General features: G+C 39.5%; 112 protein-coding genes, 3 tRNA genes, 1 other RNA gene, 1 pseudogene and 1 other annotated feature (1 of these 118 running past the window's edge). Of the genes and pseudogenes, 16 read left to right on the top strand and 101 right to left on the bottom strand.

What is annotated here, in order from left to right; translation table 11 throughout:
• From uvrA to FC85_RS10020, 24 genes and pseudogenes are all read right to left on the bottom strand, one after another.
• A protein-coding gene (gene uvrA, locus FC85_RS10135; RefSeq protein WP_057865420.1) for an excinuclease ABC subunit UvrA crosses the window boundary here: on the bottom strand, positions 1-468 show its 5' portion. It extends 2424 nt beyond the left edge of the window; the window shows 468 of its 2892 coding nt (coding positions 1-468); its start codon is at positions 466-468; its stop codon lies beyond the left edge, outside the window.
• Positions 469-483: 15 nt separating this feature from the next.
• Positions 484-2487 carry an excinuclease ABC subunit UvrB gene (uvrB, locus tag FC85_RS10130; protein ID WP_057865419.1) on the bottom strand — a complete coding sequence of 668 codons (2004 nt, stop codon included), beginning with the start codon at positions 2485-2487 and terminating at the stop codon, positions 484-486.
• 384 nt (positions 2488-2871) lie between these two features.
• Complete coding sequence (locus FC85_RS10125; RefSeq protein ID WP_057865418.1) at positions 2872-3513, bottom strand: YfbR-like 5'-deoxynucleotidase; 642 nt, start codon at positions 3511-3513, stop codon at positions 2872-2874.
• A 122-nt stretch (positions 3514-3635) separates the two neighbouring features.
• Positions 3636-4592: a thioredoxin-disulfide reductase gene (gene trxB / locus FC85_RS10120; RefSeq protein ID WP_057865417.1), complete on the bottom strand. Its 957-nt coding sequence runs from the start codon at positions 4590-4592 to the stop codon at positions 3636-3638.
• Between the two features lie 77 nt (positions 4593-4669).
• Positions 4670-5566 (bottom strand): UTP--glucose-1-phosphate uridylyltransferase GalU, encoded by an 897-nt coding sequence (gene galU, locus FC85_RS10115; protein WP_057865416.1) that lies wholly within the window; start codon positions 5564-5566, stop codon positions 4670-4672.
• A gap of 33 nt (positions 5567-5599) precedes the next feature.
• Positions 5600-6616, bottom strand: a complete 1017-nt coding sequence (locus FC85_RS10110) for an NAD(P)H-dependent glycerol-3-phosphate dehydrogenase (RefSeq protein WP_057865415.1) — start codon at positions 6614-6616, stop codon at positions 5600-5602.
• A gap of 49 nt (positions 6617-6665) precedes the next feature.
• The gene (gene lgt, locus FC85_RS10105) at positions 6666-7505 is read right to left on the bottom strand and encodes a prolipoprotein diacylglyceryl transferase (protein WP_057865414.1); all 840 of its coding nucleotides are present in this window, start codon (positions 7503-7505) and stop codon (positions 6666-6668) included.
• 76 nt (positions 7506-7581) lie between these two features.
• Positions 7582-8622: an HPr(Ser) kinase/phosphatase gene (gene hprK, locus FC85_RS10100; protein WP_186825062.1), complete on the bottom strand. Its 1041-nt coding sequence runs from the start codon at positions 8620-8622 to the stop codon at positions 7582-7584.
• A gap of 64 nt (positions 8623-8686) precedes the next feature.
• Positions 8687-9034 (bottom strand): phage holin family protein, encoded by a 348-nt coding sequence (locus FC85_RS10095; protein WP_057865412.1) that lies wholly within the window; start codon positions 9032-9034, stop codon positions 8687-8689.
• Positions 9031-9360 (bottom strand): PspC domain-containing protein, encoded by a 330-nt coding sequence (locus FC85_RS10090; RefSeq protein ID WP_057865411.1) that lies wholly within the window; start codon positions 9358-9360, stop codon positions 9031-9033. The genes FC85_RS10095 and FC85_RS10090 overlap by 4 nt, the downstream gene beginning before the upstream one ends.
• A gap of 112 nt (positions 9361-9472) precedes the next feature.
• Entirely contained in the window at positions 9473-10129 is a 657-nt protein-coding gene (gene phoU, locus FC85_RS10085) for a phosphate signaling complex protein PhoU (protein WP_057865410.1), read from the bottom strand.
• A gap of 11 nt (positions 10130-10140) precedes the next feature.
• Positions 10141-10905: a phosphate ABC transporter ATP-binding protein PstB gene (gene pstB / locus FC85_RS10080; RefSeq protein WP_371862943.1), complete on the bottom strand. Its 765-nt coding sequence runs from the start codon at positions 10903-10905 to the stop codon at positions 10141-10143.
• Between the two features lie 66 nt (positions 10906-10971).
• On the bottom strand, positions 10972-11778 hold the full coding sequence (pstB, locus tag FC85_RS10075; protein ID WP_057865408.1) for a phosphate ABC transporter ATP-binding protein PstB: 807 nt from the start codon (positions 11776-11778) through the stop codon (positions 10972-10974).
• A gap of 52 nt (positions 11779-11830) precedes the next feature.
• On the bottom strand, positions 11831-12718 hold the full coding sequence (pstA, locus tag FC85_RS10070; RefSeq protein WP_057865407.1) for a phosphate ABC transporter permease PstA: 888 nt from the start codon (positions 12716-12718) through the stop codon (positions 11831-11833).
• Positions 12715-13644, bottom strand: coding sequence for a phosphate ABC transporter permease subunit PstC (gene pstC, locus FC85_RS10065; protein WP_057865406.1), 930 nt, complete (start codon positions 13642-13644; stop codon positions 12715-12717). Before pstC ends, pstA begins: the two co-directional genes overlap by 4 nt.
• Positions 13644-14531 carry a phosphate ABC transporter substrate-binding protein PstS family protein gene (locus tag FC85_RS10060; RefSeq protein ID WP_057865405.1) on the bottom strand — a complete coding sequence of 296 codons (888 nt, stop codon included), beginning with the start codon at positions 14529-14531 and terminating at the stop codon, positions 13644-13646. Before FC85_RS10060 ends, pstC begins: the two co-directional genes overlap by 1 nt.
• Positions 14532-15134: 603 nt before the next feature.
• Positions 15135-16547: a sensor histidine kinase gene (locus FC85_RS10055; RefSeq protein ID WP_225427552.1), complete on the bottom strand. Its 1413-nt coding sequence runs from the start codon at positions 16545-16547 to the stop codon at positions 15135-15137.
• Positions 16513-17238, bottom strand: coding sequence for a response regulator transcription factor (locus FC85_RS10050; protein ID WP_057865403.1), 726 nt, complete (start codon positions 17236-17238; stop codon positions 16513-16515). The genes FC85_RS10055 and FC85_RS10050 overlap by 35 nt, the downstream gene beginning before the upstream one ends.
• Before the next feature lie 10 nt (positions 17239-17248).
• Entirely contained in the window at positions 17249-18409 is a 1161-nt protein-coding gene (locus FC85_RS10045) for a PDZ domain-containing protein (RefSeq protein WP_083485096.1), read from the bottom strand.
• Positions 18410-18797: 388 nt separating this feature from the next.
• Positions 18798-19920, bottom strand: a protein-coding gene (prfB, locus tag FC85_RS10040) for a peptide chain release factor 2 (RefSeq protein WP_186825063.1) whose coding sequence is annotated in 2 segments (ribosomal slippage) — positions 18798-19841 and positions 19843-19920 — 1122 coding nt in all. Because the reading frame shifts where the segments join, the coding sequence is not laid out codon by codon here.
• A 115-nt stretch (positions 19921-20035) separates the two neighbouring features.
• Positions 20036-22402: a preprotein translocase subunit SecA gene (gene secA, locus FC85_RS10035; protein WP_057865400.1), complete on the bottom strand. Its 2367-nt coding sequence runs from the start codon at positions 22400-22402 to the stop codon at positions 20036-20038.
• Positions 22403-22871: 469 nt separating this feature from the next.
• Positions 22872-23441 carry a ribosome hibernation-promoting factor, HPF/YfiA family gene (hpf, locus tag FC85_RS10030; protein WP_057865399.1) on the bottom strand — a complete coding sequence of 190 codons (570 nt, stop codon included), beginning with the start codon at positions 23439-23441 and terminating at the stop codon, positions 22872-22874.
• Positions 23442-23563: 122 nt separating this feature from the next.
• The gene (locus FC85_RS10025) at positions 23564-24256 is read right to left on the bottom strand and encodes a ComF family protein (protein ID WP_057865398.1); all 693 of its coding nucleotides are present in this window, start codon (positions 24254-24256) and stop codon (positions 23564-23566) included.
• A pseudogene (locus FC85_RS10020) lies at positions 24253-25575 on the bottom strand (ATP-dependent helicase ComFA). Before FC85_RS10020 ends, FC85_RS10025 begins: the two are co-directional and overlap by 4 nt.
• 47 nt (positions 25576-25622) lie before the next feature.
• Here FC85_RS10020 and FC85_RS10015 point away from each other — a divergent pair.
• Positions 25623-26297, top strand: coding sequence for a YigZ family protein (locus FC85_RS10015; protein ID WP_057865397.1), 675 nt, complete (start codon positions 25623-25625; stop codon positions 26295-26297).
• A 978-nt stretch (positions 26298-27275) separates the two neighbouring features.
• On the opposite strand, the gene FC85_RS10010 is transcribed toward FC85_RS10015, so the two are convergent.
• Complete coding sequence (locus FC85_RS10010; RefSeq protein WP_057865396.1) at positions 27276-28367, bottom strand: glycosyltransferase family 4 protein; 1092 nt, start codon at positions 28365-28367, stop codon at positions 27276-27278.
• Between the two features lie 263 nt (positions 28368-28630).
• Here FC85_RS10010 and FC85_RS10005 point away from each other — a divergent pair, with 263 nt between their 5' ends.
• Positions 28631-29077 carry a CidA/LrgA family protein gene (locus FC85_RS10005; protein ID WP_057865395.1) on the top strand — a complete coding sequence of 149 codons (447 nt, stop codon included), beginning with the start codon at positions 28631-28633 and terminating at the stop codon, positions 29075-29077.
• A gap of 24 nt (positions 29078-29101) precedes the next feature.
• A complete protein-coding gene (gene lrgB, locus FC85_RS10000) occupies positions 29102-29854 on the top strand; it encodes an antiholin-like protein LrgB (RefSeq protein ID WP_057865394.1) in 753 nt (250 codons plus the stop codon).
• 233 nt (positions 29855-30087) lie between these two features.
• On the opposite strand, the gene FC85_RS09995 is transcribed toward lrgB, so the two are convergent.
• From FC85_RS09995 to FC85_RS09980, 4 genes are all read right to left on the bottom strand, one after another.
• Entirely contained in the window at positions 30088-31929 is a 1842-nt protein-coding gene (locus FC85_RS09995; RefSeq protein WP_057865393.1) for an APC family permease, read from the bottom strand.
• A gap of 270 nt (positions 31930-32199) precedes the next feature.
• On the bottom strand, positions 32200-33819 hold the full coding sequence (groL, locus tag FC85_RS09990; RefSeq protein WP_057865392.1) for a chaperonin GroEL: 1620 nt from the start codon (positions 33817-33819) through the stop codon (positions 32200-32202).
• A 136-nt stretch (positions 33820-33955) separates the two neighbouring features.
• Complete coding sequence (groES, locus tag FC85_RS09985) at positions 33956-34240, bottom strand: co-chaperone GroES (RefSeq protein ID WP_057865391.1); 285 nt, start codon at positions 34238-34240, stop codon at positions 33956-33958.
• Positions 34241-34707: 467 nt separating this feature from the next.
• Positions 34708-35340, bottom strand: a complete 633-nt coding sequence (locus tag FC85_RS09980; RefSeq protein ID WP_057865390.1) for a redox-sensing transcriptional repressor Rex — start codon at positions 35338-35340, stop codon at positions 34708-34710.
• Between the two features lie 179 nt (positions 35341-35519).
• Between FC85_RS09980 and FC85_RS09975 the strand changes: the two genes are divergently transcribed.
• Entirely contained in the window at positions 35520-37475 is a 1956-nt protein-coding gene (locus FC85_RS09975; RefSeq protein WP_225427553.1) for an ABC-F family ATP-binding cassette domain-containing protein, read from the top strand.
• Positions 37476-37666: 191 nt separating this feature from the next.
• Here FC85_RS09975 and tsaD read toward each other — a convergent pair whose 3' ends face one another.
• The 16 genes from tsaD to FC85_RS09900 all read right to left on the bottom strand — a co-directional run bounded on the left by tsaD (position 37667) and on the right by FC85_RS09900 (position 48889).
• On the bottom strand, positions 37667-38710 hold the full coding sequence (tsaD, locus tag FC85_RS09970) for a tRNA (adenosine(37)-N6)-threonylcarbamoyltransferase complex transferase subunit TsaD (RefSeq protein WP_057865662.1): 1044 nt from the start codon (positions 38708-38710) through the stop codon (positions 37667-37669).
• 22 nt (positions 38711-38732) lie between these two features.
• Entirely contained in the window at positions 38733-39308 is a 576-nt protein-coding gene (rimI, locus tag FC85_RS09965; protein WP_057865661.1) for a ribosomal protein S18-alanine N-acetyltransferase, read from the bottom strand.
• The gene (tsaB, locus tag FC85_RS09960; RefSeq protein WP_057865388.1) at positions 39292-40014 is read right to left on the bottom strand and encodes a tRNA (adenosine(37)-N6)-threonylcarbamoyltransferase complex dimerization subunit type 1 TsaB; all 723 of its coding nucleotides are present in this window, start codon (positions 40012-40014) and stop codon (positions 39292-39294) included. The genes rimI and tsaB overlap by 17 nt, the downstream gene beginning before the upstream one ends.
• 5 nt (positions 40015-40019) lie before the next feature.
• Positions 40020-40784: an acyl-[acyl-carrier-protein] thioesterase gene (locus FC85_RS09955; RefSeq protein ID WP_057865387.1), complete on the bottom strand. Its 765-nt coding sequence runs from the start codon at positions 40782-40784 to the stop codon at positions 40020-40022.
• Between the two features lie 17 nt (positions 40785-40801).
• A complete protein-coding gene (gene rsmI, locus FC85_RS09950) occupies positions 40802-41680 on the bottom strand; it encodes a 16S rRNA (cytidine(1402)-2'-O)-methyltransferase (RefSeq protein ID WP_057865386.1) in 879 nt (292 codons plus the stop codon).
• A gap of 13 nt (positions 41681-41693) precedes the next feature.
• Positions 41694-42026, bottom strand: coding sequence for a DNA replication initiation control protein YabA (locus FC85_RS09945; RefSeq protein WP_057865385.1), 333 nt, complete (start codon positions 42024-42026; stop codon positions 41694-41696).
• Between the two features lie 26 nt (positions 42027-42052).
• The gene (holB, locus tag FC85_RS09940) at positions 42053-43066 is read right to left on the bottom strand and encodes a DNA polymerase III subunit delta' (RefSeq protein ID WP_057865384.1); all 1014 of its coding nucleotides are present in this window, start codon (positions 43064-43066) and stop codon (positions 42053-42055) included.
• A 12-nt stretch (positions 43067-43078) separates the two neighbouring features.
• The gene (locus tag FC85_RS09935) at positions 43079-43405 is read right to left on the bottom strand and encodes a cyclic-di-AMP receptor (protein ID WP_057865383.1); all 327 of its coding nucleotides are present in this window, start codon (positions 43403-43405) and stop codon (positions 43079-43081) included.
• A 2-nt stretch (positions 43406-43407) separates the two neighbouring features.
• A complete protein-coding gene (tmk, locus tag FC85_RS09930) occupies positions 43408-44058 on the bottom strand; it encodes a dTMP kinase (protein ID WP_057865382.1) in 651 nt (216 codons plus the stop codon).
• Positions 44059-44304: 246 nt separating this feature from the next.
• Positions 44305-44571 carry a YaaL family protein gene (locus tag FC85_RS09925; protein WP_057865381.1) on the bottom strand — a complete coding sequence of 89 codons (267 nt, stop codon included), beginning with the start codon at positions 44569-44571 and terminating at the stop codon, positions 44305-44307.
• A 19-nt stretch (positions 44572-44590) separates the two neighbouring features.
• Positions 44591-45190, bottom strand: a complete 600-nt coding sequence (gene recR / locus FC85_RS09920; protein ID WP_057865380.1) for a recombination mediator RecR — start codon at positions 45188-45190, stop codon at positions 44591-44593.
• A gap of 40 nt (positions 45191-45230) precedes the next feature.
• Positions 45231-45542: a YbaB/EbfC family nucleoid-associated protein gene (locus FC85_RS09915; RefSeq protein ID WP_057865379.1), complete on the bottom strand. Its 312-nt coding sequence runs from the start codon at positions 45540-45542 to the stop codon at positions 45231-45233.
• A 17-nt stretch (positions 45543-45559) separates the two neighbouring features.
• Entirely contained in the window at positions 45560-47326 is a 1767-nt protein-coding gene (gene dnaX, locus FC85_RS09910) for a DNA polymerase III subunit gamma/tau (RefSeq protein WP_057865378.1), read from the bottom strand.
• A 334-nt stretch (positions 47327-47660) separates the two neighbouring features.
• Positions 47661-47747, bottom strand: an RNA gene (ffs, locus tag FC85_RS15545) — signal recognition particle sRNA small type.
• A 41-nt stretch (positions 47748-47788) separates the two neighbouring features.
• A complete protein-coding gene (gene tadA, locus FC85_RS09905; RefSeq protein WP_057865377.1) occupies positions 47789-48265 on the bottom strand; it encodes a tRNA adenosine(34) deaminase TadA in 477 nt (158 codons plus the stop codon).
• A gap of 9 nt (positions 48266-48274) precedes the next feature.
• Positions 48275-48889 (bottom strand): class I SAM-dependent methyltransferase, encoded by a 615-nt coding sequence (locus FC85_RS09900; RefSeq protein WP_057865376.1) that lies wholly within the window; start codon positions 48887-48889, stop codon positions 48275-48277.
• 162 nt (positions 48890-49051) lie between these two features.
• Here FC85_RS09900 and nrdH point away from each other — a divergent pair, with 162 nt between their 5' ends.
• The 3 genes from nrdH to nrdF all read left to right on the top strand — a co-directional run bounded on the left by nrdH (position 49052) and on the right by nrdF (position 52565).
• Positions 49052-49282 (top strand): glutaredoxin-like protein NrdH, encoded by a 231-nt coding sequence (nrdH, locus tag FC85_RS09895; RefSeq protein WP_057865375.1) that lies wholly within the window; start codon positions 49052-49054, stop codon positions 49280-49282.
• A gap of 102 nt (positions 49283-49384) precedes the next feature.
• Positions 49385-51550 carry a class 1b ribonucleoside-diphosphate reductase subunit alpha gene (gene nrdE, locus FC85_RS09890; protein ID WP_057865374.1) on the top strand — a complete coding sequence of 722 codons (2166 nt, stop codon included), beginning with the start codon at positions 49385-49387 and terminating at the stop codon, positions 51548-51550.
• A gap of 58 nt (positions 51551-51608) precedes the next feature.
• Entirely contained in the window at positions 51609-52565 is a 957-nt protein-coding gene (gene nrdF, locus FC85_RS09885; protein ID WP_057865373.1) for a class 1b ribonucleoside-diphosphate reductase subunit beta, read from the top strand.
• Between the two features lie 404 nt (positions 52566-52969).
• Here nrdF and FC85_RS09880 read toward each other — a convergent pair whose 3' ends face one another.
• The 5 genes from FC85_RS09880 to FC85_RS09860 all read right to left on the bottom strand — a co-directional run bounded on the left by FC85_RS09880 (position 52970) and on the right by FC85_RS09860 (position 59400).
• A complete protein-coding gene (locus tag FC85_RS09880) occupies positions 52970-53965 on the bottom strand; it encodes a D-2-hydroxyacid dehydrogenase (protein ID WP_057865372.1) in 996 nt (331 codons plus the stop codon).
• 120 nt (positions 53966-54085) lie between these two features.
• Complete coding sequence (locus FC85_RS09875; RefSeq protein ID WP_057865371.1) at positions 54086-55552, bottom strand: UDP-glucose--hexose-1-phosphate uridylyltransferase; 1467 nt, start codon at positions 55550-55552, stop codon at positions 54086-54088.
• A 1-nt stretch (position 55553) separates the two neighbouring features.
• Positions 55554-56558 carry a UDP-glucose 4-epimerase GalE gene (galE, locus tag FC85_RS09870; RefSeq protein ID WP_057865370.1) on the bottom strand — a complete coding sequence of 335 codons (1005 nt, stop codon included), beginning with the start codon at positions 56556-56558 and terminating at the stop codon, positions 55554-55556.
• A 27-nt stretch (positions 56559-56585) separates the two neighbouring features.
• Positions 56586-57752 carry a galactokinase gene (locus FC85_RS09865; protein WP_057865369.1) on the bottom strand — a complete coding sequence of 389 codons (1167 nt, stop codon included), beginning with the start codon at positions 57750-57752 and terminating at the stop codon, positions 56586-56588.
• A 619-nt stretch (positions 57753-58371) separates the two neighbouring features.
• On the bottom strand, positions 58372-59400 hold the full coding sequence (locus tag FC85_RS09860) for a YeiH family protein (protein ID WP_057865368.1): 1029 nt from the start codon (positions 59398-59400) through the stop codon (positions 58372-58374).
• Between the two features lie 117 nt (positions 59401-59517).
• On the opposite strand from FC85_RS09860, the gene FC85_RS09855 reads away from it, so the two are divergent.
• Together FC85_RS09855 and FC85_RS09850 are read left to right on the top strand one after the other, a co-directional pair.
• Positions 59518-60405, top strand: a complete 888-nt coding sequence (locus FC85_RS09855; protein ID WP_225427554.1) for a LysR family transcriptional regulator — start codon at positions 59518-59520, stop codon at positions 60403-60405.
• Positions 60406-60557: 152 nt separating this feature from the next.
• Positions 60558-61091 (top strand): hypothetical protein, encoded by a 534-nt coding sequence (locus FC85_RS09850; protein WP_057865366.1) that lies wholly within the window; start codon positions 60558-60560, stop codon positions 61089-61091.
• Positions 61092-61189: 98 nt separating this feature from the next.
• Here the strand turns inward: FC85_RS09850 and mprF are convergent, their stop codons facing one another.
• From mprF to FC85_RS09810, 8 genes are all read right to left on the bottom strand, one after another.
• A complete protein-coding gene (gene mprF, locus FC85_RS09845; protein WP_371862944.1) occupies positions 61190-63742 on the bottom strand; it encodes a bifunctional lysylphosphatidylglycerol flippase/synthetase MprF in 2553 nt (850 codons plus the stop codon).
• Between the two features lie 303 nt (positions 63743-64045).
• A complete protein-coding gene (locus FC85_RS09840) occupies positions 64046-65011 on the bottom strand; it encodes a hypothetical protein (RefSeq protein ID WP_057865364.1) in 966 nt (321 codons plus the stop codon).
• Positions 65012-65159: 148 nt separating this feature from the next.
• Entirely contained in the window at positions 65160-65633 is a 474-nt protein-coding gene (locus FC85_RS09835) for a hypothetical protein (RefSeq protein ID WP_057865363.1), read from the bottom strand.
• 74 nt (positions 65634-65707) lie between these two features.
• Positions 65708-66544, bottom strand: a complete 837-nt coding sequence (locus tag FC85_RS09830) for a hypothetical protein (protein WP_057865362.1) — start codon at positions 66542-66544, stop codon at positions 65708-65710.
• Between the two features lie 86 nt (positions 66545-66630).
• Positions 66631-67191, bottom strand: coding sequence for a DUF1643 domain-containing protein (locus tag FC85_RS09825; protein WP_057865361.1), 561 nt, complete (start codon positions 67189-67191; stop codon positions 66631-66633).
• A 111-nt stretch (positions 67192-67302) separates the two neighbouring features.
• Positions 67303-68097: a hypothetical protein gene (locus FC85_RS09820; RefSeq protein WP_057865360.1), complete on the bottom strand. Its 795-nt coding sequence runs from the start codon at positions 68095-68097 to the stop codon at positions 67303-67305.
• Positions 68098-68347: 250 nt separating this feature from the next.
• Complete coding sequence (locus tag FC85_RS09815; protein ID WP_057865359.1) at positions 68348-68830, bottom strand: hypothetical protein; 483 nt, start codon at positions 68828-68830, stop codon at positions 68348-68350.
• A 188-nt stretch (positions 68831-69018) separates the two neighbouring features.
• Positions 69019-69252, bottom strand: coding sequence for a helix-turn-helix domain-containing protein (locus tag FC85_RS09810; RefSeq protein ID WP_057865358.1), 234 nt, complete (start codon positions 69250-69252; stop codon positions 69019-69021).
• A 164-nt stretch (positions 69253-69416) separates the two neighbouring features.
• Between FC85_RS09810 and FC85_RS09805 the strand changes: the two genes are divergently transcribed.
• Positions 69417-69782, top strand: a complete 366-nt coding sequence (locus FC85_RS09805; protein WP_057865357.1) for a helix-turn-helix domain-containing protein — start codon at positions 69417-69419, stop codon at positions 69780-69782.
• 189 nt (positions 69783-69971) lie between these two features.
• On the opposite strand, the gene rplL is transcribed toward FC85_RS09805, so the two are convergent.
• From rplL to FC85_RS09725, 17 genes are all read right to left on the bottom strand, one after another.
• Positions 69972-70337, bottom strand: a complete 366-nt coding sequence (rplL, locus tag FC85_RS09800) for a 50S ribosomal protein L7/L12 (RefSeq protein WP_057865356.1) — start codon at positions 70335-70337, stop codon at positions 69972-69974.
• Between the two features lie 41 nt (positions 70338-70378).
• Positions 70379-70888, bottom strand: coding sequence for a 50S ribosomal protein L10 (gene rplJ, locus FC85_RS09795; RefSeq protein WP_057865355.1), 510 nt, complete (start codon positions 70886-70888; stop codon positions 70379-70381).
• A gap of 27 nt (positions 70889-70915) precedes the next feature.
• Positions 70916-71028, bottom strand: a sequence feature (ribosomal protein L10 leader region).
• 76 nt (positions 71029-71104) lie between these two features.
• Entirely contained in the window at positions 71105-71797 is a 693-nt protein-coding gene (gene rplA, locus FC85_RS09790; protein WP_057865354.1) for a 50S ribosomal protein L1, read from the bottom strand.
• Positions 71798-71900: 103 nt separating this feature from the next.
• On the bottom strand, positions 71901-72326 hold the full coding sequence (gene rplK / locus FC85_RS09785; protein WP_057865353.1) for a 50S ribosomal protein L11: 426 nt from the start codon (positions 72324-72326) through the stop codon (positions 71901-71903).
• Positions 72327-72449: 123 nt separating this feature from the next.
• Positions 72450-73292 (bottom strand): alpha/beta hydrolase, encoded by an 843-nt coding sequence (locus FC85_RS09780; protein ID WP_338033348.1) that lies wholly within the window; start codon positions 73290-73292, stop codon positions 72450-72452.
• A 129-nt stretch (positions 73293-73421) separates the two neighbouring features.
• Positions 73422-73970, bottom strand: a complete 549-nt coding sequence (gene nusG / locus FC85_RS09775; protein WP_057865351.1) for a transcription termination/antitermination protein NusG — start codon at positions 73968-73970, stop codon at positions 73422-73424.
• Positions 73971-74067: 97 nt separating this feature from the next.
• Positions 74068-74244 carry a preprotein translocase subunit SecE gene (gene secE, locus FC85_RS09770; protein ID WP_057865350.1) on the bottom strand — a complete coding sequence of 59 codons (177 nt, stop codon included), beginning with the start codon at positions 74242-74244 and terminating at the stop codon, positions 74068-74070.
• A gap of 13 nt (positions 74245-74257) precedes the next feature.
• Positions 74258-74407, bottom strand: coding sequence for a 50S ribosomal protein L33 (rpmG, locus tag FC85_RS15540; protein ID WP_082619762.1), 150 nt, complete (start codon positions 74405-74407; stop codon positions 74258-74260).
• Between the two features lie 51 nt (positions 74408-74458).
• Positions 74459-75022, bottom strand: a complete 564-nt coding sequence (locus tag FC85_RS09765; protein ID WP_057865349.1) for a sigma factor — start codon at positions 75020-75022, stop codon at positions 74459-74461.
• Between the two features lie 153 nt (positions 75023-75175).
• Entirely contained in the window at positions 75176-75709 is a 534-nt protein-coding gene (locus FC85_RS09760; protein ID WP_057865348.1) for a YacP-like NYN domain-containing protein, read from the bottom strand.
• 16 nt (positions 75710-75725) lie between these two features.
• Entirely contained in the window at positions 75726-76490 is a 765-nt protein-coding gene (rlmB, locus tag FC85_RS09755; RefSeq protein WP_057865347.1) for a 23S rRNA (guanosine(2251)-2'-O)-methyltransferase RlmB, read from the bottom strand.
• Positions 76480-76890, bottom strand: a complete 411-nt coding sequence (locus FC85_RS09750) for a Mini-ribonuclease 3 (RefSeq protein ID WP_057865346.1) — start codon at positions 76888-76890, stop codon at positions 76480-76482. Before FC85_RS09750 ends, rlmB begins: the two co-directional genes overlap by 11 nt.
• 8 nt (positions 76891-76898) lie before the next feature.
• Positions 76899-78305, bottom strand: coding sequence for a cysteine--tRNA ligase (gene cysS / locus FC85_RS09745; RefSeq protein ID WP_057865345.1), 1407 nt, complete (start codon positions 78303-78305; stop codon positions 76899-76901).
• A gap of 141 nt (positions 78306-78446) precedes the next feature.
• Positions 78447-79940: a glutamate--tRNA ligase gene (gene gltX / locus FC85_RS09740; RefSeq protein ID WP_057865344.1), complete on the bottom strand. Its 1494-nt coding sequence runs from the start codon at positions 79938-79940 to the stop codon at positions 78447-78449.
• 231 nt (positions 79941-80171) lie between these two features.
• Entirely contained in the window at positions 80172-81347 is a 1176-nt protein-coding gene (locus tag FC85_RS09735) for a PIN/TRAM domain-containing protein (protein WP_186825064.1), read from the bottom strand.
• A gap of 26 nt (positions 81348-81373) precedes the next feature.
• Positions 81374-82744, bottom strand: coding sequence for a DNA repair protein RadA (radA, locus tag FC85_RS09730; protein WP_057865342.1), 1371 nt, complete (start codon positions 82742-82744; stop codon positions 81374-81376).
• 93 nt (positions 82745-82837) lie between these two features.
• Positions 82838-83377, bottom strand: coding sequence for a dCTP deaminase/dUTPase family protein (locus tag FC85_RS09725; RefSeq protein WP_057865341.1), 540 nt, complete (start codon positions 83375-83377; stop codon positions 82838-82840).
• A gap of 204 nt (positions 83378-83581) precedes the next feature.
• Between FC85_RS09725 and rpiA the strand changes: the two genes are divergently transcribed.
• Together rpiA and FC85_RS09715 are read left to right on the top strand one after the other, a co-directional pair.
• Positions 83582-84265, top strand: coding sequence for a ribose-5-phosphate isomerase RpiA (gene rpiA, locus FC85_RS09720; protein ID WP_057865340.1), 684 nt, complete (start codon positions 83582-83584; stop codon positions 84263-84265).
• A gap of 346 nt (positions 84266-84611) precedes the next feature.
• A complete protein-coding gene (locus FC85_RS09715; protein WP_057865339.1) occupies positions 84612-85946 on the top strand; it encodes a C1 family peptidase in 1335 nt (444 codons plus the stop codon).
• Between the two features lie 125 nt (positions 85947-86071).
• On the opposite strand, the gene FC85_RS09710 is transcribed toward FC85_RS09715, so the two are convergent.
• On the bottom strand, positions 86072-86746 hold the full coding sequence (locus tag FC85_RS09710; RefSeq protein WP_057865338.1) for a 2,3-bisphosphoglycerate-dependent phosphoglycerate mutase: 675 nt from the start codon (positions 86744-86746) through the stop codon (positions 86072-86074).
• A gap of 111 nt (positions 86747-86857) precedes the next feature.
• Complete coding sequence (locus FC85_RS09705) at positions 86858-87802, bottom strand: AEC family transporter (protein ID WP_057865337.1); 945 nt, start codon at positions 87800-87802, stop codon at positions 86858-86860.
• 213 nt (positions 87803-88015) lie between these two features.
• On the opposite strand from FC85_RS09705, the gene FC85_RS09700 reads away from it, so the two are divergent.
• Positions 88016-89140, top strand: a complete 1125-nt coding sequence (locus tag FC85_RS09700; protein ID WP_057865336.1) for an LCP family protein — start codon at positions 88016-88018, stop codon at positions 89138-89140.
• Positions 89141-89527: 387 nt separating this feature from the next.
• Here FC85_RS09700 and FC85_RS09695 read toward each other — a convergent pair whose 3' ends face one another.
• The 13 genes from FC85_RS09695 to FC85_RS09635 form a co-directional block, all read right to left on the bottom strand.
• Positions 89528-90406: a PTS system mannose/fructose/sorbose family transporter subunit IID gene (locus tag FC85_RS09695; protein ID WP_057865335.1), complete on the bottom strand. Its 879-nt coding sequence runs from the start codon at positions 90404-90406 to the stop codon at positions 89528-89530.
• Between the two features lie 17 nt (positions 90407-90423).
• On the bottom strand, positions 90424-91224 hold the full coding sequence (locus FC85_RS09690) for a mannose/fructose/sorbose family PTS transporter subunit IIC (protein ID WP_057865334.1): 801 nt from the start codon (positions 91222-91224) through the stop codon (positions 90424-90426).
• Positions 91225-91243: 19 nt separating this feature from the next.
• Entirely contained in the window at positions 91244-91747 is a 504-nt protein-coding gene (locus FC85_RS09685) for a PTS sugar transporter subunit IIB (RefSeq protein ID WP_057865333.1), read from the bottom strand.
• Positions 91747-92172, bottom strand: coding sequence for a PTS sugar transporter subunit IIA (locus tag FC85_RS09680; protein WP_057865332.1), 426 nt, complete (start codon positions 92170-92172; stop codon positions 91747-91749). The genes FC85_RS09685 and FC85_RS09680 overlap by 1 nt, the downstream gene beginning before the upstream one ends.
• A gap of 139 nt (positions 92173-92311) precedes the next feature.
• Entirely contained in the window at positions 92312-92932 is a 621-nt protein-coding gene (locus FC85_RS09675) for an HAD family hydrolase (protein WP_057865331.1), read from the bottom strand.
• Between the two features lie 268 nt (positions 92933-93200).
• Positions 93201-93286, bottom strand: a tRNA-Leu gene (locus FC85_RS09670).
• A gap of 56 nt (positions 93287-93342) precedes the next feature.
• Entirely contained in the window at positions 93343-94221 is an 879-nt protein-coding gene (thrB, locus tag FC85_RS09665) for a homoserine kinase (protein ID WP_057865330.1), read from the bottom strand.
• Positions 94222-94242: 21 nt separating this feature from the next.
• Positions 94243-94716: a SprT family protein gene (locus tag FC85_RS09660; protein WP_057865329.1), complete on the bottom strand. Its 474-nt coding sequence runs from the start codon at positions 94714-94716 to the stop codon at positions 94243-94245.
• 95 nt (positions 94717-94811) lie between these two features.
• Positions 94812-96980 (bottom strand): Tex family protein, encoded by a 2169-nt coding sequence (locus FC85_RS09655; protein WP_057865328.1) that lies wholly within the window; start codon positions 96978-96980, stop codon positions 94812-94814.
• 338 nt (positions 96981-97318) lie between these two features.
• Positions 97319-97750: a BAR domain-containing protein gene (locus FC85_RS09650; RefSeq protein ID WP_057865327.1), complete on the bottom strand. Its 432-nt coding sequence runs from the start codon at positions 97748-97750 to the stop codon at positions 97319-97321.
• A 20-nt stretch (positions 97751-97770) separates the two neighbouring features.
• Positions 97771-100446, bottom strand: a complete 2676-nt coding sequence (locus tag FC85_RS09645) for a calcium-translocating P-type ATPase, PMCA-type (RefSeq protein WP_057865326.1) — start codon at positions 100444-100446, stop codon at positions 97771-97773.
• Between the two features lie 190 nt (positions 100447-100636).
• A complete protein-coding gene (gene nadE, locus FC85_RS09640) occupies positions 100637-101464 on the bottom strand; it encodes an ammonia-dependent NAD(+) synthetase (RefSeq protein ID WP_057865325.1) in 828 nt (275 codons plus the stop codon).
• 17 nt (positions 101465-101481) lie between these two features.
• The gene (locus FC85_RS09635; RefSeq protein WP_057865324.1) at positions 101482-102939 is read right to left on the bottom strand and encodes a nicotinate phosphoribosyltransferase; all 1458 of its coding nucleotides are present in this window, start codon (positions 102937-102939) and stop codon (positions 101482-101484) included.
• A gap of 128 nt (positions 102940-103067) precedes the next feature.
• Here FC85_RS09635 and FC85_RS09630 point away from each other — a divergent pair, with 128 nt between their 5' ends.
• Both FC85_RS09630 and FC85_RS09625 read left to right on the top strand, forming a co-directional pair.
• A complete protein-coding gene (locus FC85_RS09630; RefSeq protein ID WP_057865323.1) occupies positions 103068-103805 on the top strand; it encodes a WecB/TagA/CpsF family glycosyltransferase in 738 nt (245 codons plus the stop codon).
• 98 nt (positions 103806-103903) lie between these two features.
• A complete protein-coding gene (locus FC85_RS09625; protein WP_147008614.1) occupies positions 103904-104176 on the top strand; it encodes a hypothetical protein in 273 nt (90 codons plus the stop codon).
• A gap of 150 nt (positions 104177-104326) precedes the next feature.
• Here FC85_RS09625 and FC85_RS09620 read toward each other — a convergent pair whose 3' ends face one another.
• The 5 genes from FC85_RS09620 to FC85_RS09600 form a co-directional block, all read right to left on the bottom strand.
• Positions 104327-106237 (bottom strand): S53 family peptidase, encoded by a 1911-nt coding sequence (locus FC85_RS09620; protein ID WP_057865321.1) that lies wholly within the window; start codon positions 106235-106237, stop codon positions 104327-104329.
• Positions 106238-106677: 440 nt separating this feature from the next.
• Positions 106678-107382 carry a GntR family transcriptional regulator gene (locus FC85_RS09615; RefSeq protein WP_057865320.1) on the bottom strand — a complete coding sequence of 235 codons (705 nt, stop codon included), beginning with the start codon at positions 107380-107382 and terminating at the stop codon, positions 106678-106680.
• 19 nt (positions 107383-107401) lie between these two features.
• The gene (nagA, locus tag FC85_RS09610; RefSeq protein WP_057865319.1) at positions 107402-108532 is read right to left on the bottom strand and encodes an N-acetylglucosamine-6-phosphate deacetylase; all 1131 of its coding nucleotides are present in this window, start codon (positions 108530-108532) and stop codon (positions 107402-107404) included.
• A gap of 16 nt (positions 108533-108548) precedes the next feature.
• Positions 108549-109352, bottom strand: coding sequence for a pyrroline-5-carboxylate reductase (gene proC, locus FC85_RS09605; protein ID WP_057865318.1), 804 nt, complete (start codon positions 109350-109352; stop codon positions 108549-108551).
• 115 nt (positions 109353-109467) lie between these two features.
• Positions 109468-110013 carry a VanZ family protein gene (locus FC85_RS09600; protein ID WP_057865317.1) on the bottom strand — a complete coding sequence of 182 codons (546 nt, stop codon included), beginning with the start codon at positions 110011-110013 and terminating at the stop codon, positions 109468-109470.
• A 407-nt stretch (positions 110014-110420) separates the two neighbouring features.
• On the opposite strand from FC85_RS09600, the gene FC85_RS09595 reads away from it, so the two are divergent.
• Positions 110421-110684, top strand: coding sequence for a hypothetical protein (locus FC85_RS09595; protein ID WP_057865316.1), 264 nt, complete (start codon positions 110421-110423; stop codon positions 110682-110684).
• Positions 110685-111233: 549 nt separating this feature from the next.
• Here FC85_RS09595 and FC85_RS09590 read toward each other — a convergent pair.
• The 6 genes from FC85_RS09590 to FC85_RS09565 all read right to left on the bottom strand — a co-directional run bounded on the left by FC85_RS09590 (position 111234) and on the right by FC85_RS09565 (position 114751).
• A tRNA-Gln gene (locus FC85_RS09590) sits at positions 111234-111305 on the bottom strand.
• A gap of 9 nt (positions 111306-111314) precedes the next feature.
• Positions 111315-111397 (bottom strand) — tRNA-Tyr (locus FC85_RS09585).
• Positions 111398-111468: 71 nt separating this feature from the next.
• Entirely contained in the window at positions 111469-112290 is an 822-nt protein-coding gene (locus FC85_RS09580; protein ID WP_057865315.1) for a metallophosphoesterase, read from the bottom strand.
• Positions 112291-112392: 102 nt separating this feature from the next.
• Entirely contained in the window at positions 112393-113883 is a 1491-nt protein-coding gene (locus FC85_RS09575) for a peptide MFS transporter (protein WP_057865314.1), read from the bottom strand.
• Positions 113884-114122: 239 nt separating this feature from the next.
• Positions 114123-114434 carry a PTS sugar transporter subunit IIA gene (locus FC85_RS09570; protein ID WP_057865313.1) on the bottom strand — a complete coding sequence of 104 codons (312 nt, stop codon included), beginning with the start codon at positions 114432-114434 and terminating at the stop codon, positions 114123-114125.
• Complete coding sequence (locus tag FC85_RS09565) at positions 114434-114751, bottom strand: PTS sugar transporter subunit IIB (protein ID WP_057865312.1); 318 nt, start codon at positions 114749-114751, stop codon at positions 114434-114436. Before FC85_RS09565 ends, FC85_RS09570 begins: the two co-directional genes overlap by 1 nt.
• Positions 114752-115343: the final 592 nt, after the last annotated feature.

Genomic DNA, 115343 nt, shown 5'->3' with positions numbered 1-115343 from the left:
GATTGGTGACAGAATTTGCAATTTCGTCCGCTCTGGTAATTTCATAATCTGATCAATCATTTGATCAACCGACTGACTAGAAATAACGGTGCCATCGTTTGGACAAATCGGCACACCAACCCGGGCCCAGAGCAATCGAAAATAATCATTAATTTCAGTAACAGTTCCAACAGTCGATCGTGGATTCTTTGATGTAGTCTTTTGATCAATCGAAATTGCCGGGCTAAGACCTTCGATTGAATCAACATCCGGCTTATCCATCTGGCCTAAAAACTGTCGAGCATAAGACGACAAACTTTCAACGTATCGCCGCTGACCTTCAGCATACAAAGTATCAAAGGCCAATGAGCTCTTTCCAGACCCTGATAAGCCGGTCATCACAACCAACTTATCCTTGGGAATTGTAACGTTAATATTTTTTAAATTGTGTGCCCGCGCACCCCTAATAGTAATCTTATCTATTGCCAATCTGCCAAGTCTCCTTTAGCTCATTTCACCCTTTAATTCCATGATCGTATCACGCAGAGTCGCTGCTTGTTCAAAGTCTAATTTTTTAGCGGCACCGCGCATTTCTTCAGTCAGTCGAGCCAGCATCTGCTTTTGATCTTTCTTACTCATCTGTTCAAAGTCACTCTCGACAAAATCGTCCTTTTTGCCCGCATCATCAGTTGCTTTAGTAACAGAAATCAACGACCGGATTGGTTTCTTAATTGTTGTTGGTGTAATACCGTGCTCCTGATTATACTTCATTTGAATTGATCGACGCCGTGCGGTTTCATCAATCGCCGCTTTCATCGAATCGGTCATTTCATCAGCATACATAATCACAGCCCCATGCTCGTTTCGTGAGGCTCGGCCAATTGTTTGAATCAATGACCGCTCATTGCGTAAAAAGCCTTCCTTATCAGCATCCAAAATGGCAACTAACGATACTTCCGGCACATCAATTCCTTCCCGCAAAAGGTTGATTCCCACTAAAACATCAAATTTTCCTAAACGTAAGTTCCGAATGATTTGTGTTCGCTCAAGCGTCTTAATATCAGAATGCAAATATTGAACCTTAATGCCCAAGTCCTTTAAATAATCCGTCAAGTCTTCAGCCATCTTTTTGGTTAAGGTTGTCACGAAGACTCGTTCATTTCGATCGATTCGCTTATTAATTTCACCAACCAAATCATCCATTTGGCCCATAATTGGCCGAACTTCAACCGTTGGATCAAGCAGGCCGGTTGGCCGAATAATTTGCTGAACAACGTGCTTAGTTTGATCCATTTCATAAGGTCCGGGAGTTGCAGACATATAAACAACCTGATGAACATGCTTTTCAAATTCATCCAGCTTAAGTGGTCGATTGTCCAATGCACTGGGAAGCCGAAAACCATAATCAATCAATTGCTGTTTTCGAGCTCGGTCACCATTATACATCCCCCGAATTTGAGGCATGGTTTGGTGAGACTCATCAACGACCAACAAAAAATCGTCAGGGAAGAAGTCAAGCAGCGTGAATGGTGGCTGCCCCGGCTTCCGACGGTCCATAAACCGTGAATAGTTTTCAATACCACTTGTATAGCCCATTTCACGCATCATTTCAATATCATAAGTCGTCCGTTGCTTTAAACGTTGGGCTTCAAGCAATTTGCCTTCTGATTCAAATTTCGCAACTTGGTGTTCCATCTCGTCTTTAATCTCAGGCAACGCCAAATTCATAATATCATCGTTGGTTAGAAAATGAGTCGCCGGAAAGATGGCAATATGTTCACGATCACCAATCACTTCACCAGTCAGCGTATCTACTTCGCGGATTCGATCAATCTCATCACCAAAAAACTCAATTCGAAAGGCATGTTCGTTCCAAGCTGCCGGGAAGACTTCAACAACATCACCGTGGACCCGAAACCGACCACGCTGAAAATCAATGTCATTTCTGTCGTATTGAATATCGACAAGTTGACGTAATAAATGATCCCGCTCAATATTCTGGCCAACTCGCAGTGAAACAACATGATTTCGATATTCACTAGGATCACCTAACCCAAAGATTGATGAAACGGAAGCGACGACAATGACATCATTTCGTTCAAGTAACGAACTAGTGGCGGAATGTCGCAGTTGATCAATTTCATCATTGATTGATGAATCTTTTTCAATATAGGTATCACTCGAAGGGACATAGGCTTCGGGTTGGTAATAGTCATAGTAGGAAACAAAGTACTCAACGGCATTGTGTGGGAAGAACTCCTTAAATTCACCGTATAATTGCCCTGCCAATGTTTTATTATGAGATAAAACCAAAGTTGGTTTGTTCACTTGAGCAATCACATTGGAAATTGTGAACGTCTTTCCAGTACCGGTTGCACCTAAGAGAATTTGTGCTTTCTCACCCTCATCAATCCCATTAACCAACTTTTTAATCGCCTGTGGTTGGTCACCTGTTGGCTGATACTTGGATACCAAGTCAAATTTATGATTATTTTCTCGTTCAATCATTATTGTGCCTCCTGACAAAAACGCGCCTGTTGTCTGCTCTGACCCAACTAAAGTGTCCTGATCATCTCATTAATTAATTTCAGTAACGATTAAAAAGCTAAGTAATGCTTTTTGATAACAAACGCTTTAAACAAAATCGGAAAAATCGGGCATTGAAATAATCACTATTTTATCTTAACAGTCATGGCAAAACATAAATTTTGCAAAGCTAAAACATGGAACACAAATGATCAGCTTCCGTTGCATAAGTATTTGATTCATAGATTAAAACACGAACGTATCTGAATCAGGCACATACTTATTTATTAGAAGCTTACCATCTTGTGTCCCATTGGCCCACTAACAGAACTATTCTACCATACGAACATACTTTCGCAAACCATTTTATTCTGAATCCTCTTTTAAGACTCGCCGCGTCAATTTCTTTAATTTATCTTGGGTCGTGAAGCTCTCTGCCAACATGTCCGGAATAACTTTTGAGATAACGTATTTTACACAATGCATATCACGAAATTTTAGCATGGTCGATAAACTCTCTTTATACATTTCCGGATAAACTTCCTCAGGATTTCCCTTTTGAATTTCACCAAATGATTCATATAATAAATCCAGTTTATCCGCAACGGATAGAATCTTACCTTCAAGAGAATCATCTTTTCCTTCAGATAGTCGGCGACGATATGCTTTTTGAAAGGCTTCGGGAATTTCGTTTTTAATGAAATTCGCCGTTAACTTATCATCAACATCTGCTAACATTTCTCTTAAAACCGGTGTTGCATACTTTACTGGTGTCTTAATATCGCCAATAAACAATTCTGTATAATCATGATTCAATGCCTTTTCGTATAGTAGTCGCCAATTAACATCTTCACCTGCATTTTCTTCAACATCGCCTAAGAACTGAGCAATCTCTGTTACCTTAAACGAATGAGCTGCTACTGAATGTTGTTGAAACTTAAAATAGCCCGGTGCCCGATTGATTAATTCCAGTTCATCTAAGCTTTCCAAATATTGGTGCATTCCCATTATAATTCCCCCGTATCTGCAAAAAAGACTGACAACAAATCATTTTCTTTGTTATCAGCCCTCTCTCATTGCTTATTTAGTTTTATTGTAATCCAACTGTCAATTTAAACAAACCGACAAGATTATTTTTGGGTAACACCCGGCTTATTTGTCTCATCCTTATGGGATTCAACATATTTGAATGCTTGTTGACCAGCAATGCCACCCTCGCCAACTGCAGTCGTAATTTGACGAAGTTCTTTTTTGCGAACATCACCAATTGCATAAATACCAGGAACAGCCGTCTCCATTTGTTCATTTGTCTTGATCCAACCATCTTTATCAGTAATGTTAAGATTTTTGAATGGTTCAGTCATCGGCAGTAGGCCAACGTAAATGAAGACTCCTGAAGTTTCAATTGTTGAAGCCTCGTGAGTTTGGTTATTAACCACTTTAACACCAGTTACCTTCATATCATCACCAACAACCTCAGTCACATTGGTATTCCACACAAAATCGATCTTATCATTTGCAAAAGCACGATCTTGAATAACTTGTTGGGCGCGCAATTGGTCCCGACGATGGATAACCGTCACGTGATCAACAATCCCTGCTAAATATGAAGCTTCTTCAATGGCTGAGTCGCCACCACCAATGACAACAACATGCTTATTCCGGAAGAATGCCCCATCACAAACGGCACAGTATGAGACACCCTTGCCACCATAGTCATGTTCACCGGGAATTCCCAATTTCTTATACTCAGATCCAGACGCGATAATAACAACTGTTGCTTCAATCTCATCACTATCAGTTTTAATCAACTTGGTTTGGCCCTTATCTTCAATTGATTCAACCGAACCGTAAACATATTCTGCACCAAAATTGATAGAACTATCGTACATCTGTTGAGCCAAATCAGGACCCATAATTGATTTGAATCCAGGATAATTTTCAATAGCAGCCGTATTATTCATTTGACCACCATAGATTCCCCGATCAATCATAGCGACTGACAAATTAGCACGGGAGGCATATAACGCAGCTGTCATCCCACCAGGACCGGCACCAATAATTACAACATCATAACTTTTTGCCATTTGGATCCTCCTTATTTCTTTCGATATTCACAAACATTAATTTACTATCAAAAAGTAAGTTTGTCTAGCAAAAGAGCTTATTTCTTTTTATCTTCTTGGGTTAATTGTTGACCAAGATCCTTTAAATAAGTTCGTAACCCACCGGAAATTTCTGGGTGCCGCAAGCCAAAAATGATGTTCGTCTTTAACCAGCTTAATTTGTTGCCAGTATCAAATCGTTCACCCTTAAACTCATGAGCAAAAACGCGTTGGGTTTGGTTCAATGTGTCGATGGCCGAAGTTAGTTGAATTTCACCACTAGCATCCGGTTTAGTTTGTTCAAGAATGCCAAAAATCTCAGGCGTTAATAAGTAGCGACCGATGATTGCAAGATCACTCGGTGCTTTTTCAGGAGATGGTTTTTCAACAAATTTTTTAACATTGAAGAGACCTGGATGAACCTCTTCAGAAGGGGCGATAACGCCATACTTTGAAATGTCCTTGTGAGCCACCTTCTTAACGGCCAAAGTTGATGCACCCGTTTTTTGATAGCTGTCCATCAATTGCTTGGTTAATGGCACCTTGTCCTGCATGACGTCATCACCAAGCATCACAACAAACGGTTCATTACTAATAAAACTTCGTGCCGTATAGATCGCGTCCCCCAAGCCTCTTGGATGGGACTGACGAATAAAGTAGATATTCATATCATTAGTTTTCCGAATTGTTTCAAGCATATCGTTCTTATGCCGTTCTTCCAAATTTAATTCCAACTCGGGGTTTGAATCAAAATGGTCTTCGATTGATCGCTTACCTTTGCCAATCACAATTACAATATCTCGAATACCTGACTTTTTGGCTTCTTCAACAATAAATTGAATTGTTGGTGTATCAACAATTGGTAACATTTCTTTAGGTAATGCTTTTGTTTCTGGTAAAAATCTTGTTCCCAACCCAGCGGCTGGAATGACTGCTTTCGTAACTTTTTGTGGCATTGTTGACCTCGCACTTTCTATTATTAAACTGATTTATTCAATTTCTGAACGACCTTCACGCGTCATTAAGGCATTAATCGTTTCTTTAATATCGGCACCATCATACAACACATGGTAAATGGCACTGGTAATTGGCATTTCAACACCGCGTTTCTTTGATAATTCATACGCTGCCCGTGTCGTTGCAATGCCTTCAATTACCATGCCCATGTTTTCAATGACCTCTTTTAAGGATTTCCCTTTCCCTAATTCATTGCCGGCACGCCAGTTACGTGAATTTGTACTTGTCGCAGTCACAATCACATCACCAACTCCTGATAAACCGGTAAACGTTAGTGGGTTTGCGCCAAATGACGTTCCAAGTCGAGAAATTTCAGCTAAACCGCGGGTCATTAACGCTGCCTTGGCATTATCCTTGTAGCCAAGACCATATAGTGCACCGGCCCCCAACGCAATAATGTTTTTAAGAGCCGCACCAATTTCAACACCAATCACATCGTCACTAGTATAAACCCGGAAATAATGATTCATAAACAGATCCTGAATTTCTTTGGCTGCCCGCTGATTGTCGCTGGCAACCGTCACTAAAGTAATATCTTTAGTCACAACATCTTCAGCCTGACTAGGACCTGAGAGAACGGAAATTGATTTTCGATTTTGGGGATTAATTTCTTGTGACAAAACCTGGGATAATCTTAAGTAGGTTTTTTCTTCAATGCCTTTCGAAGCATGAATAATGTTCACTTGCTGATTCCGCTTGTTCAAAATAGCCGCAACCTGTTCAGCAACCGATCGAGTTGCCTGAGTTGGGACAACAAACAATATGTAATCAACATTGTCAACTGCTTCTGCTAGATCGTTAGTTGCCACAATTGATTCAGAGAACGTGAAATTCTTGATATATTTGGAATTAGTGTGCCTTTCATTAAATTCTTTGACCTGACCTGGGTTATATGACCATAGCTTAACGTCTGACCCATTCTCATCTAATAAACTCGCGAGGACACTGCCCCAAGAACCCGCACCAAGAACCGCAATTTTCTTACCCATAATTAAACTCCTTTATGTTTAAATCAAACTTAAAATCTGCTGCCAAGGATCATTTTGAAACCATTTGTAACTGATTACCTTGAAGATACCACGGATTAGTGTGATCCCGCCGACGATAAAAGATCAAAATGACTGCCCCAATAAACAGAACAATCGACAGAATTTGAGAAACCCGCAGATTAAAAAGCATTAAACTATCCGTTCGCATCCCTTCAATAAAGAATCTTCCAAAGGAATACCACATTACATAAGTTAAAAATACCTCGCCTTGTTTAAAGAAATGTGGATTATGACGCAAAGTAATCAGCACCAGGAATCCAAAAAAGCTCCACAAAGATTCATATAAGAACGTTGGTTGCCGATAAGCACCACTAATATACATCTGCGAAATAATCGGCTGCGGTAAATGTAACGCTTTCAAATAAGCCAATGATGTTATTTTACCAAAAGCCTCCTGATTCATAAAGTTCCCCCAGCGGCCAATTGATTGTGCGAGAATAACGGTTGGCGCGGCAACATCCAACATCAACCAAACCGGAATAAACCGGCTGCGGCAAAACCAAATCACCACAATCATTGCGCCAATTAATGAACCATATATCGCAATCCCGCCATCCCAAATCTTGATAATTTCACCAGGATTGTTTTTATAATAACCCCACTGAAAAATCACATAATACAATCGGGCACAAATCAACGCAGCCGGTAGTGCCCATAGGATCATATCATAAATGTCGTCTGGATTAATGCCACGTTTTTTTCCTTCGGTAACGGCCAGGTAAACCGCTAAGATGACGCCACTGGCAATAATAATACCGTACCAGTGAACTTCAATTGGCCCTAAATGAAATGCAATTGGATTCAAAGCCGTACTAGCTAAATTAAACAATTGATCTATCTCCCATTACAAAGCTTTCTCAAAGACAAATTAGTCGGCAGCCGATATGGCAACTACTAATTCCTAATTACTTACTCGTCTTTGGCACATTATTTTTCTTGCCCTTATCATCTTCACCAATTAAATTTTTATTTTTTTCTTCAACACTGGCTTGTTCTTTCTTTTGAGTTGCATCAACTTTACTATTAACCTTAATCAAATTATTCAAATTACGATCAAACGTTTCAGTTGCGTCATACCCCATTGATTGGGCTCTAAAGTTCATTGCTGCAGCCTCAATAATGATGGCCAAATTACGTCCGGTCTTAACAGGAATTGTAATTTTGGGTACATCCACATCAAAAATATGAACATGTTGCGTTCCGTTGCCCAAACGGTCAAACTTGGCTTCTTTAGTGTAATTCGCCAAATGAATGATCAGGGCAACCTGAGTTTGGCTTCGAACAGCCCCGGCACCAAACAACGTCATCACATCAATAATCCCAATTCCACGAATTTCAAGTAGGTGCCGAAGAATTGCCGGTGCGGTTCCAACCAGTGTTTGTTCGTCTTGTTGGTAGACTTCAACCCGGTCGTCAGCAATTAAGCGATGCCCACGTTTAACCAGTTCCAACGCAGTTTCACTCTTACCAATTCCACTATCACCGGTAATTAAGATACCAAGTCCGTATACATCCACCAAAACACCATGAAGGGACTTTCTTTCTGCCAGTTTATCTTCTAAATAATTGGTCATATTACTAAGAATTCGCGAAGTGGTCAGTTTTGACCCCAAAACCGGAATGTGCTGTTCTTTAGCAGCCTCCAATAATTCGTCAGGCGGATCTAGCTGGGTAGAAATGACAAATGCCGGCGTTTGAGGCTGACACATTTTCTTCATGACATCCAAAAGCGTCTCATGAGTCATCCCCTTTGAATATGAAATCTCAGTAATTCCAAGCAACTGAATTCGCTTAGCTGGGTAATAATTAAAAAATCCGGTAAGCTCCAAACCCGGACGAGAAATATCACTCGTCGAAATGTGTCGTTGGTCTAAGTACTCTTGACCATAATACACATCTAATCTGGCATTGGTTACCAAATCCGCTACACTTACACTGTCAGTCAAGATCATCCCTCCTCAAATAATCACTATAATTTTATCACTTTGATTTGTATCCGTCTTTAACGTTTTAAGGTCGTCGAAAATATTCGGCAATAATTGTACTAACAAGCGACATCAATATGGCAACAAACATCGCCATCCAGAATGATGAAAACCGAAATCCAGCTCCCACAATTGCCGCTGTCATTTCCAGCATAAGCCCATTGATCACAATGGTGAACAGTCCCAATGTTAATAAATTAATTGGTAACGATAAGAATGTCAAAATTGGTTTTACCAACCAATTTAAAACAACCAGCACAACTGATGCAATGGCTGCAATTCCAACACTGGCAACAAAAAAACTGGCAGGGAAAAAGCCACTAATTGCAACAAATAAGAGTGTATCAACCACGACGGTAGTCAGAAATCTCAAGATTGACCTCTTTTCTGATGGTCATTAACATCCTTTTCATCAACATTGTGGAGAACCTTTCTTGATTGGCTATCTGGATTAGTTGTGCTAAAATTTGATTTCATTTGATTAAAAAAAGACGTCGTTGAATGATCACTTGGAACAATAACTCCCATTACGATATAAGAAAGAAAAGCCACCAAACCCACTCCAGGTGTCAACAATAAAACAATATACAGAATTCGGACCAACGATGATTGCCAGCCAAAATACTCAGAAATGCCACCTAAAACACCAGCTATAATTCGATCTGATGACGACCGATGCAGCTTCTTGCCGTTATTCATAACGTATCCCTCCAATTTAGAAAATCTTCTATATTAAGTCATCACAATTCTATTCTAAGCGTATCCAAAAAAAGCACTGCAATCAAGTATGCAGTGCAAAAAACAGCCATTCTTAATTTAATTCAATAATTTTACCCGTTGCAAGATAAACGGTCCATTCGCAAATATTAGTACTGTAGTCACTGATTCGACCCAAATCTTTGGCGACGTTCAAATAGATAATCGCAGAATTTACAATATCCGGGTCTTTAGCCATGGCTTGATAGCTTGGCGCCGCGATATCATTGTATAAATCATCCATCTTCTGGTCATACGTCCGGGCTGTCTCCTTGGCTTTAGCCTGATCCGCGGTACCATAGGAATCCATCGAATCATCATATTGTTCACTGACACCCCTTGCCATTGTCGCAATGATCGTTTCAACTTCGCTGATTCGAGGTTCACCTTTAATCTGAACTGTCTCCCGGGCAATATTTCGTGCATGATCACCAGCCCGTTCCAAATCAGTCACAGCCTTCAAGATCCCGACAACTTCTCGTAAATCGCCGGTCACCGGCTGATAAAGGGCAATCATTTCAAAAGATCGCTTTTCAATATGAATTTGTAGGTGATTAATCTCGTGATCATTAGTAATAATTGTCTTGGCAGCAGCCACGTCGTGATCAATAAAGGCTTGACCAGCGTTGGCAATTGCTTCGCTCACTAGGGCACCTAATTTCATAAAATCGGCTTTAAGGGTCACAATTTCTTCGTCAAAAACTTTTCCCATACACGTCTCTCCTATCCAAATCGACCGCTAACATAATCTTCCGTCTGCTTATTATCAGGATTCACAAACATCTTGCTGGTATCATCATATTCCACAACCCGGCCTTCCATGAAGAATGCCGTTTTATCAGAAATTCGCGAAGCCTGTTGAAGATTATGTGTCACGATAATGATTGTGTATTCTTTTTTTAACTCTAGTAATGTATTTTCAATTTTAGCACTGGAAATTGGATCTAACGCACTCGTCGGCTCATCCATCAAAATAACTGAAGGAGAAACTGCTAAAACCCTGGCAATACAAATTCGCTGCTGCTGGCCCCCGGAAAACGATAACGCATTGTCATACAAGTTATCTTTAACTTCATCCCAAACAGCTGCCTGCTTGAGACTCCGCTCAACAATTTCATCCAACTTTTGCTTGTCACGGACACCAGCAATTCGCAAGCCATAAGTAATATTATCATAAACTGAAAATGGAAATGGATTAGGTTGCTGAAAAACCATGCCAATTTCTTTCCGTAGATCAACCAAATTAGTTTGGGGTGAATAAATATTTTGATCATGAAATTTGACCATTCCAGTAATTGTCACGCCATCAATCATGTCATTCATTCGATTAAGACAACGCAAAAATGTTGACTTGCCACATCCGGACGGCCCAATCAGCGCTGAAATTTGATGCGGTTCAAAATCTAAATGAATGCCATGAAGTGCTTGAAAATCGCCATAATATAAATCAAGATTATCTGCTGTAATAATTGGATCTGACATTTTGATTCCTCCTAAGGCTTCGAATCTGTTTGATGGGTAACTGACAATCAACTTCGGTCGACATTATCCATATCAACCAAAGTTACCAGAAACATAATCATCTGTCAGTTTCATTTTAGGCCGGGTAAACACTTTTCGAGTTTTGTTATACTCAATGGCCTCCCCCATATTAAAGAAGACGGTATAATCGCTTAGCCTAGCCGCTTGCTGCATATTATGCGTCACAATAATAATGGTATAGTCTTTTTTTAATTGTCGTAACGTTTGCTCTAGTTGAGCTGTTGAAACAGGATCAAGTGCACTGGCAGGCTCATCAAGAAGAAGGACATCCGGTTTAACAGCCAATGCCCGAGCAATACAAACTCGTTGGGCTTGGCCACCGGAAAGAGATAACGCGCTCTTGTTCAAACTATCTTTAACCTGATCCCAAACGGCAGCTTGCTTCAACGTTTTTTCAACAACTTCATCAAGCACCTTTTTACTATGAACACCACGACGTTGCAAAGCAAACGTAATATTGTCATAAATTGATTTGGCAAACGGATTAGGTCGTTGAAACACCATCCCAATCCGCCGACGGACTTCATAGACATCAATGCCTGGTTGGTTGATATTAACCCCTTGGTACAAAATTTGTCCGTTTACTGTAGCAACATCATCATTCATTCGATTTAAAGATCTTAGAAATGTTGATTTGCCAGAGCCAGACGGTCCAATTAGCGCAGTAATGGTATTTTTTTCAAACTGAATATCAGCATTGTGCATGGCGAGTGATTTGCCATAATAAATCTCTAAATCTTTAGTTTGCATTGTAATTGGTGTTTCCTCAGGGTTAAACTCATAAATAAATCTATCTGATTGTTGATCTAACTTTTGCATGATGCCACCTCCTATTTTTGAGTCATTGTCATTCTCAACTTTACTTGAACCATTAAATACTCGTCATTTTTTCAAAAACTTTTCGACCAATGTAACGAGCGGAAAAATTAAAGATGAGAATTGCTAAAACCAATACTGCAGCTGAACCAGAAGAAACTTTCGTTAGATCCGGCATAATGCCTTCTGAATTAATTTTCCAAATATGAACCGCTAAAGTTTCAGCTGGACGCAACGGACTCAGGGGACTATCAATATTAAACGGATTCCAATCACCAAAGTTTAACGCAGGTGCACTTTGACCAGCGGTATAAATAAGCGCAGCAGCTTCGCCAAACACCCGACCGGAGCAAAGAATAATCCCACTGATGATGCCGGGTAGGGCTGCTGGAACAACAATGTGAATAATCGTTTCATATTTAGACAACCCCAGGCCCAGACCACCTTGCCGTTGATCATCAGAAACACCGGATAAGGTTTCTTCAATATTTCTAGTTAGCAGAGGAAGGTTAAATATTGTCAGTGTTAAAGCGCCTGAGATAATTGAAAAGCCATAATTAAATTGCACCACGAACAGTAGAAATCCAAACAACCCCACGACAACCGAAGGCAGTGAACTCAAAATTTCAATTGCCGTTCGAATCATCCCGGTAAACCAATTATCTTTGGCATATTCATTCAAGTAAATAGACGCACCAAGCGCAATTGGCAATGAAATTAACATTGCCAACACCAATAAGTAAAACGAATTAAACAGCTGGATACCGATTCCACCACCGGACGTGAATGCTTTGGCTGGAGTTGTTAAAAAATGCCAACTCACATTTGGCAGACCGGTAATAAAAATATAGCCGATCAAAAATGCCAGAATCAAGACAACAAATCCCGCAATTCCTCTTAAGGCAGCAATGGCAATTCGACTTTGTTTTTGAGATCGATTCATTTTTTAAATGCTCCCTTCCGACCAATAAAGTGAACCAGTAAATTGAAGAACAATGACATTACCAGCAAGACTAATGCTAATGACCACAGGGCATCATTTTGTAGGGATCCCATTACGGTATTCCCCATTCCGGCAGTTAACACGGATGTCAAAGTTGAGGCGGGTGAAACCAAATTATGCGGCATCAACGCCGCGTTACCAATCACCATTTGAACGGCCAAAGCTTCACCAAACGCTCTGGCCATCCCAAAAACGACTGCCGTTAGAATTCCTGGAGTTGCCGCTCGTAAAACCACTTTCCAAATTGTTTGCCACTTGGTCGCTCCCAGTGCTAATGACGCCTGCCGATAATACTTTGGTACCGACTTTAACGAATCAACCGTCATTGAAACAATTGTCGGTAAAATCATGACAAATAGGACGAAGGTGCCTGACAGGATTCCAAAACCGCTCCCACCAAATGTATTTCTAACAAAAGGTACCACCACTGATAATCCGATAAACCCGTAAACCACAGAAGGAATTCCCACCAACAATTCGGTAACCGGTTGAAGAATCTTAGCGCCGCGCTTAGGCGAAATTTCGGTCATATAAACCGCTGTTCCAATTGCAAACGGCGTCGATACAACTGCTGCCAAAATGGTCACCAAGAATGACCCAACAATCATTGGTAAGGCTCCTACAGCTTGATGACCACTTGGCGTTTTTGTTCCCGGGTTCCAGAGCGTCCCGGTAAAGAAATCTTTAAAACTAATATGATCATTGAAAAAGGTTGACAGCCCTTTAGTTGCAACAAAGACAATGATTCCTAAAACGATTGCCATAATCAGTAAAAGAGCCGAAAGACTTAGTAAATGGCCAAATCGTTCGTAACGGGCCGTCTTTGACTTTTTCATGAGTTGCTTAGCCAGCTTTTGATTTTGCATCACGATTCACCCGATCCTTTCGAAATCTTTCCCTGCCAAGTTCGCTGATAGTGCATGTCCTTAACAGAAATATATCCTAACTTATTAAACAAGGTCGTTTGAATATGTCTATTTTTTAAGTAATTTAAAAACTGCTTCGTTAAGCCTTTAGGTTCACCGCGGGTATAGATATGTTCATAGGACCAAATTTTCCACTTGTTGTCCATCACGTTTTTTTCAGTCGGTGCAACGCCGTCAAGGCTGATTGGTTGAACCGTTTGATTGACATAACCAAACGAAACGTAACTAATTGCCCCCGGAGTTGATGAGACAATTTGCCGGACAGTCCCAGATGAATCCTGTTCTTGTGCAACCGCACTTTCGTGACCCTTTAAGCCATATTCTTCAAAAGTGACCCTGGTACCACTTCCTTGGGACCGATTAATCAACGTAATTGGCAGGTTTTTGCCACCCAGTTGATGCCAATTTGTAATTTTCCCAGTAAAAATTGCGATTAACTGGCGAGTGGTTAAGTTATGAATGCCAACCCGATCGTTCACAATTGGGGCGACCCCAACAACGGCAATTTTATGATCAACTAACCCCTTTGGATTAATCCCCGCCTTTTCTTCTGCAAACAGATCCGAATTTCCCATTTGAACAGCACCCGATTCAATTTGGCTTAATCCAGTTCCTGAACCGCCACCCTGAACATTGATAAAAATGCCGCTGTGTTCAGCCGAATACTCTTCACTAGCTGCTTCCACTAGTGGTTGTAAGGCCGTTGAGCCAACAGCCGTTATCGACTGCTGGTTTGTCGCGGTTTTGCTTCGGACGCTGTAAGCACCAATTCCAGCAAGAACGACTACCAAAGCAGTGATCCATTTAATTACTGTCCGTTTGCGCATCTGACATTCCTCCTTAAATCTCCAATATTCATTGTATTAAACCAATGTAAATTTTTGACCGGATAAATGTAAAAATTATGTAAATAGATCATGGGGGTCCGCTTTTAACCCGGAAAATAATTTAACTTGGAAGTTGGCAGCCACTTATTGATAATGGACACAAAAATGCTTCTTCGATCATTTGCTTAATATAACGTAAAAGTACGTGGCTGGTACAATAATCGTCTTAACCAGTCTCTATTAGTGTAAACCCAATTATTGCCGAGCGAAAACGCGGGACAAAAGGCAACTTTCGGCCGTGTAACATTCAATCCGGGAATATCTCGTTGAACTTTTTACTTAGCTGAAAATGTGGGCCAACAAGCAGATCCCGGCCATATAAGTCCCCTAATTTAACATTCCAAAATCGGGAATATTAAATTAGGGGACTTATATTCTGGGGTCTAATCGCTTGCTGGCCCACTCAGTTTGTACGTTTAATGATAAAGAAACTTCAAATTTAATGGAAAGCAGTAGCTGCCCACGATAATGACTAAAAACAATTTTCATGATATTAACGGCCGTGTTAAATAGCATAAAGATGACACTTTGCTTGATCAACTTTCAGTTATCTGATGCCGCTTTCCCATCATTTTCTGTAACAATAGGAAATTCAATTGTAAAGGTTGAGCCCACACCACGTTGACTCTTCACATGAATCGTGCCGCCAATCGAATCAACCAACTCTTTAACAATTGCCAATCCCAATCCCGTTCCGCTCACTTTTTGCTTTGTCCGGGAATCATCAGCCCGATAGAATCGTTCAAACAGCCGTGAAATATCTTTTTGAGCAATCCCAATCCCTGTATCAGATACATGAAGCTGCCAGTAACTGTCATTGACCGTGTACGTAATGTCAATTTGACCGTTTGGTATATTGTATTTAATGGCATTACTAACCAAATTCCGAAGGATCCGGGTCAGCATGCTCGCGTCAGTATTGACCTCAACTCCCGAACCAACTTGATTATTGATCGAGATTTGGTGAACCTTGGCGACCGATTGGTAAGGTGCTAATTCTGAATTAACGAAATCATGAAGATTCATCGATTGATAATCATAGTTGGTCCCATTCTGAATATGTGAAATCGTCAAAACATCATTAATAAGTGAGGTAAGTTGATCACTTTGTTCGTCGATAATTTTTAAAAATTCCACTAATGTTTTCTGATCATCCATTGCGCCATCAAGCAATGTCTTCGCAAACCCGGAAATAGCAGTAACGGGCGTCTTTAATTCATGGCTTGCATTTCTTAAAAAGTCGATTTGCATTTGCTTAACATTAATAATATCTGAAATATCGTACATAATGACTAAAATATGAAAATCATTTTCCAGTTGATTGTAAACCACGCTGGTATCCCAAGTAATTGGCTGATCGCCAATACTCCGGACCTCAGCCTGTTGCGATTTTCGATCATTAAAAACACCGTCAATAAGTGAAAGCAACTGGTAATTTCGAATATCCTGCGTGTAAGGATGAACTTGCGTCAAAATATTTCGTTCCAACATCGTCGACATTTTATGATTGGCAAAAATAACGTCATGAGCTGAATCGATCACCATAATTCCAACGGGCAAACTTGAAAGAATTGTGATCAGCTCAGTGTTACTATTTCGAATACTTTTTGCCTCATCTTGCTGTCGTGATTGTAATTCATTTAATTGATCAGCCAAACCTTTAAAGGGATTATCAGGTGCAACAAACAATGGCGCAGCTGGTTGATCGTGGACAATATTTTCAGTCATTGTTTGCAACTGCTTAATCGTTTTTTCGTGTTGATAATAATAAATGCCCAGTACAATCGTCACAATCGTTAAAATTGTCATTGCCACTAAGCTAAGGAAAAACCAATCCCGCTTCATTCCGGAAAATGCATAAAAGTTCATTGCCAATGTAACAATACTCAATCCAACGGTTGCCAGGATTTGTTTGCTAATTTTACTCAGAATCGTCATCCCCCGTAGAGAATTCATAACCAAAACCGCGAATTGTCTTTAAATATTTGGGCTGTTTAGGATCCGGTTCAATTTTTTCTCGTAAGTGGGCAATTTGGATATCAACCATTCGACTTTGACCAGAATAGTCAAATCCCCAAACGCCTTGAAGCAATTGATCACGACTTAAAACTTGGTTCTCATGACTCACCAGGTATTGCATAAGTTCAAACTCTTTCGGTGTCAATCGGAGATTTTTAGAATTAGCGCTGACCCGATATTTTTTATGGTCAATTGTAAAAGGACCCGTTGTTTCAACCCCGCCATCACTGTTACTTGGATTTTGTTTAGCAGTTGCTTCACTTTTTTCGTAGCGGCGTAAAACCGCGTTGATTCGAGCAATAACTTCTCTGGGACTGAAAGGTTTGGGGACGTAATCATCAGCTCCCATTTCCAAGCCAAACACCTTGTCAAACTCGGTATCTTTGGCAGTTAATAGAATCACTGGTGTATCGTTACGATCCATCCTGACTTGCTTTAAGACATCCTCACCACTCATCTGCGGCAACATTAAATCCAACAATACAATATCAAATTTTCCATTTTCAATCTTTGATAACGCATCAACACCATTGGTGGCACTTTGAACTTCAAAGTTAGCCTGTTTTAAATTATATTCCAGCAAAGTCACAATTGCAGGCTCATCATCAACTACTAATACTTTTTTCACGGTAATCCTCCTAATCGATGGGGTGGGTATATGTTTTAACCCCAATTTCATGGGGCGAGTTCTTGAAGATGGCGGTTTCAGTAATCTTTAGTTGATCATTTCGATCACGAACTTTGAACCGGCAATAGGTCGAATTGGTGGACAGCGCTCGATAAAATTCATCTTCGTTGGCAACTGGAATTTCATTCACAGTTAAAATAACATCACCAACTTGTAAATTCATCTTTGCGGCTGGTGTTTCAAGCTGAATCCCAATTACCCGAATGCCATCCATCACCTCGCTATATTCAAATTTTTGCCGATTGTCTTCATGTTTGGCTAACCAAATCGATAAGTAATAGCCAAGTATCAGAATAAAAATTCCTGGAAGAATTGTCTTGGTAGCAACATAACCAATCCCAACCAAAACAATCCCCAGTCCGCTTAAAACCATTAACGACTTGCTTAACCGGATGAAGAAACTTCGTGGCACGCTTCTCTTTACGGTTAATTTTAATCCCAACAAAATCGGAATAATTAAAACCGCGTATGAATGACCGTTAATTTGAAACATTGGTATAAAGAGAAAACGACTGACAAACCAATTGCCTGGAACCAGCATCAAAAATGGGATGATACTCATTTCGTTAAATTTATAAACGGCTACCCGATTATTTCGCTGATTTCTAGCCAGTGATGGGGATGCAAATTTACCACCATTGACATGGAGAAATACACAGCTTCCAACAATTATCAGGGTCAAAATAATCAAAAAGTTAAGCGGGTTAACTTTGAGGGCGGTAAGTCCAATGTTGTTAAACCAAGTAACAAATGGTTTCAACTGTGGCACATGAGGAACCAGAATTGTTACTACACTAACCAATCCAGCGGTTGTCACCGGAAAAAGCTGTCCCGGAAAAATCAACAAGCCGACCAATATCAGTAGCTCATACAAAAACAACCATTGAACTGAAACGCTCAGAAATCCACCAAAAACAATCGAAACAACGACTCCTAAAATCAAACCACTCCGAACAAAGTGGCGCCCCTCATAAAAATCTTCATAGATTGCAGAACTAAAAAGTTGACGTTCTCTTTTAACTCGATTTCTATGTACTAAATACGTTCGAATGACACCAACCCATAATGCTGGTTGTAACAGATAAAAACAAAGTGCGATTAATAATTTCATAGACATTTCCCTCATCCTTGATCATACAGCTAGTATATCATTTATTATTCGGCGAATAAAAGGGCATCAGAAACAAGAATTTCCTAAAAGTCGTTAATTTTTGGGGAAATACTTAGCTCAAATCATGATTCCGGTTATAACTATTTGATGAATCAGATTATCCACCCCGCTGTTACAGATTAGGCTTTGATTGATACTACCAGTTGAGGTAATTAAGTTGGTCAAATACTAAACAATTTTGTCAAATAGATAGTTTTCAGATTGACTTAATCATAATCAGAGTGTAAACAAAAAGGCTCGACAAAATGATTCATTGCCCAGCCCTTTGACTATTTTTTGAAAATACCATTAATTTACGCGTTTAATTAATGCATCACCCACAAACAAATCATTCTGGATTCTTCTGACTTAATTGCCATTGCAAGTAGGCATTAATAAATGGATCCAAATCACCATCCATGACACCATTAATATTAGCCGTTTCATAATTGGTCCGGTGATCCTTAACCATCGAATAGGGATGAAATACATAAGATCTGATTTGAGATCCCCAGCCAATATCTAATTGTTCACCCTCAATTTTGGCCCTTTCTGCTTGTTTCTTTTCCTGCTCACGTTCATACAGCTTAGACTTCAACATATTCATAGCTGTTTGTCGGTTTTGCAGTTGTGAACGTTGTGCCTGGCTGGCAACTACGATTCCAGTGGGAATATGAGTAATTCGAACTGCCGAAGAAGTTTTGTTAACATGTTGGCCACCGGCACCACTGGACCGATAGACATCAACCTTTAACTCGTCAGGATTAATTTTAATTGAAACATCATCATTTAATTCCGGCATGACGTCAACTGATGCAAACGATGTATGCCGTCGTCCAGCGGAATCAAACGGCGAGATTCGTACTAACCGGTGAACGCCTTTTTCTGATCTGAGATAACCATAGGCATCGTTACCACTAATTAATATCGCAACACTATTAATTCCAGCAACTTCCCCCACTTGATAATCTAGCGTTTGAACTGTATAACCATGCGACTCAGCCCACCGGCTATACATTCGCAACAGCATTGATCCCCAGTCCTGTGACTCAGTTCCACCGGCTCCCGGATGAATTTCAAGGATGGCATTATTGTGATCATATTTGCCGTTCAATAACAGCCCCAACTGGTAACGATCTAATTTTTTCTTCAGCTCAGCTGATTCAGTCGTAAACTCATCTTGCATGCCTGAATCAGGATCTTCAGAAATCAATTCCAACGTCACCTTTAAATCTGCTAACTTGTCAGACAATTCTTTGAAACGATCTCGTTTTGTCTTCAATGAGTTAGTCTCATCAATTAGTTTTTGAGCGCTTTGCTGATCATCCCAAAAACCAGGTTCTGCCATTTTGGCTTCATTCATCCCAATACTTTCACTCAGGGCATCGAAGTCAAAGCGACCTCCTAAAACCATCAATGGCTTTTTGCATTTCTGCAATCTGTTTTTTGGCGTCACTTAATTCAAACGTCATTATAAATCTCTCCCTTTCAAATCTTGCTGCAAATTATTGAAGCATCAGCACTCTAAATTTAAAGAAAGAACCCAAACAATAACCAATTGCCCGGATTCTTTCAACAAATAATTTATTAACGTTGCATGTTTTGACGAATTTCTGCTTTCATGAATAGACGGGTAGCGTCGTAATCAATATCAGAAATCATTTCTTCAAACATTTTGTATCCTTCACGTTGATATTCAACAAGTGGATTTTGTTGACCATAGCCACGCAATCCAATTGATTGACGCAATTGATCCATAATATCAATATGGTCGGTCCAATGCGAATCGACAACCCGAAGAATAACAACCTTTTCAAATTCAAGCATTTGTGAGGCATCATACAGTTGCTCTTGCTTTTCTTTATAAACCTTATCAGCAAAGCCCATCAGCAATTGCTTAATCTCATCAGCAGTTTTCCCTTGGAAATCATTCAATGAAACTTCATCTGGACTCACCATTGCACTAATCGCAAAGTCAAGAATTGTTTGAAGATCCCAGTCCTCTTTTTCACCCTGAGTATGCAAATCAACAATTCGACCCACTGTCCGTTCAATCATTGGCATAATGACCCACTTCAGCGACTTGGTTTCATTAATAACCTGTTGTCGCTCTCCATAAATAACTTCACGTTGTTGACGCATAACATCATCATATTGAAGAACGTTTTTTCGAGAATCATAGTTATTACCTTCAACCCGTTTTTGAGCAGATTCAACCTGTTTAGTAATCATCTTGGAGCGAATAACGGCGTCTTCACCTTGAACATTCATATGTTCCAAAAAGTTCTTAATTTTTTCAGAACCAAATCGACGCATCAAATCATCCTCAAGTGATAAATAAAATTGAGAAAGACCTGGATCACCCTGACGACCTGAACGGCCACGAAGCTGATTGTCAATCCGTCGAGACTCATGACGTTCAGTACCAATGACCGCTAAGCCACCAACTTCAACGACACCAGGGCCTAATTTAATATCAGTTCCTCGTCCAGCCATGTTGGTTGCAATTGTAACGGCACCTTTTTGACCGGCGTTCATAACAATTTCGGCTTCCTTAGCATGATTTTTGGCATTTAAAACAACGTGGGGAATTTTCTCTTCATCCAACCGTTTTGATAAGTATTCCGAAGTTTCAACAGCAACGGTACCAATTAACATTGGCTGCCCCTTCTTGTGAAGTTCCTTAATCTTACGGATAACGGCATCAAATTTTGATTCCAAAGTTGGGTACAAAACATCTGGTTGATCAATTCGAATAACAGGCTTGTTAGTTGGTACGCCAACAACTTCCATGTTATAAATCTCTCGGAACTCTTCAGCCTCGGTCTTGGCAGTTCCAGTCATTCCGGCAAGCTTTTTATACATCCGGAACATGTTCTGATAGGTAATTGTTGCCATGGTTTTACTTTCTTCTTGAATCTCCACGCCTTCTTTAGCCTCAATTGCTTGGTGAAGACCATCGGAGAATCGACGTCCCTGCATAATTCGACCAGTAAATGAATCAACAATCAATACCTCGCCGTCTTGAACCACATAATCTTTGTCACGAAGCATGATAAAGTTAGCCCGTAAGGCTTGGTCCAAATGGTGAGTTAAAGCCGTATTGTCAGTATCATAAAGGTTCTTTAAATTAAAGTACTTTTCAGCCTTTTCAATTCCCTTATCAGTTAATGAAACGGTCTTAGTTTCAAGATCAACTTTAAAGTCGTCCTTTTCATGTAAGGTCTTCGCAAATCGGTCAGTTCGTTGATATAGTTCAGATGTTCCGGTTGATTGACCAGAAATAATTAAAGGTGTTCGCGCTTCATCAATTAAGATGGAGTCAACCTCATCAACAATCGCAAAATTCAATGGTCGCTGAACCATTTCTTCTTTGTAAGCGACCATGTTATCACGCAAATAATCAAACCCAATCTCACTGTTAGTAGAATAAGTGATATCGGCTGCATAAGCCTTTCTTTTTTCATCTGGACCCATCTCAGCAAGGTTAGCGCCAACCGTTAACCCAAGCCAATTATAAAGCTCACCCATTTCGGTAGCATCACGTTGCGATAGGTACTCGTTAACCGTAACAACGTGGACGCCTTCGCCTGCAAGTGCATTCAAGTAAACCGGCATCGTTGCAGTTAAGGTTTTTCCTTCACCAGTCTTCATTTCAGCAATATTGCCTTCATGAAGCACAATACCACCCATGATTTGAACGTGGAATGGATATAAGCCTAAAACCCGCCGTGCACCTTCACGAGCAACTGCAAAAGCTTCTGGAAGTAAGTCATCTAAAGTTTCACCTTTTTGATAACGTTCCTTAAATTCCGGTGTTTTGGCTTGTAGTTGTTCATCACTGAGTTGACGATACTCTTCAGCATAAGCGCCAACCCGATCAGCAATTTTGCTTAACCGCTTTTGCTCACGCTTATCACTTTCAACCCATTTCTTTAAAAGATTAGTAGCCATTAGTAGATTCCCTTCTAAAATAAAACTTCTTTTTCAATTTCTTAATTAAATTTGTGAATTGCATACCCATTAATTGTAACATCTTAGGTTGCTATTGAAAACAAAAACATAACTGGTACAGCATTCAATTATCATAGACCATTTTCACTGAAGAGAAAAGCCTGAAATCTCTAAAAAAACAATTTTCATAAAAAAATAATAATCTTGTTACAGTTAACTTTTGATGGATAAAGATATCTTACAAAGTGGTCGAAACGATGATGAACCACAAAACATAATAGTGTGATTTGAGCTCTGAATCATAGTTCGCGCCACCCAAACAAACCTTTTCTTCACTTTACTTTTTTCATCAATAGCCGTCACCATGATAGCAAAAAAGGCTGGACAAATAGTTGTCACAGCCTTTTTTTAAAATAATAATTAAGTCTCACTACATTAGGCTAATTAATGGTTAACCTGATGCATAAACCTAGTCTTCCCCGGTTTCGATCAAACCATAGCGACCATCATTTCGACGGTAGACAATATCAATGTTTGATGTATCGGCATCTTCATAGATGAAGAAATCGTGTCCAAGCATATCCATTTGAAGAATTGCTTCTTCGTTGTCCATTGGCTTCAATGCCAATCGTTTAGTTCGAACAACATCAAATTGAGACTGGTTATCATCGTCAGAATCATCAGATGTTGTTGGCGCCTCATTTGGAACAAATTCCAAGTTCTTAAAGCCCTTTTCACGAGACTTACGGTTTACTTTGGTCTTGTATTTCCGAATTTGACGCTCAAGTTTATCCGTTACTAAATCGATACTTGCATATAAGTCATTGGACATTTCTTCAGCACGTAAAGTCAGATATGGTAAAGGAATAGTGACCTCAACTTTTGCTTGCTTATCTGGATAAACCTTCAAGTTGACATGAGCTGTATTCTTCAAGTCTTTCTCAAAGTACTTCTCCAGCTTGCTGATCCGTTTTTCAGTATAATCACGAATCGCTTGAGTTACCTCAATATTTTCTCCACGAATGTTAAAAATTAGCATAACGCTCTCTCCCTTCACCATTAACGGTTTAATGGTCCGGCAATGAAAGTGATTTCATTACTGGCTACAACTTTAGTATAATTGAAAGTTCGCTTTTTAACAATCATTGTCTCTGGAATTATTTATCTGGCAAGGGTCAATCCTTTTACTGATGCGGCTTTTGCTTGATATAATAACCTGGCTGCGTGTCGGATCGTCGCGCCAGTAGTATAGACATCGTCAACCAGCAAAACATCACGCCCAACAACGGTTTTGGCTAAACTAGGAATCAACTTAAACGGTTGAATTAGTTGAAGACGCTCTATTCGATTCTTTTCAGATTGGCGGTAATCTTTTTGTTCCTGTTTAACAGCTAACACATTATCAACCTTTAAATTAGAAATCAATCCGAGCACCTGGTTGAACCCCCTGGTTTGCATGGTACTCTGACTAACAGGAATCGGGACAATCAAACGGTGGGTAGCTTTAAGTTCATCCTGAATCTGACGGGTGAAAACACTCCTAAGTCGATAGTCGCCAAGAAACTTATAACGTTTCATATAGTTTTTCATTGCGTCATTGTATTCATACAATGACGAATTAACAAATTCCAGCTGAGCTCGATTATGCCATTTCAAACAATCATGACATGGGCTACCCATATTTGTTAACAATCGACGACCACAAATTCGGCAGGTTGCAACCGTTTTTAGGTCTAGAAATGTAGCAGCGCATTTCCGGCAAATTGTTGGCCGGATATACTTGCTGAACGAAAAAATTTTCTCAAATGACACAATGTCGTTAAGTTGATTATGACATAATAAACATCTTTTCATAATTGACGAGCCCGCTGGTTCATCCGCTTAATTTGTCGATCACAAGATTTAATATTTGCTGTTCGAGTTTCGCAATAAAATAAGACCCGCCCTTTCGGCCGATCACTATTTCGACCAACTCGCCCGGCAATTTGGACCAGCGCTGCAGCCGAAAATATCTCATCATCCGCTTTTAAAACAATCACATCAATTCCTGGAAAAGTAACGCCACGTTCAAGAATCGTTGTTGTAATTAAGAAATCCAGCTGCCGGTGGCGCATCTTGGCAACTTTTTCAATTCGATCAGGATCCGCTGAAAAAATAGTTTCGTATTTGGCAACAATTCCAGCACATTTAATTGCTATCCTGACAATTTTAAGATCAATAATTCGAGGAACAAACAACAAAAATCGCTGCTTTTCGTTGATTAGTTTAAAAATTGTCTTGCTTATTTTGGGTGGCAACTGTCCTTGCCTAATAGCTTGATCTAACCGCCGGGTTTTAATGATCGTTATCTCAGGTAAAAGATGACCATGATAACGAATAGGCAAATAGCTAATTGATAAAGTCTTTCTTTGAACCTGATTAAGCAGTTGCCGATCTGGCGTTGCTGTTAGAAAGAGCATAGCGCCGTTTCTCTTAATTGCATTTTAAACGGCAAAGTGCAGCATTGGATTCCCGGAAAATGGAAAAACATCCACTTCATCAATCACTAGGACATCAAAGGCATGATAAAAACGAAGCAGCTGGTGCGTTGTACAAATTGTGATTTGACAATATTTGTAAGATTGCGTACTTTTCCCATGCAATAAAACGATCGATGTTTGATCAAACGCTGCTTGAATTCGAGGAAACAGCTCAATGCACACATCCACCCTTGGAGAAGCAATTCCGATCCTTAATCCGTGTGAAAGGGCGTAAGCAATGCCTTTAAACAGCATTTCCGTCTTCCCTGCCCCAGTAACAGCCCATAATAAGTGCCGTTGCCGCTTTTTGAATATCTCAACAACCTGAGTCGCACACTTTTCTTGTAGATTCGTCAATTTCCCCTGCCAAGACAAGGGCTGTTCGTTAGGCGGAAATAAATTGGGCTCCGGCAATGTTACTAACGGATTAAGTGTATCCATCCGCTGCATCTGAATACAAACATAACAATAAAAATGTTTGTTCGGTAATTGTGCATCCCTGGTTTTTAATTTTGAACCACAACGATTACAGGACAGCCGGCCGGTTTTATTGATTGCTGGGCGGATCGAAATGTTGGGTAATTGCTTTAATTCCGGTGAAAGTTCTGATAAACTAATTTGGCGTCCGTACAACTCTGAACTATCATTGATCATAGATGATCACCTCAATATTTAATTACGAAATTATTGGAGGTTTTTTATTGGAAAATTTAACATTAACAATTAAAGCTAATGGTGTTCACGAAATTGACATCAAAAAATCACGATTCATTTGTACACTTGCCAGAATCAAAGATGAAGCTCAGGCTAAATCAATCATCCAGCAAGTCACTAAACAAAATGAAAAAGCCAACCACAACTGCTATGCATACGTTTTAGGAACTACCGACCAGATTCAACGTGAAAGCGATAATGGTGAACCATCGGGAACCGCCGGCATCCCAATTCTTGAAGTACTAAAAATGAATGAACTGCATAATGTTTTGGCCGTTGTTACCAGATATTTTGGGGGCATTAAACTTGGTGCCGGCGGCCTTATCCGAGCTTATAGCAATGCCACTTCAACAACGATTGATGCTGTTGGAATCGTTAATTTGGTAACAAAAAAAGAAATTAAATTGACAATTGATTACAATCAGCTTGACAAGCTAAAATATTTTCTGGATACCAACACCATTCCGATCGAATCAACCGATTATACTGACAAAGTTAAATTAATCGTTCCAATCGAAGAAACACAGCTGGCTCATTTTGTTCAACAGCTCAAAAACCTCTTAAGTGATCAATTTGCATACGTTGAGGGTGAAAATAAAATTTTTGAGGTACCATACTCTCGAGCTGCCAGACAACGAAAAGAAAAGACTGAAAAAAGTTAAAGTATTTCTCAAACACAAGTTGCTTTCATACTCAGAATGGATGAATACGTCAAACAACGTACCAGTATGGACGTGAACACGCTTTATAATCATATTAACTTGATTTCTTCAAAACGTTCAATGATTCATCATAAGAGGTTCGGCCAACCACTAAAGTGCCGAGCCTTTTTTGTCGTCATTAAGATTGGTACCGATTGAAAACACAAAATTGGCACTAATAACAAATTGTTTAACAATGATAAGCAAAAATTAATCCAACCTTTAATAACCCTGGCTATTAATGGTACAATAAGGTTATGCAAAAAGCGCTTACATATTGCTTTTTGCTTCCAAAATACATATATAGTTTTTAAATTAACGCTCAAGAATCTTTAATTCTAGAAAGGATCCCAGAATATGAACACGCCATTTACAAAAACACTATTATTGTTCTGTGGAGAAATGTTTGAAATGTTATTAATAACCGGTGGCCTAATCATGTTGGGAACCAAGAGCGTCAGTATTAATTCCCTGATTTTTTTGTTATTAATGCTTGTTATATTAACCTGCCAATTTATTCACGCTCAACGAAAGCGTCAAAAACAATAGTTTTCTTTGAGAAGCTAAATTGATCTCATGATGGAGAATATTGGTGACAGAAAATAGGAATCCACGACCAGATTTGTTTGACCGTGGATCCTATTTTAGCAGTCATAATTAACGATAACCTCAACACACTTGCCAGCAGTAATCACCTATCATCTCACATTTTTACCAGTTGACATTCATGCGTGTACAAGCCAAACAAAGGCGCTGGGTCAATTGATTATTGTCCCGAATTCTAAAAAGAGCTGGTCTTAAAAGCATGTTCTGCATGAACTCGTTTCTAAGATCAACTCTTTATAATTTTAAATCAAGTATAAGCCTGTCAATATGTACATGATGTGAAAGCCTTCGCACAACACCCTATCCATGCCTTAACATAAACTTCTTTTGGCTTTAGTGATTACTCTTACTAGTTGTATCTTTAACTAATCGCTTAATCCCGTTTAACAACGGTTGTCGATCTTCGCCAACCAGACCAATCGTTTCGACAAACAGCTCTAATCCAAACAAAACCGCAATGGTAAGCAAGATTGATCCCCACAACGAAGAAATTGGATAAAGCAGTGAAATGAACGAAAAGATCAATGCAATCCCATAAATAACCAGAACGGTCTGTCGATGCGTCAAACCAATCTGCATGAGTCGATGGTGTAAATGCCGTTTGTCCGCATGAGTGATTGGTTCTTTGTTAAGTAACCGACGAAAAATCGCAAATACCGTATCAGTAATTGGTACTCCTAGGATCATAACCGGGATTAATAAGGTAATGAAAGTTGCATTTTTTAATCCGAATAAGGAGAAAACCGAAATCATAAAACCAATAAAAAGGGCCCCGGTATCTCCTAGATAAATTCTGGCAGGAAAAAAGTTATACGGCAAAAAACCAATGCAAGCGGCAACCAATGAAAAAATCATGATTGAAACAAAAATATTTCCAATATTCAAAAAGAACATACCAGTAATTCCCATTGTCGTTAAAGCAATAATGGCAACTCCGGTAGCTAAACCATCCAAGCCATCGATTAGATTTACCGCATTGGTAATGGCTAAGATCCAAATCCAAGTTATCGGAAGGCTCGCCCATCCCAAATGAAGCGTAAAGAACGGTAACGTGATTGTTGTCATCTTCACACCAGCCGCAAAATAAACCCACAATGCAGCAATTGAAATTCCTAACACTTTTTGCCTAGGTTTTAGTTCAAAAATATCGTCAATGATTCCCGTTAAAATGATAATTGCTTCACCGCCAAATATCCCCCACAACACCTTGGTTGGAAACTGATTCCTCAGTAATACCATTGTTGTAAATGTGTAGGCAATAAAAACAGCCAACCCACCAATCGTTGGCATCGGAATCTTATTGACTCTTCGTTTGTTGGGACGATCTTCAGCTCCAACTAGAAAAGCGAGTTTTCGGATAAATGGGGTCAAGACTGCAGAAATAATCATGGTAGCAAATAAAGACACAATGATCTCAAATTTCAAATTTAGTAACCTCACTTAATTCCTCACATTTGTTTATTACATCAATTATACAAACGACAAAACATAAAAACAAGCCAAGGTTTATTATCTGATAAACACGACCTATTTCAAAAGATGTCCGGACCAATTGTTGTTCTGTTCACAAGCCAGAAAAATTTGTAAGCCTTTTAATTGTGTTATTGTCAAAAAGCACTTATACTTTGAGCAAGTAAGGTAATAGCAATCATTTGTATTTAAAATTTTCTTGAAAGGGGTTCTTCATAATGGCTGACAAATTAAAAAATTCACAAGATGTTAAACCTGAAACTAAAGAAACCAAAGACGCCCCCATTTTGATTCAAATGGGAATTTTCGCAGGTATTTTATTCGTTTCCAGCATCATTTCACCAATGTTCCCAGCAAGCTTTCCAGTTCCAACACCCGTTATCGGCTTGGTCTTACTCTATCTTTTATTAACCGTCCATGTCATAAAAATTGAATGGGTTGAAAAGTTTGCCAACTTCCTAATTGGGTTTATTGCATTCCTATTTGTGCCATCCGGCATTCAATTAACAGCTTCACTTGATATTATGCGTGCACAAGGCGTTCAGCTGGTGGCTACAATTGTTATTTCAACTGTTATCTTACTTGTTGTAATCGCTTACACAGCTTCGTTCTTTATCTGGGTAAAAAAGACAGTCTTTAAACGTGATGTTTCGGTTCAAGAATAAGAAGGGTAAGAAGGTGAATCAACCATGACAGCAACTCAAACAATGATTATCACGTATTTAGGAACACCCATTTTTGGCATTTGTTTGTCACTTGCCGTTTTCCTGCTTGGACAATGGCTGTTTAAAATCAGTAAGGGATTTTTTCTCTTCCAACCTTTGTTCGTTGGAATGGTCTTAGGAATTTTTGTTCTTTGGCTCATGGCAAGAGCTTTTGGGGTCGATACAACTTGGTTCTATACAAACGCATATAAACCCGGTGGTGACGTTATTTTCTGGTTCTTAAACCCAGCCACTATTGCATTTGCAGTCCCATTGTACAAACGAAATGACATTGTTAAACGATTTTGGTTAGAAATCTTACTATCTCTAATTATTGGCCTTTTCATTTCACTATTCTTGATTTACTTCGTTGCCAAGACTATTGGAATGGATAACAATGGAATTGCTTCTATGTTACCTCAAGCCGCAACAACTGCGATTGCAATGCCAATCTCTGGTGCAATCGGCGGAACACCAGCAATTACCGCGATGGCATGTATCTTGAACGCCGTCCTGATTTACGCTTTAGCAACTTGGCTTATTAAGATCTTCCACTTGACCGAACCTGTTGGTCAAGGACTGGGATTAGGAACTGCCGGCCATACTGTTGGCTCTGCCAAAGCGATTCAATTAAGTTCAGCCGCCGGAGCAATGGCAGCGATTGCCGTTGTTATTATCTCAATTGTCGTTGATCTAGTTGTCCCAACATTCGCACATATGATGGGTCTTATTCATTAAGATCATAATTATTAATGATTAAAAACAAAATAAACAAAAAGGCGTTTAGTTTACCGACTGTATGGACGGAGAACTAAACGTCTTTCTTGTTTCACTTTTTTAAAAGTAATTGTTTGATTAAAAAGTAAGAAATTGGCCAACTAATTTTTGCACTTTTGGATAACAACCATTAATGAACAACCCTAAAAAAACTTTTGAACCATAATCATTTCTTGGCCATCCAATATAATCAACTACTCACGCAAATGATAATTATACGTTGAAATAATAATATTCTGACGAGAATTTAAGATTGTCCGTAACCTTAAACTCGTCTGGTTATGCAAAATGTTTTCCCAACGATGTTTTGGAACAAACTGTGGTACCAAAACAGTCGTTGAATAATTCCGGTCAGCAGCCCGTTTAGCAATAACGTCACAGAAACGCAATGTTGGTTGGGCAATCGAACGATATGAAGAGTGAATATCAACAAACCGGACATTTGGAAATTGCCGCTTAAACTGTTCTGAAGTCTTATGTTCTTTTTCTGGATTTGAATCAAAAGAAACGTGCATGGCAATCACATAATCACCAATTGATTCAGCATAGCTAATCGCATTAGCAGTAACCCTGGTAACACCGCTAACCAATACGATGACCGTTGAACCGTCAAAATGATGAGTCGTCGTAATTTCAGTATCTTCCTCGACCACTCGTAATTGTTCCGCTACTCGTTTGTAGTGTCGATTGATTTTATAAAAAATCTTAATTAAAATCGGCATCACAATCAGATATGGCCAGACATTTGGGAAACGGAGCAGGAACAAACAGGTTACCAGTGCAAGCGAAATAAACGCCCCAATAAAGTTAATAACTGACTTAATTTGCCAGTTCTTTCCACGGTGACGATACCAATGAATAATCATGCCGGATTGAGATAGTGTAAACGGAATAAAAACCCCAACCGCATACAACGGAATTAGAGAATTGGTTCGGCCGCCAAAAATTTGGATTAAGACAATGGCACCAACTGCCAATGAAATGATGCCATTTGAATATCCTAATCGATCACCCTTATCAAGATAAGCGTGAGGTAAGAATTTATCCTTCGCTAAATTATAAGCTAAAATTGGGAACGCAGAAAAACCAGTATTCGCAGCAACAGCCAAAATCATGGCAGTTGATAATTGAAGCAAGTAATAAATAATGCCATGACCAAACACGGCAACGCCAATTTGTGAAAGAACCGTTTCATGATTATTAGGAATAATTCCTAAATAATAACTGAGATACGTGATCCCACCAAAGAAACAAGCTAAAATTGTCGCCATAATTGCCAATGTAGCGGAAGCATTATGGCTCTTTGGCTTTTTAAAATTAGGCACAGCATTACTGATCGCTTCAACACCAGTTAATGAAGAAGACCCTGATGAGAAAGCTCGGAAGAACAGAACCAACGTCATCCCCGCAACTGGTGTCCCAATGTGCGCTGCCGCATGGTATTCAATATTACCGTTCATAATATTATAGCCACCGTAAATCACCATGGCTAAAATAACAACAATAAACAAATAAACCGGCAAAGTCAGAAATGAAGCGGATTCACGGATTCCCCGCAGATTTAACAACATAATTGCCACAACGATTAAACATGAAAGTAAGACACGATGATTATACAGTGACGGAATTGCCGAGGTAATTGCTTCAGTTGCAGACGTTGTCGATACGGCAACCGTCAGCATGTAATCAACCAACAGAGAACCACCAGCTATCAAGCCGGCGCGCTCACCCCAGTTGGTGCTCGCAACAACGTAAGCACCGCCTCCAGATGGATATGCATGAATAATTTGTTGATACGATAATGTGATTGCGGCCAAGAGAATCAAAACAAGTGCAGCTACCCAAATTTGATACATCAAGGCAGCGGCTGATAATGTGATTAAAATGGTCGTAATTTGTTCAGTACCATAAGCCACTGACGATAAAGCATCGGAAGATAGCAATGCCAAGGCTTTGAACTTGGTTAGGGCCTGACCGCCCTCATCAGTGGTTTTTAACGGCTTCCCAATTAAAAACCGTTTTAAATATCGCCACATAAATAGTTTCTCCTTTTATTAAAATCTACCATTCATATTGAACCCTAAAATGATAGTCCTAAATACGTGTAAAAACAAGTATGTAATGCTAGCTGAATACTAATACCATACAATACAAACCAGGCAGCGGCAACCCTAGCTGTTTTTAGTCATTCAGTCAGCTTTTTGAAATTGCTTAATTTCCCAAATTCGCCACAAATAACCAAATAAAAAAGAACCTCACTAAATGTTAAATTTAATGAGATTCCCTTTCGATTTAAAGATCAGTCATTACATGCCCATTCCAGGTTGTGGTGCCATTGGAGCAGCTGGTGCATCTTTCTTAGGTTCATCAGCAACAACAGCTTCAGTGGTTAACAGCAAGGCTGAAACAGAGGCAGCGTTTTGAAGTGCAGAACGAGTAACTTTGGTAGGATCAACAATACCATCATCAATCATATCTTCAAATTTACCATTAGCAGCATTGTAACCAATACCAGACTTTTCATCCTTCAACTTTTCAACGATGACTGAACCGTCAACACCGGCATTTTCAGCAATTTGTCGAACAGGTTCTTCAAGAGCTCGACGAACAATGTTGATTCCAGTTCCTTCATCACCCTCGGCGTCTAACTTGGCAATCTCACTAATAACATTAATGAGTGCTGTTCCACCACCGGGAACAAAGCCTTCTTCAACGGCAGCTCTAGTGGCATTCAAAGCATCTTCAATGCGATACTTCTTTTCTTTTAATTCGGTTTCAGTGGCAGCACCAACCCGAACAACTGCAACACCGCCTGATAACTTAGCAAGACGTTCCTTCAGCTTATCACGGTCAAAGTCTGAAGTTGTTTTTTCGATTTGAGTCTTAATTTCATCAACTCGTTTGCTGATCGCATCTTTTGCACCAGATCCGTCAACAATTGTAGTAGAATCTTTGGTAACGTTAATCTTGTTAGCTTGTCCTAATTGATCAAGAGTAGCGTCCTTTAAGTTTAAGCCAAGGTCATCAGTAATGACCGTTGCTCCAGTTAAAATAGCGATATCTTGAAGTTGATCCTTACGACGATCACCAAAACCAGGTGCTTTAACAGCAACAACGTTAAAGGTACCACGCATCTTATTCAATACAAGGGTTGGTAATGCTTCACCACCAATATCATCGGCAATGATCAAAAGTGAACGGCCTTGTTCAACAATCTTTTGAAGTAATGGCAAGATATCTTGAATATTTGTAATCTTCTTGTCAGTTACCAAAATGTACGGATTGTCAAGATCAGCTTCCATTTTATCGTTATCAGTGACCATATATTGTGACATGTAGCCACGATCAAATTGCATACCTTCCACAACATCCAAGCTGGTTTCGACACCACGAGATTCCTCAATGGTGATAACACCATCATGGCCAACCTTTTCCATAGCGTCGGCAATTAATTTACCAACTTCAGGATTAGCTGATGAAATTGATGCAATCTGAGCAATATCATCCTTGGTTTTAACATCATGTGACATCTTGTGAAGTGCATCAACAGCAGTTTTAGTTGCTTGTTCGATTCCACGACGAATGCCAACTGGATTAGCACCAGCAGTGACGTTCTTCATGCCTTCATTAACAATTGCCTGTGTTAAGACAGTAGCAGTTGTGGTACCATCACCGGCAACATCATTAGTCTTTGAAGCAACTTCAGAAACTAATTTAGCACCCATATTTTCAAAATGATCTGGTAATTCAATTGCCTTGGCGATTGTAACACCATCATTTGTGATTGTTGGGTTACCAGCCGTTTGTTCCAAAACAACATTTCGACCTTTAGGGCCAAGTGTTGCTTTAACCGTATCTGCTAATTTATCAACGCCCTTTAGCATTGCGCTACGAGCATCTTCAGAAAACTTTACTTGTTTAGCCATTCCAATTTTCACCTCAAAAATTTATTTTTGATTGAACATTTAAATTGTTGAACTTTTTGATTTTATAATGAATTCACATCGTTAACCGAATTCATTCAGCCAGCTCATTTAAGAGCTAAAATCTTTTTCGTCTTAATTATTCAACGATTGCGACGATATCTTTTTCATGTAAAACGAGATAGGAATTATCGTTGTCTTCTACTTCAGTACCTGCGTACTTATCGAACATCACTTTGTCACCCTTTTTAACAACGGGCGCAACTTTTTGACCATTGTCCAATGTCCGGCCGTCACCGACTGAAACAACAGTCCCTGTTTGTGGCTTCTTCTTAGCATTATCAGCTAAAACGATGCCGCCAACAGTCTTTTCTTCTTCCTTTTGTGTTTCGACAATTACGCGATCTCCTAATGGTTTTAACACGTTAAGTCCCTCCATTTACAACAATTTTTTAGCATCATTAGCACTCTTATGTCAAAAGTGCTAATCACTGTTTATAATATATTATTTTTTGACATGAATTGCAAGTATTTTTTGCCAATCGTAAAAAGAGTAAACCAACTCATACTTTCAAAACGAAGCTATGGTGTTTTTTAATAACTTTTGTTAAAAATCATTTTCAAGACTATCTATTCCAAATTACCTGGACTCCTCAACGCTAAAGTTAACCGATAATTCAAAATAACTAGCCCCATATAAGTATCAAGTTACAAGCAGCTTCCAGCCATATAAGGACCTTTAGCTCGATTCTTTTAGAACCAAACGAAATTATGACTGTAATTACCATTGAGCTAAAATGTGAATCCAAAAGCAGCTTCCGGATTCACTCTAAAAAAAGCGCCCTGGAATTTCTTCCAAAGCGTTTATTACGATTGTGCTTCCCCTAAAAATTATTTACTGAAATTATCGATGAAATAGATTAATGTTTGAAGTTCGTTAGTCAGATCAACGTTTTGTACCAGCACATCCTCGGGGACATTAATTCGAATTGGCGTAAAATTCATAATCCCCTTTACTCCCCCAGCAACAGCTTGTTCGGCAACCGCTTGGGCGGCTTTAGACGGTACTGTCAAAATAACGACTTGAATCTGCTGTTCATGGAGTTGATGCTCAAGTTCTCCAATTGGATAAACCGGAACCCCATCTTCGATTGTATTGACAATCTCCTGATTACTATCGAAAGCTGCTGAAATTCTGACATTACTATCCTTATGAAAATTAAAATTCAATAAGGCATGTCCCAAATTTCCAACCCCAATAAGTGCAACATTGGTCAAATGTTCCTGATTCAATATTTGCTTAAAAAATGATAGTAAGTTATCAACGTCATAGCCATATCCACGTTTACCAAGCGCACCAAAATACGAAAAGTCACGCCGAATTGTAGCTGAGTCAACTTGAACGGCTTCAGCTAATTCCGTTGATGAAATTCGCTGCTTGCCAGTGTCATGTAAAATGTTTAAATATCGATAATATATCGGCAATCGTTTCGCGGTTGCGCGTGGAATATTTTCAGATGTCAAGAAAATTTCCTCCTATTTCAAAATTGTTGTAACCGAGTACTTTGTGAATCCCTCTTTGTTCATTATTCTACCATATCGGAGCAGTTTGTGAAACATGTTTCAAATAATTACACGAATAATTTAAGGGTTTCATTAATTTATGATAAAATTGAATAGACTATAGAAAGGTGGCCAGATCATTGATAATCTTACAAGCCCAAGACTTAACCAAACGATTTAACGGTGAAAATATTTTTTCAAAAGTCAGCCTGGCTATCCAAGAAAAAAGCCGAATTGCATTGGTCGGTAGAAATGGTGCCGGAAAATCGACTTTGGTCAAAATGATCATCGGCGATCAATCCATCGACAGCGGCAACGTTGTGACTAAAAAGAATTTAACAATTGGCTATTTAGCTCAGGATACCGGTTTAAACTCCGAAAAGAGTATTTACGCTGAAATGGAGTCCGTATTTGCCAACCTAAAAAAACAGGAAACAAAGTTGCACCAGTTGGAAGCACAAATTAGTTCTCCCAGAATGGACACCAACTCAGAAGAGTTTAAAGAAATCTCAAAGCAATATGATAATATTCGGGCTGATTTCGAACAACACAATGGGTATGGCTACGATGCCGAAATTCGTGGCGTCCTTCATGGCTTTGGCTTTGATCAGGCTGACTATGACCGGCCAATCAACGAACTTTCAGGCGGCCAAAAGACCCAGTTGGCATTGGCTAAACTACTGCTGGAAAAACCAGAACTGCTTATTTTAGATGAACCAACTAATCATCTGGATGTTGAAACCATCACTTGGCTTGAGGGTTACGTTCAAAATTACAGCGGTGCTCTTTTAATCATTTCTCATGATCGTTACTTTCTTGATCGAATTGTCAATGAAGTGTACGAACTATCTAATGGTACTTTACATCACTACACTGGAAATTACACTGATTATACGCAAAAGAAAGAGCAAGAAGTCGCCCTGCAATGGAAAGCCTACGAAAAGCAACAATCCCAAATTGATAAGTTGCAAACCTTCGTTGACAAAAATATTGTTCGAGCATCAACGACCAAACAGGCACAAGCTCGTCGAAAACAGCTCGAAAAAATGGATCGAATTGAAAAACCCATTGGTGATTCAAAGACAGCTCGGTTTGCATTTACACCAACTTCCAAAAGTGGTAATAATGTTTTGAACGTGAATAACGCTGCGGTTGGCTATGCAAACATCCTAGCTGAGCCAATTAACCTTGATATCAAACGTCATCAAGCAATCGCTATTGTTGGACCAAACGGTGTTGGAAAATCCACTCTTTTAAAGAGCATCTTAGGAATCATTCCCTTTATTAAAGGAACCGCCCAATTCGGAACTGGCGTTGATACGGGCTATTATGATCAGGAACAAGCCACTTTACACCCTGCCAAGACGGTCTTAAGTGAATTATGGGATGATCACCCTACCACCCCTGAAGGCGATATTAGAAGCATTTTAGGGAGCTTTTTATTTTCCGGTGACGATGTGGCTAAAATGGTTCATGACTTATCAGGTGGTGAAAAAGCGCGATTACTTCTGACAAAATTGGCAATGCAGCACAACAACTTTTTGATCCTGGATGAACCAACCAATCACTTGGACATCGATAGTCGTGAAGTTTTGGAAAAAGCTTTAAATGATTTTGATGGCACTATCTTGTTTGTTTCTCATGACCGTTACTTCATTAACAAAGTAGCAACTTCAGTTGTTGAGTTGTCAAAATCGGGAACAACACTATACCTTGGAAATTACGATTACTATGTAGATAAAAAAGCTGAACAAATTGCAATCAAAGAACATGAACAGGCTAAACGTGAAGCTGCCCATCCAGAAATCCAACCAGTAACACCGACGACCGATGACAAAAAAAATTATGAAACCAACAAGCAAGCACAAAAGCAACACCGGAAATTGGCCAGAGAAGTCAGCAACTTAGAAAACCAGTTAGATCAATTAACTAAATCCAAAGACGATGTTGAAAAAGAAATGACTAAGCCCGATGTCTTTAACGATTTAGAAAAACTGACTCATTTACAAGATCAGTTAAACGACTTAAATCGTCAGATCAACCAGACTGAAGCTGATTGGGAAGAAAAAAGTATTGAATTAGAAGACTTTGAATAACTCTAATGCCCAACTATTTATCCTGTACACTTCAAGATACACAATAAAATGGGATTAAAATCAGACATAGCCTTAGTTTCATCTGGCTCTCCTAATTTCGTGTGTTAGCCCAGATAATGCGTTTATTCACCGGATTTTAAAAAAACCAACCTCGTACTCCTGAAAGGAATACGAGGTTGATTTTTTTACGATTAAACACTAGTGATTTCATGCTTGACCTTAATCCATTCAAATTCTAATCCCGGATTGGCATTTAACGTTGCATCGCCGCGAACGCCATGGCGATATAACATTTCACCGGCAGCGCCGATCATTGCAGCATTATCACCACATAATGATAACGGAACTAATTCCAGCGATGTATTCTTAAACTTCTCCAATTCATCCGTTAAGCGTGCACGCAACCCTTTATTGGCGGCCACACCTCCGCCAAGAATTAATTGCTTGACTGGATAATCATGCAACGCCCGAACAGTTTTGTCAGCTAAAACATCGATCACAGCTTGTTGAAAACTAGCTGCCAAATCATTCTTATTTAAGGTTTCGTGAACTTGATCAGCGTGATGAACCGTATTGATAAACGCACTCTTGAGGCCACTAAAACTAAAATCAAAATTATCGTCATGGTCCATTGCCCGTGGAAAATGAAAGGTGTCCTTACCACGGTGAGCCATTTCGTCAACAGTCTTTCCAGCGGGATAGTTAATGCCTAAAACTCGGCCGATCTTATCATAAGCTTCACCAGCGGCGTCATCCCTGGTTTCCCCAATGATCTCAAATTTACCTTCTTCAGGCATATAAACCAGCTCAGTGTGTCCCCCAGAAACAACTAACGCCATTGCCGGAAATTCAATCGGTTCTACGAGACGAGCCCCATAAATATGCCCCGCCAAATGGTTTACCGGCACAAGTGGTAGATGATGGGCCCAGGCAACAACCTTGGCAGCAGTCACGCCAATTAACAATGCCCCTACCAACCCCGGCCCATAAGTAACAGCGACAGAAGTTAAGTCGTCATACGATACGTTGGCTTCAGACAGTGCATCCTCAATACAGCCGGTAATCTGTTCGATGTGGTGACGACTAGCCACCTCAGGGACAACGCCACCAAACCTTTGATGGCTTTTAATTTGCGTAGCAACAATATTGGAGAGGATTTTTTCCCCGTTTTCAATGACTGCAACACTGGTTTCATCACAGCTGGTTTCAAAAGATAATACTAAATCGCGTGCCAATAATTTCACCGTTCCTTTTTTATCAACCAATCTTGGTTATATCCATCATCATATTCAGGGCATCTTCACGATCGTTAAAATAATAATCCTTCTTAACGCCGTTATCAACAAACCCAATGTCACGATATAGTTTTTGAGCTCGGGTATTACTGACTCGAACCTCCAACGTGACCTTGTTATATTGCATTTGACGAGCTTTTTTAATAATTGTCGTCACCAAAAAATAACCCAAGCCGTGATTTTGAAAATTGGGTGCGACCGCAACATTGGTAATATGACAATCTTTTGTGTGATCATTAAGGGAACAGCCAATGAAGGCGACTAACCAATCATTTCGACGCAAAACCAGATAGAGTCGGTCATTTTTTCGCATTAGTTCACTTCGAAATGCTCGGTCATCCCACGGTGTTTGACCGCCATAAACGGCTCGTTCAATTCCTAAAATCTCTGGGATATCCGGGATCATCGCTTTAGCTAAAAAATATTGCGTCCCGTTGATTTCAACATCGTGATTTTTGATATCCAAATACCGTTGTCGTAACTGTGCTTCCCGATTATAAAAATTTTGATTAAACCAATTTTTAAATTTTCTCCACATAATCATGCGTATCCTCATTTGGATGAAGCTTCTTCCAGTCAGCTTCCGCTTTGGTTAAACGTAAATACCGCGGTACAACCGCATCTACGTTGGTAACGGCTTTTAATGCCATACCATATTCACCAAGTAAAGCCGCATTTGGAATGCCGGCAAGTTGGTCAGCGACAATGAGTTGATCACCAAGAGCTGCCTTCATATCATCCTTAAAGGAATCCGTGTCCCCCAAGATTAGAATTTTTTGATCATATTTTTTGATGAGATTAAGCCAGTCAGTCAAATTAATATGCTGGTCGTCAATGACCGTCTCAGGCCTACCATTCTTATTTCGATAAAGACCTGTAAACATATTCTGATTACGACCATCAAAAATCGGGTTAATTAATACATCCGGTTGCTGAATATTTAGCGCTAGAGTCAATAGACTTGACACCATCACCAATTCAATACCAAGTGTCTGCGCAATGGTTTTGGCAGCTGTAACGGCCATTCGAATACCCGTATATGAGCCCGGGCCACAAGCCACAACCACTCGTTGTAAATCTTCCAGAGTTAAATCCGATTTCTTTACCAGGTCCTCAATAACCGGCATTAAAAATTCAGCGTGTTTTCGATGAGTGGTCAATGTTGTTTGCGCTAATAAATGACTATCATCCATGACAGCGACCGATAATGGTCGATTTGAAGTATCAATTGCTAAAATTTTCATTGTAATTAGTTTCCGTTCCTCTTCTTCCAAATAAATGTTGCACTTGCAGAAAGGACATCATTTGAAGTAATTTCATGAACTGTTTTAATCTTATCATTATCTTCAGAACCGACAACCACCGAACTTGTTACCCAATTACCATATTTTACTTCATTTTCAAAACGAATATCAATTCGAGTTGGCATATGGTGAATTAAAAAGTCCAAAGGCAGCGCATCCATTACCCATTCCAAATAGTGCGCATTATTAACATGACCGTTAAAATCAATATCACTTCCACGAACCTGATACTTTTTGGAAGCCGTTGGGATTTGGTCAGCAATCTTCTCCGGTCTCGATAATTTTGGCAGTCTCCTGACTTTCTCGGAATGATATGGTGTAATAATATCTTCTGGAATATCAGTAATTTTGCGCGCGGCTTCGTCCATTAACACCCAAATACTATCTACCTTTACTAATTCGTTTCCCTGCTCATCATGTAACCAAAATTCACGATAAGCAAAAAAGCGATTATAAAAAGTTCCACGAGTTGTCATTCGGACGGTCATCCCTGTCTTAGGAAGTCGGTTAATTTTAAAAGAATACGAAGTTACAACCCAGCCAAGACCGTACTGCTGAATAATGGATTCCTGATCAACACCCAACGCCTCGTTTTGATGATCAGATGCAAGAATTAAAATATTAATCAACATTGCAATCGTAATGTGATTGGTTAAATCACTTTCATAAAACGGAATCGTATGATATTCGCTAAATGCTTTGGCGGTCATTGGCAAGACTTCTTTCTTTACTTATTAATGTTATGAAATTCATTATAAACAATCTGTTTTCGAAGATGGTGATGCTTGGCAACCCTTTTGATAGCATCGTTAGTATTAAGACCACTCTCAACATAAAAATTAACTTGTTGATCTATCGTCAAATTTTTAAGCGGGTCAACTTGGTGATTAGTCGGATGATCATTGCCAGCAACAATAATCACAAATTCTCCCCGAATTTCAGTTGTATTGGCCCAGTCAGTCAATGTGTCCAGATCACCGCGAATAAACTCCTCATGTTTCTTGGTCAACTCGCGACAAAAAGCAGCTTTCCGTGAGCCCCCAAATTGAGCCACCAATCCTTTAAGGGTTTTTTTAAGACGATGGGGAGCTTCATAAAAAATAATTGTTTCCTGCCGATTAACTAATTTCTTAAGCTCATCCTTTTGTTCATTAGGCTTACGTGATAAAAAGCCGTAAAAATAAAACGGTTGAGGAGCCAAACCAGAAGCGATCAGTGCGGTAATACCAGCATTAGCACCAGGTAATGGAACAACATTAACGTCTTCTTTAATGCACGCAACCACTAACTCATGTCCGGGATCACTAATTGAAGGCATGCCGGCATCACTGACTTGAGCAATGGTCGTTCCCTCTTTCAATTTTGCAAGCAGCTCCGGAATCCTTTGAACCGTATTATGTTCGTGAAAGCTAATTTGCTTGGTCTCAATTTCAAAATGATTGAGTAACTTTTGCGTGTTTCGGGTATCTTCCGCGGCAATTAAGTCAGCATCCTTCAAAACATTGACTGCTCGAAAGGTCATATCATCCAAGTTACCAATGGGGGTGGGCACAAGATATAAGGTGCCATATTTACTTTTTGTGTCAAAACTTTTTTGAGTTTCCAACAAATCTGATCTCCTAATCTCGACGGCCATAGATGATATCGGTACAAAAAATACAATCCTCACCATTTTCACGTCGTTTCCCATAGTAAGAACTGCAGACATGAAAGCCTTCATTGTATAACTTTTCAAGATTCTTTCGTGACTTCGAAAGTCTTGGTGAATTGCTATCAGTCTTTTCGGTAATTTGATTAATTCGATCCCGTAAGTGCTGATTTTCAATTTCCAACTCAGCATTTTTTTCCATTAATTCAATTAATGACTCGTGTAAATGAGAGAACTTGGCGGCAGTTTCGGTTAGATGAGTATCCATTTCTTTTAATTCATCATACAAATTCGGACTTTCCACTTTATTTATCACCTTTCAAATCAACTCTATGACTTAGCCATTGTGAGAATCTTTAACGTTGCAGCCTCAACAATGTTCTGAAAGTTTACATTCGCCATCATGCTATGGTTCATATCTAACAACTCATCTAACATACTCAATAGTTGCTTATCTGTCCATTCATTAGCCGCCTGACGCGTCTGATCAATAACAGCAGGATACTTAATCTTATCTTGACTCAAAGTATCGTATTTCACTTCAAGGACATCATTAAACGCGCTAATCATCATTGAAATAATAATCCGTTGGCGTTCTTTGCTGGTTATTAAAGGCATCAAAGCCATTTGAATATAAGGCATTGCCATCAGATTTTCTTTAACGAGATAAACAAACCACTTTTCAACGACTTCTTGCACAGATGCAAACCAGTTATCTTTTACTAATCCCTCAATCTCACTCAAACTATTTGTCATCGAGATCAATAAATTGATTTGGCTGGGCAGAACGCCACCTTTTTTAAGTTCATCGATCATTAAATCTTTGCTTAAGCTAGGGAATTCAACAACCTGGGTGCGAGAAATGATCGTGGGCAGAACTAAATTGCGATTCTTACTGATTAGGAAACTAACAACATTTCCAGTCGGTTCCTCAATAAACTTTAAAAGGCTGTTTGCGGCTCCGGTCGTCATTTTATCGGCGTCTGAAATAATAAAAACTTTTTTAGAGCCCTCCATCGCACTTTTCGTAAACTCACTTTTAACATGCCGGATTTGATCAACCTTGATGCTTTGACCATCGGGTTCCGTAATGACAACATCTGGATGATCATGATTCATAATTCGCTGACATTCGGGACACTGCCCACATGGGTAACCATCCTCGGTGACATTTGTGCAAAAAAGCCGCATGGCGACTCCCATTGCGACTGCAAATTGACCGGCGCCCTCTTCTCCCGTAAAGAGATAGGCGTGAGACAATTCATTTTTGGTCACTAACCCCATAAATTGTTTAAAAAGCGCCGGTTGTTTTACTCTTGCAGTTTTAGCAATTTCTTCTGCCATAAATGTTCCTCTCTAAAACTGATGGAATTGTTCAATCGGTAAGATCATCACGGTTGCACCACCTACCTGAACTTCAATTGGAAAAGTATGTTCGGCCGTATCTCCATTCAAACTGACAGGTGGTGTCATAAATTGTTGGCGAGCTGAACAGGTTTCCTTAATCAACTCCAGTGTTAAATCGACTTTGTCATCATCAACCGCAACCAGATAGGTTGTATTACCGGACCGTAAGAAACTACCCGTTGTTGAAAAACGGGTCGCAATAATATCATGGGCAACAAACACGGACCGCAACTTGTTAGCATCTTTATCTTGAACGATTGCAATTACTAATTTCATAGCTAACTCTCCTTAAAATAATCGCTGGCAATTCGATGAATAATCTTGATGGTCTCAGAAACCACTTGATCAAATGACTGAGTCGCATCAATTGAAATGTATCGATCTTGATAGTGTTCTCTAACTTTCATGTATCCTTGATGAACCCGTTTATGGAACTGAATTGTCTCAACATCCAAACGATCAATTTTACTACGATCCCGATGTTCAGCAATTCGGTTTAACCCAACTTCAACAGGAATATCAAAATAAATTGTCTTGAATGGCATCAGATTCTCGGTGGCAAATTCATTCATCCGAGCAACTTGCTGCATCCCGATTTGCCGGCCAGACCCCTGATAAGCAACAGAGGAATCGACATAGCGATCGCAAAGCACCAACTTATTCGCTTCCAAGGCTGGGATGATGGTTTCAACTAAGTGTTGTCTTCGCGCAGCAGCATAGAGTAGCGCTTCGGTTCGATAATCCATTTCGGTGTTATCCCGATCTAAAATCACACGCCGAATCTGTTCTGAAATTTTGTTGCCGCCTGGTTCCCGGGTTACAAGTAGCTGATCACCAATCTCTTGACGAAATTGCTCAACTACTTTATTCATAACCGTCGTTTTACCGGCTCCATCTGGACCTTCAAAAGTTATAAACTTGCCATTCAACAGAGATTCCCTCACTTTTACATTTAAATTAATTGTACTGTATGTTTTTTGGACTGTCCATAATTCCAAAAGAAAAGAGTGATCAACAAACATGGTTACACATTGTGACTGACGGTTCAGCAAAAATTAGTGTCATAAATTGTAGCCTGATTAATCACTCATTATGCACAAATCCAGTCAATTACAAACCAGTTAGTCTGTTCATTTTTATCGTTTGCCCACGATAAAACCGATTAGCCAGATTATCTATTCAAACTTATCATGATCGTAGCTAATAACAGATGGTTGAATTTGATTGTTCTTGATCTGACGAATTCGCGCTTCCTTATATATGAAGAAATATTTTTGCCTTGCCAAGGCCGTTTCCTGGGCAATTTCCAGATCACTGTCGGCAACAGCATCTTGGGTTTGGGCAGCATGGTCCCACTCTTCTTTTAAATGGTTAATTAAATCAAGTAGTCGTTCATCATATTCTGATTTAATATTGTGTCGTTTATATCTGCTAAAAAGCATGATAAATAAATCCCCTTTATCAAATTTCAGTTCGCCCTTGAACCGCTTTATAAAGTGTCATTTCGTCGGCGTATTCAATATCAGCCCCCACTGAAAGACCATGAGCCAGTCGAGTCACTTTAATTCCAGCGGGCTTAATCAGCTTACTCAAATACATGGCTGTTGCTTCCCCCTCGGGTGTTGCATTAGTGGCAACGATGACTTCCTTAACTTGACTATTGCTTTGCAACCGCTTGATCAACGACGTGATATTAAGGTCTTCAGGTCCTTTGCCTTCAATTGGTGACAAAACACCATGCAGGACGTGATATAAGCCATGGTATTCCTGAACCTTTTCCATGACCATAACATCTTTCGGTTGCTCGACCACCAAGATGGTTGTTTGATCCCGAGTTTTATCCCGGCAAATCTCACACGGATCCTCATCAGTTAAATTACCACAAATTGAACAGTAATGCAGATCATTTTTAGTCGCAACAAGCGCTTTGGAAAAGGCTTTTACATCATCCTCATTCATGTCAACGGTGTAAAATGCCAGCCGAGTTGCTGTCTTACTGCCAATTCCAGGCAATTTCATGTAACTATCAATTAATTTTGCAATTGGTTCCGGATATTGCATAATTATCCTTTCTAAACTAACAAAAGCTAAAAGCGCCTAACTACATTCCCGGAATGCCTTTAGTGTATTTGCCAAGTGTGCTCTGAGTTGCCTTTTCAACCTTTGCCAATCCATCATTAACGGCAGCCAATACCAAATCTGACAACATTTCCGGATCATCTGGATCAATGGCCTCAGGTTTAATTTGAATATCGGTCATCTTGCGATCGCCATTAAACTTAACAGTGACCATATCGTCAGGCGCGTTACCGGTAAATTCCTGTTGTTTCAAATTTTCCTGTTCCTCACCAAGTTGCTTTTGCATCTTCTTCATTTGTTTCATCATTTTGTTCATATTCATACCATTCATCATAATTAAATTCCTCCAAATTAGTCGTTTTTTATATCTAAAATATCTTTGCCAAATAGTTCTTCAGCTTTTTTTACGATTGGCTTAGCTTCAACTTCGTCAACCGAATCAACTTTTTTTGTTGCTTCAGCCGGTTGGCTTTGATCACCCGGCTTACTTTTTAATTCATTTTTATGATTTTTTAAATAGTCACGACGGATCCCGGGCCATTGATTTTCAGGAATAAAGACAATTTGTGGCACCCTATCAACAAGGCGGTCAAGCCCGTTCTCCAAAGCATCCTTTAAATCCGGATCCCCCTGTGCTTTTTGATACAAGAATGGATACTGAAATGCAACAATCACGCCATCTCCACTTGCGGCTACCGGCGCTGAAACATGCATCACCGACCGTTGGGGAACCGATAGTGCCGTCATTAAATCCGGCCAAATCCCTTTGAAGTGATCTAATTGTTTGCGAGTTGCTTTACCCAAAATTGGGTAGATCTTGGCTAATTCAATGTGACTATCGGCAGGCTTGGCCTCAATCGACTTGGGCGTTGTCTCACCAACATCTTTAGCAGCCGGTTGGCCAACTGGTTGAGTACTTTTAAGCGCCTGAACCTCTTGTTGTAACTGTGTGACGGCCTCGGTCAATTGCTTAATTTTGGCCACATCTGTTGAGTTAACTGAACTGCCAGTCGTTGCTGCTTGTTGCGGATTGTCAGTAAGGTGAGTAATCTTAACTGTCAGCACTTCCAAATAAACATCGGGGTGGGCGGTAAATCTCAGAGAATTAGCAATTTCATTTAATTCATTAATCATTTGGTAAATACTTTGATCGCTGATTTCTCCACTCAGTTTCTTAAAATGATCATCAAGAATTCCCAGCTCCATTTCCTCAACCATTTGTGGATCCTGTTGATATAGTAGGACATCTTGACAATAACTGGTTAAATCTTCGACAAATCGACTTGCATCTTTACCGCCATCTAAAATTTTTTGAACGGTGATTAAAGCTGATTTAGTATCTTTGTCAACAATTTGCTGCATATAAGTCGTCAATAATTCATTAGTGACACTGCCGGTAACCAGCAACGCGTTTTCATAAGTGATCTGATCATCACCATATGACATTGCCTGGTCCAAAATACTCAGAGCATCACGCATACCACCCTCAGCAGCTTTAGCGATTATCTTAAGGGCCTTATCATCGTATTCAACGTGCTTTTGGTCAAGAATATATGCCATTCGATCCAAAATATCCTTGGGCTTAATCCGTTTAAAATCAAATTTTTGTGTTCGGGATATTATAGTTGCCGGAATTTTATGTGGTTCAGTAGTCGCCAGAATAAAGATAACATTAGCTGGTGGTTCTTCCAAAGTTTTTAACAAAGCATTAAACGCACCGGTTGACAGCATATGAACTTCATCGATGATATAAACTTTATAGTCTGCTTGAGTAGGCGCATACTTGACTTTATCACGAATATCACGAATCTCTTCGACACCATTATTAGAAGCGGCATCAATTTCAATCACGTCATTTAAACGACCTTCATTAATCGCTTTACAAGTCTCACATTGATTACATGGCTCACCATCTTTTAAATAATGGCAGTTAACCGCCTTGGCAAATATTTTTGCTGCGGAAGTCTTGCCAGTTCCCCGGGGGCCGGTAAACAAATAAGCATGGCTAATTTGTTTAGTAATTAGGGCATTTTTTAATGTGCGCGTAATAATCGACTGACCAACAATCTCGTCAAAGCGTTGGGGCCGCCATACCCGATATAATGCTTGATAACTCATTACTAAACCCTCCAGAATATGTTTAAACGTTTCTTAAACCAGTTGTGAAAGTCGTCTTGAAGACAGTAGTACGTCATATAACCTGATTTGCAGGTTACCTAATCAATTCACAACGAAAAAAGACCAAAAGAACATCTAAATAATTATATGATGAATTGACTCAGATTGCCACCTTAGCGACACAACAGAAAGAATTTTATTAATGCCGAGTTGAAATTCTAATTTGCATAATGAACATTTACGTTGCGTTAATCATGGCAAGCCTGCCACTCATCCGCCTATCTTTTTGGAAATAAAAAATCTCCCAGCAAAATCTGCTGGGAGTCTAATTTCCATAAACAAGAGGCACAGTGTCGATGATACTTAGTGCTGCTTCCTTCCGGACCTGACACAGTTCGTAACCCGACCCTTGCCTCAGGGCCTTGCGGCAGTATCCATGATACCGTACTTTCCAGAAAAATGCTAGTGACTTTTTCTTTTTTTCTTTCTGGCAGCCTTAAAGAAATCTTTCATGATCTGAGAACACTGATCAGCAAGAGTGCCTTCAGAAACCGTCACTTGGTGATTCAAGCGTGAGTCTTCCAAAACCTGGTAAAGGCTTCGAACAGCACCAGCCTTTTCATCTCGGGAACCAAAAATCACGTGATTAATTCGCGAATTAATAATTGCCCCGGAACACATCAGGCAAGGCTCAATCGTCACGTACAAGTCACAGTCGATCAGCCGCCAACTTTGTAAATAGGCACACGCTTCCTCAATGGCCATAATTTCTGCGTGAGCTACCCCATCGTTTAAATGCTCACGCAAATTATGGCCCCTACCAATAATTCGGTTATCCTTCACAACCACCGCGCCAATTGGAACCTCACCAATCAGAAACGCTTTTTGAGCCTCAGTCAAAGCCGCTCTCATAAATTGAATATCAGTTTGTGATGCCATTGCCTAACCTCACGATCGTTTAATACTTTGAAGAATATAATACCCTTTATCGCGTTTTAAAATATCGCAATTACCAAATAATTGAGTCATTAGTTTCTTTGCGGAAGGTGCTCCCTGCTTTTTTTGCAGGACTACTGTCAATGTCCCTTCATTAAGCAAATGATCAACCGCACCGGCAATCATTGCATCAACTACCTTTTTGCCAGCGCGGACTGGTGGATTGGTCACAATTGCCGCATATAAGTCCGTAACGGCCTCATACACATTGCTCTCAAAAATGTGGACACTGGATGATACGCCATTCTCAGAAGCATTTTGCTTAGCTAATGAAAGCGCCAGTTCGTTAACATCTACCATATCCACTTGGCGATCAGGGAACGCTTTGGCAATTGCAATCCCAATTGGACCATAACCAGTGCCCATATCCAAGATCTTTCCTTCTGGAATAATGTCGTAATTAACGTTTGCAACAAGGACGCGACTGCCATAGTCAACGGTATGTTTAGAAAACACACCGTTATCTGAAGTGAACGCTAAGTCATTTCCGAGTAATGTAAAATCCCAGGTAATTGGTTCGGAAGCAACGTCTGGATGCTGTGAATAGTAGTACTGATTTTCTGACATAATAATCTCCTAACAATAATTAGTTTAGGGTGTAGGCCCATATTTGGTATTTCATTGATAAAACATCACAATATATTGTGGCTAATCGTTGATTTTTTGTAAGTTTAGTGTAAACTAGAATCATAAATTAAAACGAAATTGAATTCAGAGAAGGTGTTGGAAATGGCTAAAATTACCCTATATTCTAAAAACAACTGTATGCAATGCAAGATGACAAAACGTTACCTCACTGAACATAACGTTACATTCGAAGAGCATAACATCAATGAACAACCACAATATGTAGATTATCTTAAAGAGCGAGGCTTTATGGCAGTTCCCGTAGTCGATGTTGATGGTCAACAAGCTTTTAGCGGCTTTCGTCCAGATCAACTTCAGACCATTGCCGGCTAATCACTGCCCATTTTAACATATTGATTTTGAAAGCAACGGGCGAAACCATTTTTTGGTCTCGCTTATTTTATTCCCTAATTTAAGAAAGTGTGGTTTTAAATTATGTCACTTCACGACTTAAAGGACGTTACTTATTTTGATTTAAACAATGAGATTAACATCCCTGTTAACGGTCAGATTCCATTACAGAAAGATCAAGAGGCCCTTCAAGCCTTTTTAAAAGAAAATGTGAAACCAAATTTAGTTAAGTTTGACTCGCTAAAGGACCGATTTAATTTTCTAATTAAGAATAATTATTACGAATCCGACTTCATTAATAAATATCATTTTGCCTTTATTGAAAAATTATATCAATATTTGAATCATCAGGATTTCCACTTCAAATCATTTATGGCGGCTTACAAGTTTTATGCCCAATATGCGTTAAAAACCAATGACAACGATTCATATTTAGAGACCTTCATTGACCGAGTCGCCACCAACGCACTGTATTTTGCCGATGGTAACGAACAATTAGCAATGGATCTTGCTGATGAAATTATTCATCAACGCTACCAACCCGCAACACCAACTTTTTTGAACGCTGGTCGACAAAATCGTGGCGAATTTGTTTCATGTTTCTTAATCCAAACTACCGATGACATGAATACAATTGGTCGAACCATCAATTCAGCCTTACAACTTTCCCGAATTGGTGGCGGTGTTGGTATTAATTTATCCAACCTCCGAGCTGCTGGTGATCCGATCAAACATATCGAAGGCGCCGCTTCTGGGGTTGTTCCAGTAATGAAATTATTAGAAGACAGCTTCTCCTATTCAAATCAACTTGGCCAGCGTCAGGGTGCAGGTGTTGCATACCTATCAGTCTTTCACCCTGATATTATTTCTTTCTTGGGCGCCAAGAAAGAAAATGCTGATGAAAAGATTCGGTTAAAAACGTTATCATTAGGAGTTACTGTCCCAGATAAATTTTATCAACTGATTAAAGCTGATGCTGATATGTATCTTTTCAGTCCATACGATGTTGAACGTGAGTATGGTGTGCCATTTTCATACGTTAACATTACTAAAGAATATGACAAAATGGTTGCCAATGACCATATTAAAAAAACCAAATTAAAAGCTCGAGACCTCGAGACAGAAATCAGTAAGCTTCAACAAGAATCCGGTTACCCCTACATCATCAATATTGACACTGCTAACCGTGAGAATCCGATTGCGGGCAAAATCGTTATGAGCAATCTTTGTTCAGAAATTTTGCAAGTTCAAACACCGTCAACTGTTGATGATGAACAACATTATATCAAACTCGGTAAAGATATTTCTTGTAACCTCGGCTCGACAAATATCAACAACATGATGGCCGCAAAAAATTTTGGCCACTCAATTGAAGCAATGGTTCGGGCGTTAACCTTCATTACTGACCATTCAAATATTGACGTTGTACCGTCAATTCAGAAGGGTAATCGTGAATCCCATTCAATCGGTCTTGGTGCGATGGGACTTCACAGCTTCTTTGCTAAACATCACATGCATTATGGCTCGCCGGAATCAATCGAATTTACAAGTGTTTATTTCATGCTACTTAATTACTGGAGCCTAGTCGCATCTAACAAGATTGCTAAGGAACGTCACCAGCAATTTGACAATTTTGAAAATAGTCGTTACGCTGACGGCACGTATTTTGACAAATACCTCGAAAATTCATACGCACCAAAGTCCGACAAAGTAAAATCATTATTTGCGGACGACATGATCCCAACTAAAGCCGATTGGGAAAATTTAAAAGCAGCCGTTATGAAGGATGGTCTCTATCACCAAAACCGGCTTGCAGTGGCACCTAACGGGTCGATTTCTTACATCAACGATACGACAGCCAGCCTTCATCCTATTATCAATCGAATTGAAGAACGTCAGGAATCAAAAATTGGCAATATTTATTACCCTGCTCCTTATCTTTCAAATGATACCCTTCCTTATTATGAATCAGCGTATGATATGGATATGCGCAAAGTCATCGATATTTATGCGGCAGCCCAAGAACATGTTGATCAAGGAATGGCCATGACACTCTTCATGAGATCAACTATTCCAGAGGGCCTTTATGAATGGAAGAACGGCCGAACAGATAAAATGACCACTCGTGATTTAAATATTCTTCGTAATTACGCTCATCGTAAGGGAATTAAGTCAATTTACTACATTCGAACATTTACCGACGACCAACAGGAAGTTGGCTCAAATCAATGTGAGAGTTGTGTTATTTAAACATTTTTAATAACAAGTGCAACAAAAATTAGGTTCATTAGAATTAAGGAGAAACATTATGACTGAGAACTATCATGCAATTAATTGGAACAAAATTGATGATCAAATTGATAAGGCAACTTGGGAAAAATTAACCGAACAATTCTGGCTGGACACCCGGATTCCCCTTTCAAATGATTTATCAGATTGGCGAACTCTTGACCAAGATCACCAGTGGGTCGTTGGTCACGTCTTTGGTGGTCTAACTTTACTGGACACCCTGCAATCGCAGGAAGGAATGGCTTCGCTAAGAAAAGATGTTCAAACCCAACACGAGACAGCTGTTTTGAACAATATTCAATTTATGGAGTCAGTCCATGCGAAAAGCTATTCATCAATTTTTTCAACATTAAATACCCCTGAACAAATCGATGAAATTTTTAATTGGAGTGACACTGAAGAATTTCTTCAAAATAAGGCGCTTAAGATCCGAGACATTTATGCCAATGAGCCAGACCCTTTGAAGAAGAAAGTCGCCAGCGTTTTTTTGGAAACCTTCTTGTTTTATTCAGGCTTCTACACGCCACTTTGGTACCTTGGTCATAACAAGATTCCCAATGTAGCTGAAATTATTAAACTCATTTTAAGAGATGAATCTGTCCACGGCACCTACATTGGTTATAAATTTCAAATTGGTTACAACCAGCTTTCTGCTGAAAAACAAGAAGACATGAAGAACTGGATTTATGACTTCTTGTATAAATTGTATGGTAATGAAGAAAAATACACCCATTTACTTTATGATCAAACCGGCTGGACAGATGATGTACTTGTGTTTATCCGTTATAATGCCAACAAGGCCTTAATGAATCTGGGGCAGGATCCACTATTCCCAGACACCGCTGAAGACGTTAATCCGGTGGTTATGAACGGCATTTCAACATCAACGGCTAATCATGACTTCTTCTCACAGGTGGGTAATGGCTACCTGTTAGGCAACGTTGAGTCGATGTCTAATGACGATTACGACATTTAACCGAATTAATTTCCAATCATTGTCATGTTCCAGAGATGAAAATCTGTAGAAGACTTAAACGTACAAACAATCTAAGATTAGATCCAGTTAGAAACTGACAAAAAATCAGCTTCTAACTGGATCTTTTTCGTTACACTGGAGATGAAGCTAAAGACCGTCCATGCTCTAAAGGACTTCGCGTCCGAATACAAAGCGGGATAAAAGGCGCTTAACTTCCAGAGTATATTCGGATAATCCGATTACAAGGCCGGGAGTTGCCTCTTATCCCGCATTTTCGTTTGGTAATGATCGTGTTTACACTAACAGAGACTAGTCAAAACGATTGCTGTTCCAACCTCTCTGTTTTTTAGTAATTGCGATTAATTAATTTCTATAATAAATATGCACGTAAAGCTGATCGCAGGTCATTCGACCAAATCATTCGGCCTAGCACCATTAAACATGGTCTTCAAATTGTCCATCGAAATTGTTACCATATTTTTTACAGATTCGCTGGTATGAAAGGCAGAATGTGGCGTGAGAATAACGTTCGGCATCATCGACAATTTAATGACATCCGAATCAGTTATTTTCTTCGTTGACCGTGAATCCTGCAGGTCAGCTGACTCATTTTCCAACGCATCAATTCCAGCTCCGGCAATTTCACCACTCTCTAAAGCAAAAATCAGGTCACTGGTGTTAACAATCGCACCACGAGCCGTATTAATCAAAATGGCGTTATCCTTCATCATTTCAAAAACTTCATGATTAAAGAGGTGCTGATTTTCTTTAGTTGCAGGCATATGCAGACTGATAATATCGCTTTGCTCGAAAATTGTTTTCAAATCATCAACATATTCAAATTCACCATTCGTTGACTTCAAGGGATATTTGTCATAGGCAATTACCCTTGCACCAAGTCCACGAAACAATTGAATCGCGTGGCGGCCAATTCGACCCGTGCCAATAATTCCCACTGTCTGCTCACTAATCAGTCGACCCATAAAATCTGGTGAAAAATGGAATTCATGCCTTTCTTGAAGCTGCTGTTGCATATAACCTACTTTTCGTGAAAGATACAGTGCCATCATCACCGCAAATTCAGCAATACTTTCAGGACTATATGCCGGCACATTAGTAATTTGAACACCATTAGCCTTGGCTGCCTGCAAATCAACATTATCAACCCCAACGTTTCGTAACGACAGATATTTAATGCCTAACTCGTGAAAGCGTTCAAATAATTCTTGGGAATAAGGGATCGTTTGTAAGCAGGAAATGCCATCAAAACCGTCAGCATCATTAATTGTCTCAGTCGTTAACGTTGTGGTAGTTGATGTCACCTCAATATGATGGTCTTTTCCCCACTTTTCAACAAACGGAATTTCATCATCTCGAACATTATATGCAATGAATTTCATAATTTCCTCCTAAAATAACCAAATATAACCGCTTAACTTTCCACACTATACACCAAAAAAGACATCCCCGACAAATTTTGCAAGGATGTCTTTTTTACTGAAATTATCGATGACTAATCTTTATTTAACACTAGTAATAAACTTATCAAAGGCTGTCTGACCAGCAGAATTCCACTTGTAGACACCAGCGTCCTCAAGCACCCTGGCAAAAACCAAACCAACTTCTTTGTCAACAACTTTTTCAACGTTATCTTTTGTAAAATTATCTCGTTGTTTTAGTTCATCGGCCCATGGCTTATGGTAGTCCGCAATCTGATTATCTTCACCAAGAACGTATTTTTCGACTTCTTTCATTTCAGTCTTTAAACGAGCTGGCAAAATGGCCCGTCCCATAACTTCGATTAAACCAATGTTTTCCTTCTTAATGTGTTGAACATCCTTATGGGGATGAAAAATACCATCAGGATACTGCTCAGACGTTTGGTTATCACGCAACACAACATCTAAGACAAACTCATCATCTTTCATATAGGCAATCGGGGTTACCGTATGGTGACGGGTACCATCCGTATAAGCACGGATATCCACTGATTCATCAGAATAGTCTTTCCATGTATCAGCAATTTTTGTAGCTGCAGTAATCACCTTGTTAGCATCAGAACTTTGCAAACGGATGGTTGCCATTGGCCACTTCACAATCCCGGCTTTTAACCCATCAATTCCTAAGTCAACAGATCGATCAATTGCCGCCTTCATCATTGGAAAACTGTGTCGGCCACCTTGATAATGATCTTGAGCCAGCAATGAGCCACCAACGATTGGTAAGTCTGCATTACTGCCAACAAAGTAATGCGGGAATTGCTTGATAATATCAGTTAAATTAACAAATGTCTGTTGACTAATTGACATTGGGACATGTTTTTGATTTAGAAAAATCGCGTGCTCACTGAAATACGCGTATGGTGAATATTGAAATCCCCACGGTTGACCACCAATCATCATTCTGATGACTCGGTGATTACTACGTGCCGGATAACCTAATCGGCCAAGATAACCTTCATTTTCAATTGCGAGTGGCCCGACGGGATAACTAGTTGACTTTTTCCGTCCAGCCGCTGCAATTGCTTTGGGATCCTTTTCTGGTTTGGAAAGGTTAATTGTAATTTCCAAATCGCCATAATTAGTCTTTGTCGTATACGAAATATTCTTAGCAATTGCCCGAGTCTTAATGTAATCATTAGCTTGGCTTAAATGATAAAAGTAGTTTGTCGCAGTATCAGGTGATTGTTGATATTTCGTCCAAAAAACATCGTTAACCTTTGATGGAATTGGCGTTAATAAGTCCATCAATTGATCTTCAAGAATCTCACGATTAGTGATTGAATTTTCAATCTTACCGTGCTTAATCGCTAATTCAACCAATTCATTAGCTAAATCAACAGCTGTTGTTTGCGTTGTCGGATCACCGAAACCATCGCCAATCAGTCGAAAAACAAGATTGGTCACGTAAATCCGGTCAACATTTGTGTATGGTGAATCTGATTGAATAATTAGTTCAACAAATTTTTCAACTGCGGATTGACTCATCTTACTTGTTTCCTTTCCGATCGTCGTAACCCTTTGGATGAGTTTCTTTCCAGTTCCAAGCGGTCTTAATAATTTCATGAACATCATCAAACTGCGGATCCCAACCCAAAACTTTTCGGGCTTTATCACTGGCTGCAATTAGAGTACTTGGATCACCTGCACGTCGTGGCCCCATTTTAGCGGGAATTGGCTTGCCTGTGACATCACGCGCAGCCTCAAGCATTTCTTTGTTTGAGAAACCAGTTGACGACCCAAGATTAAAGGCATCACTATCATGGCCAGCTTGAAGATACTTCAGAGCAAGAATATGAGCATCTGCTAAATCAACGACATGCACATAATCACGCACATTAGTCCCATCCTTGGTATCATAGTCGTCACCGAAAATCGTTAATTGATCACGTTCGCCAGCTGCAACTTGTAAAATAATGGGTACCAGATGAGTCTCTGGATGGTGATCTTCACCAATCGAACCATCCGGCTTCGCACCAGCAACGTTAAAGTAACGCAAAGCGACAAATTTAATACCATACGCAACGTCACTCCAATGCATGATTTTTTCCATCGCCAGTTTGCTTTCACCATATGGATTAGTTGGCACTTGCGGATCAGTTTCCTTAATTGGAATTTGTTTAGGCTCACCATAGGTTGCGGCAGTTGATGAGAAGACAATCTTCTTAACATTGTGATCATGCATGACTTCGAGGAGACTGATCATACCGTAAGTGTTGTTATCAAAATATTTTAACGGTTTTTCCATTGACTCTGGTACAACTGAAAATGCCGCAAAGTGAATGACACCTTCAATGTCTTCTTTATCAAAAACCCCACTCAGGAAGGTTTTATCACGAACATCGCCTTCGTAAAACCGGGCTTTCTTATTAACGGCAGCTCGATGACCAGTTACCAAATTATCAACAACCGCAACGTCATAGCCTTTTTCTACTAACCGATCAACCGTATGTGAACCAATATAACCGGCACCACCTAATACTAAAATTGCCATCCTAATATCATCCTCTCTTTCTTAAAACTACTTAATCTCTTTGGGTCCATCGGAAATCTCAGCAATATAGAATTCAGCCGGATGACCAATTTCTTTCTCATAAACTTTGCCAACGTTCTCTTTAAAAGCATCGACCTGATCACGGTCAACAATCGCAATTGCACAACCACCAAAGCCGGCACCAGTCATTCGAGCACCAATCACACCGGGTTGCTTCCAAGCCGTCTCGGCCAATGTATCCAGCTCCTTACCGGTGACTTCAAAATCATAGTGGAGTGAAATATGTGATGCATTAATCAACTTGCCAAATTCTTCAAGATTGTTATTCACCAAAGCATCCTTAGCTTTCAGTGTCCGCTGATTTTCAAAAACCGCGTGATGCGCGCGACGAATCAGCACATCATCGTTAATCAGATAGCTATTCTCATCAAATTCAGTTTCGGTTAAATCACCCAACGTCTTAATTGGTAATTTAACTTGCAATCGTTTCAGTGCTTCCTCACATTGGGCCCGTCGTTCATTATACTTCGAATCTTGAAGCTCCCGATGTTTCTTAGTGTTCATAATCACAACTACCCGATCACCCATTTCAACGGGTACATATTCATATTTCAACGTGTTCGTATCAAGCAAAACAGCTTGGTTGGCTTTACCCATTCCAATAGCAAACTGGTCCATGATTCCCGAGTTAACACCAATGTAGTTGTTTTCAACTAATTGGCCGTACTTAACAAGATCCAATTCATCAATGTTGAACTCAAAAACGTCGTTAACAATTTCGGCAGTTAGCAGTTCAATTGCGGCCGATGAGGAAAGACCAGCAGCATCAGGTAAATTCCCGTCAACTGCTAAATCAAAGCCATGATCCAATTGATGACCATGGTCAATAATCTGGGCCATCATTCCCTTGGGATAGTTGGCCCATCCATGAGCCTTATCATACTTCAAATCATCCAGTGAGAATTCAACAATTCCCTGATCAGGGACGTTAGCTGAATACATTCGAACTTTATTATCGTCACGCTTTCCGTATGCAGCGTAAATTCCCATACTAATTGCACATGGAAAGACATGGCCGCCATTAAAATCAGTGTATTCACCAATCAAATTAATTCGTCCTGGCGAGAAGAAAACCCGAGTTGAATCGTAACCGAACTTATCTGTAAATTCCTTTTGTACGTCTTGAGAAATCATAAGTTTCACCCCTATATATTTTTAGTAAACTTTACTCAAATAAAAGATAAAACATTTTGAGAGCGTTGTCAACCATTATTGAGAATAATTGGTTTAATTGTTCAGTGGCTATTCCCGTATAGAATGCAATGTAACAGCTTTTTGAAAGCCCTTTTTCACAAATAAATGAAAGCGGTTTATTTTTCGGCAGTATCTTCCCTATATCCCATAGTAAAACAAAGTAAATTTTTGACATCAATGTTACATGTATTCAATAAAAAATTATTGCTGGATAAAAAGCTTACAACAAAATTGGAAAAGGCAGGAATCCCATTTCAAAATTTAAAATGGGATTCCTGCCTTTTTATGAAACTGAGTACACAATTATTATGACAGATCGTGAAACTCGTTTACAGCTAGTTTATGATAATCTATATTTTTTTCTAGATTTGGATAATGCTTATTATTTCACCCAGTTTAACATAATGACCATTATAACTAAGGAAAAACGTGGACGGACAAGCAAACTCCGGCCATATAAGCCCCCTAACTTAACATTCCAAAATTAGGAATCTCAAGTTAGGGGGCTTATATTACGGGGTCTAATCGCTTATTGGCCCGGCTGAGTTATATCAGCACTTTAAAAGAATGCTTTACTAACCAAGATTGTAAATGATAACAAGATAATCGAGGCAATTGAAGCGGCTAAAAAGGCATTTTTACCGCGTTTAAAAATCACTTTAAAGTTAACACTCATTCCCAGTGCAGCCATTGCCATTCCTAAAAATAAATAAGCAATCTTAACCAGAACAGCTAATACGGCCGTTCCCAGGGGTAAAAATGTCCCTAAGATGCTGGCAAGAATGAATCCTCCCATGAACCAGGGAATTGGTAACTTTTGTTTTCCTTTGGCATTTGATTTAACAGTTGTCCTCTGATACCAAGCACCAATAATTAAGGCTGCCGGAGCCAACATCAACACTCTTGATAGCTTGGTAATAATTGCCGTATCCAAGCTAACCGGACCGCCTGAGCTTCCGGCTGCCACCGCGTGGGCAATCTCGTGAAGCGATGCACCTGTCACAACCCCAAATTGGGTCGGCGTTAAATGTAACAGGGGTTTGATCCCGATTTCGATTAGTGTAAAGACGGTCCCTAAAATTGCCACAATGGCAACTGCCAGGACCTCATTTTCACGCTGGTGTTCTCGACGATCTTCACTGACTTTAATTTGTGGCGAAATTCCCATAACTGCTGCAGCACCACAAATACCAGTCCCACCAGCAGCTAAGATTGCCAGCTCTTTTTCAACACCTAATTTACGGCCCAAGAAATAAGTCAGTGAGACGGTTCCGGCAACCACGACCATTGCCAAGCCAATTGTCTTCACACCCGCAGAAGCTAAATCAACAAGGTTTAGTTTAAAGCCCAGCATGATAATTCCAAGCCGCAAAAACTTGTTTGAAATAAAGCCGATTCCCTCTTTGGTTTCATCAACCGGAGTTGGAAGGACCTGAAAAATCATTCCAAGGATTAATGAAATCACCAAGGCACCAATTAAACTTAAATATGGTAAACCACCTAAAAAAGTTCCTAATAATGCACAAACAAACGTTAAAATAAATGCTACAAAAAATCCGTTGGTGCGAACAATTGCATAGTTTCTCATCAATTTTCCTCCATCTCATTCTTAAATTACTTTCAAAGTTTACCAAACCTTTCGTATTAAAGATAATTATTAAGTATAATGATCTTATAAAATAATTTTATTAAGGAGAACTATTCATTGCTAGACCGCCGATATCAAACGTTTCTGACTCTCGTTCAAACCAATTCCTATACGAAAACTGCTGAAAAACTTTTCATTACGCAACCCGCAGTCACGCAACAAATCACCAGTCTTCAAAACGAACTGAAAATTGAATTGGTTCACTATGATCGACCCAACTTGGTGATTACCACCGCCGGAAAACAACTGGCTGCATTTATTGAAGAAGTTACAATTCAAAGTAACGCCGTTCTCGATCACATCAAACATCCGTCAATTAAGCGTGATCTTCATTTCGGGGCCACCTTGTCATTTAATCATATTGTTGAACCTGATTTAATTCATTCTATTCAGGATCAATTTGCCAATATTAGTTGTATTGTTGCCAACACCGATGAAATTCTAGACCAAATTAGCCACGGTGGCATTGAATTTGGTTTGGTTGAAGGCAACTTCGATCTTTCTAAATTTGAACATCTCACTATTTATAATGACAACTTTGTGGCGGTGTGCCATCCTGACAATCCGTTAGCACAAAAACCAGCCGTTTCCCTCACTGATTGTTTGAAATACCCGCTATTATTGCGAGAAAAAGGATCTGGAACCCGGGCGATTCTTGAAGATTGGTTAGGAACCCAGAACTACAATACCTCCGACTTTAGAAAGGTGATTACCGTTGGTGACATGTTAACAATTATCAAAATGTTAACTGCCAACATGGGAATCAGTTTTTTGTACCGGTCGCTTGTTTCCAACGATTTAGATAACCAAACTTTAATCCAATTACCAGTAACCGACTTTAATATCGAACGGGAATTAAGCATGGTCTTTTTGCATCATAGTTTTTATGAATCTCAATACCAAGCGTTAGCCACACAAATTCATCACACGTTAATGTCTAAATAGTTAACGGTATAATAATTATTTTCATATTCCTTTCATTTAATCGTCACACAAAATTCAAAAATAGCCTGTAAAATGACAATTATCTGCGAAGTTGACAATTTGGTTTCTGCTTGATGACCAATGTCACTTTGATAAACGAAAGGAGTTTCACGATGGATAAGTCAGTACACAAAAAGCCCAGCATTCTTGATCACTGGAAGGCGGGGCTTACAATCCTAGCTCTTCTGATTATTTGTGGGGCAAGTCTCCTTTATCTACTTATCCACAATCGTGATCCCCAGGTCATCCTGAATGACGTCGCCCAACAGAGGCAATCTCAACAAATCGATAAGAATAGTGTCACCACCCTGTCAGCCGATGATAATGGTGACCAAATTATTGTTGGGTTTACCAATCAAAATCGATTAATCATTCAATTCCGTGAACGTACTGTTGGTGGTTACCGCATCAAAGGGTACCGAGAAACAGCTTTAACAAGTTTAAAAGCCAATCGACCATATGGGCTCACAAATATTGTTAAAAATAAACGGGTTAACGACTTTTTATACGGAATCTTGCAACCAAACCAACCGATCCCCCGATTTGGTGGAAAAAAGATGTCACTTATCAACTATCACGGTCACCGACTTTATTATGGCTTTGCACCATCTGCTAAAAATGCCGTCGTTTCTTTTGGAACAAAATAGCTCATCACAATTAGATAGGGTCCTTAACCCCGTATTCCAATTAGAATACGGGGTTAAGGACCCTATTTTTTTGAAATTAATTGTGATTTTCCAACAGGTTACTCTTCTCGCCAATCTAAAATTCCCCACATCAATTTTGGAAATCCAGATTGTGGTATATTTCTAGGCCGGTTAACAATCATTAAAATCTGCAGGACAGTAAACACCAATGAACTCCCCCGATAATACGCGATATATTTTGGTTCCCACCGATCAACATATTTATTCTTATACGATCGAAGTCCCTCAAAACGGTATATCTTATAGCCATACTGATAAATCAGGTGAACAATTCGCTCTTGGGTAAAACTAAATCTGGAAGTCCCAACATTTGATAGCGGCGACATCCCCAAATCAAAATAGGTGTATCCCTGTTGACGAGAATGATCATACAAATTTATCAGGATCCCGTCCATGATGCCGGATGGTGCTTTAGCCGACGATCTCATTAAATCTATGGAGGTCGTCATGTGGTTACCGTCCGGCATTAAATTTGCAAACGCAACAATTTCCCCATCAGCATTTTTCATGACAGCAATCGGTGCTTGATTTAAATAATAATTATCAAAGAATCCAAGTGAAAATCCCTTTTCAGCTTTATTATCCAACCATTCATCGGAAATATTTTGGAGCTTGGTTAGTAACTGATCATCAAACGGCGGTTGAAGAATTTCAAATTGATAACCCTCCCGGTTGAACTTATTCATCAACGCTCGTTCACCACGATGACGCTTCCCACTGAGCGTAAATTCAGCTAAATTAACTAGGCCATCTTCACCAGTTTTAATAAAGTCAAACCCATTTTCATGAAGTTGCATAGTTAAATCTTGATTAATTTCATAGAAAACCAGCTTGAGTCCCTGCTTGTCTGCCACGGTCATAAATTGGTCAATCGCAGTCGCAAATTTTTCAGAGTTACCAACTGGATCGCCCATGATTAATAACTTATCAGCAATTTGCCGGTACATAAAGAAAACCTGATCTTCGCCATCTTCTTGATAGAAGTAAAGTCTCTTATCCCGTAAGAAAGCCAGATGGCTGTCCTCGTTGCCGCCAAATTTGTCAATAACTGCCTTTACCCGATCAGCGTTAAATGGCTCAGATAACCATTTTGGCTGCTTGGCGGTTAGGTAACGATTCATCAGCAGCAAAACCAACATTGCGATAATTAACCCAATAAATCCAACCAGCCATGCCGCTTCTGAAGGAAATAAATAAGCCTCATCAAAATGAAGTGGCGTATGACGATTAGTCGCAATACCAATTAACGTGTAGATGACAAAGGTTACAACAAAGATCGATCCATTAAACAAAAGAACCCCCCAGGAATTTGCCATTCGATCACGATAAAGAACGCCACGCGATAGCCACAGCATGACCAAAATAACCGCAAATAATGTGATCATCCGCCAAGTAAAGGCCTCGTTAAACCATGTATCAAGAATCGAAATGATCAGCACAACCACTGTTGGCCAAAATGCCCGTTTGGTTCGTCCCCAAAGGCCACTGGCTAACCCAATCAGTAGAAATGCCACCACAATATTTGCTAAATGGCTGACAAAAATGATTGAGTAAGGAATCAGTCGAATATACAACCGGTTCACAATCACGACATTTGGCACGGTGGCAAATAACAGCATCATGATACCGGAGAAATACATAAAAACAGTCAAAAAGATTTGGGCGATTCGTTGAATCAGGATTCGCGGTAATTCATCCAAAAAGGCATTGATTTTACTGCCCGTATCATGAGTAAACAAAGCTGTCCCAACCAAAAATGGTAATAAATAATAAAAGAGTCGATAAAGCAATATCCAGACCAACGCATCACTTCGAGCAACACCGATGAACCCCAGTCCGATAATGATAAAAATATCAAAGGACCCCAGACCACCAGGGATCATCGACACAACCCCGGCAACGTTAGCTACCACAAAGATTGGGATTACAACCGCAAAATTAATTGGCAGTCCCATCAAATAGCCAATTAATATAAAGAATCCCATCGCACTGGACCATTCCAAAAACGACCCAGTTGTCATAATGATTTCTTGTTTGGTTGACAGGTCACTAAAAAAGCTTGAATTATTAATTTTGGTAAAGATGATCATTGCCGGAAAATAAATCGCGCCACCCAATAACCAAATCCAGTAATGGGCAAACGTCGAACCAATTCCAAACCCAAAAATCATGATTAATGAAACAAAACAAAGAAGTGATAATCCGGCAATTAAAAATAACGCGACTTTGGAAATCGCATATAAAATTTGTTTTTTGGTAGCCCCATGACCATAAAAATGAGCGCGTAAACTAGCGCCTAACAGTCCACCAAAACCTAACAAATTTGTAAAAGTATTTACCACCCAACCACTTCGAATCACATAGCCGGGAGCAAATTTGCCGGGTAAAAATTTTACGATTGAATAATCATAAATCAACATCGGCGTGATCGAAATAAACCCCAGGACTAACATGATCACCAATGCGCCCTTTGATTGGCTTGCCAGCACCGTTTTAAATTGATCTCCGTTAACTTGATGAATAATTTTAGCTAGCTGGCGGACCACAAAAATCAAAACAGAAAAGACGAAGAGGAGCTTAATTATCGTCATTCGTTTATCAATAAATTGTACAATTCTTTTCAACTCAATCTCCTCCCCTAAAAAAAGATAATCCTGTTCCATTATGCCAAGAATTGGGAAGGATAACAATGGATAGATGTTGGAAGCCTAAAAGGACAAATTAATCTTAAACATAAGCGAAACCAAAAATAAGTGGATAACCCGAAGATTTAATATAAAATGATCGACTTATCCACTCATTATTAACAGCGGTTATTAAATTTATATTGTACCTAACTGGTTAATCGTCATATCGCATAAAATTGAACAATATTTATTTTCCACATCAATGAACTAATCACCAAGTCGATACTTGCCGTAAATTGATTGAAATGGAGTTCTCAACGTATAGTCATTACCATTATTTGTTCGATCAATTGTTAATTGAAAATGTGTGTGGTAATAAGGATAGATTGTGTTGACTAAATTTAAAACGGCATGAGTTTGATCGTTGCTAACAGTTCCGGAAGTAATTTGAGCAATGACAATATCACCGCGTCTTTGCGTATCCAGTAACCAATACCAAGTTCCATTACTTTCATAAAATTGAGACACCGTCTTTTCTCCACCATTGGTCCGAGTTTCCGGTAATTCTTCACCAACTCCATTAAGCGTGTCTTGAATCCAACTACCAACATCGTCTGAAGTTGACGTGTCATTCACTTGGCTATAATCATCTATGGCAGCACTGCCAACCGTGTAATCCCCATTAATGTTTTCAAAATTTGTATGTAGGTTATATTTTGTATGACTATTGTTTAACCAAGTCAAATTTAAAGTGTAAGGCGTGCCAATTTGGTAACGCCTACTAATAACGGCCAGCTGAAAACCTGGACCCGTCTTGGTCAATTTAGTCACCTGGGCAGTTTCAACTTGGCCACGTTTACTGGAACTAAAGCTCCAATACCAGTGATGGCTACTACCAGACATATAGAATTGCGAATAGGTGATATCACCATTATTAGTCCGCGTCGCTGGATCTTCAACAGCATTTTGTGAAACCGCCGCCAGCTGGGAAACACCGGCCGCTGAGTTGGATTGTCTCAGAATTCGAGTGGTTGCTTCTCTTTTATGATGAACAGTTTGAGATACCTGCGACTTTCCCGTATTAGACTGATTTGTTGCCTTATCTGGATGATTGCTGATTTCCACCATTAGAATCATGGCCAGCATAATAATGATTAACAAGCCAAATAAACTAATAACAATAATCAGGCCTCGGCGACGTTTGGGCAGTGTATGTTTAGCTCGTGAGTGCATTTTTATTTCACATTCTTTCTGTTAGTATTTCTTAGGTCAAAAAGTTAGAAGCCTTCTAGTAAGAAAGCTTCTAACTTTTTGAGTATTGGCTAAACGTCAAGAAACAGACTGGTAATTGAAGTCCTAAATAACTGCTTTATCCAATACTTCAAGAAGGAGGTAATTGATACCCTTTTTTTGTACTGACCATCCGACTGGGTTTCTTTCTGGTCCATGTGTTGTCATATTCACGAAGGTGATTTTTAGACACTTTAACAACATGACTTCGTCGTTTGCCAATATATCTAAAATCGCTGTGTCCGCCTTCAACAAGCCCGTTAATGATGTATTTATGATTTCCAACGTATCGATAGGTTGGTTTTTCTAAAAAATTATATGAAAATGTATTGAAATAGGCATGGTACCGCTTTGTATACCAAACATCATTATAAGCATACAGATGTTTACTTCCATACAGGTGGCTGACCGGCTTATGATGCCGATAAAGATACCAATTTCCACGAATCATTTTTGGCAAACCATTATGCCAAGCTGATGCGTGGACGGAATGGCTAGTACTGCCCAAAAATAGTAACATTGTCAGTAACGCTAATCCGCTGATAAACACTTTTACTTTTTTCAATTATCTGCCCCTAACTAAATGATGGTGAAACAATCACCTTTCTATTTACACTGATTCGATTATTTTGGACACTTTTAATGACGAAATGTTTTACTAACTTTGATAATTGCCCGTCGAATCAAAGTTATGCCTTGAATTCTTAACACGGGAATTATCAACAACACCAAAACAATCGAAAGAAGCGGTTGGTCAACTAAACATTCAAAGCTTACCAACAATAGTGCATATTTTCGCCAACCAATCTGTTGATCATTAAAAACAACCGTCATGACAGCCGCAACCAAAATAGAGATCAACTGTGCGTGAACTTGTAACGGCCCATTGTCGTACACGACGCCCACAACAAGACAGGCTATTAGAAGAAACCAGTAGACACCGATCCTGGTAATCTGCAGCGGTTGCCGTGATGTTTTGGTCGAAGTAGCAATAATATGGCCACTTCGGTTGGGTCTCTGACTCTTTCGCTTGCCTCTACTAGAATAGGTTGGTTGTCGTTGACGTTGCTTATTACTTTTTTCTAAATTAATTTGGCGCTGCTTGGAACAGTACTTGCGAGCGAAGTTCAAGATACTATCTGCGTTATACAAGTTGGTTTGAACAAACTGCGTATCAAACCACTTTTCTACCGCTTTCTCTACAAGTTCCCTTGGTTGATAAATTGATCGCCTTATTTCATCAACATCGATCTTATAAATACACCCAGATTTATTTGAAACGTATTGAATTGCTATTAGTCCATCAATTGAAACATTATAATCCTTTGCAAATTTCTTCAAACTAATCAGCGATCGACGGTGCCGATTATAAAATATTTTCCCCACATTTCTCAGTTGCACAAATTTCCCAGGGGTTAAATCATCTTCAAGATAGCGACAAGCTTGCTCATAATTTTTAATGTTTGTTTGGGCCATCGTGAATCATCTTCACCTCACCTTTTTGTATCCAGAAAGAAGTTAGAAATCCAAGTAATGATTTCAAATAAAACTGATAAATCAATTTAAACGGCCTTGAGGTGCCACTGGGCGTCAGCTTTCCGCACATGAGTTAAGTTTTCAATCATTGCCTTTGGCTTATACAGTGGATGACCGCCATAACCATGCTGGGTCAGCTTAACAACATATAGGCCGTCACCTGTGGTTAAATAATCGATTCGGTTCATTAATTCAATATAGGAACTATCATTAACTCCCTTGACAACATCCCCCGTTGCAACCAAGAAATGAAAATGTTGAGCTTTTTTTACCATATGTTCGACAGCCTTGGCGTTTGGCAGCGCATTTTGATGAATTGCCGAAAGTCTGCCTTTTAATTTTTTGCTATCGGTTTCAATTACCGGCGTTGTATTAACAACAATGACTTCCCGATAGCGATTACCAATCGTATTCAAAATCGTGTTAATTGTTCGATCACTATTTTTCGCATTAGCGACACTCGGATTCATCATTAAAACAAACAACGTTAATTGACTGTTTGGTTTAGGCGTCGAAATTTCTAATGAGTATCGACACCCATTGGTAACATTTGCTCTGATTGGTTTAAAACCAGCTGGATATTCCATTATTTTCCCTCATTTCGTGATAATAAAAAATGTTTAATCATCATTACATTCAACCTTTAAAGTGAGCTTCCCACCTCCTCATATTCAGCTTCACACTCTTGAGAACCATATTTATTGTTGTAAATCTCCAGCATTTATGTCATTAGCGATATCCACAACGATAAAACTAGCTTTTTCACTTACATTAGCCAAGTAGTTTACATCGGGATCCTTCGAATGCATAATATCATCTAAATTATCATAGTCACTTATTAATCTTTGCTTATCGTCACTATTGAACCGATCTTTAAATAGTTTATAAAATTTAAGTGCTCCTTGAATATCCATTTGCATTTCCGATGATGTTTTGCCTGCGGCAGGGAACTCAAGGCAATCTCCAATATTACTCAATACTGAATAAATACAGCGACCACCACGGCTACCGTATTCCTGATAGGGATGTTTATAATCCATATGCCGAAATTGGTTTAAAGTATTATCATGCTCTGTCTGTGCCTGTTGACTCATTCCCTTAATAATCGTGACTACAGCATTCATATCACTCTTTTCCTGAGCGTATGACTTTGGTTTCTGTAAACTGCCACGCCAAACCCAGCCTTTAACAGAACCAGACTTATTCTTTACGTAATAATAAACAGCCTGATGACCATTGTTCTTCTTAACCGTTGCTGACTTATAACTATAAAACGTTGTCCGTAAAAAGTTATGTTGATTATGGACTTTCTTAGTCAGCTTTGGCGATGAATAAAAATAGCCGTTTGAAACGGTATATGGCTTCTTGCTGATCGCATGGGTGGAAATAACCCACGCTTTAGCAGCGGTAGATAGTGTATTTAGCTTGCTTGATACGCCAACAGTTCCAATAAATGTTGCAACCAACAAAGAATTCTTGACAAACTTTCTCATAAACAATAAACCCCCTTAATCTTTACATTTTTTTATTTTTTGTTATCATACAAAGCTGTATTATTAGCACCCACGTTCTAATAATTTAGCGGGATGTTTGGCAAACACTTGGATAATAAATGTTTTCAAATCACAAACTCCTCAAAACGTTGTGTGTGCTTTTATGTAGGACGACTTTTATACAATTCAATGGTGAAATCCCTAACAGCTCATTAGTAACCCATTTTTGAAATCATAATTACTCAAATATTTAGTAAACAATCCGATTTGAAATCTTATAAAATAGGTGTTTCCCAGCTGCCCGATTAATATAAGCCTTGTTTTTACCAACAATATGGACAATATAATTAACTCTAGTGCTTTTGGCCACCCTACCGCCTAAATAAGAACGTAAGTAATACCGATGGTGACCTAAATATCGATAATGCAATTTTGTGTTATATCCCCATCCGCAGCCCTCCAATTTCACCCGTTTCGCTTTGGTGTATGCAACATTCATTCCATCATCAGACCTCTTATTAATTCCAAACGTTGTTCGAGTATAATAGCCAACCCGCGGTGCTGGACTTCGATAAAGATGTGTTCGCCACGTTCCCCTCAATACTCGTGGTGCGCCACGATGCCAAGTTGCGGCTTCAACTTGACCTGGCACTGTTATCAAAAGAACCAATGATAAAAGCAGTAAAAACATCCCTAACAATAACTTATTCATTAAAACATTATTTTGCCTCATTTAGTCAACTTCCTTATTTGTGTTAAATGTAATAACAGTAAAATGACGATCAACTTTTTAGCAGTCCCAACCGAAAAAATGATGAGTTCATGACAGCAAGACAACTAGCTATCGTGGCTCAAAACCGTACTCCCAAATCATCTCAACCACTAAAATAACTATTTTGTTAATCGCTAAGATTTGATTAATCATTGTTTCTGTTCGATTTTAGAACTATCTTTGATAAACAGTTTTTCCAATGGAATCTCTAACTTTTCACTAAGCTTGAAAAGCTGTTCCGCTTTAAACGGATATTTGCCATTTTCATATTTACCATATGCGTTACCATACTTGAGACCAATCACATGTGCCATTTCAAATTGAGAAACTTTCTTTTTTCTCCGGATTGTTCTTATTAAGCCCAAATCAATTTTTTGTCCCATAATGAATTCTCCCTTCAGTTCGATTTTAGAACTATTTTACGAATATTATATTACTGTTCTATTTTAGCAATGTCAACTACGTTATGATCCATTTTGGAACTATTTGTGTTCTATTATAGAAAATATGGTATTTTTAAATTGCTGAACTAGAAATGAGGGACATAATGGCAGATTCAAACATTGATGTGCTTGAAATGCAAAAGCAAATTGGAATTCGCATTCGATATCTCCAAGAAGAGGCGGAAATATCCCAAGCCAAACTGGCCGATCATCTGAATATTAATCGTTCGGTTCTAAATCGAATTGAGAACGGAACCCGATCAGTTCGAGATATTGAATTAATAAAGATTGCTGATTTTTTTAAAGTCACAACTGATTATATCCTTGGAAGACACTTGGAAAGTAACAATTTGTATGTCCAGGCGAGCAGAGGATTAACACCTGAACAAAAACGGGATGTTTTGGATTATATCGAATTCAAAAAAGTCCAAAACAAGAAAAGACAACTAAGTGATCATCATTTATCCTAATTTGTTCAAGATCATCATGTAATGACTGATACGTTGAAATGGCGCTCAATGATAAGATGAACTGTTATTACCAATTATAATCAGTGATTGAAAGGATCAGCAGATTTTGCATTTTACAACAAAAAAAGTGCTTTGAATCAACGACTACGTTGATTCAAAGCACTTTTTAATACTCATAAAGTAATTAAATTACTTGAGAGTTACGACACCACCAACAGCCTCAAGAGTTTCCTTGATCTTGTTAGCTTCGTCTTCTGAAACGCCTTCCTTGATAGTTGAAGGAACCTTGTCAACAAGACCTTTAGCATCCTTCAAACCAAGACCAGTGATTTCACGAACAGCCTTGATGGCTTTAACCTTTTGGTCACCAGATTCAGTTAATTCAACATCGTATGAATCCTTCTTAGCATCGTCACCGCCAGCAGCACCTGCTGCAGCAACTGGTGCGGCAGCTGAGACACCGAATTCGTCTTCAATTGACTTAACAAGGTCGTTAAGGTCAGTAATTGAAGCATCTTTTAATTGATCAATAATATTATCTTTATCAAAAGCCATTATATTTTCCTCCATTTATAATTGGAATTATTTTATTGTGACTAGGCAGCGTCGCCATCGTCAGATTTCTTATCAGCAATTGCTTTAACACCGTATGCAAAGTTACGAACAGGTGCTTGAAGAATATTAGCAAGCGTAGATAACAATTCTTCACGGCTAGGCAATGCAGCATAGGCCGTAATTTCATCAAGACTAGCAACTTTACCATCAATAACGCCACCCTTTAGTTTAAGGGCTTCGTTAGTTTTAGCGAAGTTGTGGACGATCTTAGGGCCGGCAATTGGATCTTCTGATGAAAATACAACAGCAGTCGGACCGTTGAAAGTATCCTTTAAGTCATCGAATCCAGCATTCTTAGCAGCTCGGTCCATAATCTTATTCTTGATAACTTCCATCTTAACGCCTTCGTCACGTAATTGCTTACGCAAATCAGTAACTTCAGCAACCGTTAAACCACGGTAGTTAATAATCACGATTGATGAAGCACTCTTTAAACTCTCAGTAACTTCTTCAACCTTTTTTGCTTTAACAGCAACAGTTTGTTCACTCACGAATTTCACCTCCCAAAATTTTCGTTCGGGATTTAAAAAAAATCCCTATGCCATACCTAGACATAGGAAATAAGATTCTTTCCTCGGCAGGATATTAAGGCAATAGCCACCTGAGTCTTAGGCGTATATATCAGCAATTAACAGTATACCACAATTAATGATCTATCGTCAATTAGGGATCTTTTATTTAAATCAGAAACTAACTAATCAACTTGATTAGAATGATTCAAGATCAACCTTGACACCTGGTCCGAAAGTTGTTGAAATTGAAACGTTTTGAACGTAAACGCCACGTACTGAAGCAGGACGTGCCTTAACAATAACATCTTCAATTGTCTTCAAATTTCCGATCAGCTTGCCAGTACCAAATGAAACCTTACCAACTGGAACAGCAACGTTACCATCACGATCAGTCCGATAAGTAACCTTACCGGCTTTAGATTCAGTAACCGCCTTGGTAACATCCATGGTAACAGTGCCAGTCTTAGGGTTTGGCATCAAACCCTTTGGTCCAAGAACTCGGCCTAGACGACCAACTTGAGCCATCATATCAGGTGTTGCAATTGCAACATCAAAATCTAACCAGCCATCTTGAATTTTTTGTACTAAGTCAGCTTCACCAACAAAATCTGCGCCGGCTGCTTCAGCATCTTTGGCCTTATCACCCTTTGCAAATACGATAACCGTTTGATCTTTACCAGTTCCATTAGGTAAAACAACGGCACCACGTAATTGTTGATCAGCTTGCTTAGTATCAACGTTTAAATTAAATACAATTTCAACAGTTGCATCGAATTTTGCATAATCAATCTTTTTAACTAATTCCACAGCATCTTGAACTGGATATGCCTTACCAGCGTCTACTTGTTCAAGGGCTGCCTTATAATTTTTACCTCTTTTACGAGCCATGTTGTGTTTTCCTCCTTGCTTTGTGGTTATAACGGATAAACCTCCCACGCAACGTTCAAGCGATGCATTAGGTTAAATTGGTTCCGCTTAGATGGCGTCAAAATTAATCTTTGACAGTGAATCCCATACTACGTGCAGTTCCTTCAACCATGCGCATTGCTGCTTCAACGTCAGCTGCGTTCAGGTCCTTCATCTTAGTTTCAGCGATTTCCTTAACTTGGTCTTTGGTAACTTCCGCAACCTTGTTAGTGTTTGGTTCGCCAGAACCGTGTTGAACACCAGCAGCTTTCTTGAGTAACACAGCAGCAGGTGGAGTCTTGGTAACGAAGTCAAATGAACGATCTTCGTAAACCGTAATAACAACAGGAATAATCATTCCTGCTTGATCAGCAGTACGAGCATTAAATTCCTTAGTAAAGCCCATAATGTTGATACCTGCTTGACCTAAAGCAGGACCAACTGGAGGGGCAGGTGTTGCTTTGCCCGCAGGAATCTGCAATTTAACGATGTTAGCTACTTTTTTAGCCACGAGACATAACCTCCTTAAGTCCGTGTGTGGTTAATGGAGATCAAAATTTCTCCTCCCACGTTCGTATGAATAAACATACCACATAAATATACCACAAAGAGCGTTTGCTAACAACATAAACTTTCAAACGCCCCAAATAAATTTGGCAATATTAGCATCAACCAACCGATTCTCATGGAGCAATCGATGAGTTGCCCACTTACCACGAATGACAACCTCCCGATAATAGTGGGCGGGCTGCTGCAATAAATATCGTAATGAAAAAGCACTGTTTAAAGATACTTGACCATCATTTTGCTGCTCATCATTAATTTTACCCGCGATATTCAATACGCTTATCTCAGGTGGAATCGCCGCTATCTTTTGAGATAACGCTCGATAAATCGGCATTCTTTTAACCGGCCCATTCGCATTAAATGGATAGGCATCAACATCCGGGGTACTCCTGGCAATTTCAGAATCATTAAACGGTCCAGCAATCGCGACAACCCGCTTAACTGAAATCGGTGACTTTGCCTGTTCGTGAGTTAAGTACCAAAAAATCGTAATGCATCCCATCGAGTGACCAACCAAATTAACACTGGAAACATGGTACTCCGCTTCCAAAAGTTGGCAGATCTTAAGCAGCCAAATCGCCTGTTGTTTGGGTCTGGAAGTCTTGTCTTTAAATAAGACCTGGATCATGGTCCGATAATCATTCATCTGGCCAATCACCCGAAGCTTACCATGTCGATTAACAATAATCACCATTGATTTATTCGCATTAAATTTTGAAACCAATCGATTTTGTAAAAAACCAAATGAGAAACGGTTTCCAAGATACCCAGGTAAAAATAGTGTTGGCACCTGATCTAACGGTGTCGATCGAACAGTCTGAGTTTTACTGCTTCTCGGTCGTCCAAGTAAAATTATCTTCACAATCACAACAAGCAATAAACAACTTAGGATGACTCCCAACACAACCACGCTAATCAACTCAATCACCCACTTGAATTAAGCTGCAAACTTTCCTAGTATCTTCCTAAATTAATAACCAATTTGATAAAAGATTCATCATTTTACAGTTCTCGATCAACTTAACAATCATGACACATTTTAAAGAACGGTATCAACTTGATTAAATTCCAGCTCGGTACTTGTTTCACGTCCGAACATTTCAATATTAACCTTCAAGCGCATCTTTTCATTGTCAATTTCAGTAACTTTACCGTCAAGACCAGTAAATGCCCCATCAACAATCTTCACAATATCGCCAACATTAACATCAAGAGTTTCGTGTTTGGCACTCATCCCTACCTGCTTCAAGATTGAGTCAACTTCATCGGGTAATAGCGGTGTTGGCTTGCTTCCTTGACCATGAGATCCGATAAACCCAGTAACCCCCGGTGTATTTCGAACAATATACCAAGTCTGGTCGGTCATGATCATTTCAACAAGCACATAACCAGGGAAGGTTTTTTCCATCTTAACCTTATCTTTACCATTCTTAACTTCGTGTTCCTCTTCTTCAGGAACGACTGTCCGGAAAATATAATCTTCCATCCCCATTGATTGTTTACGACTATCCAAGTTTAATTTAACTTTGTTTTCGTAGCCTGAATAAGTGTGTAATACGTACCATTTTTTTTCTGCTGACTCAACCATCGTTTGTCGACTCCTCTTTAAATTAATTCAAATAAAAAAACCTGACACTTTTTGCAGGTTTTAACAACATAACTATAACAAATTTTTGCCAAGTTGGCTATGCAAGAAACGACAAGCCCCACTGAACAATCCAATCAATGCATCCTAAAAAGATTGCCATAATGATTGACGTACCAAGAACCGTACTTGTATCACGCCGAGTTTCATGGGCATTCGGCCAAGTCACAACTTTCATTTCTTTAACGACGTTTTTTAGAAAATTTACTAATCTCAAGTCAGTATCCCCTTTAACGAGTTTCTTTATGCAACGTGTATTTACCACAATATTTACAAAACTTATTAAGCTCTAGACGTTTCGTTCGATTAGGATTTTCGGGAATCGTGTAGTTTCTTGATCCACAAACCGAGCAGGCTAAAGCAACTTTTCTTTGTGCCATGGCGGCACCTCCTAACAAGCATAGTAATTCTAGCATTCTAAATGCATTCAGTCAATTTATCTTATTTTTATATTTCCACTTGCATCGTTCAAAAGCACTATAAATTGCCCGACGTTTAGGATCATCAAGAGTAAGCTTACCATCTGAAGATAACATAAAATGCATTGCCTGTTTTTCATTAACAGAACAATTAAGATACAGTTGCTGTAGACTTTCACCAACAATCGCCGAATGTTCTGGACTTGCCGCGGTAGGATCCATTACCGTTGCGGAATAATAGTCGGCGTTTTCTTCAACGGATTTAAGCGGCTCAGCTGGCTTTCGTTTTTCTGCATTGTTTAAGCGAATTAAGTCGATTACGCGATTTCTTAAGTTCTTGCTATAGTACGTTCCAAAGCTAACTTCACGTGTTTTTTTAAAATATTTGGCTGAACGAAGAAGCACAATTCCGGCTTCTTGATCAAGATCATCTTCATCATACCCCGGAACAAAATACCGGCGTTTCATTTTAGATAGGATGGGGTGATACTTTCTGAAAAGGACGATAAAATCGTCTCCATTCCCCATGGCTACTGAACAAATTAGTTTAAATTCCTGTTTGCTTGTTCCTGTCATGCTAAATTCTCCTCATGTCATGTATTTTCTGAAAACTCATGAAAAATACATTACAAAAGGTGCATGATAGTCACAAGGGAACCGGCGTTCAGCTAAAAACGAGCTTAACTATACCAATTGGAAAATATTAGATATCTAATATTTTTACTAATATTATTTCCCATCATGGGTCAATTTATCCCGAAGCTTTTCAAGTTCAAGCATTTGTTTTGAATCCCATGGTGTATGTCGGATAACCGCCGATTTATCGGTCATTTTCCTAGCTTCCGCATTCACTTCCTGCTTTGCACGGCGAATATTACTCAGTAGCTCACGGGCTGGAATCCGCAACGCTCCCGCCGAAAAAATTGTCCATTGTTCCGCTTGATCACTCGTCGCAACAATCACCTGAGTAAATCGATTTTGCTTTTTCCGAGATAACGCCTCAATGTAACTATCAGCCGTTTGGTCCTTGCTTGTCCAGACAATTTCCATGTCAAATTTGCGAAAACTCTTGGCATTTCCCGGAACATACATTGCATCAAAAACAACAATCATGTTAATGTCACGATACTTTTTATACTCCGATAATTCCGCGAGCAACTCATCGCGGGCATCTTCAAGCCGATCAGCCTGTTTTAATTTGTTGAGGTGCGGCCAATTGCCAATCATATTATACGCATCAACAATTAATAAATCCTCTTTCATTTACCATCACCATTTTTCACTTTCCTAAAGGATGACGGGAATTAAAGCCTTGATAAATCAAAACACTGGCTGCAACACTGGCATTAAGGCTTTGAATATCGCCAATCATTGGAATCGTCAGCATCTCATCTACTTGTTTCTTTAATAATGGAGAAATTCCCTTTCCCTCATTACCAATAATAACTGCAACGGAACCACTTGCGTCCCATTTACGATAATCAGTTCCTGCAATATCGGTCCCAAAAATCCACATACCGCGATCTTTCAATTCCTTAACCGTGGCAGACAAATTGGTTACTCTGGCCACCGGTACCCGTTCAATTGCGCCGGCAGAAGTTTTGGCAACTGTTGCAGTCAGGCCAACGGCACGGTGTTTGGGAATAATAACTCCCGTTACGCCAGCTGCATCCGCGGTTCGAATAATTGATCCCAAGTTATGTGGGTCTTCAATATTATCCAGGATAACAAAAAATGGTGCTGTTCCAACCTTTTTTGCATTCTCAAACAATTCGTCAATGCTGGCATATCTAAATGCAGCTATTGATAGAACTACGCCTTGATGGTTTTGATTATCCGATAATTTGTCCAATTTTTGCTTGGGAACTTTGGAAATCACTAAGCGTTTTTTGTGCGCTAATTTTAAAATTTCTGAAACAATATTATCATCATCTTTAATGCCTGTTTGAATAAATAATTTATTAACGGGATTATTGCTCTTCAATGCTGCAACAACCGGATGACGACCGATGACAAATTCTTCGTTTTCTTGATCATTCTTCATGTTTAAGGTTCCCACTTTCTACTTGGTTAATACACCAGTTAGCAATTTCGATCATCCGATCCGTCTGATCACTTAAACTAAGATAACCAAAAACCGCTTCAAACCCAGTCGAAATTCGATAAGTAATCACGTCAGTATTTTTGGCATGAGTATGACTTTTGGCATTTCGACCACGTTTAAAGTATTCCCATTCCTCATCGTTCAGTAAGTCATTTTGTTTCATCAAATCAATTAATGCTGCCTGAGCTTTTGCTGAAACATAGTTTGTAGCAGCATGCTGCAACCGCGTTGGTTTAGTCAACCCTTGATTAATAAGATGACGGCGAATAAAAACCTCATAGGCCGCATCCCCCATGTACGCAAGCGCAATTCCGTTAAGCTGTGTGAAATTGTTAGTCATAAATCCAACTATTCCTTTCTAAACCGAGTTCCCTGAGGTGTATCTTCAAGAATGATCCCCCGGGCTTTTAATTCTTCACGAATTTCATCACTTCGAATAAAGTCTTTATCATGACGCGCTTTTTCACGTGCATTAATCAATGCCCAAATTTCATCATCTTTAAGCTCACTTTGTTCAAGTTTAATTCCAAAAATTCCAGCTAACTGTTTCAAAGTATTGATAATGAACTGCAGACTGAGTTTAAAAACGACCTGACGTTCAACATACATATTTGCAAATTTAGCAAGTTCATACACTGCCGCAATCCCATTTTGAACATTAAAATCATCATCCATCGCATCAGTAAAATCAGCAACAATCTGGCGGACTTCCTGATCAGTCTTGGGATCGTCGCCTTCTTCGGCATTATGCAAACGATACGTCAAATTATTAAAGGCTGTCTGTAGCTTCTTTAAATTACTGCTGGCTTCCTGAACACTTGCCGTATTATATTGAATTGGTCGGCGATAATGCGTTGTTGACATCAATAAGCGAATTACCTGACCGTCGACTTTCTTTAACAAATCATGAACCGTAATGAAATTGCCAAGTGACTTACTCATTTTTTCGTTATCATCACCAACCGTAACAAATCCATTATGCATCCAGTACCGAACAAATGTCTGGCCGGTGTTGGCTTCACTTTGAGCACGTTCATTTTCATGATGTGGGAAAATTAAATCTTCGCCGCCACCATGAATATCAAGTGTTTTACCAAGGTATTTTGTCGACATTACCGAGCATTCGATGTGCCAACCCGGTCGGCCCTTTCCCCAAGGCGAATCCCACGAAATCTCATCACCCTTGGATTTTTTCCAAAGCGCAAAATCAATCGGATCCTCCTTTTGAGCCAATTCCTCCTTAGAAATATGCTGACTGGCACCAACTTCCAACTGGTCGACATTGATGTGTGGTAAGGCACCATATGTTGGAAATTTGCGAGCCCGAAAATAAACGTTACCGTCAACATTGTAACCATAGCCTTTATCAACAAGCGTCTTAACGAAATTAATAATCTCTGGAATGTTCTGGGTTGCTCGTGGATGAACAACATCTTTGGAAATATTTAATGCAGCAGTATCCTGCATGAAGGCGTGAATATATTTATCAGCAATGGCGCCAACGGTTGTATTATTTTCACGAGCAGCATTAATCATCTTATCATCAACATCTGTAAAATTCGAAACGTAATTAACTTTATACCCCCGATACTCAAGGTATCGACGAACAGTATCAAAGGCAATTGCACTTCTAGCATTACCAATGTGAATGTAATTGTAGACAGTTGGACCACAGACATACATATTAACAACGCCTGGGGTAACGGGTTCGAATTTTTCTTTTTTTCGGGTGAGCGTATTAAATATCTGCAACATTTCGAATTCCTCTCTTTACGTCTTATATAATGAAATCATAGCATAATTTTCAAGTTATTTTTCAATATAACCATAAACTATAATAAAAGGTCTCGCCGAAATTTCAACGAGACCAATTAACTTAAAAATATTTTTTATCATTTAATCTTTATCGATTTGTTTTAAAGTCTGATTAATATGTTGAATCGCCTTTTGCTTACCAACCAATTCAACCGATTCAGGCAATTCTGGTCCGTGCATTTCATGTGTAACCGCAATTCGGATTGGCATCCATAACTTGCGTCCCTTAATACCAGTATCTTTCTGAATGGCCTTGATTGTCTTTAAGACCTCAACCGAATCAAACATTGGCAGTTCTTGGATCCGATTAAGAAATTCTTTCAAAACAACTGGTGCCGTATCGTTAGAAATCTCATCTAACGCGTCGCCCGAAACTTCTTCCGGTTCTTGGAAAAATACAGAAGCCATGTCATTGATTTGAGCCATATAACTCATTTCACGTTTGTAAAGGTTAATTAGCTGACGAGCCCATTCGATCGTCTTATTGTCTGGATTTTCCGGGATGTTACCTCCCTTAATCAATTGACGCAAAGCTAAGTCCATAATTGTACTATCATCAGCAGCTTTTACGTATTGGTTATTAATCCATTCCAACTTCTTTGAATCAAATTTAGCAGGTGACTTACTGAGTCGCTTTTCATCATACATTTTAATGAATTGTTTCTTATTGAAGATTTCATCCTCACCAACTGGTGACCAGCCAAGTAACAAGATAAAGTTAAACATGGCATCGGGTAAATAACCAAGATTACGATATTGTTCAATAAACTGAAGAACCGATTCATCTCGCTTACTAAGCTTTTTGCCAGTATCAGCACTGATAATTAAGCTCATGTGACCAAACCTAGGTGCTTGCCACCCAAAGGCCTCATAGATCATCAATTGTTTAGGGGTATTGGCAACGTGATCATCACCACGGAAAACATGGCTGATCTTCATCTTATGGTCATCAACGACAACCGCAAAATTATAAGTCGGCATGCCATCACGTTTGGCAATGACAAAATCGCCACCAATTGTATCAGAATTAAAGGAAACCTTTCCTTTAACGATATCATCCCAAGCATAATCACGATTCTTAGGAACCCGAAAACGAATAACCGGCTTCAAACCTTTTGCTTTTGCATCAGCGATGGCTTGTTGCTTTTCTTCGTTACTCATTCCTTCGTATTCATATTCATAATGAGGCATCTCACCACGAGCTTTTTGAGCTTCACGGTCGGCTTGCAATTGTTCTTCAGTTCGATAAGACTCGTACGCCTTACCTTCATCCAATAACTGCTGGATAAGGGGGGTATAGATATCTTTTCGTTCTGATTGACGATATGGACCATAATCGCCACCGACATCAGGACCCTCGTCCCAATCCAAACCAAGCCACTTGAGATTTTCAAGTTGGCTTTTTTCACCGTCGGCAACGTTTCGTTTCGTATCCGTATCTTCAATCCGGATAATGAACTTTCCTTTATTGTGTCGTGCAAATAAATAATTAAAAATGGCTGTCCGTGCATTTCCGATATGCAAGTGGCCAGTTGGACTTGGTGCATAACGAACTCGAATTGCATTGTTTGCCAAAGTCAAACGCCTCTTTCTTATAATTATTCCAAAATTTTAAACAAATTTCGGCAGTGTCTTCAGTTTACAATGAAGTGCGGGAAAAATAAAGGTATCCAAGATAACTGAGATGAAAACTACCTCTTACTTGACCTTTATCCACATGGTTCAAAAAACGAGGTTGACCAAATTGGCCTACCTCGTTTGAACTATCAGCGTGATTAACTGGAAAGAAGTAAAAAAGATTTTTAGCTACTTAGCAGTTCGACCATTTTTCGGCTTATTACGCTTACTGTCGCTTTCTTCATTATTTTCCGAAATATTTTTAGTGGAGTGTTCAGGCCGGGCGAAGATCATCTTGCCGGCATCTGTTTGAATGGCACTGGTAACCACAACATCGATATGATCATTTAGGAAGTAGCGGCCATCTTCCACAACTACCATTGTTCCATCATCAAGGTATGCAACTCCCTGTTGACGTTCAGTTCCGTTTTTAACGACCATCACGTTTAGCTGCTGACCGGGCAAAATTTTCTGCCGCAACGAATTAGCCAACGCATTGATATTAAAGACCTGAACGTTTTGGAACTGAATGACTTTATTTAAATTATAATCATTCGTTATAATAACCCCATTAACGTCTTTGGCCAACGCAATCAATTTTGTGTCAACCTCAGAAATATCATCATAATCTTTATCCGACATTTCAATGGGAATTAAGTCTTCACTTTGTAATTTATTTAAGATATCCAAACCTCGCCGGCCACGGACTCGTTTGACACTGTCGCTTGAGTCGGCAATGTATTGAAGTTCGTACAAAACAAACTTTGGAACCAACAATGTGCCCTCGATAAAGCCGGTCTTAACAACATCATAAATTCGACCATCAATCAAAATGTTGGTATCGAGAATTTTATAGTGATGATAGTTCTTATCAACCGGCTTATCAATAATCTTTTCCTCGGCCGCTTTTGGTGCAGATTCCGAACGGCGCCGAAATTGAAACATTTTTCGCCACCGGTCACTCTGAGTCGCTCCGAGTCTGAAACCAAAATATCCAAGAATTAACATTAAAATAATTGGAATCATTGTGTTCAAGAAAAATGTATTTGTCCTAAAGAACACAATTGAAACCAGAACTGCCAGAACCAGACCAATAATTAACCCCAACGTTCCAAAAACTAGCTGCAATGGGCTTTGACTCGTTAGCCTTGCCTCAATTCGGTCGGTCAACTTCAAAACATAGTTTCCAGCCATCAACGAAATAATATAAAAAATAATTGCACCAAAAATCGCGTTTGTCAGGGTATTGTTGAAGACTGTGCCATATCTAACTTGAAGGATCAACCAAAGCAATGGAAAATAGCTAGCCCCAATTGCAGCACCAGCTAATGTAAAAACAATTTGAACAATTCGTTTTCGTTTCACTCTTATCGCCTTCTTTCAAAATTAATTTAACCCAAAGCTAATTTCAACGCTTGTGACAATGTTGAAACACCTACTACTTGAATTCCCTTTGGTGGCGTCCATCCTTGAAGGTTATTCGCAGGAACCAATACCCGCTTAAACCCAAGTTTTTGTGCCTCGGAGACACGTTGTTCGATCCGGGTAACCCGACGGACTTCACCCGTCAATCCAAGTTCGCCAACATAACATTCAGTTGGACTTGTCCCACGATTCTTGTACGATGAGGCAATACTAACTGCAATCGCCAAATCAATTGCGGGCTCATCCAGTTTAACACCACCAGCAGCTTTTAAATAAGCATCTTGATTCTGAAGCATCAAACCAGCACGTTTTTCAAGAACTGCCATAATTAGCGAAACTCGATTTCGGTCAAGTCCAGTTGCCGTTCGCTGTGCATTTCCAAAAACAGATGCCGTGACCAACGCCTGAATTTCAACCAAAATTGGCCGAGTTCCCTCCATCGACACCACAATTGCAGAACCAGTTGCATCCTTCAATCGCTCTTCAAGAAAAATTTCTGAAGGATTAGTGACTTCATGAAGGCCATCTGTCCGCATTTCAAAAACGCCCAGCTCATTTGTTGAACCAAACCGGTTCTTCACTGTTCGCAGAATTCGATATGAATGATGAAGGTCGCCTTCAAAATAAAGAACCGTATCAACCATATGTTCCAATATTTTAGGCCCGGCAATTGCACCACCCTTAGTCACATGACCAACCACAAACACCGTAACGCCCTGTCCCTTGGCAACATTCATTAGATCAGCAGTTACTTCTCTTATCTGCGCAACTGATCCGGTAGCTGACTGTAATTCTGGTATTTGCATGGTCTGCACGGAATCAATGACAACCGCATCCGGTTTCATTTCACTAATTGTACTTTTAATAACATCCATATCCGTTTCTGGATAAACGTAAAGTTGACCGCCACTGACACCAAGTCGATTAGCACGCATTTTAATTTGGCTGGCACTCTCCTCACCGGAAACATAAAGAATCTTACCGGACTGACTTAGTTCACCGGACAATTGCAACATCAATGTGGACTTTCCAATTCCAGGATCACCACCGATTAAGATTAAGGATCCTGGCACTACCCCACCGCCTAAAACCCGGTTAAGTTCCTCCATTTTTGTCTTGAAACGGTTCTCACTCTGAAATTTAACCTGATCAATCGGCTCAGGCTGATTATCATGAATACCAGTTCGACGCAAAGTATTAGAGGCACTACTGGGTTTTGGTGTAATTGTCTCTTCTACTAAGGTATTCCACTCGTTACAATTCGGGCAGCGTCCCAAATATCTAGGTGAAATATAGCCGCAGTTTTGACATACAAATTGAGTTTTAACTTTAGCCAATAAAATTCTCCTTCTCACTAATATTAGTCATATTTTAGCACTTAATCGATAGTATTGAATTGGTTCGGACCAGATTTTAAGGCTTCTTATACTTTATTTTCCAGAAGAGCCAAAACCGCCATTTCGCGTTTTGGCTTTGGAACCATCGTCTTGGTCGGCGAGCAGATAGGGCATAAAAATTCCCTGTGCAATTCGGTCCCCCTTCGAAATCGTGATATCATCGATTCCAAAGTTAAGGATTTGAACAAAAATTTCACCTTCGTTGCCGGAGTTGTTGTAGTAATCAGCATCGATCACGCCAATCCCATTTGGAATGGTTAATCCCCGTTTTAATGGGTTGCTTGACCGATTCGCAATGATTAAGACTTCACTAGGTTGCATATATGCCTTAATCCCAGTCGGAATCAGGAAGGGTTTTAAAACCGCCCGCGCTTTTGCTAATGATTCTTGATTAATCTTCTTTTCATGCTTAACAGCCCATAAGATTTTCAAAAAATTTAATTTCCAAATTGATGGAATGACCATATCAACGGCGCTTTCAAAATCATATCCCGCAGCGTGATTAGTTGTCCTGTAAGGAACTGTTAGTTCTTTATTTTCGTACTTCGAAACAATTTCAAATCCACGTTTCACGATAAATCTCTCCTCATAATAAAAAAATATTTGCAATCAAATAGTACAAGCCAGTTCATAACGACATTCCCAATTCGATTCTTAATAGTTAAATAGTATAACTCATGTGAGCCGGTTTGAATAGATTGACAAATTAGCTAAAAACACGCAAAATAAATGTTAGTAAAACCTTTAAGCAACTTTTGAAATTGAAAGGATAAACAAATGACACATCAAGACGAACTAAAACAATTGGTTGGCAAAGAAGCGGTTAAATTCATCAAAGATAATATGGTTGTTGGTCTTGGAACCGGTTCGACCGTCAAATTTATGGTGGATGCTTTAGGACAACGAGTAACTGATGAACACTTATCAATCATTGGTGTTCCAACATCAGAAAGAACCCGCCAACAGGCCAATCGTCTTGGCATCCCGACCAAGGGGGTTGACGAGGTCGATCACATCGATTTAACGATTGATGGTGCCGATCAAATTGATAAACATTTTCAAGGTATTAAGGGTGGCGGCGCCGCCCACCTATGGGAAAAGATCGTTGCAATTAATTCCGATAAGAATATGTGGATTGTTGACGAGAGCAAGATGGCTGACCAGCTGGGCACTTTCCCACTTCCTTTGGAAGTCATTCCTTATGGTAGCACTCAGCTTTTTAAACGATTAAAAGAAAAAGGTTATCAGCCAGAGTTTCGAATGGCAGCAGACAAGCATGTCACAACTGATTCCAACAATTACATCATCGACCTGCATATGCATCAGATTGATGATCCGAAATCATTAGCGTTGGACCTGGATCAAATGACTGGAATTGTTGAACATGGTTTATTTTTAAACATTGTTAATACTGTCATTGTTGGCAGAGAAACTGGTCCACAAGTTTTACACGCACGTTAATTTAATCAACAAACTAAATCAGAGCGGGAAAAAAGGCGCTTAACTTCCAGAGTTCAATCGAAATATCCAAATATTTAAGTTCAGAATATTCGGATAATTCGATTGAACGGCCGGAAGTTGCCTTTTTTCCCGCATTTTTTCTCGGTAATCATCATTTTTACACTAACAGAGACCACAAAATGATGATTGTCTCAGCCCCTCCTTGGTGTTTATCTCGGGGCAAAAAAAGTGCGTGCCGGAAACTTCTTGGAAATTTCAAAAGTTCCTTCGCGTATCACACTACTCTTACTGGTTCTTTCTCATAAATGAGAGTAAAATAATAAGTCATTAAGGAGAGTGATTATTTTTGACAGCAGAAATTAATTTAGATCAACTTGGCAAGTTTCAACAAAATTTAGACAATCGTAAAGATTCTAAAGTAATCCAACGAGCCGTTTCTCATCAAGGAATCTTAGCAAGCAGTGAAGACTTCGATGCAGAAAGCAAAATGGAACCTGTCTTTTCTATCGATCTTTCAACTGGAAAAGTAGCTGACCAAAAGCAAAGTGGCCGTTGTTGGATGTTCGCAGCCTTGAACACAATGCGAATTCATCTAATGAACACCTACAAGGTAGCTGATGATTTTGAACTTTCTCAAAACTACACCAACTTTTGGGATAAATTCGAAAAGTCTAACTATTTTTTGGAAAATGTCCTCAAAACGGCTAATAAACCACTGGATTCACGCAAGGTATCGTGGCTCATGACAACACCACAACAGGACGGTGGTCAATGGGATATGCTTTGTGCCCTTATTGAAAAATATGGAATCGTTCCAAAGTCTGCAATGCCAGAAACTTTTAACAGTGAAAAATCAGGTCAACTAAATAAATACTTGAATTTAAAATTGCGTCATGACGCCGTTGCACTACGTGAATTAGTTGCTGATAAGGCTTCTGATAAAAAGATTGCTGAAACTAAGGAAACAATGTTAAACGAAATTTACCGAATGTTAACCTATGCACTCGGCGAACCCGCTACCAAGTTTGACTTCGAGTATCGAGATAAAGATAAAAATTATCACATTGATCAAAACATCACGCCTCAAGAATTTTTCAAGAAATACGTTAACTTAAATCTTGAAGACTATGTCTCATTGATCAACTCGCCAACTGATGACAAACCCTTTAACAAAACATACACCATCGAAATGCTGGGTAATGTTGTTAATGGTCGACCGGTTAAGCACTTGAACTTAGAAATGGCTGAACTCAAAAAATTGGCCATCAAACAATTACAAAATGGCGAATCCGTTTGGTTTGGTAGTGACGTTGGTCAAAGTTCAAACACTAAAAAAGGAATTATGGATACAGATTTGTACGTTCCAGACGAATTATTTGCTACAGACCTATCCCTTTCCAAAGCTGAACGACTTGATTATGCCGAAAGTTTAATGACCCACGCAATGGTCATTACAGGCGTTGATTTAGTTAATGGCAAGCCAACTAAGTGGAAGGTTGAAAACAGCTGGGGTGAAAAAGTTGGGACTAAAGGATACTTTGTCATGAGTGACGACTGGTTGGATCAATTTGTTTATCAATTCGTGATCAATAAAAAGTATCTAACTGAGCAGCAACTGAAGGATCAAGCCCAGGAACCAATCGTTTTGAAGCCATGGGATCCAATGGGTGCATTAGCTTAGCGTTACATTTAAATATTCAATTAGGATTTAAAAAAGATATTCAGCACGCGCAACGGCGATGCTGGATATCTTTTTTTATTAACCATAAATTTTGCGGATCATTTAAAGATAACCAACAGACAAACTTATTCACTCATAAATTGTTTGTTAAGAATCGTTAAATGCTGATCAAAATCGTAGCGGATTGGTTTTCCGTTTGGGACTTCAATTTCTGGGATATCCTCATCAGAAATATTTTCCAGAAACTTGATAAGTGCCCGTAACGTACTACCATGAGCCACTATTAATTGATTTTTGCCGTCTAACAACCGTGGCGCAATTTGATCAGTCCAATACGGAATTAACCGCTCTTGCGCCATTTCTAAGCTTTCGCCTAAGGGAATTTTGACACCATAACGATCATAGCGAGAATCTTCATCCCTAACTTTTAGCAAAGGCGGCACAACGTTAAAACTTCGGCGCCAAATTTTTAATTGTTTGGCACCGACTTTTTCCTTAACAGCCAGTTTATTTTTTCCCCGCAAACCGCCGTAATGACGTTCGTTCAATCGCCAGGATTTATGTTCTGGTATGTAGTTCTGACCAATTTCATCAAGAACGATGTTTGTTGTCATAATCGCTCGCTTCAAAAATGACGTATGAACATCATCGAATTGCAAACCAGAGGCCTGAATAATCTGCCCCGCTGTGTGAGCCTGCGCAACCCCCTTCTCGGTGAGCGCAACATCACTCCAGCCAGTAAAAATATTATCCCGATTTGCTTGGCTCTCGCCATGACGCATTATAACCAGCGTTGACAAATTTTCATCTTCTTTTCACTTTCATTCAGTTCATGCTTTGCAGCAACAATAATGATTATGTTAACAGAATTTTTTCTATGAATCAAAGGCCTCCTGAGTGAATTTACCAGCCTAAAACTGTTGAACCAACACCATCAAGACCGGAATAACAATCAAACTTAACAAGGTTGTTTCAGCAACCATAATTGACGCATATTCCGAATCTGCATGATACAAACGAGAGACAACCGGTGCATTTGTCATGATTGGCATTGCTGACTGCATGATAAAAACTTGTTTCATCAACAATGGCATTGGTGTTGGAATAACCAGCAACGACATCAATGTTGGTGCTAGGAGAAAGCGACCAAACAAAATTAAAAAGTTGCTTCGGTCAAAATGAACATTTGACAGATCAACACTGTTAATTGAAATACCAATAAAGATCATTGACAGCGGAATCGTTAAATTACCAACATAATCGAAGTCCTGCATGATAAATTGTGGTAGCTTAACATGCCAAAGGACAAGCAAAACCCCCACCATAAATCCAAGCAGTGGTGGCGAAAAGACCTTTTTGAATACTGTCTTTAAACTAAATGATCCCTGTTGTGACCCGTCTTTTCTAATTAAATAGACGCCAAGCGTCCAAAAGAACGTCGTGTTAGCCATATAATAAACCAACACGAATGGTAAACTATGAGGGCCAAACAACGCCATATTAACCGGTAAACCAACAAAAACCGTGTTGGAGTTGGAAAACATAGATTCAAATAACCCTGCGTGCATCTTAGGAATTCGACACACTTTAACAATGATAATTGAAATAATATATAGCAAGAACATTGAAATAACAGGAAAAACAAGATCAGGTAAGGTTTTCAACAACTGATCCGCTTTAAATTTTCTGACAATTGTTGAAACCATATAAGCAGGTAGCGCAATCTGAGTAACCAGCCGCGCGATCATGCTTGTCATCTTACTGTCAAACCAATCATTTCTCGCTAAAATAAATCCAAGGGCAATGATGATCAAAATAATCAGAACCCCGGATACAGCCTGCTCAAATACTTCCATAACAATTCCCCAATTCTAAAAAAACAATAACAATGTCACATTATAGCACAATTAGAATCCACAGTTTGCTATAATCTTTCATGGACATTTATTTCAACTATTTCAAATATCAGCGGGAATTGTTAAATTATGTTTAAATAACCGGATATTTTCGCAACCACCTTCAAAAGTGCAATATACTTTTGTAAGAATTTTTGTAAATGAGGAGTTAATATGCCATCAGACAAGAAGCGGGATTTTGAACCTGTCTATTCAAGACGGGCGGACAAAAAGCCGCATTATAAAAAGAAGAACAGACGCAAACGTAGGATTATTGGTTGGAGTATTTTTGCTATTTTACTACTAATCATTGGTGGCGGACTCATTTGGGGATATGGCGCTTATAAAAGTGCTAAAAAGACTTTTACCCAAACTTTCGATTCAACACATGTCCAGAAAGCTCGAAATGTGTCGAAGGTTATCCAACAAGGGAAGCCACTTTCGATTCTCCTACTAGGAACTGATACTGGTGCACTGGGACGTCACGATACCGGCCGAACTGATACTATGATTGTTGCCACCATCAATCCTAAGAAGCAAACCATTCATCTGACAAGTATTGCCCGTGATACCAAAGTTGTCGTTCCTGGTGATACACAGGCTTATGAAAAGATCAACGCAGCTTATACGATTGGTGGTGCTGGAACCGCGGTTAAAACTGTCCAAAATCTATTGGATATTCCAATTGATTTCTATGCGATTATCAACATGGGCGGAATGGAAACAATGGTCAACGCTGTTGGTGGTGTTGACGTCAAGCCTCCTTTGACCTTCCAATACGGTCATGCAAATGTTGTGAAGGGCAAGAAGGTTCACTTGAACGGGAAGCAAGCATTGGATTATGCCAGAATGCGTGACGATGATCCACTTGGCGATTACGGCAGACAGGCTCGTCAGCGACAAATTATCAAACATTTAGTAATGAAGGGCTTAAACATTTCTTCACTTCCTAGATATAAGGCAATCTTATCGTCACTTACCGGCAATATGAAGACCGACATGACCTTTGATGATATGATCGCAGTTCGAGCTAAATATGGTGATGCAACCCATCACATTAAATCGCAGACGCTTCAAGGCCAAGATGCAATGATTGATGGCTTGTCCTATCAAGTTGTCCCTAACAGTGAATTGTTAAAGGTTTCCAATGATATTCGGGCAACGCTTGGCCTGTCTAAATCAACAAAACTCCAAGCACAACAAACGCAAACTGATTCTGATTATAGTGGTACTTCTACCGGTTATTCGGATCAAACAACTACACAACAATCATCATCTTCGACGGGCTACGGCTATTAACAGCACTACCCGCAGATGATCTAAACATATCCAAAAATGGGCTGGACAAAAGTAATTTTGTCCAGCCCATTTTGAATAATCACGATTATTACCAAGCAAAAACGCGGGATAAAGGCAGCTTTCAGCCGTGTCATCGAATTATCCAACTATCCAAATCCGGAATATCTCGTTAAACTTTTTACTTAGTTAAAAAACGTGGGCCAACAAGCAGACTCCGGTCATAAAAGCCCCTAACTTAACATTCCAAAATTGGAAATATCAAGTTAGGGGACTTATATTCTAGGATCTATCCACTTGCTGGCCCACTCTGTTTCTGATTCATGAACAATATTCAATTTTCAAGGCTTGAGACAGTCAAGCTCATGATTTAAAACAATTCCATCGGATTTAAACTAGAAAAGCCTGGATACTCAAGATGCCGCTAGCATAACCAATAATCCCAATCATAAATAAACCAATAATAATCCAAATTGGTGAAATTTGTCTGCGAATTAACCAAATGCAAATCAACGTTAATCCAATAGCAGCGATTGCTGTCATCCCAGATCCAATCAGTTTACCAAAGAAATGACCAGATAACTTGGTTACCTGCTCGGCTAATTGATCAGTGATTGAAAAGTTAACTTTGACCCAGCGCGCGACGATTACGCCCATCATAAACATCCCAAAAATTGATGTCGCCTTGGTCACGGTTTTTAAAATCCCCGTATTGAAAAAATTAATAATATCAGTGCCATTTTGGTAGCCAATCTTTTGTGCTTCATAACGGAATAAAAGCCGCGCACAATTCCACGCAACGAAGAACAAGATTGGTCCATAAATCCCAAAACCACCAATGACCAGACTTGCAGCAAATGCGGACAAAACCGGTCGAACGGTCCCAGACCATAGCGGATCGCCAATGCCACCTAAAGGACCCATCATAGCCGTTTTAACAGCATTAATTTCAGTGTCATCTACGTCACCACCATTAGCTCGCTGCTCTTCCATTGATAAAACAACTCCGGTCACCAGTGATTGCATAATTGGTGACGTATTAAAAAATAGAAGATGCCGTTTCATTGCAGAAATCCGGTCACTTTTATTTGGATATAATCGTTTAATCGCCGGTGACATAATATAAGCAAAGCCTAAATTTTGCATTCGTTCATAATTCCATGAAGCTTGTTCAAAACTGGAACGCCAAAAAATACTGATAAAGTCAGATGGTCGGAGTTCAACCTTTCTTGGTTTCCTGCTTGACTGATCATGAATTTGTTTGACCATCGCTGAGCCCCAACTTTCTACAAATCATCTAATTCTTTATCAAAGTCATCCATGTCATCATTGCCACCATTCTCTGGTTTTGAGCGCTGGTGCTTGTTTACCAACCACAAATAAAGAAGTGTTAAAAGCGCGCCAATAAGTGCTAACGTAAAAATACCAAGATTGCTAAACGCGGCAATCAGGAAGCCGATACCTAACCAAATCCACAATGTATGATCTGCCATCATATTAATAATAATGGCAAACCCGACGGCTGAAATCATCCCAATTGACGCTGCAATCCCATTGGTGACACCAGCTGGAACTTGATTGAACAACCACTGAATGTAAACTGGGTTAACCACCATCACCAGTGCAGTTGGAATTAATACCCTCAATCCCTGAATACTAAGACTAATTAAGTGCATTCGATTCATTTTGGAAAGGTTGCCTTCATTAGCCGCCTCATCCGCACGATGGACAACTTTAACAATTGATTTTCGGATAGCAACATTTAAAAGTTGTCCAATCACTGCCACTGGAATGGTTAATGCAATCCCGTGTTTGATGGTCAAAGCTACCGGGCCACAGACTAGTAGCGCCGAAATAACCGCTGGTAACGCAATATCCGGTGCGACCGCCGCACCCACATTCATCCAACCAATCATAATCATCTGGAGTGTACCGCCAAGTAAGATACCACTCACAAGATGACCCGTCGCAATACCAATAAGTGTACAAGCAATAATTGGCTGATAAACTTGCCACTCATCCAAGATGCCGTCCATTCCGACAACAAATGCAATGATTAAAATTAAAATTGTCGAAATTATACTCATTTTCTACCCTCGAAATAAATCAAAAATTCTTCTTTTCCAGCAGACCGGTCATCTCAATTTTCTTTTCAGCAGGAACTTTTTGTGCGTAAACATTCAAATGAAAGTCTTGGGTCAAAATTCGGACCTGCTTGGCAATTTCAGGGTTCATGGCAATCGCTTCAGTCACCATTGTCATACCATCCGCGTAAGCCACACTACCAATATTGATACCGATTTTAGAAAAATCAATGCCACCTTCTGCTAATCGAACCATATCGCCAACATTCTCAGTAAGCAACAATGTATTGAATGAATCAAAGCGAGAATCAAAATATGCCCGAATCATTTTATTGACGGTGACCACGTTTGCCCGAACACCAGGCGGTGCTACCTGTGTAATTAACGTCTTTCTAAGGTTATCCTTCGCAACTGTATCTGAAACTACCATAATTCGATTAGGCCGAACGGCATGAGTCCAAAAGGTTGCAACCTGTCCATGCAGTAATCGACTGTCAACCCTGGCTAATCGGATATCCATTGTCATCAAAGATCATCTCCCAAATCATTATCTGTTGGTGGCGCAATTGTAAATTGGCGAATTGAATCATCAGAAATCTCGTGAATGTGACGAACCAATTCATCAAGACTTGACTGGCGCGACATAAATGCCTCTAAGAGAATCGGCAGATTGACGCCCGCAATTAAGGCCGTATGCTTTGGATCATTAGCTACAACACCAGCAGCCACGTTAAATGGCGACCCGCCCCACAAATCAGCCAAAATCAGCGTATCGGCATCTTGTGGTAATTTTTTTTGAGCTGAAGCAAACTTTACAGATAGTGATTCAACCCCATCACTTGGTTCAAGACCAACTGTTGCAACCTGATCCTGTTTGCCAGCAATCATCTCAGAAGTTTTGACCAAGGCGGATGCCAGCCCGCCATGACTTGCAACAATAATTGAAATCATAAGAATGTCTCCTCTAGTGTTATTGGTAACAAAACACATTAAAATTTGTTAAACAGTCATGATAAATATATCACATAAGTGTCGCGACGGATATCCATTGCTTATCACCGGTATGAATTCCATTTCCTTAAAACACTGATTAATCATTAATATCTAATAAATCTGACGGTTGAACCAAATAGTACTCGGCTTCTTTAAATTCATCACTCTTTTTTGTTCGCCAGCCCGCTAATCCAAATGCCACTTTGGCTGCATGAGCAGCTTGTAAGTCATAAATCGTATCACCAATATAAATGGTTTGCTTAGGATCAGCATGAAGCTTTTCGATTCCCTTGTAAACCATGTCAGGTGCCGGTTTACCATGCTTAATCTCATTAGAAAAAACATAGGCATTAAAATACTTATCTAATCCAAATCGAGCAACATCTCGATGAAACTCCGATTCAATCTTGGAAGTTGCAATCGCCAACCGATTATTTTTATCCTGATGAAGACCCTCTAAGGTATCATAAATGCCATCGTAAACGGTCGCATATTTTTTATAGTCCTGAATTTTACTAAACCATTCTTTCAAAACTTTCTGAACGTTTTTCACCCCAAGAATTTTTAAAGAATCAACTGCTGTAATCCCAAAAACCTTCTTTAAACTTTCATACTGAATATCATAACCATTCTCAAGCAACGTTTTGTGTAACGGTAGCAGGTACATTTTTTCCGAATCAATTAAGGTCCCATCCACATCAAAAATAAAATTATGCATGCCTTAAACTCCCCCATCCGCTTAGTTTTTTATGATCAGACCACTTGTTTCACTGATGAACAACATTTCACTCAACATGATTAACTCAACCCAAATTTTTCTCCGCAATAAATAAATGCGTCCCTAATAAAGTTTTCGATTATTTAATGTACTTTTATCTTACCAGTAGAAAGCGATTCCTGTTAATACCCGTTTCCTTTACAGACGTTTTTATACAATAAAAAAGTCCGGACCACTACCAAAATGATAGTGACTCGAACTTTAACAATGCGGCCAAGAAGATTCGAACTTCCACCGGGATAATTCCCGACAAGATCCTTAATCTTGCGCGTCTGCCAATTCCGCCATGGCCGCATCAACAGATAAAATTATAGCAGAAATTCGAAGCGTTGACAATCAATTTTTTAAATTTATTCTCCGCGGACAGTCGCGCCATCTTTATCAATTTGTAACAACCGTAAACTACCATTTAAATTTTCTTTTTCTAATTCTATCCTCAACTGTGTTAATGCTGAACTTTCACCCAAGGTGGCAATTGTTGGGCCGGCACCACTCAGATAAGTCCCGTAGATTCCTAATTTATGGGCTGCTTGACGAATCGTGTCGATCTCTGGAACCAAATCCTTACGATAAGGCTCATGAAGTTGGTCATCCTCAACCAAAGGCAGTGCCTGATCCCATTTTCCTTGACTGACCAAGGCAATAAAGACATTAGCCTTACTGCTGGCATAAACAGCCGTTGGATAGTCAATCTTCTTAGGTAGCTTTTTACGACTTTGCGCCTCACTAATCCCATCAGGACGAATGTACATTAATGCCCGAACATCCGGTAAAGCTAATTTGGTTGCAATTGCTTTTTCGCCATCAAAAGTCGAAACAACCAAATCTCCTAATAATGCAGCTGCGATATTCTCAGGATGGCCCTCAAATTTGGCCCCTAAATTAAGCTGATCATCAATCGATAATCCGAGATCACCAAGTGCGTTGGCAATCTTAATTCCAGCTACTACAGCCGTTGTGCTGGATCCTAACCCATGAGCAATTGGGACATCGGAAATGACTGTTAACTGATGTGGATGAATGTTTGCATCTACTTTTAAAATTGTTTGGACAATTAAGTTTTTTTCATCAGTTGGAATATCACTTCCCAATGCATGGTTAACCTTCCATTGATCTGTTTTTTCCTCAACAATCACAGTGTAGTAAAGATGCAGTGCAATCCCGATTGAATCGACTCCGGAACCCAAATTTGCCGAAGTGGCCGGGACCCGAATAATAATCTTTGCCATGTAAAAACTCCTCCCTAGCGGTCAATTGGCCATTCGATAATTTGTCACTAACTGTAATTTTCCTCGACACCGACCACAAACATATTTTGACACGTCAATTCTTCGCTTTCTATGATACTCCAAACCACACCGATTACAGCGATAAAGATATTTTATCGGTTGAGAACGAATTGTTGTATTTGGCGCGTATCTCGATCCACCAACCGCTTTTAATAATTGTTTAAATTCGGGTGTATTATGCTTGCCACTAAAACCGGCTAAATGAAGATGATAGTGACATAACTCGTGTTTAATAATTCCGACCAGAATATCATGGTTAGTCCCGGTATCTATCTCATCCATTTTGGGATTGATATCAATGTCATGGCTCTCAAGATGATAACGTCCACCTGTTGTTTTGAGCCGGCGATTAAAATAAGCATGATGTAAAAAAGGTTTGGCAAAAAATGTTAACGAAACTTGTTCAACCAACTTTTGTAATTGTTTATCTGTCAACTTTCTAAAGATCTCCTATAATCAATGACTTCAACATCTTCAGTTCATCCAGTCAGAGCAGCAAATGAACCATGCCAGACCGATAGTTAACCCGTCTAAGCCGTTGGATCAACCATCGTTAGTTGAATTCGATGCCGATCAGTGTCTACCGAATCAATCCAAACCGTCACAATGTCGCCAACTGAAGCCGCCTTACTTGGATCTTTAATAAAATGACTGCTCATTTTTGAAATATGAACTAAACCATCCTGTTTGACTCCGATATCAACAAAGACACCAAAATCAACGACATTTCGAATAGTCCCCTGCAATTTCATTCCCGGCTTTAAATCAGCCATTGTTAAAACATCCTTGCGCAACAGAGGTGCGGGCATTTGATCACGAAGATCGCGGCCGGGTGTCTCAAGCCCCTTAATGATGTCCCTTAAGGCTTCTTTGCCAACATCGAATTGTTGTGCCGCCTGATCAACTTTAATTGTTGATAACTTTTCACTCACAACGCTTTTTCCAAGATCCGTAATTGTTAATTCGGACTGTGCCAAAAGTTGTTTTGCAGCCCCATAACTTTCTGGATGAATATCAGTATTATCAAGCGGATTAGTTCCACCAATAATTCGTAGGAACCCAACTGACTGTTCAAACGCCTTAGGACCAAGCCGAGGCACCTTTTTTAATTGAGAACGACTCTCAAATGCCCCTGATTCATTCCGATAGGTCACAATGTTATTAGCCGTCGACTTCGTTAGTCCCGAAATATGAACAAGTAAATCAGGACTTGCAGTGTTCAAATTAACGCCGACGCGGTTAACCGCTGTTTCAACTACTTGATCCAACTGATCTCGTAATTGTTTTTGGGGAACATCATGCTGGTACTGGCCGACACCAATTGATTGTGGATCAATTTTAACTAATTCTGATAATGGATCTTGGATTCTGCGAGCAATACTAACGGCCGATCGTTGTTCAACGCTGAAGTCAGGAAACTCCTCACGAGCGACTTTACTGGCAGAGTATACCGATGCCCCTGCTTCATTGACAATTACATAATAAATTGGTGTCTTAATTTCTTTAATCGCGTCAGAAACAAACTGTTCGGATTCCCGACTGGCAGTCCCATTACCAATCGCAATCATTTCAACGTGATTTCGGTTGATAAAATCGATAAATAATCCCTTAGCCGCTTTTCGTTTAGCCTCACTGGCAGGTTTATGCGGATAAATGACCGTTTTATCTAAATACTTTCCATTTCGATCTACCACCGCCAGCTTGCAGCCAGTTCGATATGCCGGGTCAAATCCCATGACAATTTTGCCTTTTAGCGGGGCCTGCATCAAAAGATTATATAAATTTTTCCCAAAAATATCAATCGCGTGGTCGGCCGCAATCTGACTTAATTCTTTACGAATTTCGCGTTCAATTGCCGGGCCAATAAATCGTTGATAAGCATCATCAGCCGCGTCTTTAATGATATCAGCCGCCAAGCCGGTATGCTTCAACACCAAAGTTGCCTGAAGATGCCATTTAATCGGTGTTTCATTGACCGTTACTTTGACACTTAAAACGCCCTCTTTTTCACCACGATTAATTGCCAGAGTTCTGAATGACGGAATTGAGCGAACGGGTTGCGAAAACTCATAGTATTGCTGGTAAGTACCGGCTTCATCAAGTTCTTTACCGCTTTTTTTAACCTTCGTTTCAATTTGACCATATTGATTTGTGTTTTGACGAACCCATTTTCGAAACTCAGCTCGATCACCAATCTCCTCAGCCAAGATTTCGTGAATGCCGTCATAGACCGACTGCTTGTCAGGCAGTTCTTTGTCAGGGTTGACTGCTGACTCAACTAATTGGTCCAAATGCGAATCAAACGCCAAAACAGCTTTTGCAAGAGGAAGCAACCCCTTTTCCTTGGCGATTGTCGCCTTAGTTCGTCGTTTTTGTTTGTAAGGTAAATAAAGGTCTTCAACTTGCTGTAAAACCGTTGCCGCCTCAATCTGCTTTTTCAATTGTGGGCTTAAGGCTTTTTGCTCATCAATTATCTTCAGAACCTCCGTTTTTCGCTTATCCAAGGTCTGAATCCGATGAGCAGCCGCTTGAATATCGCGAATCTCAACTTCATCAAGATTGGCGGTTCGTTCTTTTCTGTAACGTGCGATAAAGGGAACCGTGTCACCTTCATCAAGCATTTTTAAAGTTTCAGAAATTTGTTTGGCACGCAGTTTTGGTAAATCATGCTGAATCTGTTTTGTTAATGTCTCGTCCATTTGTTCCACCTTTTATTAATTGATATTAACGTTAATTATATCATGCCCCTCTCCAGGGACGGCAGGTTGAGCCAAAAAACGATCACATTTTAACGTTTAATTTTGGCATAGTCCAATATCTTTAATTAAGTGCTCTGTAGAAGTGGAAAGTAAAAGGAAGTCAGAGCGGGACAAAAGGCGCTTAACTTCCAGAGTGTAATCGGACTATCCGAATATTCTGAACTTGAACATTTGGATAATTCGGTTACACGGCCGGAAGTTGCCTTTTGTCCCGCGTTTTTACTTGGTAATAATCGTGTTTACACTAACAGAGACTGGGCAAACGACTATTGTCCCACTCACATTGTTGACATAATTCTTGTTGTTACGTTTGAGACTTTAGCAATACTACTTTCCTGATCCTTTTCTGATTGGTTGAATTTATCAACGTCAATCGTCACTTGATCGGGTTCAAGACTATTGGTCATTGCTTGACACGCATTAGCATAATCCTGATAGTCTCGAACCAACAATTTATGCCGACCAAGTAGTTTAACAGGGACGGGTGCCTGTTGAAGCTGATTAACGTTTTCCTGATACTTATCAGTTCCAGATTGAAAATGGGCTTTAATCTCTGCTAATCTCTCAGATGTTAAATCGGCAATGGTGTCAGTATCAATTGCCTTTCTTAACGTTTCATAATCGCCATTTAAATCTTCACCATTCTTTGACGTTGAATCAATGACATCAGAAACAATCTTGGCATATCTTCTCATATCTTGTGGTTTCAAATTAATTCCCTCTATCCAAATTATTGTTTATCAAAAAAGTGCCGCTGAACATATTTTACTACTTCTGAGACAACAACGATCATAAAGCCGCCAAGAACAACGACCAACCATTGCGATGGCACCAACTTAGTCACATGGAACATCTGATTAAACCCAGGAATGACAATCGTCAAAATCAACAATAGGGTTGACCCAAGCAATGCCCAATTGAAAAATTTGTTTTTGAAGAGGCCGACTCTAAAGATTGATTGATGAATTGTCTTGGAGTTAAAGGCGTGAAAGAGTTGAATTAAGCCCAACGTTGCATAGGCCATTGTTAAGGCATCGGCGTGAATCAAGGCATCTGTCCCATGAACCGGGTTCAAGATTGCAAACGCATAGACGCTTAAGGTGATGGCACCTTCAAAGAATCCCTGATAAAGAATGTTGCTCATAATCCCACCAGAAAGAAAGTTTGAAGAACGGCCTCGAGGTTGACGTTTCATGATCCCCGGTTCAGCTGGCTCAACGCCTAAAGCAATCGCTGGAAATGTATCGGTAACTAAATTAATCCAGAGAATTTGAACTGGTGCCAGGATTTCCCAACCCATCATCGTCATCACAAACAGGGTTAATACTTCACCCAAATTAGCTGAAAGCAAATATTGAAGTGACTTTTGAATATTAGCAAAGACTTTTCTACCGGCTCGAACAGCGGTTACGATTGTTGCAAAATTATCATCTGCTAAAACCATATCGCTGGCTTCCTTGGAAACCTCAGTTCCGGTGATTCCCATTCCAACACCAATGTCGGCAGTCTTCAATGCTGGGGCATCATTAACCCCATCGCCAGTCATCGCAACCACTTTACCCTTTTTCTGCCAGGCTTTTACAATTCGAACCTTATGTTCGGGAGCAACTCGGGCATAAACAGAAATGTCACCAACCTGCTTCTCGAATTGAGAATCAGACATCTCATCCAATTGAGCGCCGTTCATTACCTTTCCGGCAGTATCCTTTGATGTGTCACCGCGGTCAAGAATACCCAATCGTTTTGCGATAGCCTGAGCGGTGTCTTGATGATCACCGGTAATCATAATTGATTTAATCCCGGCAGATTTGGCTTCTGCAACCGCTTGGGCAACTTCTGGGCGCTCAGGATCAATCATTCCGATTAAGCCCACAAAGGTCATATCATGTTCCTGGGCATCACTTGTCAACTCAGTAGGCACTTTGTCAACAAATCGATAAGCAAATGCCAATACCCGTAATGCTTGAGTTGCTAACTGATGATTGGTTTCACTGATTAATTGACGATCAGCATCGGTAAACTGGCGGATTTGATCACCATCTTGGATTTGGGTCACTCGTTCCAATAATTGATCCGGTGCCCCTTTCATCGTCATCATGATTTGATCATCTGCAAATTGATTATACGTTGACATCAACTTTCGTTCCGAATCAAACGGAATTTCAGCCAGCCGTTCATGTTTAGAAATAAATTGTTGAACCGGCTGATCCTGATTCAAATAAAACGAAATTAACGCAGTTTCAGTTGGATCACCACCCAATTGACCTTCTTGAAACTTGGTGTCATTATTCAATACCATGATTTGAGCAAGTCTGTTTTCTAACGTTAATTTAGTCTCACTGGAATCAGTTAATTGCTCGTTTAGGAAAACCTTTTCAACGGTCATCTTATTTTGCGTTAAGGTCCCGGTTTTATCTGAAGCAATAATGTCAGTACTGCCAAGGGTTTCAACCGCGGGTAATTTCCTGATTAACGCCCGATGCTTAGCCATTTGCTGCGTTCCAATTGCCAAGGTTACGGTTACAATTGCCGGCAGGCCTTCTGGAATCGCTGCCACCGCCAACGAAATAGCAGTTAATAACATATCAAGGACATTTTCCTGCCCCCGCCACATCCCAACACCAAAGACAATTACCGAAATAATCAAAATCAAAATGGTCAGCATTTTGGCTAATTGTTTCAAGTTTTCTTGTAATGGGGTTACCGATTCTTCAGTGGTATTAAGCATATGGGCGATTTTACCAACCTCGGTGTTCATTCCGGTTCCAATTACAACGCCAACACCACGACCAGATGTTACGTTACTGTTCATAAAGCCCAAATTTTTCCGGTCACCCAGGGGCAAATCATCATCAGCAATGGTGGCCACCTGTTTATTCACCGGAACCGATTCACCAGTTAAAGCCGCTTCTTCAATTTTTAATGAATTAGCCTCTGTTAATCGGATATCTGCCGGAACAATATCGCCAGCTTCCAATAGGACAATGTCACCAGGAACAATTTGATCACTCTTAACCGAAAGTGATTCGCCGTTTCTCAAAACAGTTGCCATTGGCGCTGACATTTGTTTTAAAGAATCAATAGCACTCTCAGCCTTAGATTCTTGAAAAACACCAAAAATCGCATTTAAAATAACCACCGCAATGATGATAATGGCATCGATATGTTCACCGGCAATTCCGGCAATAATCGCCGCGACAATCAAAATGATGATCATTAAATCTTTAAACTGACCAATAAACTTTTCAAGTAGAGTTGTCCGTCGCTTCCCTTGCAGTTTATTTAAACCAAACTGATTTTGGCGATCAAGAACTTCTTGAGCCGTTAATCCGTTTGCCTGTGATTTCATTTGAGCCATCACATCTTCAACTGAACGTTGGTAAAAAAGTTTGTTTTTTTCTGCCATTTACTTCCTCCTTAGAAAAGAAAAAGACCCATGAATCCTCGCAAAAAGATTCATAAGTCTCACCATTTAAGATTTATCCCGGAAATACGAGTATTTCACGTTGACGAGATAATCGCAAAAAGATATTGCTGGTTACTCCCTTTATTTACAAATAATTATACCTAATCAATCATGAAAAGTCACTGATAAACTACTTCCAAAATGTATCGTAAACGTTAATTGGCGTATGCCGTTTATGCTCAGTCTTGATATACCAGCCTTCAATTGTTTCAGCGGCCTGCTGAGAAACGACTTTACCTTCCAGATAATCGTCAATATCTTGATAAGTAACGCCTAGGGCAACTTCATCGGGCAAAGCTGGTCGGTTATCTTCCAAATCTGCAGTTGGCACTTTTTTGTAAAGATGCTCCGGTGCACCCAACTCATTCAATAGTTGCTTGCCCTGACGTTTATCCAAGCGCCAAAGTGGGGTAATATCGGCGGCACCATCGCCAAACTTAGTGTAAAAGCCAGTGACGGCCTCCGCGGCGTGATCGGTCCCAACAACGGCGCCCTTTTCTCCGCCAGCAATGGCATACTGCGCAATCATCCGCTGACGGGCCTTAATATTTCCCTTATTAAAATCACTAATTTGAATCCCGTTAGTTTCAACCGAGTCAACGGCAGCATCAACGGCTGGTTTAATGTCAACCCGAACTACTTTGTCAGCTTTCATGTAGTCAATTGCTGCCAAAGCATCCGACTCATCTGCTTGGACGCCATAAGGAAGCCGAACAGCAATAAATTGATAATCAGTGTCGCCAGTTTCATCGCGTAATTCAGAAATTGCCAGTTGCGAAAGTTTTCCGGCAAGGGTTGAATCCTGACCACCAGAGATTCCCAAAACAAGTGTTTTTAAAAAAGGATACTTTTTTAAATAAGCTTTCAAAAAGTCAATACTTCTTCTGATTTCAGCCTTTGGATCAATCACCGGCTGTACTTTTAATGCATTAATAATTTCCTGTTGCTTTGCCCGCATCTGCAATCATCCCTTGATTAATAATTTATTTGTTGGACATAGTTTCGAACTTTTTCAATAATATCACGTTTATTGTCCCAGCACTTTTGTGAAAGGTCAACCGGATATTTTTGTGGATTTAATTCACGTTTGTACTCTGGCCATAGCGATGCGAGCTCACTTGCGGCATAATTAGCAATTTTTTTGAGGTTTGGTCGGTCATAGATCAGTTGACCACTTTTATAAATAGGTCGAAGTAATGGCTTAGCATCAAAGTTTTCAACTGTCTTGTTAATGTAAGTATAGTTTGGATGAAACATGTAAATAGATTTTTCTTTACGAGGATCTTCGTCTGACAAAGTAACGTAATCACCCTCCGACTTACCATCCCGTGCGTCAGTGATGCGCCAAACCTGCTTTTTACCAGGAGTCGACACTTTTTCGGCATTTCCAGAAATCTTAATCGTATCTGTCATCTTGCCGTTACTGTCTTCAACCGAAACCATTTTATAAACAGCCCCTAATGCGGGTTGATCAAAAGCCGTGATTACTTTTGTTCCAACTCCCCAAACATCAATTTTAGCGTGCTGCATTTTTAAACTGGCAATCGTTGTTTCATCTAAATCATTTGAAGCATAAATTTTTGTGTTTGGATAACCCGCAGCGTCCAACACTTCCCGAACCCGTTTAGAAAGATAAGCCATGTCGCCAGAATCAAGCCGCACACCGGCAAAGTTGATCTTATCGCCCATTTCATTGGCAACCTTGATCGCGCTTGGCACACCACTTTTCAGTGTATTATACGTATCAACCAAGAAGACACAGTCATGATGCGTTTGCGCGTACGCTTTAAAAGCATCATAGTCATCGCCGAACGATTCAACCAGCGAATGAGCGTGAGTACCACTAATTGGAATTCCAAATTTTTTACCGGCCAACACATTTGAGGTCGCATTAAAACCACCAATAATTGTTGCTCGAGACCCCCACAATGCCGCAGAAACTTCTTGCGCACGGCGGGTTCCAAATTCCATTAATGGATCATCTCCAACCGCAATTCTAATTCGTGATGCCTTCGTCGCAATCAACGTTTGGTAGTTAACGATATTTAGAATCGCAGTTTCAACCAACTGGCATTCACAAAGTGTCCCTTCCACTTGTAAAATGGGCTCATTAGGAAAGACTAAATCGCCTTCATAAGCCGAGCGAATGGTTCCTTTAAATTTAAAAGTTCTTAAATATTCCAAAAACTCAGAAGGATAGTCGGTCACCTTTTGTAAGTATGCAATATCATCGTCGGAAAAGTTCAGTCCTTGGATGTATTGAATCACATGTTCGAGGCCGGCAAAAACCGCATACCCGTTTCCAAACGGCAGCTTCCTAAAGAACACTTCAAAGACCGCATGCCGGTTCTCCATGTGTTTCTCAAAGTATGTCGCCATCATATTAATCTCATAGAAATCAGTATGAAGTGTCAAATTATCGTTTTCTGACATAATAAATTTAAAATCCTCCCAAGTAAGTTGTTATAATCTAGTTAGTTCAATTTTAACATTTATAAAATTATTAACCAGAATTATGTAAATTTTTTCCAATCTGACTGGTTACCTAAGGAGTTATAACCATGAACCAACCATCACAAAATCTTGTTACCATTCTTGGAATCCCTTTCATTAACACAACAAAGCATCAGTTTGAAAAAATTATTCATGAGCGAATCAGCAATCATAAAAATACGTTTGTCGTCACTGCCAACCCTGAAATTGTGATGTATGCCAATGATCATCAAGACTACGCCGCATTAATTAAATCAGCAGATTATATTATCGCAGACGGCATCGGCATCGTTATTGGCGCCAAAATACTGAAACACCCCATTGAAGAACGAATTACCGGCTATGACCTATTTACTCATTTATTAAATTGGGGAAACCACCATCACAAATCTGCTTATTTTGTCGGGGCAAAGCCTGAGGTCATTAAAAAGTTGCAAAAAACAGTTGCCGAAAAATACCCTCAATTAACGATTGCCGGGACTCATGATGGTTACTTTCAAGACGATCAGGAAATCGTTGCTGACATCCAAGTCCAGCAACCCGATATGGTCTTCGTTGCAACGGGGTATCCGAAACAAGAACAATTTATCCAGAAGAATCGACACACAGCCAAGGGACTTTGGATGGGGATTGGTGGTTCCTTTGATGTGTTAACCGGCACTGTCAAGCGCGCCCCCGAAACATGGCAGGAATTACACTTGGAGTGGCTATACCGCGTCATCAAAGAGCCTAGTCGAATTTCCAGGTTAATGGTTCTACCCAAGTATTTACTAAGAGTTCTCAAGCAGCGACGGTCGAAAAACTAGGGGGCGATCACCAATGATTCCGAAAAGGCGCAAACAGCTAATTTATTGCCTTTATCAGCTTTATTATCGTTGCGACAATTATCTCCGTTATCTTTGGCTTGACACACCACGCTTCATTTACAGAAAGTTTTCCGTTTGGCCTGGTCGGGATTTTTGTTTTGGCCTATCTTTCCAGCTTGACTTCAACTAAGCCAATTTATATGGACATCTTCTACTTCATTTTGTATATGATCACCTCAAGGATCTGGGGCGGTTATGTCAACTGGACATCGTGGGTCATTTTTGCCGTCACTTCGGGTGTCATGACGTTCTTTACCGCATTTTTGCGAGCAACATTTACAAAGCCAGAAAATAATCAGCATCAAAAGTAGCCGGATTTATCAGCATTTAAGATGATTATTGATTGGTTAACTAAAAATGGCCAAAAGTACTTTTCCATAATCAAACAGGCTCATTAACCATCTCCGAAGTTGAAAATGTTTAGTGAGCCTGTTTGATATTCCGGCCTTTCTTAGTAAATACTATCGATAACTCCCAGCCAGTTTTGCAAAATTAATCGTGCCTAACCCGCTAGCTTGGTTATAAACGGTATTGGATTGGCCAGTATAATACAAATTTGAATTATTATCCGAATCATTTAATGGCGTGAATGGCGAATCAGATTGGTCCGCCAGCTGATAAATCTGCGGATTCCAAAATCCCATCCGCGTACTATTTTCTTGGCTATTAATCAACGCGGTAACGGCTGCAAACTGTGGTGCAACAATGCTGGTTCCACCACTGCTAATCCAAGAATCACCGGCTTTTGCGTGTTGGTAAACCATGTAACCAGTATTTGGATCAGCATTTGCGGCAACATCTGGATAATTTCGACCGCCATCAGTACCTGAAAGTAACGGTTGATTATAAATTGGTTGATTTAATTGTGAAAAATACTGACGGGCGCGAAACGTATTAATACCAGGAACACCCTTTTGATAATCAGGTGTGGCATAAAGGTGACTAAAACCACCGCCACCACCAATCCCAATTGATGGTAAAAGTTCAGGCATTTTTGCAAATAATGACGGATGGGCCTGAAGCACCGGCCAATCGTAATCAGTTCCCCAACTTCTTTCTTTATTGACCGTTACAGTACCCAAATTTGTACCGGCAGGCTTAAACTGACTCGAAAAGGGAAGGGTTGTTCCGCCCACTGAAGTCACCCATGGGCTGGTAGCAAATGGATCAGCATCGTCCGTTGAGCGATCAAGGAGAACCCGTGAACCAGAAACTCCCACCACTGTGTAATTTAAGGCCCCATTATCACCAGAAGCAACAAAGTTTGATACACCTTGGAGGGCAGCCTGTGCCAATATTAGGTTCAGGACTTGAAGATACTTCGGTGAAATGACCCTTCTTTGATTAAGAATTTGGTAGTACCGATTGGTCCCCAATCCCCAACTGCAGGAAAGCGCGCTGGCTTGATTATCATCTAATGCCGTTGCGTAGGCATTAACCAAGTTCATGATAGTTGGGACACCACTTTTAACCCGATACATCTTAACTCGGGCTTCCGGCGCAACCGAACCAGCATATTCAATATCCATGGTGGCTTCTTGATTTTGATTATCAACCGCTGATGAATCAAACAAGCTTCCTTTAACATTTCGAACCAGATAACGACTATTATCTGTCCTAGCACCCTCATGTTTCCAGAAATGATTTATATCACTTCTCTTTGCACCACCAAAAGTAATCACACCAATTGTTTGCCCCTTACCAGTTAGTCCACGTTGATAAAGCTGGTTAACTTGATACCGCTTAGAAAATCGACTCGTATCGCCCATTTTGCTGGCATTATTATCGGTTTGCGCATCGAGTCCGACATCAGTACTTGCAAAGAAATGAGCCTGATTATGATCTGCCATTCCTAAAATTGTCCACACCATTTTCGCAAGTCGATTGGGAATCACGGGTCTTCGTTTGCCAAACTGCAAGGGGTTAGGATGATAAGTTGCCTGATTCAAATTAATTCGAAATAGTCTATTAATATACTTAACTTTCCCACTCACATTCATCAGCAGGCCGTTATCATATACATGGGTCGCTAAATGCTTTTGCCTAAGAAACTTACGCCACTCGTTGGTGACCGATTCAGGTTGACCATAATTTTGGCGAACGCCAGCAGCCGTCAAATAATTTTTAAAGGCCGATTTAGTTGGATCATTAACATCTGCAGCTTGATGGTACAATTCAGATTCATTTTTAGGCCGAAGAACAATGTCAAAACTGGTTGTTGTATTCTCCTTTAAGCGATCTGGTCGCATTGCATCAGTAGAAATTATTGATCCATAAACGCCACTATAAACATCAGCTGATCCACTGACAGACATTATTCCTAATGTCAAGACGGTTGCCAAACTGGCTAAAATCCAACGAAAGCGCCACATTTCATTTTCCCCCTCAAATTGTTCAATCCTCACCTCATTTTAGCACGGGAGCGATTAAAATAACCTGCTGCCGAATTCAAAACAATCGCTTATTCGAATAGGTTGCGCAAAAAGGTCGCCGGGACAATAATCGTTTTGCTCAGTCTCTGTTAGTGTAAACACGATTGTTACCGAACAAAACACAGGACAAAAGGCAACTTCCGTCCACGTCAACGATTATCTAGCTGTTCAAATCCGGAATGTCTCATTGAACTTTTCATTTAGTAAAAAAACGTGGATCAACAAGCAGACTTCAAAATATAAGCCCCCTAACTTAACATTCCAAAATCGGAAATATCAAGTTAGGGGGCTTATATTCTGAAGTCTAACCACTTGCTGACCCATTTTTGCTTTATCGAGGATGTCTTTGCATTAATTATTAACGTCAAATTAATTTTTAATCATTCTTTTTCCAAGTAAAACTCAAATCGATCACCAACGTACTGCGTTCTTACGTATTCGAAAGGCCTACCATCTTGGAGATAAGTAATCTGCCGTAACCGCAGAATTGCATCGCCACGTTTGATATCCAAATATTCAGCAATCCGTTCAGAAGCCAGCATTGCCGAAACCGTTTGCTGAGCTTTTCCAAGGCTTAAATCCTTTTTCTGCTCCAATGTTCGATAAAGCGAACTGGTTACTTCAGATTTCTCCAACCCCTCAATAATGTTTTCTGGGACAGTGGCAACCTCAAAACAGATTGGGACATCGTCTCCATACCGAATCCGTTCCATTCGTAAGACTGATTGGTCTTGCGTAATCTGTAATTTTTCCATTTCACTTAAAGAAGGTTCCATGGTGTGATATGAAATTGTTTTACTGGAGGGCTGTTTGCCTTGAGCCAGCATCAGGTCTGTAAAACCAGTGACGCCTGACATTTTTTCTTGAACTTTTTGATTTGCAACGAAGGTCCCTGAACCAACGCGCCGTTCAAGAATCCCTTCGTCAACTAAAGTCTGAATTGCTTGACGCAATGTCATTCGACTAACACCAAACTCTGTGGATAATTCCCGTTCCGAAGGGATTCGATCACCAATTTTCCACTTATCAGACTCGATATTTCGTTTGATATCATTATGAATTTGAATATAGATTGGCAACCCCACCGAAACCAGCTCCTTAGTCTTAATCTAATAATTTTCCATACCTATACGTTGCCATAAGGTCTAGGCCTTTGTCAAACAAATTTAAATCCGCATCGTTCCCAACCTCAAGCGACTCCTTACCTTTCAGGTGAAATTCATTAGCTTGATTGGTCGAGCTCATTCTGACAGCATCTTCAATTGTGCAACCAGTAAACTGGATGATATTTTTAAAAGCATCTTTATATTTAAGAATTGAACCGGCCAACCGGCCATTTTTAAGAACTGCCCGACCGTTGTGGACCAATACCGGCTGTTCACCAAGCTGATATTGACCATCAGGCATCCCCTTTGCTTCCATTGCGTCCGTAATCAATTCGAGTCGCGTAGCCCCGATTATTTTGTAAGCGATCTTAACAGCTTCGGGTTTCACGTGATAACCATCGCAGATTAACTCAACGTGGGTTTGGTTAGCTAACATGGCATAACCAACCACCCCAACCTCGCGGTGCTGAAAGCCGCGTTGGGCGTTAAACAAATGGGTCACATGAGTTGGGCGCGCCTTTTTTAGTTGGCCAAAGGTTGCATCACTATGGCCAACTGACATCACAATATGATGCTGTTGGCAATAAGCTTGAAAATCAAGGTTAACTATATTTTCAGGCGCATATGTCAACAGTCGGATTCGATTTCCGGAAAGCTGTTGCCATTTAGCAAGTTCGATTTTATTAGGTTGCTGAATCTCATTAATCGGTTGGGCACCGTTAAACTTAGTAGAAATAAACGGTCCTTCAAGATGAATACCTAAAATGCCTTGATTCTTTTGAGCTGCAAGATTGATTGTTTTCATCGCTGAAGCAATTTTCTGCGGGCTCTGAGTCATTGTTGTTACAAAGATCCCCGTAACACCCTCAGCACCCATTTTATCCACCATTTGACCAATACGCTGTGGATCATTATCCATCGAATCCGTTCCATAGCCGCCATGAACGTGAACATCAATGAACCCTGGAACGACTAATCGATTTTCACCATTAATTAACTGATCATCTGCTTGTGGTTGATAGTCGGTCATCGGTCCAATGGCAATAACTGTCGAATCAAATCTCAGATAGCCGTGTAAGATTATCCGAACACCGGTATAAATTTTACTGTTGATGATTACTTTTGCCATTATTTAACACTCGTCGCTAGTCGTCATGATTTCCAGTTGACTTGGCGATGGTAGCATCAATGCCCTTGACAACCGCATTTAAGAACCCGGCCTGTTCCATTGCCAGAATCCCGGCAATCGTATCACCACCAGGTGAACAAACTTTATCAATCATCTCGGCCGGCGTTGCTTTTGAGTCCATGAGTGATTTCGCAGATCCCAAAGTTGTTTGGGCAGCAATTTGGGTCGCAACATCTTTGCTGAACCCATATTTAACCCCGGTACGGCTGAGACAATCAATAAAGAAATCTACATAGGCCACTGCACTACCAGAAATCGCACTAAAAGCGGCAAACTGCTTTTCGGGTAATTCACTAACTTCTCCAGTTGCTTTAAAGACAGAAATTGCTTGATCTTTTCGATCACCGGTTAAATTCTCATTAGCTGCGATTGCAGTCATCCCCTGCCCATATTCAGAATTAATGTTCGGTAAACTTCGTAGAATCGGTAATTGATAGTCAGTCAGTTCTTCCAATCGATTAAGAGTTATCCCCGATGCAATCGAAATAAGCGTTTTATGCGCATTTAATTCACTCCGGATCTCTTCCAACACATCCGTAGCAATTCCTGGAATCACAGCCAAAACAATCAGATCACTATTTTTAGTTAATTCTAAATTACTTGATTGAGCAGTTAAACCATACTGATTCGCATATGTTTCGTAATGAATTTGACGAGCACTATGGACCAAAATATTTTTTGAAGGGACAAAGTAAGCCCGCAACAGCCCTTGAATAATTGCTTGAGCCATTGCACCAACACCAATAAAGCCAATTTTCATTTCTATTCTCCTCACGTTTATATCGGACTATTCCAATTATTAATTCGACAATAGCTGAAATTTTTAAAGATTGCAACCATTATATTTTGGAGATACCAATTTTTTAATTTATTGGTCATCGTGAGAATAACGAGATAACAAATGGTAGAATGATACGTTTGACCGGTGTATGCGCTAAACCGACTATGATTAACCAACCAAGGGCCACACCAAATGCATTCGTTAAAACGTCATTAATATCGACCCAGCGAGAAAGACCAACCCATTCATCAAGAATGAACTGCAACATTTCGATACCGGTACTGATAACAACTCCCGTTAAGATCACCTTTTTAAATTTCAAGTTTGGCAATAAAAGTCGAATATAAATCCCCATTGGCATCATCATTAAAACATTTTGATAAAAGTCAGCCGTCGTACTCCAAAATGGGATCAAATTAACCGGTGCGCTACCAATGATCATCGGGGCGACCTGCTGATTTCCAACAAAAGCATACGATGTTGGTGCCAATGTCAGGTAACTTACAATCATCATATAAGCAACTGCCGACAAAATTGTAATGAGCTGCCAACGCGAGGCTTTTGCCGTCTGATAAGAATACGATTTTAACCAAATAAACAAACTAGTAATATCAATCATGTATGGTAGCCATTTAATCATTAGAATTCACCTTCCTTTTCATTTTTCAAAACAGTTAACAACCCTTTATCCTGTTAAGTGTATGGAAATTGCGTTAAGTGAACCTTAAGTTGTCCGATAAAAAGAAATATTTTACATAATGACAACTTTTTCTTAATATCTCTAAGACACATAATAAAAATGATTTAATGACTACAATAATCGTCTTCTTAGTTAACAAGCGCCAATCCTAGCGGTAAAAGCTGTCTTTGTTTTACCTATCTGGCATTGATAACACCGAGTACCCTGTCACGCGACAATCCTAGACGATCGATTAGATTGAATAAAAAACGTTTTGTACCGAATCAATTATATATTTGATTTTGCTATTAATTTATTATCAACATTCTGGTATACTGGGACAAATCTTTCTAAGGCGGTGATATATAATGCCCAGAAACAATTTTGACATTCACGAAGCATTTGCTGAAAAAACAGTTGCTGTGGTTTTAGACCATTTAAAAGAGATTCGACAAAAAAGACCCAAAAGTGACTTCATCCTCCTAGATGATAAAAATTTTATGGTCGATGATTTAAGTGTTGTTGGATCCCTGATCTCTTTAAATCTTATTAATAATAAAGGAATGAGATGCGAACGCTTAATAGCTCCTGAGTCCTTTTCAGTTACGATCAAAGAACTCAGAAAGCAATAGTCATCTATTTTCTTTAATGCTTACGAACAATTGCTTATTCACGTATTTTAAGATCCGCTCTTACTTTTGACTATCCTTATTTGTTGGATAGTCATTTTTTATTTCTCATTTATTCTGACGGCTTGGGGTGGCATGCAACTGATCCGGTTCCTTTGTTGCCAGTAGAAACTTCCATTCGAGAATTGTAAAACGATTGACCGATTCCTTTATAGAACGCCAGTGGATATATATCTACCCAACAACTACGAAGCAAGAACAAAATGAAGCTACGGAGAAACTAGCGGAGTAGCTTCATTTTTAAACCATACCAATTTGACACCCAGCATTCAGATATACCAATCATTGGTTAGCCACGAAAAAATGATTAACTTTTGGTTACCATTTGACCGACAATCAGTGACAATTAAAGAAAAATGAATGCACAAAAACTGGTACATAAACTGGTGCACCTTGTTTGTAGCCTATTGCATGCTATTGGAAATTAGAAGTAACAAAAAAGCCGTCAACAAAGTGTTTTACACCTTATTGACGACTATTATATCTATAATATTGGGCTAGCTGGGTTCGAACCAGCGCATCACGGGATCAAAACCCGTTGCCTTACCTCTTGGCTATAGCCCAAAAATAAAATGGAGGGGAGTGGATTCGAACCACCGAACCCGAAGGAGCGGATTTACAGTCCGCCGCGTTTAGCCAGACTTCGCTACCCCTCCGAAACGTTTGTCAGTACCAAACCAACGAATATAATAATACAAAATTCTGGCGTTCACGTCAAGCAAATTATTCAAAAAAGTTGGATAATCTTTAACTGGTTTTGCCATTCTTCAATAAAGTCGTTGCTCGACCACTCGTTATGCCGGTGATTATGGTAACCGACGGCCGCATTATAATACCATGTTTGTTTGACTTGAATTGGGACAATCCGCTGATGAATATGGCCAAAGATGACTCGCTCAACTTGATAGTGATTAATCAAATCCTCAATACGTTTGCTTCCCATCATTGCATTAGCCATATTCCAAAAACGGAAATCGGTAGTATAGCGAATAAAATGTCTATTTGGAACAAAGTGAGTCATTAAGATAACCTTCTTTGCCTCATTCTTAGCCATCTGAAGCTGTTTATCGAGCTGGGCAATAACTATACCCTCCCGCTCAACATCGCTCATAGGTTGAGAAATTAGGCTGTCAATCCAGTAAGCCATTTTCCATTGATAAAACTGATCTATTGTTTTGTTCACATTATCCGCAAATGAATAATCATACCAACCATTTAATCCAATGATTCGATAGTTAGAATTCGGAATATCGACGAATCGGTTGTTAAGATACCCTGGCCAACTTCCTGTTTCAAGTTGTTCATATGTCACATTCTTAATCATGTCGTGATTACCGGCAATAAAAAGGACCTTTGTGGGCGAGACTAGTTTAGCTAATTTTTGGACATATTCAACAGTTTTTTCGAAATCATTAAACATATCACCGCCAATTAAATAATAGCCTATCTGCTGTTGCTTTAAAAAATGTGCCTGTTGTTTAATGGCTTGATCAACTGGAATCTTGTTAATATCAAGATGATTATCACTTGTCGCCGCTATTTTAATCATAACCATTCTCCCAAATAAAAAATGTGCTATCCAGACTAGGATAACACAAATTATACTACTAAATTATTTTATCATTTCTGTTTTAACTCATTAACAATTTTATTAATTAACGCCTTCCATTAACTTCTTAATCGGTTTAATCAAGAAAGCTAATAAAATTCCGGCCACAATCGCTACCAACCCAACAATCATAAAGTAATTAACCTCGTTATCGGGAGTATAGAATTTAACAATTTGAGAATTGACAGCTTGTCCCGCTGAATCTGCCAAGAACCACATACTCATCATTTGAGATTCGAATGCCTTCGGGGCTAACTTAGTCGTTACAGAAAGTCCAATTGGTGAAATCAATAATTCAGCAACTTCAATGATTGCCCAACTACCTAATAACCATAAAGGACTAACCAATGCTGAAGAACCAAACAAAGAAACTGGAATTACCATGAATAAGTATGAAAGCCCAGCAATTACCATTCCTGTCGAGAACTTACCTGGAGAACTAGGTTGCCGTTTACCCAACTTCATCCATAACCATGCAAAGAGTGGTGTATAGATCATAATGAACAATGGATTCAATGATTGGTACCAACCGGCTTTAATTGTGAAGCCAAGCACGTTATTGTCAGTTTGGTTTTGGGCAAATAAAGCTAATACAACTGATCCTTGTTCTTCGATTGCCCAAAAAACGGCAGCTGCGATAAATAATGGAATATAAGCAATCACACGGGATCGATCTGTACTCGAAATCTTTTTACTTGAGAGAATAATAACGAAGTAAATGACCGGTGTTGCAATAGCGATAATACTCAATAATGTGATGAATGTATCGATATTTAGTGATCCCATCACATGAAGCAATAAGAGAATCAGTCCAAATACAACAACGCCTAATCCGACTCGAATCGACAATTTTTTTGCGTCATCTGGTTCAAGTGGATCGGATGGATAAAGACTTGTACTTGGTAAATGCTTTTTCCCACCAAGAATGTACTGAAGTAATCCAAAGAACATCCCGATCGCAGCCAACGAGAATCCCAGATGGAAATTAACACTCATTCCTAACCAACTCACTAACAATGGTGAGATAAAAGATCCAAAGTTAATTCCGAAAACAAAGATTGTGAAACCCGAGTCACGTCGATTATCATACTCAGTATACAAGCCACCAACCATTTCAGAAATGTTTGGTTTTAATAACCCGGTACCCAATGTAATTAAAACAATTGAAGCAAATAATGCAATCTTTCCAAGTGGCATCGAAAGGGCAATATGCCCAAACATAATTAAAACACCACCATAGAAAACCGTTTTACGACTACCCCAAATTCGGTCACTTACAAACCCACCAATAACCGATGTCAGATAAACCATTGAACCATAAATTGCCATAATCGAAGCGGCAGTCGATTGTGAAAATCCTAAACCACCTTTAGTTACGCTAAAGTACATGTAGAAAATAAGAATTGCCCGCATGCCGTAGTAACTAAACCGTTCCCACATTTCTGTAAAGAACAGAGTCGACAACCCTCGAGGTTGACCAAAGAACGATTTATCTGCACGTCTTTCCTGGTCACTTTGACCTTGTTGTTGCATGTGATACCCTCCAAAAAATAAATCTAATCCCCTTTAACCAAAGCCAGTCGGATTAGATCATTAAATTTATAATTACCTTACTTTAGGCTTAAACCATACGAACTATTATATGCTAGATGAGAAAGTAATTCAACAAACTACCGATAACGATTAGAACCAAAAACCAGTCATGACATCATAATCATGACTGGTTTCTGAGAAAAATAATTTTATAGCTTCTCATTATCAAGTGTCAATTCCTAATGTTTATTAAAATAAATTGGAATAAACCGTCGAACTAAGAATTGAACTGTTTCAGTATTCATCAATGTGTCTTGAGCATGCGTAAACAAGACTGAGTATTGAAGTGTTTCAACATTCGCAATCACTTTATTCTGCTCTTGGTGAGCTTTTTTGAGCCAATGATCTGCTGACAACAATTGATCATGTATACTTTCTTTATCTGGATGATTAGTGCTTAATTTATCCAACACACCTGTTAAGAGTTTTTTGGCTTTCCCAGAATACGTCAAAATCTTCATTGAACTTTCGTTAAGTTCATCGAGATTCATTAGATCACCTTAGCAAGACTGAATTGATTCATGATGAACTTAACCAATTTTTCCCCGTTTGCCCAACCATAAACATCATCTGGGATTGTTTTGACTGGTGCTTTTCCACCAATCATTTCTAATTCTTTTTCATGATATGAAGCTTGGGGTGCAATCAAAACTAAGTCAATAGCTTTATCAAGGTATGTATCGGTATTGTCAAAGTTCGTTGACATTAATTTGATTGATGCATGATAAGTTTCTAAAAACCTTGATGCAGACTTAACAAGAAAATCACTTGAAATTCCACTTTCACAAATTAATAATACATTTTTCATAATTTAACGTCCCCTTTACATATTTTGTATCTAAATACATCTTATCAGATAATTTCATATACCACAAGATAGAATTTTTTGAACATGTCCCGGATAACACTTATTTTAAACGTTTTATATCATAAGATCTCTTATATACCAATACCATCAGAGTTACCTATACCAATTTAAAATTTGCTTTATTTTTCTTTTTATTATGAAAATAAATAACAAGTATGTCCTTTTTATTTACATGTTGATGGCTTTTATTAAAAAATTATTGATTTGAATAATGAGGTAAGTTAGCCCTTTATGCCTGAATTTCAAATTAAGTATCCACAAAAGTGTTGTAATCATTGATGGTAGTATCTTTTGCCTATTACTTCCAGAATACTTTTTGGAATCGATTATTTACAAAAGCGGCAAATGTTTTCTATCGTTTTACTTTTAAAACGTGCATACTACACGTTTTGATACACATAAAAAGGATGGTAGCAAAAAATAATTTTCTTCGTTAGAAGGCTTCGTCAATAATACAAGTTAGCCTCAAGCAATTTAGGCTGTACAATATCTGTTGTTGGTAATAGATTTAATCTATTATTAATGACAGATT

This window comes from Lentilactobacillus diolivorans DSM 14421 (genome assembly GCF_001434255.1).
Lineage (GTDB): Bacteria > Bacillota > Bacilli > Lactobacillales > Lactobacillaceae > Lentilactobacillus > Lentilactobacillus diolivorans.
The sequence above is the reverse complement of the archived record's forward strand: the minus strand, read 5'-3'. Positions and strand labels throughout refer to the sequence as shown.

Coding starts and splice junctions, on each gene's coding strand:
- uvrB (WP_057865419.1), bottom strand. CDS start 2,487: ATGATTGAACGAGAAAATAATCATAAATTTGACTTGGTATCCAAGTAT.
- FC85_RS10125 (WP_057865418.1), bottom strand. CDS start 3,513: ATGGGAATGCACCAATATTTGGAAAGCTTAGATGAACTGGAATTAATC.
- trxB (WP_057865417.1), bottom strand. CDS start 4,592: ATGGCAAAAAGTTATGATGTTGTAATTATTGGTGCCGGTCCTGGTGGG.
- galU (WP_057865416.1), bottom strand. CDS start 5,566: ATGCCACAAAAAGTTACGAAAGCAGTCATTCCAGCCGCTGGGTTGGGA.
- FC85_RS10110 (WP_057865415.1), bottom strand. CDS start 6,616: ATGGGTAAGAAAATTGCGGTTCTTGGTGCGGGTTCTTGGGGCAGTGTC.
- FC85_RS10090 (WP_057865411.1), bottom strand. CDS start 9,360: ATGAATAACGGCAAGAAGCTGCATCGGTCGTCATCAGATCGAATTATA.
- phoU (WP_057865410.1), bottom strand. CDS start 10,129: ATGGGAAAAGTTTTTGACGAAGAAATTGTGACCCTTAAAGCCGATTTT.
- pstB (WP_057865408.1), bottom strand. CDS start 11,778: ATGCAAAAGTTAGATCAACAATCAGATAGATTTATTTATGAGTTTAAC.
- pstA (WP_057865407.1), bottom strand. CDS start 12,718: ATGAATCGATCTCAAAAACAAAGTCGAATTGCCATTGCTGCCTTAAGA.
- pstC (WP_057865406.1), bottom strand. CDS start 13,644: ATGCAAAATCAAAAGCTGGCTAAGCAACTCATGAAAAAGTCAAAGACG.
- FC85_RS10060 (WP_057865405.1), bottom strand. CDS start 14,531: ATGCGCAAACGGACAGTAATTAAATGGATCACTGCTTTGGTAGTCGTT.
- FC85_RS10055 (WP_225427552.1), bottom strand. CDS start 16,547: ATGAATTCTCTACGGGGGATGACGATTCTGAGTAAAATTAGCAAACAA.
- FC85_RS10045 (WP_083485096.1), bottom strand. CDS start 18,409: ATGAAATTATTAATCGCACTTTGTTTTTATCTGTTACAACCAGCATTA.
- secA (WP_057865400.1), bottom strand. CDS start 22,402: ATGGCTACTAATCTTTTAAAGAAATGGGTTGAAAGTGATAAGCGTGAG.
- hpf (WP_057865399.1), bottom strand. CDS start 23,441: ATGCTAATTTTTAACATTCGTGGAGAAAATATTGAGGTAACTCAAGCG.
- FC85_RS10025 (WP_057865398.1), bottom strand. CDS start 24,256: ATGAAAAGATGTTTATTATGTCATAATCAACTTAACGACATTGTGTCA.
- FC85_RS10005 (WP_057865395.1), top strand. CDS start 28,631: ATGGCTGACAAATTAAAAAATTCACAAGATGTTAAACCTGAAACTAAA.
- lrgB (WP_057865394.1), top strand. CDS start 29,102: ATGACAGCAACTCAAACAATGATTATCACGTATTTAGGAACACCCATT.
- FC85_RS09995 (WP_057865393.1), bottom strand. CDS start 31,929: ATGTGGCGATATTTAAAACGGTTTTTAATTGGGAAGCCGTTAAAAACC.
- groL (WP_057865392.1), bottom strand. CDS start 33,819: ATGGCTAAACAAGTAAAGTTTTCTGAAGATGCTCGTAGCGCAATGCTA.
- rimI (WP_057865661.1), bottom strand. CDS start 39,308: ATGTGGAGAAAATTTAAAAATTGGTTTAATCAAAATTTTTATAATCGG.
- tsaB (WP_057865388.1), bottom strand. CDS start 40,014: ATGAAAATTTTAGCAATTGATACTTCAAATCGACCATTATCGGTCGCT.
- FC85_RS09955 (WP_057865387.1), bottom strand. CDS start 40,784: ATGACCGCCAAAGCATTTAGCGAATATCATACGATTCCGTTTTATGAA.
- holB (WP_057865384.1), bottom strand. CDS start 43,066: ATGGCAGAAGAAATTGCTAAAACTGCAAGAGTAAAACAACCGGCGCTT.
- FC85_RS09935 (WP_057865383.1), bottom strand. CDS start 43,405: ATGAAATTAGTAATTGCAATCGTTCAAGATAAAGATGCTAACAAGTTG.
- FC85_RS09925 (WP_057865381.1), bottom strand. CDS start 44,571: ATGCTTTTTAGCAGATATAAACGACACAATATTAAATCAGAATATGAT.
- recR (WP_057865380.1), bottom strand. CDS start 45,190: ATGCAATATCCGGAACCAATTGCAAAATTAATTGATAGTTACATGAAA.
- FC85_RS09915 (WP_057865379.1), bottom strand. CDS start 45,542: ATGATGAATGGTATGAATATGAACAAAATGATGAAACAAATGAAGAAG.
- dnaX (WP_057865378.1), bottom strand. CDS start 47,326: ATGAGTTATCAAGCATTATATCGGGTATGGCGGCCCCAACGCTTTGAC.
- tadA (WP_057865377.1), bottom strand. CDS start 48,265: ATGGCATCACAAACTGATATTCAATTTATGAGAGCGGCTTTGACTGAG.
- FC85_RS09900 (WP_057865376.1), bottom strand. CDS start 48,889: ATGTCAGAAAATCAGTACTACTATTCACAGCATCCAGACGTTGCTTCC.
- nrdH (WP_057865375.1), top strand. CDS start 49,052: ATGGCTAAAATTACCCTATATTCTAAAAACAACTGTATGCAATGCAAG.
- nrdE (WP_057865374.1), top strand. CDS start 49,385: ATGTCACTTCACGACTTAAAGGACGTTACTTATTTTGATTTAAACAAT.
- nrdF (WP_057865373.1), top strand. CDS start 51,609: ATGACTGAGAACTATCATGCAATTAATTGGAACAAAATTGATGATCAA.
- FC85_RS09880 (WP_057865372.1), bottom strand. CDS start 53,965: ATGAAATTCATTGCATATAATGTTCGAGATGATGAAATTCCGTTTGTT.
- FC85_RS09875 (WP_057865371.1), bottom strand. CDS start 55,552: ATGAGTCAATCCGCAGTTGAAAAATTTGTTGAACTAATTATTCAATCA.
- galE (WP_057865370.1), bottom strand. CDS start 56,558: ATGGCAATTTTAGTATTAGGTGGTGCCGGTTATATTGGTTCACATACG.
- FC85_RS09865 (WP_057865369.1), bottom strand. CDS start 57,752: ATGATTTCTCAAGACGTACAAAAGGAATTTACAGATAAGTTCGGTTAC.
- FC85_RS09860 (WP_057865368.1), bottom strand. CDS start 59,400: ATGAGAAACTATGCAATTGTTCGCACCAACGGATTTTTTGTAGCATTT.
- FC85_RS09850 (WP_057865366.1), top strand. CDS start 60,558: ATGGATAAGTCAGTACACAAAAAGCCCAGCATTCTTGATCACTGGAAG.
- mprF (WP_371862944.1), bottom strand. CDS start 63,742: ATGACGATAATTAAGCTCCTCTTCGTCTTTTCTGTTTTGATTTTTGTG.
- FC85_RS09840 (WP_057865364.1), bottom strand. CDS start 65,011: ATGCACTCACGAGCTAAACATACACTGCCCAAACGTCGCCGAGGCCTG.
- FC85_RS09830 (WP_057865362.1), bottom strand. CDS start 66,544: ATGGCCCAAACAAACATTAAAAATTATGAGCAAGCTTGTCGCTATCTT.
- FC85_RS09825 (WP_057865361.1), bottom strand. CDS start 67,191: ATGGAATATCCAGCTGGTTTTAAACCAATCAGAGCAAATGTTACCAAT.
- FC85_RS09820 (WP_057865360.1), bottom strand. CDS start 68,097: ATGAGAAAGTTTGTCAAGAATTCTTTGTTGGTTGCAACATTTATTGGA.
- FC85_RS09815 (WP_057865359.1), bottom strand. CDS start 68,830: ATGAGGCAAAATAATGTTTTAATGAATAAGTTATTGTTAGGGATGTTT.
- FC85_RS09810 (WP_057865358.1), bottom strand. CDS start 69,252: ATGGGACAAAAAATTGATTTGGGCTTAATAAGAACAATCCGGAGAAAA.
- FC85_RS09805 (WP_057865357.1), top strand. CDS start 69,417: ATGGCAGATTCAAACATTGATGTGCTTGAAATGCAAAAGCAAATTGGA.
- rplL (WP_057865356.1), bottom strand. CDS start 70,337: ATGGCTTTTGATAAAGATAATATTATTGATCAATTAAAAGATGCTTCA.
- rplA (WP_057865354.1), bottom strand. CDS start 71,797: ATGGCTCGTAAAAGAGGTAAAAATTATAAGGCAGCCCTTGAACAAGTA.
- nusG (WP_057865351.1), bottom strand. CDS start 73,970: ATGGTTGAGTCAGCAGAAAAAAAATGGTACGTATTACACACTTATTCA.
- rpmG (WP_082619762.1), bottom strand. CDS start 74,407: ATGGCACAAAGAAAAGTTGCTTTAGCCTGCTCGGTTTGTGGATCAAGA.
- FC85_RS09765 (WP_057865349.1), bottom strand. CDS start 75,022: ATGACAGGAACAAGCAAACAGGAATTTAAACTAATTTGTTCAGTAGCC.
- FC85_RS09760 (WP_057865348.1), bottom strand. CDS start 75,709: ATGAAAGAGGATTTATTAATTGTTGATGCGTATAATATGATTGGCAAT.
- rlmB (WP_057865347.1), bottom strand. CDS start 76,490: ATGAAGAATGATCAAGAAAACGAAGAATTTGTCATCGGTCGTCATCCG.
- FC85_RS09750 (WP_057865346.1), bottom strand. CDS start 76,890: ATGACTAACAATTTCACACAGCTTAACGGAATTGCGCTTGCGTACATG.
- cysS (WP_057865345.1), bottom strand. CDS start 78,305: ATGTTGCAGATATTTAATACGCTCACCCGAAAAAAAGAAAAATTCGAA.
- rpiA (WP_057865340.1), top strand. CDS start 83,582: ATGACACATCAAGACGAACTAAAACAATTGGTTGGCAAAGAAGCGGTT.
- FC85_RS09705 (WP_057865337.1), bottom strand. CDS start 87,802: ATGGAAGTATTTGAGCAGGCTGTATCCGGGGTTCTGATTATTTTGATC.
- FC85_RS09700 (WP_057865336.1), top strand. CDS start 88,016: ATGCCATCAGACAAGAAGCGGGATTTTGAACCTGTCTATTCAAGACGG.
- FC85_RS09695 (WP_057865335.1), bottom strand. CDS start 90,406: ATGGTCAAACAAATTCATGATCAGTCAAGCAGGAAACCAAGAAAGGTT.
- FC85_RS09690 (WP_057865334.1), bottom strand. CDS start 91,224: ATGAGTATAATTTCGACAATTTTAATTTTAATCATTGCATTTGTTGTC.
- FC85_RS09685 (WP_057865333.1), bottom strand. CDS start 91,747: ATGACAATGGATATCCGATTAGCCAGGGTTGACAGTCGATTACTGCAT.
- FC85_RS09680 (WP_057865332.1), bottom strand. CDS start 92,172: ATGATTTCAATTATTGTTGCAAGTCATGGCGGGCTGGCATCCGCCTTG.
- FC85_RS09675 (WP_057865331.1), bottom strand. CDS start 92,932: ATGCATAATTTTATTTTTGATGTGGATGGGACCTTAATTGATTCGGAA.
- thrB (WP_057865330.1), bottom strand. CDS start 94,221: ATGGCAAAGATTATTATTCGGGTCCCGGCCACTTCGGCAAATTTGGGT.
- FC85_RS09655 (WP_057865328.1), bottom strand. CDS start 96,980: ATGGACGAGACATTAACAAAACAGATTCAGCATGATTTACCAAAACTG.
- FC85_RS09645 (WP_057865326.1), bottom strand. CDS start 100,446: ATGGCAGAAAAAAACAAACTTTTTTACCAACGTTCAGTTGAAGATGTG.
- nadE (WP_057865325.1), bottom strand. CDS start 101,464: ATGCGGGCAAAGCAACAGGAAATTATTAATGCATTAAAAGTACAGCCG.
- FC85_RS09635 (WP_057865324.1), bottom strand. CDS start 102,939: ATGTCAGAAAACGATAATTTGACACTTCATACTGATTTCTATGAGATT.
- FC85_RS09630 (WP_057865323.1), top strand. CDS start 103,068: ATGAACCAACCATCACAAAATCTTGTTACCATTCTTGGAATCCCTTTC.
- FC85_RS09620 (WP_057865321.1), bottom strand. CDS start 106,237: ATGTGGCGCTTTCGTTGGATTTTAGCCAGTTTGGCAACCGTCTTGACA.
- nagA (WP_057865319.1), bottom strand. CDS start 108,532: ATGGCAAAAGTAATCATCAACAGTAAAATTTATACCGGTGTTCGGATA.
- proC (WP_057865318.1), bottom strand. CDS start 109,352: ATGAAAATTGGCTTTATTGGTGTTGGTGCAATGGCTCAAGCAATTATT.
- FC85_RS09600 (WP_057865317.1), bottom strand. CDS start 110,013: ATGATTAAATGGCTACCATACATGATTGATATTACTAGTTTGTTTATT.
- FC85_RS09595 (WP_057865316.1), top strand. CDS start 110,421: ATGCCCAGAAACAATTTTGACATTCACGAAGCATTTGCTGAAAAAACA.
- FC85_RS09580 (WP_057865315.1), bottom strand. CDS start 112,290: ATGATTAAAATAGCGGCGACAAGTGATAATCATCTTGATATTAACAAG.
- FC85_RS09575 (WP_057865314.1), bottom strand. CDS start 113,883: ATGCAACAACAAGGTCAAAGTGACCAGGAAAGACGTGCAGATAAATCG.
- FC85_RS09570 (WP_057865313.1), bottom strand. CDS start 114,434: ATGAATCTCGATGAACTTAACGAAAGTTCAATGAAGATTTTGACGTAT.
- FC85_RS09565 (WP_057865312.1), bottom strand. CDS start 114,751: ATGAAAAATGTATTATTAATTTGTGAAAGTGGAATTTCAAGTGATTTT.